This is a genomic window from Saccharicrinis aurantiacus, from assembly GCF_947489045.1.
In the GTDB taxonomy this organism is placed as follows: domain Bacteria; phylum Bacteroidota; class Bacteroidia; order Bacteroidales; family Marinilabiliaceae; genus Saccharicrinis; species Saccharicrinis aurantiacus.
Genome location: NZ_CANLCN010000002.1, coordinates 1 through 115,343, shown reverse-complemented (window position 1 = coordinate 115,343; position 115,343 = coordinate 1). Strand labels below are relative to the sequence as shown.

At 35.5% G+C, this 115,343-nt stretch carries 87 protein-coding genes and 1 tRNA gene (1 of these 88 running past the window's edge); 40 read left to right on the top strand and 48 right to left on the bottom strand.

Going from position 1 to position 115,343, the window contains the following annotated elements; all coding sequences use genetic code 11:
• The 8 genes from QMO11_RS03635 to QMO11_RS03600 form a co-directional block, all read left to right on the top strand.
• Positions 1 to 1,666, top strand: partial view of a PAS domain S-box protein gene (locus tag QMO11_RS03635; RefSeq protein WP_282036071.1) — the 3' portion only. The gene continues 794 nt to the left of window position 1, outside the view; the window shows 1,666 of its 2,460 coding nt (coding positions 795-2,460); the start codon falls outside the window, past its left edge; its stop codon occupies positions 1,664 to 1,666.
• A 10-nt stretch (positions 1,667 to 1,676) separates the two neighbouring features.
• Entirely contained in the window at positions 1,677 to 2,267 is a 591-nt protein-coding gene (locus tag QMO11_RS03630) for a SiaB family protein kinase (RefSeq protein ID WP_282036070.1), read from the top strand.
• An 18-nt stretch (positions 2,268 to 2,285) separates the two neighbouring features.
• Positions 2,286 to 2,666, top strand: coding sequence for a DUF1987 domain-containing protein (locus QMO11_RS03625; RefSeq protein WP_282036069.1), 381 nt, complete (start codon positions 2,286 to 2,288; stop codon positions 2,664 to 2,666).
• Between the two features lie 21 nt (positions 2,667 to 2,687).
• Positions 2,688 to 5,753, top strand: a complete 3,066-nt coding sequence (locus tag QMO11_RS03620; protein ID WP_282036068.1) for an ATP-binding cassette domain-containing protein — start codon at positions 2,688 to 2,690, stop codon at positions 5,751 to 5,753.
• Positions 5,754 to 5,811: 58 nt separating this feature from the next.
• Positions 5,812 to 6,729, top strand: coding sequence for a hypothetical protein (locus QMO11_RS03615; RefSeq protein ID WP_075603336.1), 918 nt, complete (start codon positions 5,812 to 5,814; stop codon positions 6,727 to 6,729).
• Positions 6,730 to 6,831: 102 nt separating this feature from the next.
• Positions 6,832 to 7,287, top strand: coding sequence for a hypothetical protein (locus QMO11_RS03610; protein ID WP_075603337.1), 456 nt, complete (start codon positions 6,832 to 6,834; stop codon positions 7,285 to 7,287).
• A gap of 197 nt (positions 7,288 to 7,484) precedes the next feature.
• A complete protein-coding gene (locus QMO11_RS03605; RefSeq protein WP_282036067.1) occupies positions 7,485 to 7,943 on the top strand; it encodes a toxin-antitoxin system YwqK family antitoxin in 459 nt (152 codons plus the stop codon).
• Between the two features lie 257 nt (positions 7,944 to 8,200).
• The gene (locus QMO11_RS03600; RefSeq protein WP_282036066.1) at positions 8,201 to 9,022 is read left to right on the top strand and encodes a 2,3,4,5-tetrahydropyridine-2,6-dicarboxylate N-succinyltransferase; all 822 of its coding nucleotides are present in this window, start codon (positions 8,201 to 8,203) and stop codon (positions 9,020 to 9,022) included.
• Between the two features lie 72 nt (positions 9,023 to 9,094).
• On the opposite strand, the gene QMO11_RS03595 is transcribed toward QMO11_RS03600, so the two are convergent.
• The 5 genes from QMO11_RS03595 to mutA all read right to left on the bottom strand — a co-directional run bounded on the left by QMO11_RS03595 (position 9,095) and on the right by mutA (position 16,891).
• Positions 9,095 to 9,781: an inorganic pyrophosphatase gene (locus QMO11_RS03595; RefSeq protein ID WP_075603441.1), complete on the bottom strand. Its 687-nt coding sequence runs from the start codon at positions 9,779 to 9,781 to the stop codon at positions 9,095 to 9,097.
• Between the two features lie 147 nt (positions 9,782 to 9,928).
• A complete protein-coding gene (locus tag QMO11_RS03590; RefSeq protein WP_282036065.1) occupies positions 9,929 to 11,467 on the bottom strand; it encodes a YifB family Mg chelatase-like AAA ATPase in 1,539 nt (512 codons plus the stop codon).
• A 936-nt stretch (positions 11,468 to 12,403) separates the two neighbouring features.
• Positions 12,404 to 14,563 carry a methylmalonyl-CoA mutase gene (gene scpA / locus QMO11_RS03585; RefSeq protein WP_075603342.1) on the bottom strand — a complete coding sequence of 720 codons (2,160 nt, stop codon included), beginning with the start codon at positions 14,561 to 14,563 and terminating at the stop codon, positions 12,404 to 12,406.
• 69 nt (positions 14,564 to 14,632) lie between these two features.
• Positions 14,633 to 14,980, bottom strand: a complete 348-nt coding sequence (locus tag QMO11_RS03580) for a four helix bundle protein (RefSeq protein ID WP_075603343.1) — start codon at positions 14,978 to 14,980, stop codon at positions 14,633 to 14,635.
• 45 nt (positions 14,981 to 15,025) lie between these two features.
• Positions 15,026 to 16,891 carry a methylmalonyl-CoA mutase small subunit gene (mutA, locus tag QMO11_RS03575; protein ID WP_282036064.1) on the bottom strand — a complete coding sequence of 622 codons (1,866 nt, stop codon included), beginning with the start codon at positions 16,889 to 16,891 and terminating at the stop codon, positions 15,026 to 15,028.
• 306 nt (positions 16,892 to 17,197) lie between these two features.
• Here mutA and QMO11_RS03570 point away from each other — a divergent pair, with 306 nt between their 5' ends.
• Complete coding sequence (locus QMO11_RS03570) at positions 17,198 to 18,898, top strand: sensor histidine kinase (protein WP_282036063.1); 1,701 nt, start codon at positions 17,198 to 17,200, stop codon at positions 18,896 to 18,898.
• 8 nt (positions 18,899 to 18,906) lie between these two features.
• Here QMO11_RS03570 and QMO11_RS03565 read toward each other — a convergent pair whose 3' ends face one another.
• Entirely contained in the window at positions 18,907 to 19,347 is a 441-nt protein-coding gene (locus tag QMO11_RS03565) for a DMT family transporter (protein WP_282036062.1), read from the bottom strand.
• A gap of 216 nt (positions 19,348 to 19,563) precedes the next feature.
• On the opposite strand from QMO11_RS03565, the gene QMO11_RS03560 reads away from it, so the two are divergent.
• Positions 19,564 to 20,433 (top strand): UDP-2,3-diacylglucosamine diphosphatase, encoded by an 870-nt coding sequence (locus tag QMO11_RS03560; RefSeq protein WP_282036061.1) that lies wholly within the window; start codon positions 19,564 to 19,566, stop codon positions 20,431 to 20,433.
• Positions 20,434 to 20,442: 9 nt separating this feature from the next.
• Complete coding sequence (locus QMO11_RS03555; protein ID WP_282036060.1) at positions 20,443 to 21,459, top strand: glycosyltransferase family protein; 1,017 nt, start codon at positions 20,443 to 20,445, stop codon at positions 21,457 to 21,459.
• 42 nt (positions 21,460 to 21,501) lie between these two features.
• On the opposite strand, the gene arsC is transcribed toward QMO11_RS03555, so the two are convergent.
• The 4 genes from arsC to QMO11_RS03535 all read right to left on the bottom strand — a co-directional run bounded on the left by arsC (position 21,502) and on the right by QMO11_RS03535 (position 24,703).
• On the bottom strand, positions 21,502 to 21,843 hold the full coding sequence (arsC, locus tag QMO11_RS03550) for an arsenate reductase (glutaredoxin) (protein ID WP_282036059.1): 342 nt from the start codon (positions 21,841 to 21,843) through the stop codon (positions 21,502 to 21,504).
• A gap of 22 nt (positions 21,844 to 21,865) precedes the next feature.
• Positions 21,866 to 22,955, bottom strand: a protein-coding gene (gene prfB, locus QMO11_RS03545) for a peptide chain release factor 2 (protein WP_282036058.1) whose coding sequence is annotated in 2 segments (ribosomal slippage) — positions 21,866 to 22,891 and positions 22,893 to 22,955 — 1,089 coding nt in all. Because the reading frame shifts where the segments join, the coding sequence is not laid out codon by codon here.
• Positions 22,956 to 23,026: 71 nt separating this feature from the next.
• Positions 23,027 to 24,403, bottom strand: coding sequence for a tetratricopeptide repeat-containing S1 family peptidase (locus tag QMO11_RS03540; protein ID WP_282036057.1), 1,377 nt, complete (start codon positions 24,401 to 24,403; stop codon positions 23,027 to 23,029).
• A gap of 224 nt (positions 24,404 to 24,627) precedes the next feature.
• Positions 24,628 to 24,703 (bottom strand) — tRNA-His (locus QMO11_RS03535).
• Positions 24,704 to 24,943: 240 nt separating this feature from the next.
• Here QMO11_RS03535 and QMO11_RS03530 point away from each other — a divergent pair.
• The 7 genes from QMO11_RS03530 to QMO11_RS03500 all read left to right on the top strand — a co-directional run bounded on the left by QMO11_RS03530 (position 24,944) and on the right by QMO11_RS03500 (position 42,924).
• Complete coding sequence (locus tag QMO11_RS03530) at positions 24,944 to 25,621, top strand: DNA alkylation repair protein (RefSeq protein ID WP_282036056.1); 678 nt, start codon at positions 24,944 to 24,946, stop codon at positions 25,619 to 25,621.
• A 17-nt stretch (positions 25,622 to 25,638) separates the two neighbouring features.
• Positions 25,639 to 27,126, top strand: coding sequence for an aminotransferase class V-fold PLP-dependent enzyme (locus QMO11_RS03525; RefSeq protein WP_282036055.1), 1,488 nt, complete (start codon positions 25,639 to 25,641; stop codon positions 27,124 to 27,126).
• A 231-nt stretch (positions 27,127 to 27,357) separates the two neighbouring features.
• Positions 27,358 to 38,271 carry a PKD domain-containing protein gene (locus tag QMO11_RS03520; protein WP_282036054.1) on the top strand — a complete coding sequence of 3,638 codons (10,914 nt, stop codon included), beginning with the start codon at positions 27,358 to 27,360 and terminating at the stop codon, positions 38,269 to 38,271.
• Between the two features lie 13 nt (positions 38,272 to 38,284).
• Complete coding sequence (locus QMO11_RS03515; protein WP_282036053.1) at positions 38,285 to 39,223, top strand: PorP/SprF family type IX secretion system membrane protein; 939 nt, start codon at positions 38,285 to 38,287, stop codon at positions 39,221 to 39,223.
• Between the two features lie 6 nt (positions 39,224 to 39,229).
• Positions 39,230 to 41,185 carry an OmpA family protein gene (locus tag QMO11_RS03510; RefSeq protein ID WP_282036052.1) on the top strand — a complete coding sequence of 652 codons (1,956 nt, stop codon included), beginning with the start codon at positions 39,230 to 39,232 and terminating at the stop codon, positions 41,183 to 41,185.
• 88 nt (positions 41,186 to 41,273) lie between these two features.
• A complete protein-coding gene (locus QMO11_RS03505; RefSeq protein ID WP_282036051.1) occupies positions 41,274 to 42,452 on the top strand; it encodes a GNAT family N-acetyltransferase in 1,179 nt (392 codons plus the stop codon).
• Positions 42,453 to 42,660: 208 nt separating this feature from the next.
• A complete protein-coding gene (locus QMO11_RS03500) occupies positions 42,661 to 42,924 on the top strand; it encodes a type B 50S ribosomal protein L31 (RefSeq protein ID WP_075603355.1) in 264 nt (87 codons plus the stop codon).
• Positions 42,925 to 42,996: 72 nt separating this feature from the next.
• Here QMO11_RS03500 and QMO11_RS03495 read toward each other — a convergent pair whose 3' ends face one another.
• From QMO11_RS03495 to QMO11_RS03430, 14 genes are all read right to left on the bottom strand, one after another.
• Positions 42,997 to 45,444, bottom strand: a complete 2,448-nt coding sequence (locus tag QMO11_RS03495) for a hypothetical protein (RefSeq protein ID WP_282036050.1) — start codon at positions 45,442 to 45,444, stop codon at positions 42,997 to 42,999.
• A gap of 278 nt (positions 45,445 to 45,722) precedes the next feature.
• Positions 45,723 to 46,781, bottom strand: a complete 1,059-nt coding sequence (gene leuB / locus QMO11_RS03490) for a 3-isopropylmalate dehydrogenase (protein ID WP_282036049.1) — start codon at positions 46,779 to 46,781, stop codon at positions 45,723 to 45,725.
• A gap of 153 nt (positions 46,782 to 46,934) precedes the next feature.
• Complete coding sequence (locus QMO11_RS03485) at positions 46,935 to 48,491, bottom strand: alpha-isopropylmalate synthase regulatory domain-containing protein (RefSeq protein ID WP_282036048.1); 1,557 nt, start codon at positions 48,489 to 48,491, stop codon at positions 46,935 to 46,937.
• A 98-nt stretch (positions 48,492 to 48,589) separates the two neighbouring features.
• Entirely contained in the window at positions 48,590 to 49,174 is a 585-nt protein-coding gene (gene leuD, locus QMO11_RS03480; protein WP_075603359.1) for a 3-isopropylmalate dehydratase small subunit, read from the bottom strand.
• 18 nt (positions 49,175 to 49,192) lie between these two features.
• On the bottom strand, positions 49,193 to 50,590 hold the full coding sequence (gene leuC / locus QMO11_RS03475) for a 3-isopropylmalate dehydratase large subunit (RefSeq protein ID WP_075603360.1): 1,398 nt from the start codon (positions 50,588 to 50,590) through the stop codon (positions 49,193 to 49,195).
• Between the two features lie 124 nt (positions 50,591 to 50,714).
• Complete coding sequence (locus tag QMO11_RS03470; RefSeq protein ID WP_282036047.1) at positions 50,715 to 52,211, bottom strand: 2-isopropylmalate synthase; 1,497 nt, start codon at positions 52,209 to 52,211, stop codon at positions 50,715 to 50,717.
• A gap of 215 nt (positions 52,212 to 52,426) precedes the next feature.
• Complete coding sequence (gene ilvN, locus QMO11_RS03465; protein ID WP_075603362.1) at positions 52,427 to 52,981, bottom strand: acetolactate synthase small subunit; 555 nt, start codon at positions 52,979 to 52,981, stop codon at positions 52,427 to 52,429.
• Positions 52,982 to 53,013: 32 nt separating this feature from the next.
• On the bottom strand, positions 53,014 to 54,723 hold the full coding sequence (ilvB, locus tag QMO11_RS03460; RefSeq protein ID WP_075603363.1) for a biosynthetic-type acetolactate synthase large subunit: 1,710 nt from the start codon (positions 54,721 to 54,723) through the stop codon (positions 53,014 to 53,016).
• 79 nt (positions 54,724 to 54,802) lie between these two features.
• Positions 54,803 to 56,635 carry a dihydroxy-acid dehydratase gene (gene ilvD / locus QMO11_RS03455; protein ID WP_282036046.1) on the bottom strand — a complete coding sequence of 611 codons (1,833 nt, stop codon included), beginning with the start codon at positions 56,633 to 56,635 and terminating at the stop codon, positions 54,803 to 54,805.
• A 673-nt stretch (positions 56,636 to 57,308) separates the two neighbouring features.
• On the bottom strand, positions 57,309 to 58,784 hold the full coding sequence (gene ilvC / locus QMO11_RS03450; RefSeq protein WP_282036045.1) for a ketol-acid reductoisomerase: 1,476 nt from the start codon (positions 58,782 to 58,784) through the stop codon (positions 57,309 to 57,311).
• 198 nt (positions 58,785 to 58,982) lie between these two features.
• On the bottom strand, positions 58,983 to 59,864 hold the full coding sequence (locus QMO11_RS03445; RefSeq protein ID WP_282036044.1) for an AraC family transcriptional regulator: 882 nt from the start codon (positions 59,862 to 59,864) through the stop codon (positions 58,983 to 58,985).
• 77 nt (positions 59,865 to 59,941) lie between these two features.
• Positions 59,942 to 60,268: a sensor histidine kinase gene (locus tag QMO11_RS03440; RefSeq protein WP_345741845.1), complete on the bottom strand. Its 327-nt coding sequence runs from the start codon at positions 60,266 to 60,268 to the stop codon at positions 59,942 to 59,944.
• 39 nt (positions 60,269 to 60,307) lie between these two features.
• Complete coding sequence (locus QMO11_RS03435) at positions 60,308 to 62,557, bottom strand: helix-turn-helix domain-containing protein (protein ID WP_282036043.1); 2,250 nt, start codon at positions 62,555 to 62,557, stop codon at positions 60,308 to 60,310.
• Between the two features lie 47 nt (positions 62,558 to 62,604).
• Entirely contained in the window at positions 62,605 to 64,206 is a 1,602-nt protein-coding gene (locus QMO11_RS03430; RefSeq protein ID WP_282036042.1) for a tetratricopeptide repeat protein, read from the bottom strand.
• Between the two features lie 167 nt (positions 64,207 to 64,373).
• On the opposite strand from QMO11_RS03430, the gene QMO11_RS03425 reads away from it, so the two are divergent.
• The 13 genes from QMO11_RS03425 to ruvC all read left to right on the top strand — a co-directional run bounded on the left by QMO11_RS03425 (position 64,374) and on the right by ruvC (position 76,765).
• The gene (locus QMO11_RS03425) at positions 64,374 to 66,938 is read left to right on the top strand and encodes a glycoside hydrolase family 2 TIM barrel-domain containing protein (protein WP_282036041.1); all 2,565 of its coding nucleotides are present in this window, start codon (positions 64,374 to 64,376) and stop codon (positions 66,936 to 66,938) included.
• Between the two features lie 142 nt (positions 66,939 to 67,080).
• The gene (locus tag QMO11_RS03420; protein WP_282036040.1) at positions 67,081 to 67,974 is read left to right on the top strand and encodes a DMT family transporter; all 894 of its coding nucleotides are present in this window, start codon (positions 67,081 to 67,083) and stop codon (positions 67,972 to 67,974) included.
• Positions 67,964 to 68,455 (top strand): YkgJ family cysteine cluster protein, encoded by a 492-nt coding sequence (locus QMO11_RS03415; protein ID WP_245820799.1) that lies wholly within the window; start codon positions 67,964 to 67,966, stop codon positions 68,453 to 68,455. The genes QMO11_RS03420 and QMO11_RS03415 overlap by 11 nt, the downstream gene beginning before the upstream one ends.
• A gap of 62 nt (positions 68,456 to 68,517) precedes the next feature.
• Positions 68,518 to 69,519 (top strand): type IX secretion system protein PorQ, encoded by a 1,002-nt coding sequence (gene porQ, locus QMO11_RS03410; protein WP_282036039.1) that lies wholly within the window; start codon positions 68,518 to 68,520, stop codon positions 69,517 to 69,519.
• 148 nt (positions 69,520 to 69,667) lie between these two features.
• Entirely contained in the window at positions 69,668 to 70,261 is a 594-nt protein-coding gene (locus QMO11_RS03405; RefSeq protein WP_075603374.1) for a bifunctional nuclease family protein, read from the top strand.
• Positions 70,262 to 70,415: 154 nt separating this feature from the next.
• Positions 70,416 to 71,738, top strand: a complete 1,323-nt coding sequence (locus tag QMO11_RS03400; RefSeq protein WP_282036038.1) for a NupC/NupG family nucleoside CNT transporter — start codon at positions 70,416 to 70,418, stop codon at positions 71,736 to 71,738.
• A gap of 91 nt (positions 71,739 to 71,829) precedes the next feature.
• Entirely contained in the window at positions 71,830 to 72,861 is a 1,032-nt protein-coding gene (locus tag QMO11_RS03395; RefSeq protein WP_282036037.1) for a DUF4097 family beta strand repeat-containing protein, read from the top strand.
• A gap of 116 nt (positions 72,862 to 72,977) precedes the next feature.
• The gene (locus tag QMO11_RS03390; protein ID WP_075603376.1) at positions 72,978 to 73,613 is read left to right on the top strand and encodes a hypothetical protein; all 636 of its coding nucleotides are present in this window, start codon (positions 72,978 to 72,980) and stop codon (positions 73,611 to 73,613) included.
• Between the two features lie 163 nt (positions 73,614 to 73,776).
• Complete coding sequence (rplU, locus tag QMO11_RS03385) at positions 73,777 to 74,091, top strand: 50S ribosomal protein L21 (RefSeq protein WP_075603377.1); 315 nt, start codon at positions 73,777 to 73,779, stop codon at positions 74,089 to 74,091.
• Between the two features lie 18 nt (positions 74,092 to 74,109).
• Positions 74,110 to 74,373: a 50S ribosomal protein L27 gene (gene rpmA, locus QMO11_RS03380; RefSeq protein WP_075603378.1), complete on the top strand. Its 264-nt coding sequence runs from the start codon at positions 74,110 to 74,112 to the stop codon at positions 74,371 to 74,373.
• A gap of 189 nt (positions 74,374 to 74,562) precedes the next feature.
• Positions 74,563 to 75,840 carry a serine--tRNA ligase gene (gene serS / locus QMO11_RS03375; protein ID WP_282036036.1) on the top strand — a complete coding sequence of 426 codons (1,278 nt, stop codon included), beginning with the start codon at positions 74,563 to 74,565 and terminating at the stop codon, positions 75,838 to 75,840.
• Between the two features lie 70 nt (positions 75,841 to 75,910).
• The gene (locus QMO11_RS03370; RefSeq protein ID WP_075603380.1) at positions 75,911 to 76,210 is read left to right on the top strand and encodes a DUF4286 family protein; all 300 of its coding nucleotides are present in this window, start codon (positions 75,911 to 75,913) and stop codon (positions 76,208 to 76,210) included.
• On the top strand, positions 76,211 to 76,765 hold the full coding sequence (ruvC, locus tag QMO11_RS03365; RefSeq protein ID WP_075603381.1) for a crossover junction endodeoxyribonuclease RuvC: 555 nt from the start codon (positions 76,211 to 76,213) through the stop codon (positions 76,763 to 76,765).
• A gap of 79 nt (positions 76,766 to 76,844) precedes the next feature.
• On the opposite strand, the gene QMO11_RS03360 is transcribed toward ruvC, so the two are convergent.
• From QMO11_RS03360 to QMO11_RS03350, 3 genes are all read right to left on the bottom strand, one after another.
• Positions 76,845 to 77,237, bottom strand: a complete 393-nt coding sequence (locus QMO11_RS03360) for an HIT family protein (protein ID WP_282036035.1) — start codon at positions 77,235 to 77,237, stop codon at positions 76,845 to 76,847.
• 12 nt (positions 77,238 to 77,249) lie between these two features.
• Positions 77,250 to 77,723, bottom strand: coding sequence for a transcription elongation factor GreA (greA, locus tag QMO11_RS03355; RefSeq protein ID WP_075603383.1), 474 nt, complete (start codon positions 77,721 to 77,723; stop codon positions 77,250 to 77,252).
• A gap of 126 nt (positions 77,724 to 77,849) precedes the next feature.
• Positions 77,850 to 78,290 carry a hypothetical protein gene (locus tag QMO11_RS03350; protein WP_282036034.1) on the bottom strand — a complete coding sequence of 147 codons (441 nt, stop codon included), beginning with the start codon at positions 78,288 to 78,290 and terminating at the stop codon, positions 77,850 to 77,852.
• 114 nt (positions 78,291 to 78,404) lie between these two features.
• On the opposite strand from QMO11_RS03350, the gene QMO11_RS03345 reads away from it, so the two are divergent.
• On the top strand, positions 78,405 to 78,848 hold the full coding sequence (locus QMO11_RS03345; RefSeq protein ID WP_282036033.1) for a Rieske (2Fe-2S) protein: 444 nt from the start codon (positions 78,405 to 78,407) through the stop codon (positions 78,846 to 78,848).
• Here QMO11_RS03345 and QMO11_RS03340 read toward each other — a convergent pair.
• From QMO11_RS03340 to QMO11_RS03300, 9 genes are all read right to left on the bottom strand, one after another.
• A complete protein-coding gene (locus QMO11_RS03340) occupies positions 78,845 to 79,354 on the bottom strand; it encodes a shikimate kinase (RefSeq protein ID WP_282036032.1) in 510 nt (169 codons plus the stop codon). The genes QMO11_RS03345 and QMO11_RS03340 overlap by 4 nt on opposite strands.
• Positions 79,355 to 79,358: 4 nt before the next feature.
• The gene (locus QMO11_RS03335) at positions 79,359 to 80,156 is read right to left on the bottom strand and encodes an ion transporter (protein ID WP_075603387.1); all 798 of its coding nucleotides are present in this window, start codon (positions 80,154 to 80,156) and stop codon (positions 79,359 to 79,361) included.
• Between the two features lie 31 nt (positions 80,157 to 80,187).
• Positions 80,188 to 82,818, bottom strand: a complete 2,631-nt coding sequence (locus QMO11_RS03330; RefSeq protein WP_282036031.1) for a DNA gyrase/topoisomerase IV subunit A — start codon at positions 82,816 to 82,818, stop codon at positions 80,188 to 80,190.
• Between the two features lie 32 nt (positions 82,819 to 82,850).
• Entirely contained in the window at positions 82,851 to 84,683 is a 1,833-nt protein-coding gene (locus QMO11_RS03325; protein WP_282036030.1) for a DNA topoisomerase IV subunit B, read from the bottom strand.
• A 534-nt stretch (positions 84,684 to 85,217) separates the two neighbouring features.
• The gene (locus QMO11_RS03320; protein ID WP_282036029.1) at positions 85,218 to 86,294 is read right to left on the bottom strand and encodes a 3-oxoacyl-ACP synthase III family protein; all 1,077 of its coding nucleotides are present in this window, start codon (positions 86,292 to 86,294) and stop codon (positions 85,218 to 85,220) included.
• Between the two features lie 102 nt (positions 86,295 to 86,396).
• Positions 86,397 to 87,164, bottom strand: coding sequence for a UDP-2,3-diacylglucosamine diphosphatase (locus QMO11_RS03315; protein ID WP_282036028.1), 768 nt, complete (start codon positions 87,162 to 87,164; stop codon positions 86,397 to 86,399).
• A gap of 34 nt (positions 87,165 to 87,198) precedes the next feature.
• Positions 87,199 to 88,371: a TlpA disulfide reductase family protein gene (locus QMO11_RS03310; protein ID WP_282036027.1), complete on the bottom strand. Its 1,173-nt coding sequence runs from the start codon at positions 88,369 to 88,371 to the stop codon at positions 87,199 to 87,201.
• A gap of 87 nt (positions 88,372 to 88,458) precedes the next feature.
• Positions 88,459 to 89,634, bottom strand: coding sequence for a TlpA family protein disulfide reductase (locus tag QMO11_RS03305; protein ID WP_282036026.1), 1,176 nt, complete (start codon positions 89,632 to 89,634; stop codon positions 88,459 to 88,461).
• A 10-nt stretch (positions 89,635 to 89,644) separates the two neighbouring features.
• Positions 89,645 to 90,715: a cupin domain-containing protein gene (locus QMO11_RS03300; protein ID WP_282036025.1), complete on the bottom strand. Its 1,071-nt coding sequence runs from the start codon at positions 90,713 to 90,715 to the stop codon at positions 89,645 to 89,647.
• A gap of 123 nt (positions 90,716 to 90,838) precedes the next feature.
• On the opposite strand from QMO11_RS03300, the gene QMO11_RS03295 reads away from it, so the two are divergent.
• The 4 genes from QMO11_RS03295 to QMO11_RS03280 all read left to right on the top strand — a co-directional run bounded on the left by QMO11_RS03295 (position 90,839) and on the right by QMO11_RS03280 (position 95,279).
• Positions 90,839 to 91,576: a TylF/MycF/NovP-related O-methyltransferase gene (locus tag QMO11_RS03295; protein WP_282036024.1), complete on the top strand. Its 738-nt coding sequence runs from the start codon at positions 90,839 to 90,841 to the stop codon at positions 91,574 to 91,576.
• A gap of 3 nt (positions 91,577 to 91,579) precedes the next feature.
• Entirely contained in the window at positions 91,580 to 93,865 is a 2,286-nt protein-coding gene (locus QMO11_RS03290) for a patatin-like phospholipase family protein (protein ID WP_282036023.1), read from the top strand.
• A 76-nt stretch (positions 93,866 to 93,941) separates the two neighbouring features.
• Positions 93,942 to 94,616, top strand: a complete 675-nt coding sequence (locus QMO11_RS03285) for an SIR2 family NAD-dependent protein deacylase (RefSeq protein WP_282036022.1) — start codon at positions 93,942 to 93,944, stop codon at positions 94,614 to 94,616.
• Positions 94,617 to 94,631: 15 nt separating this feature from the next.
• Positions 94,632 to 95,279: a porin family protein gene (locus tag QMO11_RS03280; RefSeq protein WP_282036021.1), complete on the top strand. Its 648-nt coding sequence runs from the start codon at positions 94,632 to 94,634 to the stop codon at positions 95,277 to 95,279.
• Between the two features lie 4 nt (positions 95,280 to 95,283).
• Here the strand turns inward: QMO11_RS03280 and QMO11_RS03275 are convergent, their stop codons facing one another.
• Complete coding sequence (locus QMO11_RS03275; protein ID WP_282036020.1) at positions 95,284 to 95,976, bottom strand: ComF family protein; 693 nt, start codon at positions 95,974 to 95,976, stop codon at positions 95,284 to 95,286.
• Between the two features lie 284 nt (positions 95,977 to 96,260).
• On the opposite strand from QMO11_RS03275, the gene QMO11_RS03270 reads away from it, so the two are divergent.
• Complete coding sequence (locus QMO11_RS03270; protein WP_075603400.1) at positions 96,261 to 96,608, top strand: carboxypeptidase-like regulatory domain-containing protein; 348 nt, start codon at positions 96,261 to 96,263, stop codon at positions 96,606 to 96,608.
• A gap of 362 nt (positions 96,609 to 96,970) precedes the next feature.
• Here the strand turns inward: QMO11_RS03270 and QMO11_RS03265 are convergent, their stop codons facing one another.
• Positions 96,971 to 97,315: a hypothetical protein gene (locus tag QMO11_RS03265; protein ID WP_282036019.1), complete on the bottom strand. Its 345-nt coding sequence runs from the start codon at positions 97,313 to 97,315 to the stop codon at positions 96,971 to 96,973.
• 102 nt (positions 97,316 to 97,417) lie between these two features.
• The gene (locus tag QMO11_RS03260; RefSeq protein WP_282036018.1) at positions 97,418 to 99,442 is read right to left on the bottom strand and encodes a transketolase family protein; all 2,025 of its coding nucleotides are present in this window, start codon (positions 99,440 to 99,442) and stop codon (positions 97,418 to 97,420) included.
• Between the two features lie 922 nt (positions 99,443 to 100,364).
• Here QMO11_RS03260 and dnaE point away from each other — a divergent pair.
• The 3 genes from dnaE (at position 100,365) to lon (ending at position 107,832) form a co-directional block, all read left to right on the top strand.
• Complete coding sequence (gene dnaE, locus QMO11_RS03255; protein ID WP_282036017.1) at positions 100,365 to 104,759, top strand: DNA polymerase III subunit alpha; 4,395 nt, start codon at positions 100,365 to 100,367, stop codon at positions 104,757 to 104,759.
• A gap of 153 nt (positions 104,760 to 104,912) precedes the next feature.
• Entirely contained in the window at positions 104,913 to 105,230 is a 318-nt protein-coding gene (gene trxA, locus QMO11_RS03250) for a thioredoxin (RefSeq protein ID WP_075603406.1), read from the top strand.
• Between the two features lie 175 nt (positions 105,231 to 105,405).
• Entirely contained in the window at positions 105,406 to 107,832 is a 2,427-nt protein-coding gene (gene lon / locus QMO11_RS03245) for an endopeptidase La (RefSeq protein WP_282036016.1), read from the top strand.
• Between the two features lie 100 nt (positions 107,833 to 107,932).
• Here the strand turns inward: lon and pfkA are convergent, their stop codons facing one another.
• The 9 genes from pfkA to QMO11_RS03200 form a co-directional block, all read right to left on the bottom strand.
• Positions 107,933 to 108,916, bottom strand: a complete 984-nt coding sequence (pfkA, locus tag QMO11_RS03240; protein WP_075603408.1) for a 6-phosphofructokinase — start codon at positions 108,914 to 108,916, stop codon at positions 107,933 to 107,935.
• A 6-nt stretch (positions 108,917 to 108,922) separates the two neighbouring features.
• Complete coding sequence (locus QMO11_RS03235; protein ID WP_282036015.1) at positions 108,923 to 109,792, bottom strand: 4-hydroxy-3-methylbut-2-enyl diphosphate reductase; 870 nt, start codon at positions 109,790 to 109,792, stop codon at positions 108,923 to 108,925.
• A gap of 45 nt (positions 109,793 to 109,837) precedes the next feature.
• Positions 109,838 to 110,536 carry a (d)CMP kinase gene (gene cmk, locus QMO11_RS03230; protein ID WP_282036014.1) on the bottom strand — a complete coding sequence of 233 codons (699 nt, stop codon included), beginning with the start codon at positions 110,534 to 110,536 and terminating at the stop codon, positions 109,838 to 109,840.
• A 77-nt stretch (positions 110,537 to 110,613) separates the two neighbouring features.
• Positions 110,614 to 111,966 carry a DUF5723 family protein gene (locus QMO11_RS03225; protein ID WP_282036013.1) on the bottom strand — a complete coding sequence of 451 codons (1,353 nt, stop codon included), beginning with the start codon at positions 111,964 to 111,966 and terminating at the stop codon, positions 110,614 to 110,616.
• 79 nt (positions 111,967 to 112,045) lie between these two features.
• Positions 112,046 to 112,663 carry a hypothetical protein gene (locus tag QMO11_RS03220; RefSeq protein ID WP_282036012.1) on the bottom strand — a complete coding sequence of 206 codons (618 nt, stop codon included), beginning with the start codon at positions 112,661 to 112,663 and terminating at the stop codon, positions 112,046 to 112,048.
• 105 nt (positions 112,664 to 112,768) lie between these two features.
• On the bottom strand, positions 112,769 to 113,347 hold the full coding sequence (gene lpcA, locus QMO11_RS03215; protein WP_282036011.1) for a D-sedoheptulose 7-phosphate isomerase: 579 nt from the start codon (positions 113,345 to 113,347) through the stop codon (positions 112,769 to 112,771).
• A 146-nt stretch (positions 113,348 to 113,493) separates the two neighbouring features.
• On the bottom strand, positions 113,494 to 114,036 hold the full coding sequence (locus tag QMO11_RS03210; RefSeq protein WP_075603413.1) for a 30S ribosomal protein S16: 543 nt from the start codon (positions 114,034 to 114,036) through the stop codon (positions 113,494 to 113,496).
• Positions 114,037 to 114,139: 103 nt separating this feature from the next.
• The gene (locus QMO11_RS03205; RefSeq protein ID WP_282036010.1) at positions 114,140 to 114,928 is read right to left on the bottom strand and encodes a Cof-type HAD-IIB family hydrolase; all 789 of its coding nucleotides are present in this window, start codon (positions 114,926 to 114,928) and stop codon (positions 114,140 to 114,142) included.
• Positions 114,929 to 114,934: 6 nt separating this feature from the next.
• The gene (locus QMO11_RS03200) at positions 114,935 to 115,267 is read right to left on the bottom strand and encodes a DUF3810 family protein (RefSeq protein WP_282036009.1); all 333 of its coding nucleotides are present in this window, start codon (positions 115,265 to 115,267) and stop codon (positions 114,935 to 114,937) included.
• Positions 115,268 to 115,343: the final 76 nt, after the last annotated feature.

Below are 115,343 nucleotides of genomic sequence, written 5' to 3'. Positions count from 1 at the left end.
GGAGTCACAAAAAATGACTTTAACACTTCAGAAAAATGAAGAGACCTTAAAAGAAAATGCTAAAGAGATGATGATTGCTCAAGAAGATCTGGAGCAGTCTAATCAGTTATTAGAAAGTAAAATACAAGAGGTGGAAAATGGACAGAAACGTTTGGTTGCTTTATTAACAAATGCTTCTGAGTTTATTTCTATTTACGATGAGAATCAACGCTTGGTATTTGAAAGTCCATCTGTTAAACGTATTCTTGGTTATAGCGATGAAGATGAAGGAATATCAGGTATGGATCCTGATTTATTAACTCCTAAAGGATATAAAACAATAAATAATCTATTCAAATACCTTAAGGCTACACCAGGAGGAGAAAGTACTGCGCAGTATGCCTATCTTAGAAAGAATGGTGAAAAGTTATTTTTAGAGACGAAGGGTAAAAACTTATTACATGATCCTGCCATTCGCGGTATAATCTTTAATACACAGGATATTACAGAACGTATTAGAGCTGAGAAAGAGGAGCGCATGAAAAGTAGAATGCAATCTTTATCAGAGAACTCGCCTGATATGATTATTCGTATTAACACCACAGGAAAAGTTGTTTATGCCAATCCGGCTGTTGCTCAGTTTATAGGTTTGAGCATTGGTAAAATTGTGCGTAAGCGAATGAATGATATCGCTATCGACCCACGTTTCCTTGAGTTTGTTGAAACTGTTTTAACAAAAATAAAGGCTACTCGTCAGCAAATTATCGATGAAATTGAGATGGAAGCTGATGAAGGTACACGTGTAATGGGTATCAAAGCAATTCCAGAGTTTAACGATGAAAAAGACTTAGAATCGATCTTATTTGTGGCTCATGATATGACCGAGCTTAAAAAGATTGAGCAAGAAATAAAGGAAAAAAACAAGAAAATTTCCGATAGTATAAACTACGCACAACGTATTCAAACTTCCATATTACCAGATACTGCGTTTATACAAAGGTACTTCCCACGCTCATTTATGTTTTATCGACCTAAGGATGTGGTTAGTGGTGATTTCCCTTGGTTTGCTGAGAAAGATGGTAAGCAATATATTGCGGCGGTTGACTGTACAGGTCATGGAGTACCAGGGGCTCTTTTATCTTTTATTGGTTACTTCCTATTAAATAATATTGTGAATATTGATGAAGGGTTAAATGCAGCTGAAATTCTCGAAGAACTTCATCAAGGCGTTCGCCATACACTAAAGCAGAACGAAGAAGGTAATAATGGAAGAGATGGAATGGATCTTGCACTATGTAAAATAGATAAAGAAAATCGTACAATACAATTTGCAGGTGCGCATAATCCATTATATTTGCTCCGAAATGGCGAATTAATAGAATATAAAGGAAGTAGGAAAGGTATTGGAGGAAAACCTCTTTTGAAGAAAAAGGAGAAAGAGTTTGATAATCATATAATAGAATATCAAGAAGGAGATAAAGTATTTATTTTCTCAGATGGTCTTCCTGATCAATTAGGAGGAGAAAAAAGAAAGAAATATCAAACACGCCGAATAAGAGAGGCTTTAACCGAGAATGCAGATCATACTATGTCGCATTATTCGCGCCATTTTTCAGAAGAGTTTTATAGCTGGAAAGGCGAAGAGAAGCAGGTAGATGATGTATTGTTAATAGGAATTGAATTATAAATACAAAAGTATGGATATTAATAGTCTGAATAGTCAGCAGGATGGTCATAGTTTTTTAGACTTTGCTTACCAGCTTTATAGAACTATGAAAACCAACGAAATTAGTTTGGTTTACGAAGGAGAAATTACGCAGGATATCACAAAGACATTCACTGCCATGACAGAGAAAAGTATGGCAAAGCACGAAGAGTCTAATGCTGTTCAGCGTAAAGTATTTAATGTTATGGTAGAGTGTTTACAAAATATTAGTAAACATGCTGATTCGATGGCTGAAGATACTGAAGAGGAGCGTAGAGGTATTGTTATGGTAAGTAGGGGTGATGATTGCTATAATATTATTACAGGTAATGTGATAAGAAATAGTAAAGTTCCTGGCCTAACTGAGAATCTTGAACAAGTAAATTCTCTTGATAAAAAAGGTTTATCAGAGTTGTTTAAAACTCAGATGAAAGAAGGGCGATTATCTGATAAAGGTGGTGCTGGACTTGGGTTAATTGATATAGCTAAGAAAACAGGAAGCACTTTAGGTTATCAGTTTAAAGAAATAAATGATGAAGTTTCGTTCTTTATTTTAACATCAACTATTCACAGAAATAAATAAATATAAAAAAAATCTATTATGGAAGTTATCAATATTCAGGGCACAGATGATACTCCTAACGTTATATTGGATAAGGACAACGGTAAGTTCGAATTCTCAGGAAGATCACTACCAGAAGATGTAAATTTATTTTACGAACCAATTCTTGAGTGGATCGATGGATACGCAGAAGCAGCGAATGATTCTACTGAAGTAAATATCAAATTAGAGTATTTTAATACTGCATCATCAAAAATTATTTTGGATTTACTTTTAAAGTTCGAAGAAATTGTTGAAGGTGGCAACGATGTTAAAATTATTTGGCATTATCACGAAGAAGAAGAGGATATGCTAGAGGCTGGTGAAGAATATGCAGATATTGTGGATATTCCATTTGATTATATATCATACGCTGACTAAGCAAATTAAGTATAGTTTCCTATGAGTGAAGAAATATTAAAGGCATTGATGCAGTTGTTTGGCTTAATAGCCAAACAAGATGACGGAGTTCAGGAAAGTGAACTTGATTTTGTTGAAACTTTTTTAAAGCAACAGCTAAGTGCTGAAGCTGTAGAGGAGTATTATGCCTTGTTTAAAAAGCACTCAAAGGATAAAAAAAGCGCGTTAAAACCTGAAGGTAAAGTACAACTTACCTCAATGAAGGATTCGGTGCGTATTCTTGGTATTTGTAAAAAAATTAACAAGCAACTTAATAAAGAGCAGAAAGTTGTGGTTCTTGTTAGGTTATACGAGTTAATAAATACCGATCGGAAATTTACCGATCAACGCATGGCTATTATAAATACAGTAGCCGACGTATTTAAGTTTACTGCTTTAGAAAAAGAACAGATTGAGGCCTTCGTAATAAACGATGATCTTGATAAACTTGATTTTGAAGATCTTTTGGTTATTAACTCAACAGATAAGGTTGGCGTTAATCGCGAGCATATTCAATCAGGGAAGTTAAATGGTAATGTTCTTATATTAAGAGTAAAAAGCTCTAATTTATATTTTCTACGATATACTGGTGATCAAGATATTTTCTTGAATGGATTACTGCTAAATAGTCGTAGAATATACTTATTTCCAAAAGGTAGTTTTATTAAGTTACCTACAGGTACTCCAATTTACTATACCGATGTAGTTGGTCATTTTATGACAGATTCATCGACACCAAAAATATCTTATAAAGTAAACGATTTAGGTTTTACTTTTAAGAATGGAGGTATTGGTTTGCGTGATGTAAATATTGCGGAAGAGCACGGACGTTTAGTTGGAATAATGGGCGCCAGTGGTGCGGGTAAAACAACTTTGCTCAACGTACTTTCAGGCACTGAGTCTCCTACAACGGGAACTGTTGAAATTAATGGTGTGAATATGCACACCAATAAAGATGATGTTGAAGGAGTAATTGGCCTTATCCCTCAGGATGACCTTTTAATTGAAGAGCTAACTGTTTTCGAAAACCTTTATTATAATGCAAAACTTTGTTTTAAAGATAAAGGTGAGGAAGAAATTAATCAGTTAGTCAACGATACGCTGCAAAGCCTAGGTTTATTTGAAAGAAGAAACCTAAAAGTTGGATCTCCATTAAATAAAATGATTAGTGGTGGACAGCGTAAGCGTTTAAATATTGCGCTTGAATTAATTAGAGAACCAGCTATCTTATTTGTTGATGAACCTACTTCGGGTTTATCATCACGAGATTCAGAAAATGTAATGAATTTGCTAAGAGAGTTAACCCTAAAGGGAAAGTTAATTTTCGTAGTAATTCATCAACCTTCGTCAGATATCTTTAAGATGTTTGATAAAATGTTTATCCTAGATACTGGAGGTTATCCTGTATATTATGGTAATCCAAGTGAATCGCTAATTTATTTTAAGCAGTTAGACGCACAAATTAATAGCGATCAAGGTGAGTGTCCTTCTTGTGGTAATCTAAATCCCGAGTTATTATTCAATATCATTGATGCCAATGTAATTGATGAATATGGTAATTACACAAACAAACGAAAAACATCTCCTCCTGAGTGGCATAAACACTATAAACAAAATATTACAATTCCTGTTCTTGAGGAAGTAAATGATGCACCTCCTAAGTCTTTAAATATCCCTACATGGATTAAGCAATTTAGTATTTATACTTTGCGTGATTTTTGGTCAAAAGTAAGTAATAAACAATATTTGCTTCTGAACTTATTAGAAGCCCCAGTTTTAGGCTTTATTCTAGCATTTTTAATTCGATATATTGTAGATCCAGAATCGAACATATATATTTTCAGGGATAATCAGAACATCCCTCCTTATATATTTATGGGAATAGTGGTTGCTCTATTTTTCGGTCTCATTGTAAGTGCCGAAGAAATATTTAAGGATGCTAAAATACTGAAACGCGAAGCATTTCTAAACCTTTCTAGGTCAAGTTATCTTGTTTCAAAAATTCTTATTCTATTTACAATCTCAGCCATACAAATGGCACTGTTCGTAGCTGTAGCTAATTCCATTTTGGGCATTCAAGATATGTATTTTGAATTTTGGCTCGCATTATTTACCGTTTCCGCATTCGCTAATATATTAGGATTAATACTATCTGCATCATTTAACTCAATTGTTACCATATATATACTAATTCCATTAGTAATGATACCTCAAATGGTGTTAGGTGGCGCAATGTTTACGTTTGATAAACTTAATAGAGATATATCAAGTCCTGATAAAGTACCTTTTGTTGCTGAGTTTATGCCTTCACGATATATTTACGAGGGATTAATTGTTGATCAGTTTAAACACAATGTATACCAGAGTCAATTCTTTGAGATTGATCAAGAGCAAAGTGTAACCGATTTTAAGGTGGTTTATTATTTGCCCGAGCTTGAATTACTTTTAGATAGATGTAATAGTCATTTATTGGGGAAAGGTGAAAATGATGCCAAGCAGTTCAAAAATGATTTAGCCTTAATTCAGAACGAACTTTCTAAAGAGAATAAAAGAGTTAGTGAGATATCTTTTAATGATATTTCTGCCATTACAGTTGATAATTTTTCAGAGGAACTTTATCAATCTATTAAAAATCATTTAGCTACTTTAAAAAGCTACTATTCCGACCGATTTGTTAAAGCTAATAATCTTAAAGAAAGAAAGATTGGGCTTCTAATTCAAAAGATTGGAAAAGAAAGATTTAATGGGGTTAAGGATACTTACCTTAATGAAAGCATTACTGATATTGTATGTAAAACATTTGAAACTAATAAGTTATTGCGTGATGGTGATAAGTTAATTCAGAATGTTGAGCCTATATATCAAAGGCCTGAACCCGAAGGATTTTTCTCATTCAGAACACATTTCTTTGCTCCAAATAAACATTTTGCTGGCAAGTATTACGAAACCTTATGGTTCAATATTGTAATGGTATGGATCTGTACTTTAATATTATATGCGGTTTTATATTTTGATTTATTACGTAAGAGTTTTAAAATTATCAGTGAAATTAAAATATTAAAAAAGTAACCTTTTCTTTCTTAATCGAGTATATAACAAAACGTCTTTTATAAAAACGAAACTTATCATGTTAAAAAACTTAGTTTATTCAATAGCCCTAATTGGTGGTATCGCATTCATTTCATCATGTTCAGGTAATTCAAGTAAAGGAAACTCTGGTGATGATTTTTCTGTTTCTGATTCTGCATTAAAACAGAACGAACCTTTACAATTATCTGAGGAGATTATTGGTAATGTGATACAAAATATTTCTTCGCCAGTTGAGATGGCTTCATTAATTAAGAAATCAGGCGTTGATTTCTCACAAAAGATTTTAAATAAACCAGAGAAGGTTAAGGATTATAACACAAGTTTTAAACGTGCTTTAAACCTTGGAGTTTATAGTGCTGATCTTGGTTATATTAATACTTTTGATAAGAATACAATTGTTGTTTCTTATTTACTTTCAGTTAAAGAACTTTCTGAGGGTATTAAAGTGGGACAATTTTTCGATTTTGCAGCACTTAAGAAAATGGCTACAAATAGTAGCAATTTAGATTCATTAATGGAAGTTTCAGTTAGTAGCTTCAATAAGATGGATTCTTACTTGCGCGAACAAAAAAGAAGTAATGTAAGTTCTTTAATTGTAACGGGTGCATGGATTGAAGGTTTATACATTTCATCGCAAGTAATTGAAGAAACCAATAACGAGGATCTTATTAATAGAATAGGAGAGCAAAAGGATATTATCGATATTCTTCTGATTATTATGAATAACTATAGTGCAGATCCTAATTTTGCTGAAATGGTTACTCGTATGGAACAGATAAAGCAAGCTTATCAGGGTGTTAAAATTACAACCGAGTTTGGAGAGCCAAAAAGAATTGAAAGAAATGGAACTCTAATAATAGTTCAGGATGAGATAAGCCATGTGGAGATTGCTCCTGAAAGCTTAACTAAAATAATCAAAGAGATCAAAAGTTTAAGAGACTTTATCATTTCATAGTTAATCAATTAAAAACGTTTATATTTGTACGTTTTTTACAATTAGATTAACATAATGATATGGAATCATTTAAACTAAAACGGACTATTAAAAAATAAAGATATGAAGAAGGTTTTAATTCTATCGATAATATTTATGGCAATTTTTACCGTATCAAGTCATGCACAATGCGATGAGGGTATGTTAAAAACAGCTTTAAAGGAGATGGGAGATGCGCAATATATGAAGGATTTTACCATTGACCTTAAAAAAGATAAAAAGGATTCGCAAACAGGCTATGTAAAGTTTAGTGTTATTTTAAACAGCAGAAGCCATTATAAATTCAATGCAGTAAATGGTATTGGTAATCCTGAAAAAGTGATTATGCAACTTTACGATGGAGATCGCATGTTGATAAGTAACTTTGAAGGTGGTAAAATGTATAATTCATTCGAATTTGTTTGCCGTAAGTCCAAAGTATATAATCTGGTTTTCTCTTTCAAGGGGGGGCAAGAAGGTTGTGCTAGAGCAGTTATGAGTCTTGTGAAGCAATATTCTGAGGCGGAGATGCAATTTTAGAAATTAAGGATAGATAATATATATGAGGGCGCTAATTATAGTGCCCTTTTTTTGTAAAAAATAATTAAAACTTAATATTAGATATTTGTTTAATTTGTTAATTAATTGTTAATTTGATGTTAAGATAATAAGAGTAATACACAGGGCTTTTATTATCATTGTTGGGAGGCTTTGTTAAATTCTTAAATTTAAAAGCCATGAGAATATTTTTTACAATTTTCGCGTTAATCAGTTTTGTTACTGTTAGTTTTGCGCAGTTGATTCAAAAAGAAGACGGATTATATTATACCAAAGATGGTGAATTATATTCCGGTACTTATGTTGAACATTACCCAAATGGGAGCATTAGATTAGAGATGAATGTTGTTGATGGGAAAAAGCAAGGTTCATCATCTTATTACTTCGAAGATAAATCGAAACAAGAAGTCCGTTTTTACGCAAATAACGAGATGGATGGTGTTTGGGAGACTTGGAATGAAGAAGGTGTAAAAGTAGGTGTTGCAAGTTATAAGAAAGGTTTAAAGCACGGTATTTGGAAGATTTATGATGAAAAGGGAACCCTTCGTTATGATATGTCTTACAAAAATGGCAAAAAATCTGGTACTTGGAAGATCTTTGGTGATGATGGTAAATTAACTGCCACAAAAAAATATTAATTTCTACAGGAGACACGAAGAGGAGATATAAATGTATCTCCTTTTTTATGCTCCAACCTTTACAAAGTATCATATATTATTTATCATACGACTAAGTCCCAAGAAACTCAATTTCAATAAACTAACAGTTAAAATTTGCACGATTATCCTACTTACTTTAAATAATAGCTTCTGCTCTTCACTTAGAAGATAAGTGACTCTTTAATTTGCAAATAGAATGCTTGTGTTGTATTTTCGCAACAAATTAAAAATCGAACATGATGTTAGAACAATACAAAGAGCTAGTTGAACAGGCTTGGGAAAATAGAGAGCTTTTAAAAGAAGATAAAACTCAAGAAGTGATTCGTGAGTTGATGGAAATGTTAGATAAAGGTAAAATTCGTGTTGCAGAACCAAAAGGTGACGATTGGCAAGTAAACGAGTGGGTAAAGAAAGCCGTTATCCTTTATTTCCCGATTCAAAAAATGGAGACTATTGAAGCAGGTCCATTAGAGTTTCATGATAAGATGGCTTTAAAAACGGGTTATGCTGAATTAGGTATTCGTGTAGTTCCTCATGCTGTTGCGCGTTATGGTGCCTATATTTCAAGTGGTGTTGTATTAATGCCTTCGTACACTAACATTGGTGCTTATGTTGATGCTGGTACAATGGTTGATACTTGGGCTACTGTAGGTAGTTGTGCACAAATTGGTAAAAATGTTCACCTAAGTGGTGGTGTTGGTATTGGTGGTGTTCTTGAGCCTATACAAGCTGCGCCATGTATTATCGAAGATGATGCATTTATTGGTTCTCGTTGTATTGTGGTTGAAGGTTGTAGAGTTGGTAAAGAAGCTGTTTTAGGTGCTAATGTTGTATTAACAGGTTCTACTAAAATTATTGACGTTACAGGTGAAAAGCCAGTAGAATATAAAGGTTATGTTCCTCCTCGTTCTGTAGTTATCCCTGGTACTTACACTAAGAAATTTCCAGCAGGTGATTTCCAAGTTCCGGCAGCTTTAATTATCGGACAACGTAAAGAGTCTACAGATAAAAAGACTTCGTTAAACGATGCATTACGTGATAATAATGTAGCGGTATAATTACCGTTTCTATAATAAATTAAAAGCCTGATAATTGTTTTATCAGGCTTTCTTTTTATATCGATGATCTGTTTAGTAGTTTGATAATGCTCTTCTTAAACCTTCGAAACGCGACTCATAATCAATGGCAGAAAGCCTAATGATTTGTCTGGCTTCGTCAGCATCATAAGTATGGGTAATTTCGCAATCAGCATCAAATCCTGGCATGTCTTTATAAGTCAGGAAATAGTGTTTTAGGCGTTTTAGTACTAATTCAGGCAAGTCGGTTATATCTTTCATATCGCCATAAAGAACATCCCCTTTAAGCACGGCAATTATTTTATCATCTGCTTGGTTGCCATCAATCATTCTAAAACCACCAATAGGAATTGCTGAGGCTAGTATATCGCCATGGGGTACTTCTTTTTCAGTAAGCACACAAATATCAAGTGGATCTCCATCTCCTTCTAAACCTTCGCGGCCAGTTTTGTTAGCACTAAATTCGCCAATGCGCGAGCCACAGTAGGTTTGAGGAATAAAGCCATATAATGCAGGTATTACGTTTGAGTATTTTTGTGGGCGATCTATTTTCAGATAGCCAGTAGCTTTATCTACCTCATATTTAATGGTATCTGTTGATACAACTTCAATAAAGCTGGTTACAATTCCTGGAGCTTCATCTCCAATATTGACCCCATGCCAAGGGTGCGATTTGTATCTTAGTCCCATTAATCGTCCAATAGGGTCCATTAGGCTGTTAGTAGTGAAATCGTCAGACATTTCTTTCTGGTTTAATAAGTTAATAAATACAAGCCTCATACTTTGGTAGATGTGCTTGTTTATTGAGAGTTGAACGTTCAAAATGAATCTGAAGCCATCACAAATATACTATTAACAATTAGTGATGCTACACATAGCATTAAAGAATTAGCCCACCCATCCTGCTTTATCAAGGTTTCTATATTGTACGGCCTCTGCCATATGATTGGTTAATACCTGTTCTGAGTTTTCTAAATCAGCAATTGTTCGGGCTACTTTTAAAATCCGATCGTAGGCACGTGCCGATAAATCAAATTTTTCCATGGCCATTTTTAAAATATCCATCGCACTATTTTCGGGTTTGGCATAGGTGCGTTGTAGCTTCGAAGTCATTTGGGCATTGCAGAACACATGTGGATTGTCTTTATACCTTTCGGCCTGAATTTTACGCGCTTTTATTACTCTATCTCTAATTACAGAACTCTTTTCCGACACGGTTTCAGTTGCCAATTCTTTAAAAGGAACGGGTACTACTTCGATGTGTAAATCTATGCGATCGAGAAGAGGGCCTGATATTTTACTTAAATAGCGTTGCACCACACCAGGACTGCAAACGCAATCCTTATCGGGATGATTATAATAACCGCAAGGGCATGGGTTCATTGAAGAGATGAGCATAAAACTAGCAGGATAATCGATGCTATATTTAGCGCGTGATATGGTAACTACTCTGTCTTCGAGGGGTTGGCGCATAACCTCTAACACGGTTCTTTGAAACTCGGGCAACTCATCTAAAAACAAAACTCCGTGGTGTGCTAAAGAAATTTCGCCAGGTGATGGAAAGCCACCGCCCCCCACAAGTGCAACATTTGATATGGAATGATGTGGTGCGCGAAATGGTCGGTGTGTTAACAAGGAGCTGTTGTTTTGTATTTTACCAGCTACTGAGTGTATTTTGGTGGTTTCAAGGGCTTCATCGAGCGTAAGCGGAGGAAGTATGGATGGCAGGCGTTTTGCAATCATCGACTTACCTGCCCCTGGGGGTCCAATCATTATTAAATTGTGCCCACCGGCAGCGGCAATCTCCAAAGCCCGCTTTACGGTTTCTTGCCCCTTAACATCTAAAAAGTCGAGTTCTATATCATTAAATTGTTTGTAGAATTCTGCTTCAATATCTATTATTGTTGGCTCAATAGTACTTTCTCCGTTTAAAAGTGCAATAACTTCAAGTATATTATCCGCACCATAAACATCAAGCCCTTGCACTACAGCCGCTTCGCGTGCATTTTCTTTGGGTACAATAATGCCCTTATAACCTTCTTCTTTTGCTCTTACTGCAATGGGTAAAACGCCTTTAATGGTTTGTAAACTGCCATCTAAAGATAGTTCTCCCATCATTATAAAATCCCCTAATTTGTCGTCGTTTATTTGGCTTGATGCGGCTAAGATTCCTATGGCTAATGGTAAATCGTAGGCCGATCCTTCTTTACGAATATCGGCAGGAGCCATATTAATAACTATTTTTTTACCAGGCCATTTTAGTCCGCTTATATTAATGGCTGATTGTATGCGTTGTTCACTTTCTTTAACTGCGTTATCGGGCAGGCCTACTAAGAAAAATTTGATTCCTTTTGAAAAATTGACTTCAATGGTAATGGTAACAGCATCGATACCAGTAAGCGCTGCACCGTAGGTTTTTACTAACATAGATTTTGGTTGTTGATTATTATGGATACCTAAAATAGTAATAATAATGTAACTACGGTATTTATACCGATGCTGTATTTAAAATAATGGATGGTTTTTTATAGAATAGGGATAATTGTGCTTTAATACCTAATTAATGCATGTTTGAAAGTGATGTTAATGAGTGATTATTGTTAAGTACGGAGCGGGTGTTTTTTTATGCCTATGGGGCAGAGCTTACTTTTAGTAGCTATTGTTTTTTTATAAATACTTATTGAAATTGAGAATGATAGAGCATGTAATCTATGCTTTGTAAGTGTTTGTTAATTAACGTGTAGTGCGATTTTGCGTGCACGATATTTTGGATGACAAAAAATAAAGGACGAAAATGAAAAATGGACACGTGCATTTTTAATTTTCGTCAGGTGGATTTTTAAAAATGGACAGGAGGGTTTTTTAAAATGCACCTGATGGTTTTTAAAAGTATAAGTAATGCTTTGGTTAGATACGTATTTGTGAACTTAAAATGAGTCTGCTTATTTAACAGAATAGTTGTGTTGAAGAGGGTTTTTTGTTTGATGATTTTGGCTTAGGGATAGGAGCGGCATCCTTTGTGAGCCCTTTTTGGCGAAGCAAAGATATAGCGCATAGCCCGGCCTGCAAGGAAAGCCCATTATATAATGATTAATTGTTAATTATAAATTGTTAATGGGATTTACAGCTTGTGTAATAACTACTAGTGTTAACCAATGGTTGAAAATGAACACAAAGGCACTGAGGCACAGGGTATATTAATGATTCACATTTGAGTTGGCAGTATAGATATATGTATACCAATCTTCCTCTGTGTTTTTGTGACTCTGTGTTTAAAATATTTCAACCCTTGATTTGTATTATTAATAAAAAAGCCCCGAAGCGATGTGCAACGGGGCTTTGAATTGTATTTTATTAAAGTGCTTATTCGGCAGCTTTTAATAATAAATCTAAGATGTGTGTAGCGGCTACTGATACTGATGTACCAGGACCGAAGATAGCTACAGCACCTGACTCGTAAAGATAATCGTAATCTTGTGCTGGAATAACACCACCACAGATAACCATAATATCTTCGCGACCTAACTTTTTAAGTTCAGCAATTACTTGAGGAACTAAAGTTTTGTGACCGGCAGCTAATGATGATACACCTAATACGTGTACATCGTTTTCTACAGCTTGCTTAGCAGCTTCGGCAGGAGTTTGGAATAATGGTCCCATATCCACATCGAAACCTATATCAGCGTATCCTGTAGCAACTACTTTGGCACCACGATCGTGACCGTCTTGTCCCATTTTAGCTACCATAATACGTGGCTGACGTCCTTCTTTATCAGCAAACTCTTTAGCTAAATTACAAGCTTTTTCGAATTCTTCGTCGTTTCCAGCTTCGCTAGAGTAAACTCCACTAATTGATCTAATCACGGCTTTATATCTACCTACTACGTTTTCACAAGCATCAGAAATCTCACCTAAAGAAGCGTTCTTTTGAGCAGCATCAACAGCTAAGGCTAATAAGTTACCTTCGCCTGTTTCAACCGCTTTGGTGATAGCAGCAAGAGCAGCTTGACATTCTTCTTCGTTACGCTCAGCTTTAAGCTCGTTTAAGCGATCGATTTGCGATAAACGTACTGCAGAGTTGTCAATATCTAAGATATCGATTGGATCTTCTTTCTCTAAACGATATTTGTTTGTTCCAACGATAGTTTGTGTACCGGCATCAATTTTAGCTTGTGCACGTGCAGCAGCTTCTTCGATACGCATTTTAGGTACTCCGCTTTCGATAGCTTTAGCCATACCACCTAACTCTTCAACTTCTTCGATAAGTTTCCAAGCTTTTTCCATTAGGTCGTTTGTTAACGACTCAACGTAGTATGAACCAGCCCAAGGGTCAACCGCTTTTGTAATTTGCGTTTCGTCTTGGATATAAATTTGCGTGTTACGAGCGATACGTGCCGAGAAATCGGTTGGTAATGCAATAGCCTCATCTAATGCGTTAGTGTGTAACGATTGTGTGTGACCTAATGCAGATGCCATTGCCTCGATACAAGTACGACCTACGTTATTAAACGGGTCTTGCTCTGTTAACGACCATCCTGAAGTTTGAGAGTGTGTACGTAAAGCAAGTGACTTAGGGTTTTTAGGATTGAATTGTTTTACAATCTTAGCCCAAAGCATACGACCTGCACGCATTTTAGCAATCTCAGTAAAGTGGTTCATTCCGATTGCCCAGAAGAAAGATAAACGTGGTGCAAAAGCATCAATGTCCATTCCGGCGTTAACACCAGCACGTAAATATTCTAAACCATCGGCTAAAGTATATGCTAACTCAATATCGGCAGTTGCACCTGCTTCTTGCATGTGGTAACCTGAGATAGAGATTGAGTTAAACTTAGGCATTTTTTGAGATGTGTACTCAAAAATGTCGGCAATTACTTTCATAGAGAATTTTGGTGGGTAGATGTATGTGTTACGCACCATAAATTCTTTAAGAATATCATTCTGGATAGTACCAGAAAGCTCTTCTAATTTAGCACCTTGCTCTAAACCTGCAACAATGTAGAATGCTAATACTGGAAGTACAGCTCCGTTCATTGTCATAGATACCGACATCTTGTTCAATGGAATACCATCGAAAAGAATACGCATATCTTTAATAGAGTCGATAGCCACACCTGCTTTACCAACATCACCTACAACACGCTCGTGATCTGAATCATATCCACGGTGAGTTGCTAAATCGAATGCTACAGAAAGACCTTTTTGACCTGCAGCCAAGTTTCTTTTGTAAAATGCATTTGACTCTTCAGCTGTTGAGAAACCTGCGTACTGACGAACTGTCCAAGGACGCATAGCGTACATACCTGAGTATGGTCCGCGTAGGTATGGAGGAAGACCTGCAGCATAATTTAAATGCTCCATTCCTTCTAAGTCGGTTGCTGAGTAAACACTTTTGTATGGGATTTGCTCAGGAGTAACCATATCCTTTTTAATCCCATGTTTTTTCTCCCACTCTTTGGCTTTAACGCCACCACAAGGAGAACTTTTTTTGAAATCTATATTTTTAAAATCTGGTCTTGCCATTATTTCTATTTATTAAGAAAAAGTATCAAGTATCAAGTATCAAGTATCAAGACTTAAAACTTACTATTACTAATACTTTGACTTTAATGCATATAACATTCTTTGTATTTCTTTAATCTGAGATTCTGTATTAAATAAAACACTCTCAGAAATATAAGCTAAATCAACACACAATAACAATTGGGTCTCGAGTTCAAAACTCGAACCATATGCTATATCAAGAAATCTACAAAAATCTTTATTCGTACCTCGACCTGCTCCTTCTGCAATATTAGATGGAATTGAAACGACTGCTCGTCTCATTTGGCTAGTTAGTCCAAAGTTCTCTTCCTTCGGAAGATTATTAGTAATCTGATAAATCAGTTTTACTAGAACTCTTGCTTTTTGCCAAACTTTTAATTCTCTATAATTATGCATCGTTTACAAAGTCTTGATACTTGTGTCTTGATACTTGTGTCTTAATTAAAGTCCTAACTCTTTACTGAATCCTTGAAGTGTTTCAAGTACGTTAGAGCGAACGTTAACAAAGTTTGTAATGCCTTGTGCTTTTAAATCGTCGGCACATTTTGGTGCACCAGCAACAACAAAGATAGCTTCGCCATTGATTGCTTTAAATGCAGCAGGGGCAGCATCAACATACTCGTCGTCAGAAGAACAAAGAACAATAATATCAGCCTTAGCAGCTTTGGCAGCTTCAACGCCGGCTTCAACAGTATCAAAACCATTGTTGTCGATTGTTTTGTAACCTGCACACTCAAAGAAGTTAGCTGAGAACTGAGAACGAGCTAAACGCATATTTAAGTTACCGTAAGTAAGCATAAATACTGTTGGCGTTTTTTCTGATTTCTCAGTTGTTAAACGAAGTGCTTCAAACTCTTCAGCACCACGGAATTTAACGATAGGCTCAATAACAGTATCGCCAGAACAACATTTAGTTGTACATGAAGAAACGTTTCCTGCTACTTCAGCAACAGTTTCGTTTCCGTTAGGGAACTGGTTAGTACCTAATAAATTCTCGCGACGTGTAGCAATTGCTTTTTTGCGCTTATCAGCAACTTCAGCAACTTTTGCTTGAACAAAACCTTCTTTTAAAGCAGCAATGTATCCGCCTTTTTCTTCAACCTCAACAAATAAAGCCCAAGCTTCTTTTGCGATGTTATCAGTAAGGTTCTCGATGTAATATGAACCTGCAGAAGGGTCAACTACTTTATCGAAATGAGATTCCTCTTTCAATAATAATTGTTGGTTACGAGCAATTCTTTCAGAGAATACATCTGAATCTTTATAAATAGTATCAAATGGTTGAACAGTTAACGAATCAGCACCACCTAAAGTAGCCGACATCGCTTCTGTTTGTGTACGCAACATATTTACATATGGATCGTAAATAGTTTTGTTCCATTGTGAAGTTTCACAGTGAATAGCCATTTTTGTTGGTTCTAAACCAGCAGGCTTGTATGATTTTACGATAGTTGCCCATAACATACGTGCAGCACGTAATTTTGCAATCTCCATAAAGTAGTTACCACCAACACCAAAGTTAAATTTCATTGATGAAGCAGCATCGTTTACAGAAACACCTCTTTCAGTAAGTTGCGCTAAATACTCGCTACCCATTGAAAGTGCAAATGCTAATTCTTGTACAATTGAAGAACCTGCATTGTTGAAAAGTTTACCGTTAACAGCAATTGTTTTAAAGTTTGGTAAGTTTTTACCTGCTTCAACAACTTCTTTAGCGTGATCGAACATTTCGTCGAACGACTTGCAAGATTTACCCGATGTAGTTAAACATCCGATAGTATCAAAGTTTACTGAACCTTTAACTTTAGATAAGTCGCGGTTTGTTTTCTTAAGGTAAGCAACAACAGCTTCTAAAAGCTTTTTGCTACCATGCTTAGTAGAAAAGTTGATTTCAACATCATCAGAAATAATGTTGGCTAATACTGAACTAATCTCAGCATCAAAATCTTCAACTTTATCACAGAATGTAAATCCTAATGAAGTAATACCTTTTGTTAAAACATCTAATGCCTTTTTGTTTGCAGCAACGGCATTAACAGCTTTGATGTCCTGACGAACATACCAGTTGTTTGTTTTTTTAGTTCCTCTGATATAAGGAAATTCTCCTGGAAGACTATCAAGGTATTTTACCTCTTCTAAATCTTCAGAACGATAAAAAGGACGAACGTTAAAGCCTTCGTTTGTTCTCCAAACAAGCTTTCTTTCGAAGTCAGCCCCTTTTAAATCCGCTGTAATTTTATCCATCCACTGTTGTGTGGTAACTGGAGCAAAATCACTCAATAACGGTTTTTTAGTTTTATCTGCCATAATATAACTGTATAACTGTTTGTTTTTTCAGAGCGCAAAATTAAACCTTTTGATTGATTTTAAGAAGTAATTACCCTGAATATTACCTGTTATGTAGCATGATAATCAGATTAATAACTCATATTAAAGAAATATTTCTCCATTTGTAGGCTGTAAATGTATGGTTTGTAGGTTACTATGTTCAGCTACTAAAAAGTTATACAATTTGACCAATGGCCAATATTTGTAAATTAGATAGGATAAAAAATGGTATCTTAATGCTTCAGACTCTTTTACAAATCGCCTTAAACCTTATAAATCTTGTATATGGATAATAAGAAATCATACGAAGAGCTTGAGTTGGAATTGCTTGCTGTAAAAAATGAACTGGCAGAGGTAAAAGCGAACTGCTGCAAAGCAACTGAGGTTGAAAGATTATTAGATGAAAGGATTAAGTATTTAACTATGCTTGAGAATGTTACTGATGTTATAGGCATTATTGACATTAATGGAATTACAAAGTTTAAGAGTCATAACGTTGAAAATTTATTTGGATGGAGTAGTGACGAATTAATGAATCAGCCTGCAGTCAACAATATTCATCCAGATGATAGGGAGGGTTTAATTTCTGCGTTTCAGAGTATCATATCAGGTAACCTAAATCAGTTTACTACAGAGTTTAGATATCACAAAAAAGATGGGAAGTATACTTGGGTTGAGTTTAGTGCTGTTGATAATATAAATACGCCAAATATTAATGGCATATTGGTTAACTATCATGACATTACAGATAGGATAAAAGCTAAAGAGGACTTGCTCGAGAGTGAAGCTCGTTATAGAATGCTATTTACGAATATGGATGATAGTTCGAGTTTATATGAAGTGGTAACCGATGATAATGGGGAGCCAATTGATTATAAATTTATTGCAGTTAATCCAGCATTCGAAGCGTCTGTTGGCTATACCGATGATTATCTAAAGGGTAAGACTCTTTTAGGTGAGTTTCCGGGAACCGAAGAAGTGTGGCTTGATACGTTTAAGAAAGTTTATAAAACGGGTAAAGCTCAAAAGGTTGAAAATTATACTGATGTGTTGGATATGTACTTTGAGATTATAGCTTTTATTCCGCAAGAAGGACTATTATCGATGATAGGAGTAGATATTACAGAACGTAAGAAGAACGAAATTAGTGAATTGGAGAATAAGCGTTTACTCAAAGAGCAGAACGAAGAGTATTTGTCAATTAATGAGGAGTTAAGTGAGCGTAATGAAGAGTTCTCTATATTGAATGATCAGTATAAAATTCAAAATGAGGCATTGTATAAGGCAATGGAAAAAGCGAAGGAAAGTGATTTACTTAAGTCTACCTTTCTGCAAATTATGTCTCATGAGATTAGAACACCAATGAATGCTATTTATGGCTTTGCAGAACTGCTTTCAGAAGTAGATTCAGATATGGACATGATAAAAGACTATAGTAGCATAATTAAAAATAGTAGTGAGCAATTGCTTTCGGTTGTAAATAATGTTTTAACCATTTCATCTCTTGAAACAAAGCAAGAAGAGGTAGTTTTATCTAAGGTTAATTTAAGTACCCTATTAGAGGAACAAATTGCAATTTTTAAGATGGATACCAAGCTAAGTATTTCACTTCAGAATAGTTTAAATGGTAGTGATGTTGAATTAAATACAGATAGAACAAAACTCACACAGATCATATCAAATTTACTCTCTAATGCTATTAAATTTAGCGAGGAAGGGGAAATAAAAATGATATGTTGTTTAGAGGGTGACTTTGTTAAGTTTAGTGTCTCCGATTGTGGTATAGGAATTCATGAAGAAGAACAAGCTTTTATTTTTGAGCAATTTAGGCAGGCTAATCATAATATACAAAAGAAATATGGTGGTACCGGTTTAGGCTTAACCATCTCAAAAGCATTTGTTGAGCTATTGGGAGGACGTATATGGTTTGAATCGGACGAAGGCAAAGGAACTCAATTCTTTTTCACTCTTCCGCGATCATTATAATCCGCATCTTATTTCTGAATAAAAAAAACTCCTGATAACAACATTATTATACCAATAATGCGTGTAGGATTAATGGGTTGAACAGCAATACCAAAAAACCCAAAATGATCAATTACCGATGCTGCAATTAATTGCCCTACAATTGATGCTGCTAATACTGTGGTAACCCCAATTCTTGGAATAAAAAATATAGTTGACGAAACAAATATAGCACCCAACATACCTCCAATAAACAAATAAGAAGGCGCGGTTTTAATATGATCAAAATCAGGAATCTGTGTTTTAAAAATCAAGTTAAGACCAATTAAGCATACAGAGCCAACTAAGAAATTTACTAAGGCACCTTGTAATGGATGTTTTAAGAATGTGGTGAGATGTGTATTTATGCTTCCCTGAATAGCCAATAAACATCCAATAACTACAACAATAAATGTGAATATAAATTTCATAACGAATTAATTAATCACAAATATAAGCAATAGTATTTTTGAATACTGATTATATAGAAGCTTTGCTACCCACATAATTTGCTTGAGGTTTTGTACTTAGTTAATTGTGCTTTACACTAGCTTAACACAATATTTAAACTTTACAAAAGCTTAGTATCTAATTCATGTATAGTTGTTTGTAGTACGATAGTTTTGCTTTAATAATTGTAAGTGCATATGAAGCAGAAAAACGATTTAAAGCAACTTGATGCTGTTGTGATATCCGATACTCACTTGGGTACCCGAAGCGCAAAGGCGAAGGAGCTGTTAAACTATCTCAAATCGATTAAAACAGAAGTGCTAGTTCTTAATGGTGATATTATTGATATCTGGCAATTTAGTAAGTCTTACTTTCCTAAAACACAGCTTAAAGTAGTAAGGCAAATTATTAAAATGATGGAGGCTGGCACTCAAGTTCATTATGTAATTGGCAACCATGATGAAGCTTTAAGAAGGTTTGTAGGGGTTAAAATGGGCAACCTATCAATTGTTAATAAGGTGGTTCTTAAAATAAATGGAGCTAAAACATGGATATTTCACGGAGATGCATTTGATGTAGTAATGCATCACTCGGCATGGCTAGCAAAATTAGGAGCTACAGGGTATGCATTACTTACAATCATAAACAAGGTTGTAAATAGTTTTCTTTCACTTTTTGGTCAGCGAAGAATTTCTTTATCAAAGGATATTAAAGAGTTGGTGAAAAGTAAGCGTAACGATGTTACTTCTCGTTTTGAGAAGACGGTGGCTGGCTTAGCTATAAAAAAGCGCTATAAATATGCTATTTGCGGACATATTCATTGGCCTGCTAAAAAAAGAATTAGTAATCAAAACGGAAGTGTGATGTATTTAAATTCAGGCGACTGGGTTGAAAACATGACGGCCCTTGAGTTTGAAAATAATGATTGGCATTTAGTTTATTATAATGATTCGGCTCCATTTAATTATCATGAAGATGATAAGGTAGATGAAGTATCTGATTTATTAACCAGGTCAGATAAGGCTTTATTTAAAACGATGTTTCGAGATATTTTAAGTGAATCTTAACCATTTATTATGAAAATCCTATACGCGATACAAGGAACAGGCAATGGTCATATAGCCAGAGCTATGGAAGTTATACCTGTGTTAAAGAAGTTTGGTAAAGTTGATTTATTACTTAGCGGAAATCAATGTGATATTGATTTGCCATGGAAGGTAAAATATCGTTATCACGGGGCAAGTTTCGTTTTTGGTAAAAAAGGAGGAGTTGACCTTAAATCAACCATGAAGAATATAAATGCAGTTAATTTTATTGCTGAGGTTCTGCGAATTCCCGTGCGTGAGTACGATTTGGTTTTAAATGATTTTGAACCAGTTGTGGCTTGGGCATGTAAACTTAAAGGGAAGGAGTGTATTGGAATCTCACACCAGTCTGCTGTTTTGCATCAGAATGCACCTCAACCTAAGGTTAAAAGTTTATTTGGAAAAAACATCCTGAAATACTATGCACCAGCGCATAAGAGTTATGGGTTTCATTTTAAGGAGCTAGGAAATGGTTTTTTTACTCCTGTAATAAGAAGAGATATTAGATTTTCCACCCCTTCTGTTGAGAATCATTATACAGTATATCTTCCGGCGTATTCCGATGAGGCCATATTGGACTTCTTAACTCAATTTCCGCAAGACCATTGGCAAGTTTTCTCTAAACATAATAAGCGTGCATTTAGCTATAAGAATGTATACATTCAACCGGTTGATAAAATGGGTTTTGCTAAAAGTATGCTTTCATCTAAAGGTGTTTTGTGCAATGCAGGATTCGAGACTCCTGCAGAGGCTCTCTATTTAAAAAAGAAGCTTTGTGTTTTACCAATGTCAGGACAGTACGAGCAACAGTGCAACGCTGCCATGCTTGAATCGATGGGTATACCCACTTTTAAAACATTAAAAGAAGTAGATATTGATGTTTTTAATAACTGGCTTTTAAATGAAAAGCCTGTGGAAGTTAATTACCAGAATGATACAAACTGGATTATATCTGCTATAGTTAAGGAACATGCTCAAATACAGGAAGAAGCTGTGTTTGCAATTTAAAATTGAGATTATGCATTACAAATGCATAATCTCTGAATAATGTTATAATACTTCGTCAATTTTTTCTGTTGGTCGGGCTACTACCGCCTTGTCTCCATTAATTACAATAGGTCGCTCTATTAGTTTAGGATTCTCTGCCATGGCATGAACAAGTTCTTCGTTAGTAAGGTCCTTGCCTTTAATTTCCTTTTTATAGAAATCTTCACCTGTTCGCATTAAATCTTTAGGCTTCATATTCAACTTTTTAAGCAGTTGATTAATTTCTTCTGCATTTAGTTGCACATCAAGGTACTTTACAACCATTGGTGTGATTCCTTTTTCCTCAAGGTATTGCAGGCCTAAACGGCTTTTAGAACAGCGAGGATTATGTAATATTGTTATCATCTTATTTTAGTTATTTATAGGATTATTTACCACCAAATTCCATTAAATAGGCTTTGGTAAATATGTCGATGTCACCATCTAATACCGCCTGAACATTTGAAGTTTCGGCACCTGTGCGAACATCTTTAACCATTTTATAAGGTTGCAATACGTAAGATCTAATTTGCGAACCCCATTCTATTTTTTTCTTTTCGCTTTCTACTTTATTTTGCTCTTCCATACGTTTACGTAGTTCAAGCTCGTATAGCTGAGACTTTAAAAGGCGCATGGCATTTTCTTTGTTACCAAGCTGTGAACGCGATTCGGTATTTTCAATAATAATACCCGTTGGAGCATGGCGTAAACGAACGCCGGTTTCAACTTTATTCACATTCTGGCCACCTGCACCACCACTACGGAATGTTTCCCAAGAAATTTCTGCAGGACTTACTTCTATTTCAATTGTATCATCAATTAATGGAGATATAAAAACAGATGTAAACGAAGTCATACGCTTATTGGCCGCATTAAATGGCGATAAACGAACCAGGCGATGTACGCCATTTTCGCTTTTTAAATAACCATATGCAAAGTCCCCTTCAAACTGAAGCGTTACGGTTTTTATACCTGCATCATCGCCAGCTTGATAGTTTACTTCTTTAACCTTGTATTTATTTCTCTCGCCCCAGCGGATATACATGCGCATTAGCATTTCTGCCCAATCCTGACTTTCGGTTCCACCAGCACCAGCATTAATTTTTAATACGGCACCAAACTTATCCTCATCTCGGCGGAGCATATTCTTAAGTTCTAGGGCTTCCACGTTAATTAATAATTCGGCATACAGCTCTTCTACATCCTCTTGTGTAGCATCGCCTTCTTTCATAAATTCGAAGAGAACCTCAAGGTCTTCAATTTTAGCCACAATAGCTTCGTACTCATCTACCCAAGCTTTTATGCCTCTGAGTTTACGCATATGTATCTCAGCGGCCTTGGCATCGTCCCAAAAGTCGGGAGCTTGTGAGCGCTGTTCTTCCTCTTCAACTTCTATCTTTTTCTTATCAATGTCAAAGATACCTCCTTAACGCCAGCTGGCGCTCCGCTAAATCTTTTAGCTGTTCAATAGTTGTCATGAAATATAAATTTTATCGCAAATTTAATGTTTTGATAAAGATAGCGCCTGAATTAGTCAGTTTTTCTTATTCTAATTTTTATTTGTCGTAATTCCGTTGCAGTACTGCGATAAAAACTTAGTGGCTTTGTAATGCCCTAGCTTTTCAGCTTTAACCCAATCGGCGCAACACTGTTCTTTCATGCCCAAATTATAGTATGCAATTCCTCTATTAAATAATGCATAAATATCATCCCCATCAATATCAATGGCTATGTCATAATCAGCAATGGCGCCTAAGTAGTTTTCAATTTGCATTTTTAAGGTGCCTCTTATGGAGTATATTCCGGGTAAATAGGGGTCGAGTAAAATGGCCTTATTAATGTCCTTCAAGGCCCTGTCGTAAAAATCGAAATGTTGAAAAGTAAACCGGCCACGCTCGTAATATCCGTTGGCATACATTGGTGCTGCTGCAATTGCTTTATTAAAACAGTTTTCTGCGGTTTGTTTGTCGTTATGTAATCGCATAGCAAGTAGGCCAAATTTAATTAATGCAGGGGCATAATTCTCATGCTTTTCAATACACGCAATATAGTTGATAAAGGCTTCTTTTAAGTAATTGTTATGCCTATTGTATTCGGCATTAAAGAAATCTGTTAAAAATGTATTGGTGTTGGTACGTTTAAGCTTTTCTAAATCTAAATTTCTACCATGTTTGTTATTGTACTGCCTTCGTGATTCTGCTCTAAGCATTAAGGCTTTTCCATTAAGAGAATCTAGTTTGAGTACTCGTGAGAAATCTTTAGCAGATTCAATCCACTCTTTTTGCATAAAGTTAATAAGTGCCGAATTCATATAAACAGCCATCTGTGAGGTGGTTTGATATTGCCTAACCGGTAAATCACTGTTGTTTTTCCGCCACAAACTATCGTTTAAAATGTGGGTGCTGTAGAATAGGGTGTTGGCCTTTTTGTTATGCTTTGTAGAAATACCTATCAAATCACCTCTACTATTTATTACTGGAGCACCGCTTGATTTGTGGGTGATATTTGAAGAGGTTTCTACTAAGCGATCGATATAAGGAGCCTGGAAAACTTTAGTTACTTGACCAAAACTTAGTCCATTGTCAGCATCATTCGGATGGCACATCACTAGGGTTTCTGACTGATATGCATTTGTGTTCAGAGAAGGAACAATGTAATCAAAGCTTTTATTTTGAGAGTGAATTACCTTGATGAGGCATAAGTCTGCCATTGCATGTGTTGATATTACTTTATCTACACTGTAGGTTTTATTATTTCTGAGGGTTATAACGCCGGAGTCATTTGTTATGAATATGTGAGCTGGAACAATTGCTATTCCGCTAGGATTTATAAAGAAACCTGTTGCTGTATCGTTTCTTGAGTTGGTTTCTCCGTAGGTAATAATTGTAAATACCGCCTTTTCATACTTGTTAATTGTTTTGTACATTTTCTGAGCACTTGTAATGTTACAAATAAACAGAAGAATAAGTATGATTTTATAAATCGACATTTTAATAGAATAGGGATGAAATTTCTACTAAAATAAAAATTTTGAAAGATGACAATTCTTGTAGGAGAGAAGTTTTTTATATACACATCTATTTTAATGATGAGTTGATATAAATATTAGGGCATAAAAAAAGCTCCAACTCAAAGAGTTGAAGCTTTATAGGGTGAAAGACCGGTTTCGAACCGGCGACCTCTGGAACCACAAACCAGCGCTCTAACCAACTGAGCTACAATCACCATTCTTGCTAAAAGCGATGCAAAGATAACACTAAAAGAATTACATTTGCAAATCATTATCTAAAAAAAAACAAAGTATTTTTCACTGAAGAATATAAGTTTCAGAATTACAGATAAATATATTTGTGATTTTTATTTCATAAAATGAGTTTGATTTTAAAAAAGTAGAGAAAAATGTTTTTTCTGGTATTGTTATTTGTAGAAACAATAACTTTATTGGCGAGAAATAAGAATAGAAGAGATGAAGTTTTTTATGGAAGATACTACCTCTGCGGAGGTGGATAATATAATGGCTTTGCTTAAAAGCTATATGGATGGAGAGATTTCGCAACAGATGCGAAAAAGTGGGCTCGATTATAAATTGAACTTTGGTGTTAGTATGCATTGGTTGCGTAAAATTGCGGCCAAGTATAAAAACAAGCAAAATCTAGCCGAACGCTTATGGCATAGGGAAGCTCGTGAAACAATGATTTTAGCTACTATGATTGCTAATGTCTCACTGTTGAACTCAGAAAAGATAAAAGAATGGTTTGCCATGGTTAAAACCAATGAGTTGGCTGAACAATTTGGCGTTAATTTGTTGAGTAGATCAGACAATTATAAATCGCTTAGTCAAGAATTCATTCACAGTGATGATGTATATAAACAAGCGGCTGGCTGGTGCTCTTTATCTATATTTTTAAAAAATAGTGAATTACAAAACGTGGCATCATTAGTTAATGATGCGTTTATCAATATAAATCAGGATTATGTATTTCTGCAACGAACCAAGGGTAGATTTCTTAGGGCAGCATGTCGACATTCAAGAGATTTGCTCGATGCAATAGAAGCACAATTAAACTTGGTTAAGGACGATAAGAAACTAGCTTTTCTGGTTCAAGAACTACGTGCAGAAATTGATTTTATGCGCGAAAGTTAAAAGTAGATTTAAGGTATATGATACACGAAGATCACTTTGTGAAGTATGGAAAGCGTGTAGTGGGGAGTGATAAATGTATTGAAACACCATTTGGTACAAAAAAACTACTTTATGCTGATTGGGTTGCGAGTGGTAGATTATACCATCCCATTGAAGATGCAATTGTTAATAAAGTGGGGCCATTAGTTGCCAACACGCATTCTGAATCAAGCTACACAGGAGAAACTATATCTGGGGTTTACAAAAGCTCCAGGAGAATTATTAAAAAGCATGTTAACGCTTCTGATGATGATATTATAATAACCTCGGGTAGTGGAATGACTGAGGTTGTAAATAAGCTACAGCGTATATTAGGTTTGCGAATTCCAGAACAGGCTTTAAAGTACATCTCAATTAAACCCGAAGAACGTCCGGTTGTATTTGTAACTCACATGGAGCATCATTCTAACCATACCTCGTGGCTTGAAACAATTGCGGATGTTGTGGTAATTAAACCCAATAAAGATTTATTAGTAGATGTTAATTCCCTAAAATTAGAACTCAAAAAATATGAAAGCCGGAACGTTAAGATAGGTTCATTTTCTGCATGTTCTAATGTCACAGGTATTGAAGTACCCTATCATGAGCTTTCAAAAATAATGCATCAACATGGAGGTTTGTGTTTTGTGGATTTTGCCGCCTCAGCACCTTACGTAGAAATTAATATGCACCCATGTGATCCGGAGATGTATTTAGATGCCATTTTTTTCTCACCGCATAAATTTATTGGAGGACCAGGTAGTTGTGGCGTTCTTATTTTCAATAAATCAATATATAATAATGTGGCTCCTGATACCTCTGGGGGAGGCACTGTTAATTGGACCAATAGGTGGGGGAAATATCATTATGTTGAGGATATTGAAACTAAGGAGGATGCTGGGACTCCAGGTTTTTTGCAGTCCATAAAAGCAGCAATGGCCATCAGGCTAAAGGAAGAAATGAACGTGGTTAAAATGGCCGAACGAGAATCCCAAATGGTATCCTTCGTTTTAAATGAGTTACGAAAAGTTGAAAACATTACCATTTTAGCCAACAATGTTGATGAGCGTTTAGGTATTATTTCTTTTTATATTGAGGATGCACATTTTAATTTAGTGGTTCGCCTATTAAGCGATTATTACGGTATTCAGGTGCGTGGAGGGTGTTCGTGCGCAGGAACATATGGGCATTATTTATTGCATGTTGATTCCCAAACTTCACATAAAATTACTTCTAAAATAGATAGAGGAGATTTCTCAGAAAAACCAGGTTGGGTTCGGATTTCCTTGCATCCAGTTATGAGTAAAGAAGAGATTACTTATATTATTGAGAGTATTACGTTTATATCTAATAATTGGAGGGATATGCAAAAGGATTATAACTATAGCCCGGCTAAAAATGAATATTATCATAAATATGCGAAAGAAACGAGTATTAATGAATATGATTCTTGGTTAGATACTAGGGAAGCATTGTTTGTAAATTAAGATTTTCTAGTACTGTTTTTAATTAGTTTAATGGATTATGATAATAGGTAGATAGTGGTTTAGAGCTTGCGCATTTGTGTATATGTCGCTCAGTATCAACAAAATTATTATTAAAAAAATAAACTAAAAGGTAGTTTTTTTCTACATAATGTAATAAATTGTTAGTCAGTTGATTTCTAGAACAATCAGATTCTAAAGTCAAAAGTAACTCTAACTCTATATCTATACATTATGAGACTAAACTTTTTAACTCTATTGTTTCTATCATTATGTTTATTTTCTTTTAGCCAATCGCCAAACTTTAGTACCGATTTAATAAATAATACAAATTGTGGACCTTCCACAGTTACATTTTCCATCGATAATCCTGTTGAAGGATCTACTTACCGTTGGGACTTTGGTAACGGTGAGCCAATTATTTCAGGCACCATTAGTGCAAGTGATGATGGAACTGCATCAACTACTTATTTAGAGGCTGGAATATTCTCAGCTCAACTAACCATTAATGAATCTCAATCCTCCGTTCAGGTTATTACTATTTACGCCATACCAGAGCCTGAATTTACTGTAATTGATGGGACAGGATGTTTAGCAAATAAAAAAGAAGTTACATTTAAGTATACTGGTGAGGTTCCTGAACATGGGGCTGATATATCTACATGGGAATGGAATTTTGGAGATGGTTCAGATGATGTACTTCTTACAGGAAGCGGAGATACAAGTTATGAGTATTATGAATATGGAACTTATAACGTATTAGTTGAGGTTGTTGATGGGAATGGGTGTAAGGCTTCTTATTTCGAGCCTAATGCGGTGCAGATATATTCAACACCAGTTGCTGATTTTGATATTTATTACGATGCTTCATGTATCTTTCCGCTTGAATTAGAGTTAACTGACACATCCACCGATGGACAAAATAGCATCAGTCAATATCAGTGGAATATAGATAAACAAGGGGAAGGAACTATTGCTCAAAGTACAAATCAAAATCCAAAGATCGAATTACCCTCGGGAGGAACATACGATATTACCCTTGCAATATCAACATCGCCAGGGCAATGTAACGATCAAATTTTTAAACAGGTCTCCTTCGAAGAGAATGTCGTATCCTTTTTACCCAATACAACGCAAACGATCTGTCAAGGTCAAGTAATATCTTTTACAGATACCTCTTTAGATGGAAATGGTGATGAGCCAGTCTCTTATTTTTGGGATTTTGGAGATGGAACTACCAGTGAAGAAAAGAATCCGGATCATACCTTCTTAGATGCTACTCTAAGTCCTTATTCTGTAACCTTAGTGGTAACATTTAGCAATGGATGCCAATCGAGTAAAACCATAGATGAACTTGTAATTGTAAATGAGGCTACGACTCCAATTATAGATGTTGATATTGATCAAAGTTGTGAAAATTTTGAAGCTACCATAACTGCAACTCCTGGTGCTTCTGAATATAAATGGGATTTTGATTATGATGGCATTACGCCCAATTTTACACAAACAACAACTTCAAATGTAGTAAGCCATATTTATACCGAAGAAAAAGATTCAATTGTTATATACCTAGAGGTTTTAACAGCTGATGGCTGTATACTTCATAATACCTATTCCTATATCGATGTTATTTACCCTCATGCAAATTTTGAAGTAACAACAGGCATAAATGGTTGCTTTTCTGCCACTGCAAGCTTCGATGCTTCGGCATCAGTAAATACAATGCCAGAAGGAAATAATGCTATAGTTAAGTATAGTTGGGATTTTGAAAACGATGGGGTTTTTGATGAAGAAACGAGTTCTCCTATTACCTCAAAAGAATATGGAGACGAAGGCGAATATTCAGTGCTTTTGCGCATTGAAACTGCAACAGGCTGTACTGATGATACCATTATTGTAGCAGCTGTGAAGCGTGGTTATCCACCAATTGCATCATTTACAATAAATCAGCCGAGTACTTGCCGGATTTCGGCAGTAGAGTTCACAAGCACAAGTATACCTAATAATGATGGAGAAGCTGAAATAGATAGTTTAATTTGGAATTTCGGAGATGGCACAAGTATCTCGGGTAATCCAATTACTAATCCGAATTTACTCAATCCAAGCCATGTGTATTCTGATGATACGGAAGATAATAATACTCCTTTCACGGTGTCCTTAATCGCCTTCAGTAATGGTTGCGAGTCTGATGTTGCTACTGAGTTGGTTGAAATAACTTATCCTATTTCTCGTTTCGAGATAGTTGAAAATGAGAATTGTTTATTTCTAGGAGAGATATCATTTGTAGCATTCGATCCAGATGACCCTTCTCGGTTGAGCGAAGGTGTTGATTCCTATAGGTGGGAGTTGGGGGATGGTACTTATTACCCTGGGCCTACTGCCAATGATTGGGCAAGTGGAAGCGATCCTTCAATTACGCACCGCTATATTGAGGTTGGATTTTTTAGACCTACTCTTTATGTTAGAAATGCAGCAAGTAATTGCGAGGATGCTTCTAATAACTCATTACAAGTTCTTGTTGGTGCACCAAATTTTGAGGCTGATAAAACACAAATATGTCATAGTACAGTTTCTGATAAAGTCACCTTTACTAATTTATCATCATCAACATCGCCTTACACAATCTACAATTGGGATTTTGGCGAAGGAGCTGTACCGCGTGAATTTACGGGATCTCATCCACCTGCAGTTTTGTATACCACAACAGGTTTAAAAACAGTGAGCTTAACCTTAAGCGAAGGCCTTGGGTGTTTTCAGGATAAAATAAACGTAGATTATATTGATGTAAGAGGCCCTGTAACAGATTTTATTTGGCAATCCGATAATAGTAACAATTCGGTACAATGTTTAGAACCAACTCAGAATGTTACTTATACTAGTACTACGGGAAATACACCTAATGTAAATACGAATGTTTTATACGAATGGAATTTTGGATCCGGTGCAAAACCGGCATCTTTAATTAGAAATAATGAAGTGCCAATTGTAGTTAACTACACTACGAGTGGAGAAAAAACAATTAGCCTTAAGGTAACCGATAACGAGGGTTGTGTAAATGATACTGTTATGGAATCCCTAATAAGTGTCCCTAACCCTATTGCCAAGTTTTCGGTTGCAGCACAAGCTAATTTCTGTATTAACGAAGAAATTGAGTTTGTAGATGAATCAAGCGAATCTTCTAATTTTTCTATAACAAATTGGTTTTGGGAGTTTGGCGAAGATGCTTCAACCGAAAGTTTTACAGGACAGAATCCACCTTTAATATCCTATCCTACTAAGGGAGATAAAACCATATCTCTCACCATAACCAATAATACGGGTTGTACCAATACCATTACAAAAACCATTGGAATATACCAGGCTAATGCATCGTTCACAGTTCCATCCGAAAATGGGTGTGCACCTGTAAATATTACTTTCACGGATACATCAGTTGATATTGTGGAGTGGTTTTGGGAGTTTAACGATGGTTTCGGATCTACCTCTAACAAGCAAAACCCATCACAGTTATTTTTGTATCCAGGTGTATATGATGTTAGCCTGACCACAACAAGTAAAGGAGGATGTAAGGCAACCGAGAATATTCCCGCAGCCTTATCTGTGGAGGGTTCATATTACGATGATTTTACAGTAGATATCGATCCCAACAACTGTTTAGAAAGTCCTGATAACCCAGAAGCTACATTTACAATAAAAGGCTTAGTCGATGTAAAGTATCTTACTTTAGATTTTGGTGATGGAAGTGCGGCATATACACATACATTTGCTGATGGAGGTAATACAGATAGCCATATTATTACTCATGATTATGAAAGGCTTGGTGAATATCAACCTAAGTTAACACTTGAGGATACTCCAGGGCCTGAGTCCTGCGGGCCGTTTGTTTATATTCCAGATATAGATCCAATTATTATTAGTGAAAAGCCAATTCCTAGCATCGAAACGAGTGTTGATGATGAAATAGGCTGTCAGGATAAGAAGATTAATTTTATTGATGCCACAGCAAAATCAGGAGGTATTGTTGATGATCGCTTCGAGATTGTGGAATGGTTGTGGGAATTTGGAGATGTTGATAACTCTACTTCTACAGAGCAAAATCCTTCGTTTACCTACACACAATCTGGAATGTATACGGTAAGTATGACGGTAACAACAGCAATTGGTTGTCAATCGTCTACATCTATTGAAATTGAAATAACAGATCCAATTTCTGACAATACATTAGGCGGAGACTTTGATATGTGTGATTTAACCCCTCTGTTATTAGATGGAGCTACTCCGACCGGGGGTGTTGTTGGCGAATATGTATTTCACTGGCAAGAAAGTACAGATGGTTCAAATTGGAATGCTGCGCCTGGCGATAATAACCTAGAAGATTATCAAATAGAAAGTAAAGGCAATAGTACGCAGATCGAATTATTCTATCGCAGAAAAGTTCAGTCGGGCAATTGCGTTTTATTCTCACCAAACTTTAATGTAACTATAGATCCTACAACTATTCCGGGTCAATTAGAAGCGGATAGAGTAGAGTGTTATAACGATAATAATAATATATTAACATTGAGTGATTATGTTGGAAGTATTAAGGAGTGGCAATTTTCAAATACTGCAGATTTTACTACTTACACAACAGTGGCAGAAACTTCCCATGAATTAGTATACACCAATCTTACAGAAACTACCTATTATAGAGTATTGGTGCAAAGTGGTATTTGTAGCGAGGCTTTTTCTAATGTTGTAAAGATTGAGGTGACTCCCGAAATAGGAGGTAATAATATTGGAGAAGATCAGGATATTTGTTCCGATGTGCAAGCAGCTATTCTTACAGCCTCATCACCTACAGGCGGAGAGGGTAATTTTACTTATCAGTGGCAAAGTAGTTCTGATAATATCGATTTTTTAGATATTGATGGCGCCACCCAAGAAACTTATCAACCAGGCTTATTGAGCGAAACTACTTATTTCCGTAGAGTTGTGATGTCTAACGATTACTGTCAAGATTATAGCGAGAGCCTTATGATTTTCGTTAGATTGGCACCTAATGTTGACTTAACGGTTATTACCAGCTCAACCTGTGAAAATGCCGATGGAACCATAATAATAGAAAATTCTGAATTAGGAATATCTTATTTCATTCTGGATATTGATAATGGCAATGCAGAGGTAGCAAGTGCTAATGGCACAGGTAGCGATTTAGAAATAACTATTCCAAACAATCTTCTACCAGATGCAGGGGATCAATTTAATTTTCTAATACGTGCGAATAATGAAGGTTTGTGTGAGAGAGATTTTCCTCCTAACTCCTTTGTAATGGACCAACTTCCTATTGTTGATTTAAACATTAGCGATGAGGGAAATATCTGCCAAGGTTCAGATGCTATTGTTACAATTGAAGCAAGCCAACTGGGATATACCTATTCGGTTTTAGATATTAACAATTCAAATAAAGTGGTTGCTTCATCGCTAAGTCCAGGTGGAGATTTAGAAATCACTATACCATCGTCAGAGATGGCAGAAAGTGGACTGTTCGAATACAGCGTTGCAGTTACAAACGGTGCTTGTGAAGAAATAATGAATCAAGGAGGCGCATTTATAATAATTCCAACTCCATCCAATGCATTGGAAGTTTCTGATCCTAATGTATGTATCGAAGCTTCACCACCAAGTACAAGTATAGTTATCACTTCAAGTGAAAATGATGTTAAATACCAATTACGATTAGATAGTGATAATTCCCCTGTGGGTAATCCTATTATTGGCGATGGAGGAGATATTTCCATATCTATCACTACTCCTTTAACAACTACGGTATACAATGTTTTAGCAGTATCCGAAATTCAAAAAGGGGATAACTCATATTGCGATGGTGTTGAATTATTAGATAAGGTATTTCTTACCATTGTAGCATTACCTTCTGATGCCAATGAAGTTACAGATCCTATTGTTTGCGCTGGGGCGGAAGCAAATATTCTTGTGAGAGATTCAGAAATAGATGTGAGTTATACTATGCGTCAGAATGGTACCGATATTCAAACCATATTAGGAAATGGTTCTGATATACAATTCTCTACAATACCAACTCCACAGGTGGATACGCAGTACGAAATATTTGCTCAATCCACATTAAACAATGGTTTATGTACAGAAGTTAAGTTGGTTGATGTAGCAGATGTAACGATTATTCAAGAACCAGCTATTGATGCAAGCGTATCTGATGCTGATGTTTGCGAAGGACATGGAGATGTTAGCATTACGGTTACTCCAACAAGTACGTTGGTTAATTACGAACTAAGAGAAAAAGGTGGCAGTTACACTCAGAAACTCGCAGGAACAGGAAACGATCTTAATTTTATTGTTCCAGAACCGACAGTGAGTATTGAATATGAAGTGTATGCTACGCCAATAGAGTTAAACTCCGATGGAGATAGTTGTAATGTGCTCAAGTTAACAGATACAGCTATCATAGGCTTTGCACCAACTCCAGACAATACCTTAAGTGTTAACGGTGATGTTATATGTATCGGTAGCGCTGGAGTAATTTCGATTGACGCTTCTGAGCTAGATGTTATTTATCAATTGCGAGAGAATGTGAGTAAAACCAATGTGGGTACTCCTGTTGAAGGTACAGGAGGCGCAATTTTGTTTGATCCTATTAATGCATTGCTTACAACAAGTTACGAGGTCGTTGCTTCAAGTGCAATTCTTACGTGCTCTGATGTGATACTCGATAATCATCCTGATATAGAAGTGATTTCTGAACCGAATTTAGGTTTGGGCGTATCGGCTAATCCACTTGTTGTATGTAGTGGTAATTCATCTAACATAACAGTTTCTTCAACTGAATTAGGAGTTCGTTATCAGCTAGTTGGTAATGGTAGTCCTATTGAAGGACAGATGTTTGATGGCAATAACCTCGACCAAGTTTTTGCAGTAAGTCCATTGGAAATAACAACTTATACCATATTGGCAACACCTATTCAGTTAGATGAAACAGGTGCATCTTGTGCGGACGCAGAGTTATCGAATCAAGTAACTATTGATGTTGAAGGGCCAATAACAATTATTCAGCAGCCTTTCGATGCCTATGCTTGTAATACAGAGACTGCCTCATTTAATGTAATTGCAGAAAACCAGAATAATGGGACTTTACTGTATCAGTGGCAATTGGGAGGAGTAGATTTGGTAGATGCTGAAGATGAAATATCAGGGGCTACAACTGCGAATCTAACAATTCTAGATTTATCAAAATTTAGAGAGAGATATCCATTATTTGAATTCGCTAGAGACGGTACTCAATTTAATGTGAATATCTCCACAGCAGAGTGTTCTCAAGTAGTCTCTGACGATGCCTATATACATGTTTCTAGTCCTCCAAATGGCGATAACTTTATAATAAGTGCGGATAATATATGTATTGGAAATAATTTGATTGTAAACTTCACAAGCGAACTCGAATTAAATGCTATTGCCGGTTTTAGAGATTACAGGCTGACCTACGATTTGTTTGGTTCAAATGTAGCTAGTGATAACGAAGTTGTTACTCGTTTAGTTAATGCCGATGGATCAGGTTCTTTTGTTATACCAGCATCTGAATTAGTGAATGAGGGATCTACAGGAATTACTGTTACCAAAATAGATTTTGCATCGAGCCATAATTGTGCTGTAGAAGGCTTATCATCCTCAGATCTCTTCGATGTTGAGACGGTGCCTGATGTATCAGATGTTAATGCAATAATAGATAATATCTGTATTGGCAACGCTGCACAAGTTGAGGTAACAAGTACATCCTTGCTCAATGGAACTTACAATGTTACCTATGCCTTAAGTGGTGCAAATAGTGCGGCATCATTAATCAGCTCAATGCAATTTGAAAATGGTATTGGAGCTTTCGAAATTTCAGAAGCATCTCTAATAAATGCCGGAGTAACAGTTGTTGATATAACAAATATTAGCGGCTTAATTGGAGAAGAGTGTGAAGCCATAGTTAGTGCCTTGCAAATTAATTTTGAAGTGGAGCCAGAACCAAATACAACAGGTTTATCAGCTTCGGCAAATAATATTTGTTTTGGTAATGTTGCAGAAGTAAAAATTTCTGGTGCTTTATCGGATGGAACTTATACGTTTAGCTATAACCTAAGTGGTGCAAATAATTCAGAGAATCATCTTGTTGAAGTAAACTTTGCGAATGGCGATGGTAGTGCTCAATTTACGATACCTGCCGAATATCTATCCACTTATGGTAGCATGAATATTGAGATTATTGAAGTGGCCAATGCCAGCGGTCAACAATGTAAAGTTGATATGCTATCGGTGGATGCTGATTTTGATATTGAAGAAGTGCCAAACGTTGGTGAGTTGTCAATTATAATTGACGATGTTTGTGAGGAAGAAGATGTTGTAGTTCAATTAATAAGTAATCTGAAAGATGGCAATTATCAAATTAACTATCAGATTAACGGAGCAAACAATATTTATTTACTTTCTGAGGATATTAATTTCACAACAGGCGATGGTAATGCAGATTTTATAATTTCGGGAAGCATATTTGCCGAAACGGGATTAAATACGCTAACAATTACCTCAGTAGTAGATTTAAATTCAAGCCAATTATGTGCCTCAAGGGTAATCGCTCAAGAAAACTTTACAATTGAGCCAACTCCTAATACTGATGCAATGGCAATTCAGGCAACGAACACTTGTCTATTGTCTTCATCAAGGGTTACTATTAATAGTTCACTCAGCGAAGGAGTTTATCAATTCGGATATGAGATTATTACAGCGACTAAAAGAAAAACTTTATCTAACTTAATTAGTATTGCAAGTGATGGAACGGGTTACTTTATTATCCCAGGTTACGATTTGGATGAGGCTGGATTACACACCATTTCTATTTCAGAAGTTAGACGAACTAATCAATTATCGTGTACTCAGTTGGGGATAAATATCAGTGCTGATTTTATGGTAGAAGACCTCCCGAATACAACCACGCTCACTATTGATGTTGATGATACCTGTTTTAACAGCGATGTTGATGTAGATATTGTGAGTTCGTTGCAAGATGGCTTGTATGAAATTACCTATGAGCTTATCGGAAGTAACCAAAGCCTGCCAATTGTTGAAGAGATGAGCTTTGTTGGTGGCTTGGGTAATTTCAATATTGATTCCGATAGGTTTGCCAATACAGGTGCAACCATTGTACATGTATTCGGGGTACAATCGTTAGATGGTGAACAGTGCGAAGGTCAGGAAATGATTTCTGCCAAAGGTGAATTACTCATAACACCTCTCCCTGTAACAGAAGGCCTCAAGGTATACGCTTTTGATGCTTGTGAAGGGAATGATGTTGTTGTGGATGTAGTAAGTAACTTAGTTGATGGTGCTTATGAAATTACCTATTATACAACTGGTAAAAATATATCTGTTCATCAAATAGCAAATGTTGATATCACTTCAGGAGATGGTAACTTTGAGTTTTATATTCCTTCAGATGTGGTTCCTAATGTTGGAGTCAGCACTATATGGATTACGAAAATTAAATTTACCACCGGCACAGAATGTAGCAAGCTACTAGAGGCACGAAGTAATTTTGCCATTTCTAAAGTTCCTGATATTTCTGGATTTACCATTGCAACTGAAGATATTTGCCATGGTCAAGATCAGATAATAGAGGTTAATAGTCAGCTAGAAGACGGTGTTTATAATCTTACTTTAGATATCACAGGCGTTAACCTATTGGTAAATTATTCAGCAGAACTCGTAATTAATACTGGCGATGGTAGCGGAGAAATACTAATTCCTAAGGAATATCTATTGAATGATGGAATCAATAACATTTCTGTAAAAGAAATTTCAGATACAAAGGGAGCGCTTTGTAGTTCACCTATAGTGAATGTTGGAAGTCAGTTTAATATAGAGACTATTCCAATAGTTGACGGTTTGCAAATGGCTATTGAAGCTACTTGTTTAGGATTAGATGGTAAAGTTAGCTTGAGTGGTAATTTAGAACGCAAGTCTTATCTGCTAACTTATAATTTATCTGGAGCAAATACAGTAACAGGTCAAACTGTCGAAGTAAACATCGAGTCTGATTTTGGATCGGGAGCATTTATCATTCCGGCAGAATTAATAACAAACGCTGGTCTTACTTATATCACAATTACAGATGTTGCCAATATAGAAGGTTTGGCTTGTAATGTGCCAGTTGTATTAGTCGACGACTTCCTTGTGGTATCTATTGGGGGTTCTTTTGATGGTGTGATGATTACAAGGGACATGTGTTTAGGTGATGATGCTTCTGTTGAGATTGAAACAAGTTTACCTAATGGTGATTATGAAATAAAGTATAACCTAGAAGGAGCCAATCAGACTGTTGGATTATCGACTATAATCAGAGTCTTTAATGGTAGGTCTGATTTTGTTGTTACTAGCAACGATATACAATCGAGCGGTCAGCAAATAATTGTAATAACTGAAATCACTTATATTGGCGTTAATCGATGTAATGCTGCAGGTTTCGAAATAGAAAGTTCGTTTAATATTGAAGGACCTATTTCAATTATTGAGCAACCTATACCCGATAATCAATGTGCCAACGAACCAGTTACGTTTAATGCAGGAGCAGTTAATGACGGGCTCGGTGATCTGCAGTTCCAATGGCAAGTTTCAAGTGATGATGGCACTTCTTTCCTAGATATCAATAATCAGGAAGGATACTCTGGTACAGATACAGAAACCCTAAGCATTGCTAACAACAGCAACTTTAACAACAGAATGTATAGAATGCTTGCTTACACTACAGAATGTAATTCTGTAGAGAGTGATGCAGTTAGGTTAGTTGTTTTAACTGGATCTCAGTGTGGAGAAGGCCTAGAAAATCTACCTAATGCGTTTACCCCTAATGGTGATGGAGTTAATGATTTCTGGTTTATCGAAGGAGCTGAAAACTACCCAAGTAATAAAGTTCAAGTATTTAACCGTTCCGGAGGATTACTATACGAGGTTCAGGGGTATAATAATCAGGATGTAAGGTTCGACGGCAAATCCAATAAAGGGTCATCAAAAGTAATGCCTGATGGGACTTACTTCTACATTATTAACCTTGGTGATGGTAGTGATATTTTAAAGGGCTATTTAATTATAAACCGCTAACTGTATCTAATATATGAGAAATAGAGATAAAATACTTATCGTTATTTTAATGCTGTTTGCAACATCTATTCATAAAACAAAAGCACAGCAGCAGGCTTTGTTTACGCAATATATGTTTAACGGATTGGCAATAAATCCGGCATATGCAGGTAGTCACGAAACATTAAGTGCAACGGCACATTTCCGAAACCAATGGGTAGGTTTCGATGGTGCACCCAAGACTCAATCATTTAGTTTACATGGCCCTTTGAAGAAAGATAAAGTAGCATTGGGTTTACTAGTACTTCACGATAAAATTGGAGTAACCTCGGTAACAACAATTGCGCCCTCATATGCTTACCGATTACATTTTGGAGGCAATAATATTTTATCATTGGGTTTGCAAGCCAATATTACAAATGGCAAATCTGCCTTTACAGAACTTAATCCCACAAACAGTAACGATGTTGCCTTAAATAGAGATGTAAATAAATGGTTTCCTAATTTTGGATTTGGCGCCTACTTTTACAATACGAAATACTATATAGGCCTATCTGTTCCAACTATCTTAAGTAATAATTTTACAAACGATGCTGATATAGAAGATGAGGTTACTAACAGTGAAGTAAAACCCTATCTCACACTTACAGGTGGATACTTATTTCAGTTGAGCAATAATTTTGCCCTAAAACCAAGTACCATGTTGAGAACAAATTATGGAGCACCTGTTACACTCGACATCAATGCCAATGCTTATTTCCTCGAGTCGCTAGGAGTAGGTGTATCGTACAGATGGAACGAAAGTGTTTCTGCCATATTCGAAATATTTGTAACCGAGGACATCCGCATTGGATATTCCTACGATATGATTATAAACGATATTAATAAAGCAGCGTCAGGAAGCCACGAGATAATGATAAATTACAGATTCCCGTTTAGTAAAGACCGTATTGTTACACCAAGATATTTCTAAAGTTCTATGAGCAAAATAGTTTATTATACTACAATCGTTATACTTTTTGCTAGCTTAAATATAAGAGCTCAAGAAGATATAAAACCTCAAAATTACAATACTAATTTTGAGTTAGGTCAAAAATACTTTGAGAAGTATGCTTATCGAATAGCCATTAAACACTTTCTAAAAGCCTATGATGAAGATAGCACTTCTACCATTATTCAACTCCGATTAGCACAATCATATTATAGAATGCGCGACCTCGAGGATGCAGAATTTTGGGGCAATAGATTAATTAAAAATAATTACGAATTATCTCTTGATGAAATATATTATTATATAGAGATTCTAGCTGCCAATAAGCATTACGAGCGCGCCAGTTATTGGTATGCGCAGTATCTTGAAAGAGACACTACAAATGAAACTCGTATAGCTCGAATGGAAAACTTTTTACAAACCCCATTTTATGAGAATAATGGAGAAAGCTTTCAGATAAATATGGTGAACTTTAATTCCGATAAGCGAGATTTTTCACCGAATTATTATAAAGATGGTTTGGTTTTTATTTCGGGCAGAACCAAAGGACTGAACTTAAAGAAGTGGTTTAAAAACGACGAACAATATTATTTAAATGTATATTATACAGAGTCACTTGACAGTATAGAATATTTGGAACCTAAAATTTTTAAAGGACTAAAAACACGTTATCACGAAGGGCCTTTGTGTTTTTACGATAATAATACCAAGGTAATTTTCACTCGAAGCAATATTAAAAAGCGAAGTTTGCTAGGAAAAAAAGCCGGTTTAAGTGCTGATGGCTCAACAGTGCTGAAACTATATATGGCAGACATAGAAAATAATAAAGCTAAAAACATCAGAGAATTTCCCTACAATAGTGATGAGTTTTCAACAGGTCACCCAACAGTTTCTAGTGATGGTAAACGATTGATATTTGCGTCTGATAGACCTGATGGGTTAGGAGGTTCTGATTTATATATGTCTTTTAGAGTAAACGATTCTTGGACTCCACCTATAAATTTGGGGCCTACTGTAAATACTTCGGAGCAAGAGTTATTCCCAAATGCAATTGGAGATGTGCTATACTTTTCTTCCGATGGACATCCTGGATTGGGTGGTTTAGATATTTATTTTTCAATTTTAATTGATGATAAACCAACGGATTTAGTGAATGTTACTTACCCAATAAACTCATCTTCCGATGATTTTGGATTAACAACAAAGGACGGGAAAAGTGGCTATTTTTCATCAAATAGAGGGAGTACGATAAATGATAATATTTACTATGGAGTTGATGTTAGAAAAAAACCAAAGCTTTCTCTCGATATTCAAGTTGTAGATTCAATGAGTCTACAAACACTGCTCAACCCAGTTATCGAGATAACAGATTCGTTGACTACAGAGGTATTATTTCCTTATCAATCTAAGGGAGATAGCATATACTCCTATATTATTGATGCGGATAAAAATTACAAAATTATAGCATCACACAAAGGTTATTTTAATCATACACTTCCCTTTAATACCGATAAAAGTACATCAGGAGTACAGCAGTTAAAGGTTCCTTTATCTAAGGTTTCGCCAAACAAAACCATAGAGTTAAAAGATATCTATTATGATTTTGATAAGGCTACTCTTCGCGATACTTCAATGATTGTAATAAACTATTTAATAAAATGGATGGAGGAGAATCCTTCTATCAATATAGAAATTGGAGCTCATACAGATAATAGAGGAAACGCAGACTATAATTTAAACCTATCGCAGCGAAGAGCGCAGTCTGTAGCTGATTACTTAATAGATTCAGGTATTGATAAATTGAGGTTGCAAACAATGGGCTATGGAGAGACTAAACCAAAATTCCCGTGCGAAAATCCTTCTGATTGCACAGAAAAAGAGCATCAAATGAATAGGCGAACAGAAATAAAGGTAATAACTGATACTAACATAACAGGACAATAAATGAGTTAGTAACTTATATTGATTTATTATTTCATAAAATAAACATTATTTTATTTTTGTAATGATATTTGAACTTAAATAGTAATTCATGAAAATACTAGAAGTTGTAGACAAAAAAAGTATTCAACAGTTTTTAGATATTACAAACCTAATCTATAAAGATGACGAGAACTATGTTCGTCCTTTAGATATTGTGGTTAATGAAGTTTTTACGCCCGAAAAAAATCCATTTTACAAACACGGCTCAGCCACTCGTTTTATAGCGTTAGATAATGATGGGCAAGTAGTGGGTAGGGTAGCTGCTTTTATTAATGAAAAGAAGGCTTTTGGTTATGAACAGCCAACCGGAGGAATGGGATTTTTTGAGTGTATAAAAAATCAAGAGGTAGCATTTTTATTATTTGATGCAGCTAAAGAATGGCTTATTCAGCATAATATGAAAGCGATGGACGGCCCCATAAACTTCGGCGAGAACGATAATTTTTGGGGCTTGTTAATTGAGGGCTTTTCTCAAGCTTCTTTTGGGATGCAATATAATCCGCCATACTATCAAGCATTTTTTGAAGCCTACGGTTTTAAAACTTACTTTGAACAAATTACCAATAAGCTTGACTTAACAAAGCCTTTTCCGGAGCGTTTCTGGAAGATTGCAGGGTGGGTTGTTAAAAAAGAGGGCTATAGCTTTAAACACTTCAGGCTTAAAAATCGCGATAAATTTTTGTCTGATTTTGAAACTATCTATAATGATGCATGGCAGTTTCATGAAAATTTTGTGCCCATCAGCAAACAGGTTTTAAATGACACTATTGATAAAGCAAAATCCTTTTTAGAAGAAGATATAATTTGGTTTGCCTATCATGGCAATAAGCCTATCGGTTTATTGGTTCTTTTTCCTGATATCAATCAAATTACCAAACACTTTAATGGTAAGATGAACCTCCTCAATAAGCTTCGTTTTTTATGGATGAAGAAGCGTAATGTGATGAGCAGGGCTCGAGTGGTAATACTTGGGATTATTCCAAAATTTCAGAAATCAGGCATTGAGTCGGGTTTGTTTTGGCATTTAAAAGGTGCTGTTGAGAAGAAACCTAACCTAACGGAACTTGAAATATCGTGGGTTGGAGATTTTAATCCTAAAATGCGTGTGTTACAAGATTCAATGGGCGCCGACTTTTCAAAAAAGCATATTACTTACAGATATATTTTTGATGAGGATAAGGGAAGTAATAATAGGGCAAGCACTATCCCTCGAGATACAAAAAGCTGATGTTTACATAATAGCTAAATCTACCAAAACAATTGATGAGAAGAGAGTTGGGGGTTGAAAAATGAATTTATTAACATCTATTTGTTTGTTGTTCTAATATTAAAATGTACTTTTGCAGTCCGAATTAGGAAATTTGAATTTAAATGAGATGTTTACTAGCTTAATAATAAGCACGGAAGTCATCTCGCAAACGTAAAATTATAAAGATATGAAAAAGGGAATCCATCCTGATAACTATCGTTTAGTTGCATTTAAAGATATGTCTAATGAAGAAGTATTCATTACACGTTCAACTGCAAACACTAAAGATACTATCGAAATTGACGGTATTGAGTATCCATTAATGAAGCTTGAAATTTCAAACACATCTCACCCATTCTTTACTGGTAAGATGAAGCTTGTTGATACAGCAGGACGTATTGATAAGTTTAAAAACAAATATCAAAAGCACATTGATGCAAAGAAAAAATAAGCATTTTTGCTTAGACATAAGAAAAGCTCTGAATATTCAGAGCTTTTTTTGTATCCACTATTCTCGTTTTCTTTAGTGGGCTTGTAACTTTGTATAAGCAATTATTAATGCGCCACTATTTGATTTCCCTAATAGTTTTAGAACAAAGTTATCTTCTGTAATTCCATTATTTAGGCCGTCGAACTCTACCTTCAGATTCTTTCCTTTATTACTAAATTTAGTCACCTTACAGCCCCTACCGTAATCAACTTCTTCTGCAGATCCAATTCTAAGAGAATTAATGTCAATATCAGTTTGTGCATTAAAATCATTTTCACTGTGAATAATTACTTCTATTTTTCTAGTGTTACCAGTTATTGCTTTTTTGTTCAAAACACTAACTTGTTTGTGTACAGTTAACGGTATTATAATATTTTTAGAGTTGTGCTTATCTCCTGCTAAATCATCCGCTTTTGGTACATCAATAACTGCTACAGATAGGTGTGTAGCTCTACCGTATTTATCTGTTAAAACATGCGGACGTTCTAATTTATACCAATGCGTTTGAGTTCCATCTTCATAGCATGTATTATTTGGTGTATAGGCTGTTCCCGGATTAAATTTCCAATTAATTCCATCGGGAGAGCGCAGATAAATACATCTGTAATCCCAAAAGGCATTAATCATCATATGATATTGTACATCATCTTTCCATAATACTGGATCTTCGTAGTTTGAATTTCTATATTTCTCAGGAATAATTTTATTTCCTTGAATAGGGTTCGTAAGTATTTTATATGGGCCAAGAGGGTTGGTATTCTTACTCATCATCATGGCACCACCTTTTGTTACAAATAGAAATTTCCCATCGTGCATTTGTACGCCCGAAAGATTTCTCTCGAATCGATAAAAACGTTCGGGTTTTTCAAGTTCGGTATTTTTATCAATTTTCATTATTCCAAGCTCTTCCCATGGACCACTCATTTTATCCGATTTAAATAATCGCGGCTCCCAGTTAATAAGTGAGTAAAGCATATAAGTACCATCGTTTAATAAAATAATATCAGGGTTATGACCTAATCCATTATAGCAAGGGTAGGCTAGGTCTCGTTCAACTTTATAAGGGCCTGTTGGCTTGTCAGCTACTGCATACGCTATAGTAGAACGTGGCCACTCCCAATGACCTTTAGTTGCATTTGCTGGCCAACGCGTAACACACATATGGTATTTTTCATCGCTATCTTTTACAGGACGACCTCCCCAATAACTCCAATCAGGATCTTCAATTCCATTATCAACATCACGAGGTAATACTCCATCCGCTCCCCAAGTATCTGATTGCAATTGTTTATGAATTGGCATTGGAAGAATTAGATCGCTAAAAGATGCGCCCTTAACCATTTTAACTTTGGCTTTTAATATTTCAGATGGTTTACTTTTATTACCACTATAATCATGCGAATAAACAATGTAAGTATTCTCAATATCCTTTTGAGGTGTAAAATCGAGGTAGTGTGTTTTGGAAATTTTATATGCAATTTCTTGTAAATTATTTCCATCATTATCGCCTCTGTATAACGAGTAATATTTTACATCATTACTACTACTTTTATCCCAACTAATTTTAATCTCAGAGTCGTAAATATCTGCCTGAAGATGAGTGGGCGGTAGGGGAGCAATATTATCAGTCTTGGTATTATTGACAATATTCGAGGCAATTGATCTTTGTCCGTCTTCTCTTGTAACCAGATATTTATAATTAAGACCTGTAATGAAGGTTGTATCTAAGTATGAAGTTTCTGATGATTCCCCAATCTTTTTGTATTCACCTTTTGAGTTTGGTTGACGATAGATATAGAATATAGATTGTTTAGGAGCTAAATTATCGTTCCACTGTAGTTGGTTGCCTCCAGTAATATTATTAATGGTGAGTGAGGGGCCTTTAAATTTATGATTTAGCACCCTTAGATTTACATAGTGCAAAAATACCTTAATCTCATCTTCAGAGTAGAATGTAGCTTTTACCTTCGGAAAACCCGCTTTAGCGTCTTCTTCAGTTAAAATATAGAATCCTTTAAAATGCTCTACAATTTTATCAGATCCTTTTAACTTTACTTTATCTGCAACTATATGTTCAATATCTCCGAATACTATGCTTAGGCTAATGCTTCCGTTACTAATATATTCTAAGTCGGCTCCAAAACTCCACTTTAAGGTGTCACCAATTTGTGGATTCTGGTAGTCGGGGTTTGAATCAAGTACAATTGACTCGGCTATGCCAACATCGTTAATGCTATACATTGTGCCCATATGTAAACCCATTTTATACTCGCCAAGGCCTTCTACATTATATGTTTTCCAGAAAGGAGATTGTTTAGATTGTCGCCAATTACCGCGTATTAGTTCAAAATTGCCATCGTTAACATTTTCATGAGGTGCGTTTTCGCCTAAAAGTACAATTTGTCCTTTTATGGGATTTAAACTAATAAGTAAAAATATTACAAGTAATGGTGTTGAAGATTTTAAAAAGGTGTTTAGCATGATTCAATTTTAATTGGATGATGCACTAAATTACCAATTGTATATGTTATTTGAGGAGGAAAATTGTGTGTATTAGAGGGGCTTAAGATGCAATATGAATCAACAGGATTAAATTAACCCATATTTTAATCGTATTATTAAACTTTAGCTAATCGCGATAGTAAATATTGAAGCCCTTATTCAATATAAAAACAAGAGCAGTAGAATTTACACGAATAAAAAAAGCACTGCTAAATAAATAACAGTGCTCAATATAATAAGTAAAGAAATAATATTTCTTAGATGGCTTTCGCTAACCAATCACCAACTTCTGATGTTTTGTAAGCTTTTTCGCCTTCGTTAACAATATCTTCAGTTGCAACACCTTCTTCTAATGACTTATTAACAGCGGCACGAACAGCTGCTGCTTCTTCTAATAAATCTAAAGACTCTAACAACATTGCAGCAGAAAGTACTGTAGCGATAGGATTGGCAATATCTTTACCTGCAGCTTGTGGGTATGAACCATGAATAGGTTCAAATACAGAAGTATGAACACCAACTGATGCTGAAGGTAATAAACCTAATGATCCTGTAATAACAGAAGCCTCATCAGAAATAATGTCACCAAACATGTTTTCAGTTACCATTACATCGAATTTTTTAGGCCATTGAACCAATTGCATTGCTGCGTTATCAACAAACATGTAATCTACTTCGATGTTCTTATAATCGGCTTCCATAGCTTGCGCCACTTGTCTCCAAAGACGAGATGTAGCCAATACATTAGCTTTATCAATTACCGTTAAGCGTTTGTCTCTTTTCTCAGCATACGAAAATGCTAATTTAAGGATGCGCTCAATTTCTTCGGTAGTATAAGTACAAGTATCAAAGGCTTTCTTTCCATCTTCTGAACGACCTTTCTCGCCAAAATAAATACCTCCTGTTAATTCACGTACCACAACCATATCAGCACCTTCAACGATATCTAAACGTAATGGTGATTTATCTAATAAAGATGGGAAAGTAGTTACTGGACGAATGTTTGCGTATAAACCTAATTTTTTACGCATAGCTAATAAACCTTGCTCAGGACGTACTTTTGCTGATGGATCATTATCGAATTTTGGGTCGCCAATAGCACCAAAAAGAACAGCATCAGAGTTCATACAAACTTCGTGAGTAGCCTCAGGATAAGGATCGCCTACTTCATCAATTGCACATGCACCAACAATAGCAGGTGTGTAAACAATCTCGTGGTTATACTTTGTTGCAACAGCATCAAGCACTTTTTGCGCTTGTTCTACGATTTCCGGACCAATTCCGTCTCCGGCTAAAACACCAATATTCAATTTCATAATACGCTTATTAGTATCAAGATTTAAGTATCAAGTATCAAGATTTAAGCATCATACCTAATACATCATCATGACCATGTTATTTTCGTTAGTTTTATTTTCTTTAAAAGTATCTATCAAAAGTCTTATGTCTTGATACTTGATACTTGTGTCTTATTTTTCTAATTCCTCTTTCCAATTACCCTTACGAGTTAAAGTACCTTCTTCAATTACATTGAGTACTTTAATGGTTGCCTCAATGGCCGATTGGGTTTGATCGGCAGCTAAGCCACGTGATTTTATTTCAAGTCCATCATAATCCCAAGTAATAACCGTCTCCACAAGTGCATCGGTTTTACCACCTGGAGGGATGGTTACAATATAATCTTTTAAGGTTGGATGCTTTTTACCAAGCTTAGTATATATACGCCACAATGCTTTCATAAAGGCATCGTATTGGCCATCTCCAACAGCTGTTTCATCATGTCGCTCACCTTTAATATTCATACTAATGGAAGCCAATGGACGTAAATCGTGAGCTAAAGATAAATTGTAATTTCTGATGCAAATGTCTTCGTTCGATTTAGAACTTTTAAGCACATCTGCTATAATAAATGGAAGATCCTCTATGGTAACCGTTTCTTTTTTATCACCTAATTGAATCACACGTTGGGTTACCTTTTTCATATCCTCAACGTCGAGTTCAATTCCAAGTTCTTCTAAATTCTTTTTAATGTTGGCTTTACCTGATGTTTTACCGAGCGCATATTTTCTATTACGTCCGAAACGTTCAGGCATTAAGTTGTTAAAATACAAATTGTCTTTACTGTCGCCATCGGCATGTACGCCGCTACATTGTGTAAATACATTGTATCCTGTTATAGGTTGGTTTTCTGGTATACGTAATCCTGAGAATCCCTCTACAACCTTACTTACAGTAATAATATTAGATTCATCTAGATTATTAGGTAGTTTTAGATGATCGTTCAATAGCCCAATAACACTGGCTAGCGGTGCATTTCCGGCTCGTTCTCCAAGTCCATTAACGGTTGTATGAATTCCCTTAATTCCGGTTTTTAATGCAGAGAATGCATTAGCAACGGCCATATCATAATCATTATGCGAATGAAAATCAAAATGAGTATTAGGGAATCGAGTAACCATTTGTGTACAGAACTCAAATGTTTGATCGGGATTTAAAACACCAAGAGTATCAGGCAACATAATTCGTTGCACATTCATTTTACTGATGGCCTCAGTTATTTGATACACATATTCAGGAGAAGTTAACATTCCGTTACTCCAATCCTCAAGGTATACATTAACTTTAATACCCATTGTATCGGCTGTATCAACCACTTTTGCAATATCAGTAATATGTTGTTCAGGTGTTTTTTTAAGTTGACTTTGAACGTGTTTTAATGATCCCTTGGTTAGAAGGTTGATCACCTTCCCACCTGCATCTTTTATCCATTGTAATGAGATACCACCATCAACAAAACCAAGTACTTCAATTTTATCGATGAAACCATGTTTGTTAGCCCAATTGGTAATTTTTTGTACTGCTGCAAATTCGCCATCAGAAACACGAGCCGAAGCTACTTCTAAGCGATCTACTTTTACCTCATCGAGCAACATAGTTGCCATTGCTAGCTTTTCGCCAACATTAAAAGACACTCCTGTGGTTTGTTCTCCATCACGAAGTGTTGTATCCATTACTTCAATCCTCATATTCTAAATTTTAGATAAGAGATTATGGGAAAAAAGACTGATTAGTTACATATGAATATGTGAACAATCAGTCTTTTTCTTTATTTCAATTTGTCTAATTAAGCTCTATTTTGCTCATAAGATTCAATTTCATCTTTTACGCTCATCAGGTAATCGATGTCATCAAAACCATTTAATAAACAACCTTTTTTGTAACTATTAATATCAAAAGATTCTGACTTACCAGTTGCTTTATTAGTAATAGTTTGTGTTTCAAGGTTTACCTCAATTGTATTATCAGCACCAGCTGCAAATAACTCAGCTAAGAATGCTTCTGATACAATAACAGGTAAAACACCATTGTTTAAAGAATTGTTTCGGAAAATATCAGCAAAAAAACTAGATACTACTACTTTGAATCCGTAACCATCAACAGCCCAAGCAGCGTGCTCGCGACTAGAACCTGATCCAAAGTTTTTTCCTGCAACTAAAATAGATCCTGTATACTCAGGTTTATTTAATACGAAATCGGCTTTTGGAGAACCATCTTTATTGTATCTCCAATCGGCAAATAAATTATCGCCAAAACCATCTTTAGTAGTTGCTTTTAAGAAACGAGCCGGGATAATCTGATCCGTATCTACGTTCTCAATTGGAAGAGGTACGTAAGTTGACTCTAATGTTATAAATTTATTTATAGGCATTTTCTTGAATTTTTAAGGTTATAAAGTACGAGGATCAGTAATTACACCTGTTACAGCACATGCAGCAGCAGTCAAAGGACCAGCTAATAACGTTCGTGAACCAGGACCTTGACGACCTTCGAAGTTACGGTTACTAGTTGCTACAGAATACTTACCTGCAGGTACTTTATCATCATTCATTGCTAAACAAGCTGAACATCCAGGCTGACGTAATTCAAAACCTGCTTCTTCAAGAATATCTTTTAAACCTTCAGCAATCGCCTGATCTTCTACTTGGTGAGATCCAGGAACAATCCAAGCTGTTACACCTTCTGCTTTTTTCTTGCCTTTTACAGCATTAGCAAAAACGCGTAAATCTTCGATACGACCATTGGTACAAGAACCAACAAAAATCCAATCTACAGGCTTGCCTAACATTTTCTCGCCAGGAGCATAACCCATATAGTCAAGAGACTTTAAATATGTTTTTTGTGATGCTTCTTCAACCGTATCAAGCGTAGGAATACTTTGAGTGATACCAACACCCATACCAGGGTTAGTACCGTAAGTAATCATAGGCTCAATATCAGCAGCATCAAAATTGTAAACTTTATCAAACTCAGCATCAGCATCAGTTACCAAAGCTTTCCATTTTTCAACAGCAGCATCCCAATCAGCACCTTTAGGTGCATACTCGCGACCTTTTACGTACTCAATAGTTTTCTCATCAGGAGCAATAAGTCCACCACGTGCACCCATTTCGATACTCATGTTACAAACTGTCATACGGCCTTCCATTGATAAGTTACGGATTGCAGAACCCGAGAACTCAACGAAATAACCTGTACCACCACCTGTAGTAAGTTTAGAAATAACATATAATACAAGGTCTTTTGCAGAAACACCCTCTTCCAATTTACCATCGATGTTAATTTTCATGGTTTTTGGACGCGGTTGCATGATACATTGCGTAGAAAGTACCATTTCTACCTCTGAAGTACCAATACCAAAAGCAATACTACCGAACGCACCGTGAGTAGACGTATGGCTATCACCACATACGATAGTCATACCTGGTTGTGTGATACCATTCTCTGGTCCAACAACGTGTACTACACCATTTTTAGGATGACCTAAACCGAATAGTGTTACATTGTTATCTTCACAGTTTTTAGTTAATGTGTCCACCTGAAATCTAGAAACCTCATCAGCAATAGGAAGATGTTGGTTAATAGTTGGAATGTTGTGATCAGGAGTAGCAAATGTATTTTGCGGTCTGAATACTTTAATTCCACGAGCTTTTAAGCCGGCGAATGCCTGTGGACTAGTCACCTCATGTACTAAGTGACGGTCGATATACAATACTGAAGGTCCATCCTCGATGGTCTTCACTTCGTGCATATCCCAAATCTTGTCGAAAAGCGTTTTCCCTGCCAATTTACTAAGTATTTATAAGTTATTAATTATTCGTTAGGAGATACAAGTATCAAGTATCAAGACATAAGACTGATTTACAATCTTATATCTTGATACTTTTATCTTGATACTTGATACTCATTTATTATGCAAACTTCGAAAGCGCATCTAAGTATGCCCAAACAGAAGCGGTTAAAGTATCAACGTTAGCACCAAACCCATGGTATGTTCTACCATCGTGAGATAATTGAACGTGTACTTTACCAATATCATCAGATCCGCGTGTTACAGCTTGTACCAAGTATTCTTCAAGTACTACATCGAACGGCACCATTTTTTTGATAGCTGTAAATGATGCATCAACTGGTCCATCGCCTGTAGCAGTTTCTGTAATTGTTTTACCATTATATATTAAGGTAACCGTAGCAGAAGGAATACAAGATTTACCACATATAACCTGGAAATTCTCCAATTTGATAACACGCTCTTCTTTCTTCTCGTGGCCAACTAAAACTTCTAAGTCATCATCACCAATATCTTTTTTAGAATCAGCTAATACTAAGAAGTTTTTATATACTTGGTCTAATTTTTCTTGATCTAAATCGTAACCTAATACATGTAATCTGTGCTTTAATGCTGCACGACCACTACGAGCTGTTAAAACAATACTAGATTCTTCGATACCCACATCAGCAGGATCTATAATTTCGTAAGTTTCGCGATTTTTCAAAACACCATCTTGGTGAATACCAGAAGAGTGTGCAAAAGCATTTCGTCCTACAATTGCTTTATTTGCCTGAACTGGCATACGCATTAATGTAGAAACTAATTTACTTGTTTTTATAATCTCTTTAGGATTGATACCTACTTCAAAATCTAAATCTTGATGACATTTAATAGCCATTACCACTTCCTCTAAAGCGGTATTTCCAGCTCTTTCACCTAATCCATTTAAGGTAACCTCAACTTGGCGCGCACCATTAACAACTCCAGCCAATGTATTTGCTGTAGCCATTCCTAAATCGTTATGGCAATGTGTGGCGATAATTGCTTTATCAATGTTAGGTACGTTATTTACCAAATAGGCTATTTTAGACCCATACTCATGAGGTAAACAATATCCTGTTGTATCAGGGATGTTTACTACATCAGCACCAGCTGCAACTACTGCCTCAATCACTCTAGCTAAGAATTCGTTCTCACTTCTTCCAGCATCTTCAGCATAAAACTCTACCTCATCCGCACGTTCTTTTGCATACTTAACAGCAGCAACCGCACGTTCTATAATCTCATCAGGATTGGAGTTTAATTTTTGATAAATATGATATGGAGAAGTTCCGATACCAGTATGGATACGGCCTCTTTTTGCATATTTTAATGCATCGCCAGCTACCTCAATATCTTTTTTAACTGCACGAGTTAAAGCACATATTGTTGGGTATGTTACTGCTTTAGAAACAGCAACAACAGAATTAAAATCTCCTGGACTTGAAATAGGGAATCCTGCTTCAATGATATCCACACCCAATTTCTCGAGTTGCTTGGCTACTTCTATCTTCTCAATAGTATTTAACTGACAACCTGGGACTTGCTCCCCATCTCTTAATGTGGTATCAAAAATATGTACTTTATTACTACTCATAACCTTAAAATAAATATTTGTTGAAGTATATACCAATGTTACATTGAACCTAGTGCTATTATTTAATTCTTTTAAGCGTATGCTTCGTTAAAAAGATATCGCCATAGCGAATGCTATGTCTCAACTTTTTGCCTTACCTAAACTTAAAATATCTAAAATAATTTATCACTACTTTTAAAATAAAATAGGTATCATAAACCTCTAATTCCCTTTACTTAAAATGTTTCTATTCCTCTAATTTTGTTCTCTGCTCTAAGTTTAAGCAGATACTCTTCAAGGAGTTCTGTTCGTAACTTAGTGATGGCAATTCTGCCTGAGCGCACAAATTGGAGTACTTTATATTTATCGAGCCTAACAAAGAGTTCTTGTGTTTCTGCTTTGTGGCCAGTTTTTTCAATTACCGTATATTCAGGAGTAATCTCCATAATACGAGCTCCGTATTTTCTTACAATATCCTCAATTTCGTTACCTGAGAGAAGTGCTTCTGTTGGAACTTTATATAGTGCCATCTCTTGATGAATAATTTCATCAGTGGTAAATACAAATACCTTGAGTACATCAATTTTTTTCTCTATTTGAGTTTTAAGTTTATCAATTTGCTCACGTGTAGTGAAAACAACAATGGTAAACTTATGGATTCCCTCAAGAGATGATTCCGAAGTATTCAGACTTTCAATATTGATACTTCTGCGTGTAAAAGCAGTGGTGACCTGATTGAGGAGCCCGACATGGTTTTCAGAAAATATGGTTATAGTGAATTCTTGCTGCATTTTTTTTCTTTTTAAAAGACTGAACTAAAATACTACTCTAATCTAATATCTGAAACTGAACTTCCTGATGGAACCATCGGAAATACGTTACCTTCTTTTTCTACTCTAACTTCAAGTAAGAACGATTCTTTACTTTTAGCCATTCTTTCAACCGCGGCATCTAAATCTTTACGTTCAGTTACCAATTCGCTTTCGATACCAAAACCTTTGGTGATCATTTGGAAATCTGGATTGCAAAGTTCAGTTGAAGCATATCTTCTATCAAAGAATAACTCTTGCCACTGACGTACCATGCCTAAAAAGTTATTGTTTAAAATAACAATTTTTACAGCTGCTTTAGTTTGGAAAATGGTTCCCAATTCTTGTATCGTCATTTGGAAACCTCCATCTCCAATAAAAACACAAACTTCGCGTTCTGGTACACCTAATTTAGCACCTAATGCTGCTGGCAAACCAAATCCCATTGTACCTAATCCACCTGATGTTACAATACTTTTTGATTGCTTAAATTTAAAGTATCGAGAGGCCATCATTTGGTGCTGACCCACATCGGTTACAACCACTGCATCGTGATCGAAGGCCTCAGAAATCTTATTAACAACCTCGCCCATGTTCATTCCTCCTTGTTTTGGGAATACCTCGGCATCAATTACTTTTTCAATTTCTAAATCATCACACTTTTTAAACTCTGCAAGCCAATTGGTGTGTGTGGTTGGCTTAACAACTTTTGTAAGCTGTGGTAAAGTATCTTTTACACTTCCCATTACAGCTACATCAGCTTTTATAATTTTATTTACCTCAGCAGGATCTATTTCAAGATGAATAACTTTGGCATTATTGGCATATTTGGTAGCATCTCCGGTTACCCTATCGTCGAAACGCATTCCGATAGCAATGATAACATCACATTCGTTGGTTTTAACATTAGGGCCATAGTTACCATGCATGCCTAGCATTCCAACGTTTAATTCGTAATCGGATGGCATTGCAGATAGACCTAATAATGTCCACGCTGCAGGGATACCCGTTTTATCAAGAAACGTTTTTAACTCACTTTCTGCCTCACCAAGAATAACACCTTGACCAACTAAAGCCATGGGTTTTTTAGCGTTATTAATTATCTCGGCAGCTTCTACTATTGTTTCTGGCTTCGTCATTGGAACCGGAGTATAGCTGCGAACTAGAGTTTCTTTCTTATAATTAAAAGACGTTAATTCAAATTGAGCATCTTTTGTAATATCAATTACCACAGGGCCTGGTCGGCCAGATGAAGCTATATAAAATGCTTTGGCAATGGCTGCCGGTATATCAGCAGCTTTTTTAACTAATAAATTCCATTTAGTTATGGGCTGAGTAATACCGATTACATCAATCTCCTGAAAGGCATCTGTACCTAAAAGGGGTGAGGCAACTTGTCCGGTAATAACCACGAGGGGTGTTGAATCTATCATTGCATCAGCAATACCGGTTACCGTATTTGTGGCTCCTGGCCCCGAAGTTGCAAAGCAGACACCGACTTTCCCTGTTACTCTAGCATATCCTTGTGCCGCATGAACAGCTCCTTGTTCATGGCGTGTGAGTACATGATGTAATTTATCTTGGTAATCGTAAAGTGCATCATAAACTGGCATGATGGCACCTCCAGGATAACCAAATATTAAATCCACATCCTCACAAAGTAATGAGCGAAGCAATGCTTCTGAACCGGAAATTTTTTCCTCCCCTTTTGTGTTGTAATCCATGAGTATTGGCTTTGTGGCTTTCTCCTACTCAGATTATATTTGCCATCTGATATACTTAAAAACCTATTTTGCTTTTTATTTAATCAATTAATCTTACAGCTCCTTTATCCGCTGAACTTACTAAACTAGCATATGCTTTTAATGCTTTTGATACATTTCTCTCGCGAGGTTGAGAAGGCATAAATGCATCTTTACCTTTTGCGAGTTCTGCCTGCTTACGTTTTTCTAATTCCTCATCAGAAACCATTACGTTTATTGATCTTTCGGGAATGTTAATTTCAATTACATCACCAGTTTGTACCAGACCAATATTACCACCAGCTGCAGCTTCGGGAGAAACATGACCGATTGATAAACCTGATGTACCACCTGAAAAACGACCATCGGTAATTAATGCACATTTTTCACCAAGGTGACGCGATTTAATATACGATGTTGGGTAAAGCATTTCTTGCATTCCTGGTCCACCTTTAGGGCCTTCGTAGGTAATAATTACCACTTCGCCAGCAACAACCTCTCCTGATAAGATGCCATCACATGCTGCATCTTGAGACTCGTAAACACGGGCGTTCCCTGTGAATTTAAATATTGATTCATCAACACCTGCAGTTTTTACTACACAGCCATCTTGAGCAATATTTCCCTTAAGAACAGCCAAACCACCATCTTTGTTGTAAGCACCTTCAATACTTCTGATACAACCTCTTTCTCTATCTAAATCTAGGCGGGCATACATTGTTTTTTGTGAGCCCATAACTAGGTTTCTGATACCTGCTGGTGCACTTGAATATATTTCTTTAGCCTCTTCAGATGCACTTTCTAAAGTTACGTCGTATTTGGCAATGGCTTGTTTTAAAGTTAATCCGTCAGCTCTACTAACGGTATTATCTAATAAACCGCCGCGATCTAATTCGGCAAGAATGGCTAAAATACCACCAGCGCGATTTACATCTTCGATATGATAATGAGAATTTGGTGCTACCTTAGACAATACAGGCGTGTTGCGTGATATTTGATCAATATCGTCCATCGTAAATTCAACCCCTGCTTCATGTGCAATGGCTAAGATATGTAATACTGTGTTTGTAGAACCTCCCATGGCTACATCTAAAGTCATTGCATTTTTAAATGCATTAAATGTACCTATTGATCGAGGTAACACAGAGTCGTCACCATCTCTATAATATTTATATGTATTTTCAACAATTTGAGCAGCTGCTTTTTCGAACAATGCTTTTCTGTTGGCATGTGTTGCTACAATCGTTCCATTACCTGGCAATGCTAAGCCGATTGCTTCGTTTAAGCAGTTCATTGAGTTTGCTGTAAACATACCAGAACAAGAACCACAAGTAGGACAAGCGTTTTCTTCAACCGCCTGTACTTCTGCATCAGAAACTGAATCGTCAGCAGCCATAACCATAGCATCTACTAAATCTAATGCTTTATCGCCAACTTTACCGGCTTCCATTGGACCACCTGATACAAATACAGCAGGGATATTTAATCGCATTGCTGCCATTAACATTCCTGGAGTAATTTTATCGCAGTTACTGATGCAAACCATAGCATCTACCTTATGTGCATTACACATATATTCAACGCTATCAGCAATAACATCACGAGATGGTAAAGAATATAACATACCATCATGTCCCATAGCAATACCATCATCTACAGCAATGGTGTTAAACTCTGCAGCAAAACATCCTTGGGCTTCGATCATTCGTTTTACGTCCTGACCAATTTCGTGTAAGTGAACATGACCTGGTACAAATTGTGTAAACGAATTAACAATGGCAATCATTGGTTTGCCGAATTGTTCTTCCTTAACTCCGTTTGCTCTCCAAAGGCTTCTGGCTCCAGCCATTCTTCTACCTTCGGTTGTTGTTGCACTTCTTAATCTATTCTTCATTGCTATAAATATCTAATGTCAAGACTACTAAATTGGGTACTTATGTCACGTTTAGGCATAAAAAAAGCCTCTCTCAACTATGTGAGAAAGGCTTATATAAAATCCTATAATGTTAAATTTTACACACCACTCTCACTTCTACTTGGTAATGACCAAGAGATTAATAATGCTGAGAATGAGTGAAAAATTATTATTCATAATCGTTTTGCTTTTTTATTGTTGACTAAAAATCAACGATTACAAATGTAGAACTTTTTTTGTACCATCAAAAAAAATGATTCAAAAAAATACATATAAAGTGTCACTTTTGTATAAATATACAATGTATAACTACATATTGTAATTGCTCCTTGTTAAAGCAAAGGTGTAATTGAATATTCAAATGAATAATTGTTCGCTAATCCATAGGGGTTGAGGGCTTATGAATAAACAATAGTGATAAATATCACATGATATTTATTAGTAGTAAGGACTCAATAACTAATGGAAAAATATTCACAAAATCTTAATCAGCAAAAATATCCTATTGGATATATAGGTTGCACTCTCATATTTAAAATTCGAAGGTCTTCTTTAAGACTAAATTTGATGAGAATATAGGTTTGTTATGAATAAAAACCCTGTTTCAGAATAACTAAAACAGGGTTGATATTTTTAATTGTATCTTAAGTTACTATACAATGGCTTTCATTGCACCCATTGCACCTCTTAACTCAGCACCAATAATTTCTACATCGTGGAAACGGATGGCTTCGTTAATTTCAACTAATTCCATGTTGCTTACAGAAGCATCTTTTCCTTCGTTGAAGTTTTTACCGATAATATCAGTTTCAACTTTCTTCATGAAATCAACTAATAAAGGTTTACAAGCGTGATCGAATAGGTAACATCCGTACTCAGCAGTATCAGAAATTACACTGTTCATCTCGTATAATTTTTTACGAGCGATAGTGTTTGCAATTAATGGAGTTTCGTGTAATGACTCGTAGTAAGCGCTCTCTTCTTTAATACCAGCATCAGTCATTGCTTCAAAAGCAAGCTCAACACCTGATTTTACAAAAGCAACTAATAAAGTAGCATTATCGAAATATTCTTGCTCAGATATTTCAACATCGCCAGCAGGAGTTTTCTCAAACTCTGTTTCGCCAGTTTCTGCTCTCCAAGTTAATAGGTTTTTATCGTTGTTAGCCCAATCAGCCATCATAGTAGAAGAAAATTCTCCGCTCATGATATCATCCATATGCTTTTGGAATAATGGACGCATGATATCTTTTAATTCTTCTGATAATTTGAAAGCTTCAACTTTAGCAGGATTTGAAAGGCGATCCATCATGTTAGTGATACCACCAATTTTTAATGCTTCAGTAATTACTTCCCATCCGTATTGGATTAATTTAGAAGCGTACCCTTTATCGATTCCTTTTTCAACCATCTTGTTAAAAGAAAGAATTGAGCCAGTTTGTAATAAACCACAAAGGATAGTTTGCTCACCCATAAGGTCAGACTTAACTTCAGCTACAAAAGATGAATGTAATACACCAGCTCTGTGACCACCCGTACCTACAGCATAAGCTTTTGCGATTTCTAATCCGTCGCCATTAGGGTCGTTCTCTGGGTGAACAGCAATTAATGTTGGAACCCCAAATCCACGTTTGTACTCTTCGCGAACTTCAGAACCAGGAGACTTAGGAGCAACCATTACAACAGTTAAATCCTCGCGTACTTGCATGCCTTCTTCAACAATGTTGAAACCGTGTGAGTAAGAAAGTGTAGCACCTTTTTTCATTAATGGCATAACCTCAGTAACAACATTGGTGTGTTGTTTGTCTGGAGTTAAGTTAATAACCATATCAGCGGTAGGAATCATTTCTTCATAAGTTCCTACTTTGAAGTTATTTTCAGTGGCATTTTTATACGATTGGCGTTGCTCTTTAATTGCAGCAGGACGAAGTGTATAAGAAACATCAAGACCAGAATCTCTCATGTTTAATCCTTGGTTTAGTCCTTGTGCACCACAACCAACAACAACAATCTTTTTTCCTTTTAATTTATCAACACCATCAGCAAATTCTGAGATATCCATAAATTCACAAACCCCTAATTGGTTTAACTGCTCGCGCAACGGTAAAGTATTAAAATAATTAGCCATCTTTTATATTTTATAATGTGATTAACTTAAAAATAAACAATTGATTTATAATTAAATGTGGAGAGTTTTAAACTCCGACATGCAATGTACAAATCATCATGTTACAAATCAACATATAAAAAATGAAGCTGAATACAGACAAAAGAGGATAATTTAGGTACTTTTCGTGGATTGTATATTCTTTGTATGAATATGCATTCAGGAATCGGAGTACGAAGTCCTAAATTTATGAGGTGTGATACCTGTGTTCTTTTTAAAGAATTTTGTAAAATAAGACTGATCTGTAAAATTTAATTGGTCGGCTATTTGTGTGACTGTTAGGTTTGTATGTATTAGAAGTCTTTTGATTTCTAGGATTTGTTTTGATTGTAGTATGTCGTTAGAAGTTCTACCAGTGAGTTGTCTAATGGTTTGCGTAAGATGATTAGAAGTAATGTTTAGCTTCTCAGCATATTGATTTACGCTTAAATTATTTTGGTAATTTTCCTCAACCAACTGAAAAAAACGTTTTACCAATAAATGACCTTTACCTGTACTTAGTTCGTACTCATCACTTTTGTAAAGTGACGCACAGTAATTTAATATGGAATCAAGCAAAGATCTTAATAACTCCATATTAGGGGAGTCGGATTTTGTTGTAACTACAATAGCTTGTGTGAATAATTGAATTAGAAATTTAGCATCATTCCCATCGGAGAAAATCAAAGGTGGATTATCTTGATTGATGGTGAAAAAGAATGGAAATTCTAATAAGCGATTATTGTTATTCTTATTTATAAGATAGAATTCGGAGGTAAAAATAAATATGTAACCTTCAATATCCGATGAAAACTCAATTTTATGAGCCTGCCCAGGCGACATAAAAAATACGGTGTTGGGCTCAATTTTATATTTGCTACTATCGATAACATGAAAGCCTGATCCTTTGGTAAGAAATAATACTTCGAAAAAATCGTGGCGATGTGGGTAGCTAACTTTAAAGTGGCGGTTTGCATCAAATACCTCAACCTGAAATTGACGGCTTAAGTGTTTAGCGTTGCTAAATGAATTTAAACTATATGTTGGGATATTTTGAGCCACAAAGTAGTTTTTAATTGGTTAATTGCTATCGCAAAAATAAGACTTCAGAATGATAACAACAATGATATTAAAACACTTTACTTTTTAGGTAGTTCAATAATAAACTCAGTTCCTTCTCCAATTTTAGTATTAACTTTTATTTGGCCATGTAGTTTATCTGTGAGCTTTTTAATTATAGAGAGTCCTAAGCCATTTGAACTCTCACCATTGGTTGGTCTTGCTGAAAGTTTTTGGAAAAGTTTAAACATTAGTTTTTGGTCCTCTTCAGTAATCCCAGGTCCTTCATCTTTTATTTTAAAGCTAACAAAATCTCCACTTTCAAGAACAGTTAGGTGAATGTGTTTCCCTTTCTCTGAAAACTTAATGGCGTTTGATATTAGGTTGTTTAATATTCTGCTTAGCAGAAAATGATCTGATATAAATTTTTCATTCAGAAAAATATTTTATTCCCCCTCAATTTGTGATTTCATCCAGGCAATTACCATTTTAATTTCTCCATAGCTATAATTACTGCCTAGTGCTTCTTTTATTGGGTTAAGCGCAAAATCATCCAACTTATGTATTTCCTTTTCTATGGGTGCTATTTTTTCAGGAGCTACAAAATCTTTTACATCTAAATCTCCTGTTTGTACATATTTGGCGAGGTGACCTTCAATTGTCATGGTCACAAAAGAACGTTCTTTGGCAATTTCCTCTACGGTTTTGCCCGACTTGTATAAATCGTAAGATATTTGATGAGTTGGAATCTTTGGTGTTTTAGGATCTTTTTTCTCTTTTGCAGTACGAGTTTTCTTCTTGGATTCAACAATTTCTCGTGTTTCGCTAAATTCAGGATTTTTAATAGAATCCTTGCTTACATCAGTACCCTCTAGTGTGGCATCAATAAGAGCCTTAACTTTATAAATACGTTGTAACTGACCGTAATATAGGTTTGATATATCAACCAACTCGGTTTGATAAGCTTTTACACCTTTGGCCTTTGTAAGTTCACTCATTTTAGTTCTTACCTGATCGTGAAGTTTTTTAACTAAAGGCTCAAAGTAAGCAATCGATTTTTCTATGCGCTCATTAAGTATGGATAGGTACCCATCTTCTTTATTATTAGTTATTTTATAGATCTGTGCTCTAAAAGAATCGGCTACATCCTTAATGCCTTGCGAAGCATTAACCAAATTAGAAGCCCATTCTTTGTGTTGTTGTTTAACTGATCGATTTTTATCCTTATTGTAACTACTTAGGTGATTACGAAGTTCTTGCATTAAGCTATTAAAATCGTAGGCAAACAATGCATAACTTTGTAAGTATAAATTGGATGCTTCTTTTAATACGGGCATCAATTCTTCTTTCTGTTTCTTGAGTTTGCTAAATTCCTTCAAGCTGCTATCAATAGGGATTCCTTGCGAAGGTAATTTTGAAGTAAGAATTAAGCCTTTAATATCGCGCAAGCGAGATAGTGCTACGTAAATCTGACCAGGGGCAAAAGCATTACCTACATCTATAATAGCTTTATCAAAAGTTAAGCCTTGGCTTTTGTGAACCGTAATTGCCCACGCTAATTTAAGAGGATATTGCGTAAAAGTGCCCGCGACAGATTCCTCAACTTCGTTACTATTTTTATTAAGTACATATTTTTTGTTTTCCCAAGTATAAGGCTCAACAGTGGCCGTTTCAGAACCATCGGTAAAGCTGACGGTAATTTCATTTTCTGAGAAAGATTCTACATGTCCAATTTTCCCATTAAAATAGAGCTGATCGCCCGAATAGTCGTTTTTAATAAACATTACCTGAGCACCAACTTTTAGTTTGAGGTTTTCCTCTGCGGGATAGTTATACTCTTTAAAATCATCGGTTACAGTTGCTCTGAAAGTTTGTTCTGGCTGTTCAATTTTAGCCAAAGTTGTTGAGTTTTTTTCGTCGGCAATTCTATTGTGAGTTGTTAATAGAATTACACCATCATCAGAGGTTTGTTGATAATTGGGTTTATAAAATTGATTGAGTAATTCAATATCGTTGTTCGTAATTATATTATCGCGCAGGTTATTTAATAGATTTATAAATTGCGCATCAGATTGGCGATAAATTTTATCCAACTCAATATATAATAATGGAGCTTGCTGCAAAACCTGAGCATTAAAGAAATGAACTCCTTTATAATATTTAGATAAATGCCTCCATTCTTCATCTTTTATAACTGGAGGAAGCTGCAATAAATCGCCAATAAATAAAACCTGAACTCCACCAAATGCGATGTTTCTTTCTCGTCGAACGGTTCTTAATAATAAATCAATAGCATCTAATAAATCAGCACGAAGCATACTCACTTCATCAATAACTAGAAGTTCCATTTTTTGTAATACACTTCTTTTATTCTTGTGCATATGAAATCCCTTCAATAGAGTTCGAGGACTATTAATGGCAACCGAATTTAAAGGGATAGAATTCAACCCTTCATTATCTGGAATAAAAGCGCCAAAGGGCATCTGAAACAAAGAATGCAAAGTAACTCCACCCGCATTAATAGCAGCAATGCCAGTGGGTGCAGCAATCACTATATTTTTATGTGTTGTTTTGGCAATATTACGAAGAAAGGTAGTTTTACCAGTTCCTGCCTTTCCTGTTAAGAAAATATGCTGATTGGTGGTATTAATAAATTGTGAAAGAATGTCGGTTAAGCTTGCTGTATCTTGATTCATAAATTGATTTTATTATTGCACTGCAAATTAATGAATTGATTCGTTTTTTAAAACGAAGAAATATAAGTACTCAAATTTACTTCCCTATCTAAGTTCATCTTTTTTCTCAGTCTGTAGCGTGCCTTATTCACACTATTGATTGATATTCCTAATAGGTGCGCCATTTCTTTACCTGAGAAGTTAAGTTTAATTAGAGCACATATTTTTAGATCGGCAGGACTCAATTCGGGAAAACGGGTGTTTATATTCTCGTAAAACCCTTCGTTAACGGCCATAAATCGACTATTAAAGTCATCCCAAAGCGTTTTACTTTGCTGCGAAATTGATTTTAAAAGACCGTCGATTTCATTATTGGATGCTATGTTTTTTAGATGCATCGATAACTGATCAACCAGCTCATCTTTTTCAATCAGTTTTAAAGTTGAAGCTGTTAACTCTTTATTCTTTTGCTCAAGCTGGAGTTTGGCTTCTTTCTCTTTTTCTTCTATTTCAATAAAAGCACGTTTTTGTTTTTTTATTTTATGCTTGGTATAGATAAAGATTATGAACAGTAGAATAAAGAGAACTAAAGAATAGAGAATAACATTTATGCGCAACATTTTTTTTTCATGTTCTGCAATTAAAAGATTCTGTATTGCAATTTCTTTATCTTTTTGTTGGATACTCTCTTGATACTTGTCGCGTGTGGTTAAGAAATCAGCGTTACTTATGGTTCGTGTGCTAAAGTGCTTTTCGTTTATTTCAGAAGCTTTACGTAAGCGTTCACATGCTTGCCTATATCGTCCTACTTTGTATTCGAGCCATCCATACCTTTCAAGAATGGAAGCCTTATGGCTCATGTATCTTTTATTATTTTCAAGCGATAAATATGCTTTAGAGTAGTAATTTAAAGCCTTCGTGTAGTTCTTTATTCCCTCATAAGCTTCGGCCAAATGTGCATAAATTACTAATAAGTAGCCTTTTGTATTTTTCGGATCCTTAAGATCCTCAATTTTCTCAAATTGTTTTGCTGAAGCAATTAAAACAGGAATGGCTTCGTTATATTTCTTTTGTTTTAACAGAATTATGCCCTTTTCGGAATCGATGTAAGGTGTCTCTTTATTCCCTAGAGCATAACAAGAATCAAGATAAGTAAGAGCCATATTATAGTTCTCGAATTTTCTATGCGCTAAAGCGAGGTTAAAATATCTTGATCGCAACTGTGGAGTATTACAATTTGTTTTTTTTAGATTCTTCGATAATTCAACTGATTTATTTAGATACTTTATGGCATCACCTTTTTGGTAGAACAAATAGTTCAGAATACCATATTTATTATAAGCCTCTGATAATAAAAAAGTATCCTTAAACTGTTCTGCCAAAAAAAGCGCCTGACCTCCATAATCAAATGCAGAACTATATTTTTCGTTTACACGATAGATATCACTTAATGTAAGAATGGCTTCTAACAACTTGGTAGTATCCAAATCTGACGTAGCTGTATTAGATATTAATTTAAGGCGTATAATAGCCGAATCAGGATTAGAAACAGAGGTAATACTTAAATTCTGCATATCATCATACGATAAACTTTTAGTACCGTCTATGTCTACTGCTAAAGCAGAATAATAAAATATACTAAAGAATATTACTGGTAAAATAAGTTTCATAAAATATAGATATACAATTAATTAGTGGCTTTATTTCAAGATGAGAGTTATCCTTGTGTCTCATTAAAAAATCTTCAATGTCTCATTTTTGTCCTAGTGCAAAAATAGAAATTAAGACTTTCGATTCATAAAATTGCAATAGCTAATAAGAACTCAAATTGATAAAAATGCAAAACAAAAAATTATCATTAAAATTACGTATAGTTACTCTTTTAATAAGTTTCAGTTTTTTGTGTTCAGCGCAAAAAGCAAATCTAGAAAATTTTAATAATGGATGGTTTTTTACGGAGTCAGATTCTGTGAACTATTCATTAACTACCTACAGCCCCAAACATTGGCAAAAGCTCGATTTGCCTCATGATTGGAGTATTGCTTATGATTTTTCAAAAGAACTAGAAGGTTGTACAGCCTATTTGCCAGGTGGAATTGGTTGGTATAGTAAGGTTTTTAATACCCCAATTAGTAATGATCAGAAATGCTATATCATTTTTGATGGTGTTTATAACAATGCCGAATTTTGGTTAAACGGGATGCGTATTGGCGATCATCCTTATGGCTATGCCCCAATTTATTATGATTTAACAGATTTGCTAGCTCCCGAAGGACAAGAAAATCGAATTTCTGTTCGTGTTGATCACAGTAGATATGCCGATTCTAGATGGTATACAGGGTCTGGTATATACCGAAATGTACAGTTGTTGACTGTTGATAAATTGCATATTCCTGTCTGGGGAACATTTATCACCACTCCAAAAGTAAGCGATGAACTTGCGGTGGCTAATTTAAAAATAGAGATAGCCAATGATTATAGCATTAAAGAAGAAGCTCTTCTAATAACTGATATTTACGATCCGAAGGGCCAAAAAGTAAGTACGGTTGAGACTCCTGTTTCAGTAAATGCGAATGATAAAGTGACTTTTGAGCAAAATTTCGATATTAAAAATCCGCAGTTATGGGGCATTCAAACGCCTAACTTATATATGGCTAAATCTCGAATTCTGCTAAATAACAGAGTTCTTGAAACTCGAAATACTACTTTCGGAATACGTACTTTCCATTTTGATAAGGACAAGGGATTTTTCTTAAATGGAGAAAATATGAAGATTAAAGGAGTGTGCTTACACCACGATGCCGGAATTGTTGGTACAGCTGTGCCGAAGGATGTTTGGCGCCGAAGACTTCAATTATTGAAAGATGGAGGATGTAATGCAATTAGGAGTGCACATAACCCAGCCTCAGACGAGTTTTTAGATCTATGCGATGAAATGGGATTTTTGGTGCAAAATGAATTTTACGATGAGTGGGATTTGCCTAAGGATAAGCGATTCAATATGCAAGATAAGGTTGTAGATTATATTACTCGTGGACATTCTGAGCACTTTCAATTGTGGGCTGAAACGGATTTAAAAAATGTGATGTTGGCAAGTCGTAATCATCCTAGTATTTTTCAGTGGAGTATTGGTAATGAAATTGAATGGACTTATGCTGGTAACCGAGGTGCAACAGGTATTTTTAAAGAGGAAGATAAGGACAACAAAATGGATTGGACCAATTGGCGCACCGAAATACCTCCACATTCGCCTGAGCAAGTGCGCGAATACTGGAAGAACTTTCCTGAGCAAACATTTGATATGGGTACAACCGCAGCTAAATTAGCTAAGTGGACACGAGAATTAGATACTACACGTCCGGTTACAGCCAATTGTATTTTACCTACTTCTAGTTTCGAAACAGGATATACCGATGTGCTAGATATTGTAGGTTTTAGTTATAAGCCTCATAAATATGATTATTTCAAAAAAACGTATCCCGATAAGGTAATGATGGGAACAGAAAATGTACCTCGTTATTATGAATGGAAAGCAGTGAAGGATAGAGATTTTATTTCAGGATTATTTCTATGGACTGGAGTGGATTACATGGGCGAACGTAGAGTAAAGCATTGGCCTGACAAGGTAACACCGCAGGGGCCACTTGATATTGCTGGTTTTCCTCGTGGATCTTATTACATGTTTAAAGCCTTATGGCGCGATGATATTCCGGTAATTAGTATGTACTCTCAAACGCAGAAGAAATCGGTTTATAAAGTTGCGGAGAATGGTAAGGTTGTAGAAAAGAAAGAAGGATATTGGGAATTGGCTCCTAGAGAGTGGCAAAATGTAAATCCTCATTGGAATTATAATGATGGAGAATTTGCAATTGTTGAAGTTTATTCAAATTGTCCTGAAGTTGAGTTGTTCCAGAATGGTAAATCCTTAGGAAAACAGTATCTGAAAGATCAGGATGATTATACCTACAAATGGGCAGTTAATTATAAAGATGGCAAAATTGTAGCCAAGGGAACAAAAGACGGTAAAAAAACTTCTACCTCTCTTGAGACTGTTGGCGAACCTGCAGCCATTCGCTTAACTCCTGATAGAAAATCAATCCTTCCTAATAATACCGATGTTGTTCATGTAGTTGCTCAACTTATTGATAAAAAGGGTAGGGAAGTTAAAAATGTAGATACAGAAATTACTTTTGAAATTAATGGGGAATATCGTTTTTTAGGGACAGACTGTGGAAATACTAAGAAATTAGCTAGTTTTAAAGGTATGACAGTACAAACCGAATTTGGAAGATGTTTATTAATGCTACAAGCCACCAATATACCCTCAACCATTAAAGTTTCAGCCAAAGCAAAAACTGGTTTAGCACAGAATAAAATGCTAGAAGTAATTGTTAAGGAATAAAACTATGCATTAAGCTGAGTTCTTCAATTTTAACCGATCTCAGCTTAATAAGTTAGATAGGGATAATTGATAATTATTTATTTTTATAAGTGACATATAGATTGTTCGAGAATTATTTACTTTTGTGGCCTTAAATAACGCAATGTCAAAAGAAAGTATCCGAACATATCTATATGTTTTAATAACAATGGTTTGTTGGGCGTTCTCGTTTGTATGGTCAAAAGTTGCATACGAGTCCTTTAATCCAATTAGTACCATTTTTTTTCGTCTTATAATAAGCGCTTTTGTGCTAATTGCCTTTTTAAAAGTGAGTAAAAGGTGGGTTCCTATTCAGCGTAAGCATTATAAGGTTTTTGTAAGCTTAGCTTTTTTCGAACCATTCCTATATTTTATGGGCGAGAGCTTTGGTCTGAAGTTGGTATCGAGCACATTGGCAGCTGTTATTATTTCAACAATCCCATTAATTACTCCAATATTTGGGTGGCTTTTGTATAAAGAAAGAATTTCTCCTTTAACTATTGGCGGCTTAATTATTTCATTCTTCGGAGTTGGGATAATGATTTTTGAGAATGGCTTTGAGCTAGCAGCCTCATTGGTTGGAATACTACTGATGTTTCTGGCCGTTTTTTCTACTATAGGTTATGCGGTTACTTTAAAGAAATTGGCCAACGTTTACCCTCCAGTTACTATAATTGCATGTCAGAGTTTTATCGGAATTTTTATGTTTTTGCCGCTTTTTTTGATTCTCGATGTAAAAACTTTATTCGAAGCTAGTATATCTTCCTCTTCTGTTTTAGCCATTGTGCAGTTAGCTATTTTTGCCTCTTCAATTGCATTTATCTTTTTTACTAAGGCTATCAAAAAACTGGGTGTTACAAAAACAAATATGTTTATAAATCTGATACCTGTTTTTACAGCATTTTTTGCTTGGCTAATTCGAGGAGATGTTATTGATATGCAAAAGATAATTGGGATTACCATTGTAATATGCGGACTATTTATTTCTCAAATTAAATTTACAAAAAGTGAAGCTTGATTTAGAACGATATAAAGAAATGAGCCTGAATAAGGCCAAGGAAAATAAAGCCTTCTTAACTCGATTGAGGAAAAAAAAGCCAAAGGATTTGGATGCTGTTACTCATGATGCGCATGTTGATGCTTTTGAGAAAATAGATTGTCTAGAGTGTGCCAATTGTTGCAAATCAATAAGTCCAATAATTATAGATAGAGATATTGATAAAATAGCACGTCACCTCAAAATGAAAAGACCAGAGGTTATGGATCAGTACTTTATTCAGGATGAGGATAATGATTATGTATTTAAGGAAACACCGTGCCCGTTTTTAATGCCAGATAATTATTGCATGATTTACGAGGCTCGTCCGCGCGCCTGTAAAGAATATCCCCATACGGATAGAAAAAGGTTTTATCAGATTTTAAATCTTACTTATAAAAACACTTTTGTATGTCCGGCTGTTAACGAAGTTGTTGAAACATTAAAGGATACGTATTCGTAGTGTAATTTTGTGTATTTATGCACTAAATTTAATATTAGTGCGTTCTAGTTTTTGGGAAGTATATGAAGAAATCCATAATAGTCATATTAATAGCATGTTGTTCTCTTGTAATAAGAGCTCAAAAAGGCGGCAGTAGTACGTACGATTTCTTAAATCTTACTAGCTCAGCTAAAGTAGGTGCTTTAGGTGGAAATAATATCTCTTTAAAAGATAGTACTGATTTAAATATGGCTTACCATAATCCTGCATTATTACATGCTTCAATGGATAATAGTTTGGTGTTTAATTTTGTGCCTTATGTTGGAGATACGCAATATGGTTATGTAGGTTTTGGTAAGGAGTTTAAGAATGTGGGTACCTTTAGTATCGGCATTATGAATATGAATTATGGCGAGTTTGATAGAGCCGATGATGTTGGAAATATATTAGGTACATTCTCGGCTGCAGAGTATAGTTTTAACATTGCATATTCCCGACAGTTTTCTCCAAACTTTTCTATGGGTATGGCTATAAAGCCCATCTACTCAAAAATGGATACCTATCAATCGTTCGGAATAGCTACTGATTTTGGAATCGCTTATTTTAAAGCAGAATCAGGTTTTTCTTTTGGTGCAACTATTAAAAACTTAGGCTCCCAGATTACATCATATGACGATACATACGAAGAATTACCCACTGACTTTCAAATTGGTATTTCAAAAAAGTTGAAGCATGCTCCATTTCGTTTTTCAATAACAGCTCAAAATTTATTAGTTTGGGATACAGATATTGAAAATGAAGACGACAACTATGTAATTGACGACATTAGTTTTGGCGATAATCTATTACGTCATATGGTATTTGGGGTAGAATTTTTACCAACAAAAAATTTTCACGTTGATTTTGGATACAACCATAAACGAAGAAAAGAATTGGGTTACTCTGAAAAAATGTCGACAGCAGGCTTTTCATGGGGCTTTGGGTTCAAGGCTTATAAATTTCATGTAGCTTATGGCTCTGCTCGATATCATTTAGGAGGCACATCAAACCATTTCTCCATCTCAACAAACTTATCTAGTTTTTAGTTGTTAAAATTATTTCAAATTATTAGAATGTTACGATTGCCAAAAAAGCGTCGTTAAAAAAAACATTTTAACTATATTTGTTTTTAATGGATTATAGCACAGTATTTGTCTTGTGATTATAATCTCGTCATACATCTAAGCATACTAAATGAATAATAAAAAAATTAAACTTAATATACTAGGTTTATCATATAGTCAAACGCAGTCTGGTGCCTATGCATTAGTTTTAGCAGAGGAAGAAGGCGAAAGAAGAATTCCTATTATTATAGGTGGTGTAGAAGCACAATCTATTGCAATTAAGTTAGAAGGACTTGAGCCTCCACGCCCTTTAACACACGATTTATTTTTAAATTTCTCCAAAGCTTTTAAAGTAGAAATTACTGAGGTGATAATTTATAAGCTCGAGGAAGGTATTTTTTACTCAGAATTGGTTTGTATTAAGGATGGAGAAGAAATACGTATTGATTCACGTACATCAGATGCTGTTGCACTTTCATTAAGATTTAATTGTCCTATTTATACTTTTGATTCAATTATTGAAACAGCAGGTATAGTTTTGGAAGAAAGTAAAGAATCTGGTACGAAAGTTGATGTGTCAGAAAGCGCGAGTTCTACTTCAAATGATAAATATGGTAATCAATCTGTAGATGAATTGAAAAAATCATTGCAAGAAGCCATTGCCAAAGAAGATTACGAGAAGGCATCTGAAATTAGCGCCGAAATTAAGAAGCGCGAAGAGTAATTGCTAAAGTGATCATTTATATCTTATATTAATTTTCTATTTATAAAATTAGTATTCGAAGAGGTCTACAAAATATCTTATAAATTAATTTGGATGAAGAAACTCCTATTTTCAATGGTTGGATTATTCTTATTATCCAGACATAAGCAGTAATATGATTTTAAATGAGCCCAATGGGTTTTCTATTCATTCGCTATATCGCGGACTAATTGGTATGTTTGTACTAATCGCTATTTCTTATCTTTTTAGCGAAAATAAAAAAGCAATAGCATGGAAATCTGTTTTAGTAGGATTGCTAATTCAGGTTGTACTTGCAATTTCAATACTCAATATTGAGTTTGTTCAAGATTTCTTCGAGTTTGTGAGTAAGGGATTTGTAAAGATTTTAAATTTTACAGAAGCAGGAAGTGCCTTTTTGTTTAAAAGCTTTTCATCAGGCGAAATAGAATCGCCATTAATGAATTTTGCCTTTATAATTTTACCAACAATAATTTTCTTTTCTGCTTTAACTAGTGTCCTTTTTTACTTCGGAATTATTCAAAAAGTAGTTTATGTATTAGCTTGGCTGATGTCTAAGTTTATGAAACTATCTGGTGCAGAAAGCTTATCTGTGGCAGGTAATATATTCTTAGGTCAAACAGAATCTCCTTTGATGATTAAGAACTATCTTGATAAAATGAACCGTTCCGAAATAATGCTTGTGATGGCAGGAGGAATGGCTACTTTAGCAGGAGGAGTATTGGCGGTTTACATTAAAATATTGGGAGGTGGAGATCCTGCTCAAGAGTTGATGTATGCAAAACATCTTTTAACCGCTTCTATAATGGCTGCACCTGGAGTTATTGTAATATCTAAGATACTTGTACCACAGACTGAACCTATAAAAAATGAAGTTGAAGTAAGTAAAGAAAAGGTTGGCAAAAATGTTTTGGATGCTATAAGTAACGGAACTGGCGAAGGGCTTAGGTTAGCTGTAAATGTTGGTGCAATGCTTTTGGTATTTATTTCCTTCATTGCATTTGCAAATTATATGTTTTTAAAAGTGGGCAGTTTTACTGGCTTAAATGCAATAATTGCCGATAGTACAGGTGGCCAATATACTGAACTAAGTTTGCAATATATATTAGGTCAATTATTTTCACCTATAATTTGGCTATTGGGCGTATGCTCTGAAGATATTAGTTTGGTAGGAAGAGTTTTGGGTGAGAAAATTATTATGACTGAGTTTTTAGGTTATGTAAGTTTAAGTGAGCTCAAAGAAGCTGGAGCTTTTTTTGAGGCCAAATCAATTTATATGGCTACATATATTCTTTGCGGGTTTGCCAATTTTGCTTCAATCGGTATTCAAATTGGAGGAATAGGCGCATTAGCACCCGGTAAAAGAATTTTACTAACTCAGCTTGGTATGCGTGCTCTATTAGCTGGCACACTTGCGTCGTTATTATCAGCAACAATAGTTGGTATTATTATAGGCTAATGTTTGATTGTTGATCATACAATAGTTTTATTATTAGTGTAACTTATCCGAAAGGGTAGGCGTCCTACAATTAGAAATAAAACTATTTGCTATGAATAAGATTAAATTAAATGCTGTAATTATTAGTCTGTTTTTGATACAGGCCTGCCTACCAATTAATGCCCAAAAGGTTGTTATAGATCAAATTGAGAAAGATTTTAATAATATCTCATCCGTTGTTGTAAAAGGATCTTTTTGTAAAGTTGATGTGCTAGGCCAAGGCGGAAGTACCGTATTCCTAAGAGGAGAACTAAAAAGTAATAAAAACCGTGATGATATAAAGTTCAAGTATAAAGAGAGTGGCTCTACACTTGAAATTTGGCTTGAAAGACCTAAATCAGTAAGAGGTTCATTTAATGGTTTAATAGAATTAAAAGTACCTAAAAACACTAATGTAACAGTAGATAATTCATCAGGAAGTGTTAATGTTTCAAACATTGGTCAGAGTACAGTAGAATTATCAGCCAGCTCTGGAAGTGTGAAGGCGGATAATATAGATAGTAATCTGAAGTGCACAGCTAGCTCAGGTAGTTTAAAAATATCCAATATATCGGGTAATGTAGTTGGTAAATCGTCATCAGGAAGTCAAAGTTTTAGTAAGATAGGAGGGACTTTAAATACAACTTGTTCATCTGGCTCAATCAGAATTGATGATGTAAATGGTCAAACAGTTAGTACGTGTTCATCAGGAAGCCAGTATATTAAGAATGTAAATAATGGTCTTAAAGCAAAAGCTTCATCGGGCTCAATCCATATTGAAAACGTATTAGGCGATGTTACAGCAGGAGTGAGTTCTGGTAGCATAAAAATGTCTAACGTAACAGGTGCTTTAAATATTAATTCGTCAAGTGGGTCTCAATCAGGATCTTCGATTTCTTTAACAGGAAATTCATCTTTCCATTCTTCATCAGGAAGTATAAAAATGCAATTAAATAATCCGGTTAGTGAGCTGTCATTCAATTTATCAGCATCTTCGGGTTCGTTAAATGCTAAAGGTATAAGTTCACGTAAGAAATTGGTTTCTGAAAATGGACCAATACAAATAAAAGGTGTGAGTAGTTCAGGAAGTCAGAGCTATAATTAAAATATTATTTATGATTTGTAAACTGTCAATTGCTTTTATGTGATTGGCAGTTTTTTTGTATATTCAAATGCTCGAATGGCAACACAAGCAATTTATTAACTAAATAAAAATAGTAAATGAGCGCATTCGATTATTCAATAACTTACCATATTAATAGTGATTTAAGTGATGATTCGCCTAAAAAATACATCAATTGTATTGAGGCACAAATTTATGTAAATTCCTTATCAGGAACAACGTTACAAGTCGGGCGGGTTTTTCTTAAAATTATACTGCTAACACAAGCGAGGAAGAATAGATATTATTTTCAGAATATATTTAACGCATATTCGTCTACGAAGAATTTAGCCAGTAATGTACTTTGCATTCCGCTTGATGATTTTGATGCACCCTTAACTATAAATTGCTCCTCGTCTGATTTTAAAACTGATATTTGTTTAATTGAAAGTATTGAGCTTTTGCCAAGTTTTAGAGGTAAGGGCTTAGGTAAAACTATTATTGGCGATATCATTCACCGTTTTGGCCCAATGTGTTCAGCGTTCTTTGTGCAGGCAGTTCCTTTTCAGTTAAAAGTAATGCGGATATTGGTTGATGAAATGGATGATTTTACAAAGCAAATGCAATACAACGATGCACAATTTGATGAAGAAAGTGCACAGTTTAAATTGTACGCGTTTTTTCAAAAATCAGGTTTCGATTTATTAAACGATGGTTATTTTGTGCGCGAAAATCATCCAATTATTGAAATATAGGGCGCAAATTATGCTGAGCTTCATGCAATTATGAAATAAAATTTTGGTGGTAATAAAATAAATATCTACTTTTGCACTCCAATGTTCTTGAGGGGCAAGATAAAGTGGTTGATAATGAGTATTTAAGCCCGCCTCCAGGATGTAATTTTAAAAGTTTAATTGTATGTACGCGATCGTAGAAATTGCAGGACAACAGTTTAAGGTTGAAAAAGACCGCAAAATTTTTGTACACCGTTTAGCTCATGAAGAAGGAGCTGCTGTAGAGTTTGACAAAGTAATGCTTATTGACAACGAAGGTAATGTTCAAGTTGGTGCCCCAGTTGTAGAAGGAGCTAAAGTAACTGCAAAGGTACTTGCACATGTTAAAGGTGATAAAGTAATCGTTTTCAAAAAGAAAAGAAGAAAAGGTTATAAAAAGAAAAACGGTCACCGTCAACAGTTTTCTCAAATTCAGATTGAAGACATTTTAGTTGGATAATTAAAAAATTAGAATAAGATGGCACATAAAAAAGGAGTCGGTAGTTCGAAGAATGGACGTGAGTCAGAAAGTAAGCGTCTTGGTGTAAAGATTTTTGGTGGTCAATCTGCTAAAGCTGGAAACATCATTATTCGTCAGAGAGGAACACAACATCACCCAGGTGAAGGTGTAGGTATGGGAAAAGACCACACTATCTTTGCTTTAGTTGATGGAACTGTTACTTTCCGCAAAAAAAGAAACAATAAATCTTACGTTTCAGTTGAGCCTTTAGCTGCTGAATAGTAAAAAGATTTAGAAAGATTTTAAGAGTCTCTTGTTTTTGTTACTTTCGTAGCAAATTCAGGAGACTTTTTTTATACAGACATTTTTGTTTGTATCTTGCTGAGAGATAAAGAAATAATTAATAACAAAATTGATTTATAACCATCAGTTATTAAGGTACATAAATCGGTTTATAGAATATCATCTATAATGCTTACGCTAAAATTCATTCAAGAAAACAGGGAAACGGTTATTGAGCGTTTAAAGGTAAAACGTTTCGATGCTGCCGCAGTGGTAGAAAACATTATTGAGTTAGATAATAATCGAAAATCTACTCAATCAGAAGTTGATCAGCAACAGTCAGAGATGAACTCCTTGTCGAAAGAAATAGGAATGCTTTTTAAGCAAGGAAAGGCCGAAGAGGCTAATGCTGCTAAAAGTAAAACTGCTGAGCTTAAAGAGAATATTAAATCATTAAATACTAAGTTAAACGAAATCAATACTCACTTAGATGCTGAGCTTGTTAAATTGCCTAATATTCCACATCCAACAGTTCCAGAGGGAAATAGCGATGAGGACAATCAGGTTGAGAAAACATGTGATGCAAATATTCCTGAATTAGGAGAAGGCAAATTGCCGCATTGGGAATTGATTAAGAAGTACGATATTATCGATTTTGAGTTGGGTACTAAAATTGCTGGAGCAGGATTTCCTGTGTACAAAGGTAAAGGTGCTCGTTTGCAGCGTGCTTTAATCAACTTCTTTTTGGATGAAGGACAAAAAGCCGGATATAATGAGGTGTTACCTCCTATCCTAGTAAATGAAGCTTCTGGTTTTGGTACAGGTCAGTTACCAGATAAAGAGGGGATGATGTATCATGCAACCGCAGATAATTTATACCTTATTCCTACGGCAGAAGTTCCGGTAACCAATATTTATCGTGATGAGGTTGTAAAAGAAGAAGATCTTCCTCTGAAAACTATGGCTTATACGCCTTGTTTCCGTCGTGAAGCTGGTTCTTGGGGAGCTCACGTTCGTGGTTTAAATCGTTTACATCAGTTTGATAAAGTTGAGATTGTACAAATTTCACATCCTGAGAAGTCTTATGAGGCTTTGGATGGAATGGTTGCACATGTTGAGAACTTAGTAAATAAATTGGGTTTACCTTATCGTTTATTACGTTTGTGTGGTGGAGATATTAGTTTCACATCTGCTTTAACGTTTGATTTTGAGGTGTTTTCGGCAGCTCAGGAGCGCTGGTTAGAGGTAAGTTCTGTTTCTAACTTCGAGAATTACCAAGCTAACCGATTAAAGTGTCGTTACAAGGGTAAGGATATGAAAAAGCCGGAGCTAGCACATACATTAAATGGAAGTGCTTTAGCTGTACCGCGTATTTTAGCGGCTATTCTTGAGAATAACCAAACAGCTGATGGTATTAAAATACCTGAGGTTTTAGTGCCTTATACAGGCTTTGATATTATTAATTAGTCCCATTTTGGGTATATAAAATAAGATAGAAGGAACTTTTTAGGGTTCCTTTTATTATCAATTTAAGTTTATGTTTGTATTCAATACTACATTTGTTGTAACAGTTGCTGCGTTCGAAAAGTGGCACGCATGGCAAAAGGGCACTTATATGCCATTGCTTAAAAATTTATTGCCAGGTGCTGAGGTCAAAACCTTCGAGGTACTTAGTGCTGATCAACAAGAAGGGCGTACATTGTCTGTTCAATGGCGAGTTGCAACTCCAACTGATTTGGAAGTTTTAAATAAGCAATCACCTGTTGTATTAGGGCAAATGGCATCAGAATTCGGCTCCGATGCTCTTTTCTTTAGTTCTATATTAAAAGAAATTTAATTGCGTAAAGAGCGCATTATATTAGGTATTGACCCAGGAACTACTGTTATGGGTTACGGCATTCTAAAGATTGTTGATAATAAACCTTCTGTTGTATCCATGGGGGTTGTTGAGCTTAAGAAGTACGATAATCACTATATAAAACTGAAGAAGATTTTTGATACAGTGGTTCGTTTGTGTGATACTTATCTACCTGATGAATTAGCTATTGAGGCTCCTTTTTTTGGTAAAAATGTTCAATCCATGCTTAAGCTGGGCAGGGCACAAGGAGTAGCCATGGCAGCTGCTTTATCTCGTGATTTACCAGTTTTTGAATATGCTCCACTAAAAATTAAGATGGCCATTACTGGTAATGGTCGATCGAGTAAGGAGCAGGTGGCAAACTTTCTGAATAAATATCTGAAAATAGAATCAGAACCAAAGTATTTGGATGCTACTGATGGTTTAGCTGCTGCACTTTGTCATTACTTCCAAAATCAGTCACTTAAGCCAGAAAAGAAGGTGAATAGTTGGAAAGAGTTTATGAGTAAAAATCCAACGAGGGTTAAGAAATAAATTTATTCCAATATATAGAAATAACAAAAGGAGCCCTAGAGCTCCTTTTTGTATTTTATGTGGTTTAACTAATAGATAGTTAAAGTTGTTCCTTTATTTTATTAGCTGTTGCCTCAAATTCTTCAGGCGAGAATTTAAGTTTAGGATTGGAAAAGTTAACCGTACCCTCACTTTGCAGAGGAATTAAATGAATGTGAGCATGCGGTACTTCTAATCCAAGTACTACCATCCCAACGCGTTGCGAAGGAATTGCTTTGTCAATAGCTAAAGCAATTTTTTTTGCGAATACAGTTAAACCCTTTAATAGATCATCTTCTAAATCAAATATATAATCTGTTTCTTGTTTCGGAATCACTAAAGTGTGTCCTTCATGAAGCGGATTAATATCTAAAAATGCAAAAAAATGGTCATCCTCAGCAATTTTATAGCTTGGGATTTCACCTTCAACTATTTTTGAAAAAATGGAAGACATAGTGCCTTGTTTTTAAAGTGAAATATCAACAACTTCAAAAGTCATTATTCCTGAAGGAACCTTAATTTCAGCCTGCTCTCCTACTTTTTTACCCAATAAACCTTTTGCTATTGGTGTAGAAATAGAGATTTTTCCTTCCTTAAGATTAGCTTCGCTTTCTGGTACTAAAGTATAAGTCATAGTGGCGTTATTCTTAAGGTTTTTAAGTTTTACCTTATTTAATAACTGCACTGTTGATGTATCAATTTTAGATTCGTCAAGTACACGCGAGTTTGCTAATATATTTTTCATTTTAGAAATTTTCATTTCTAATAAACCTTGTGCTTCTTTTGCTGCATCGTATTCGGCATTCTCTGATAAATCACCTTTATCTCTGGCTTCAGCTATTTGACGAGAAATACTAGGACGCTCAACTGATTCTAATTGCTTCAACTCTGCTTTTAGCTTTTTTAATCCCTCCTCAGTGATATAGCTAATATTCGACATATTTATTCCTCCTATTATTGTTATCTGTTTGTAAACTTGATTGATATAAAAAAATAAAAGAATCCCGGTCTCCCGAAACTCTTTGTTGCAAATATATAAATTCTGAGATGAATTTAAAAATATCGCTTAGTATTCGGGGCGTTTCAGTATTTCTGAGTAGATTATTGCTTGGCGCGCATTAAACCAATTTTCCTCAGTTTCGTCTTCAACTTCGATTGGCTTTTGTTGTTTGGTTTTATTGGTTGCCTTTGCTTTGGTATCTAATGTTGATATTCTATCTAATTGCCTTTTCTTTTCTTCAATAGTAATTTCCCTAGGTTTTGGTTCCGGTTTCTTGAATAATTCAGGATCTGGTTCGAAATTCTCAACAGGAGTGGGCTCTATTCGTGGCTCATCAAATAGCTTTTTAAACTCCGGTAGTAAATCATCAAGAACGCTCCCCGAATCAGGCTCTGCCGAAGGAGTTGGTGAGATGGTTTTCTTGCGCTGATTATTTTTCTTAATCATACTAAAAACAGCAGCTAAAACTGCGAAAACCAAATATAATATTGTTCCTAAATCATCCATAAATTACTATTCCGTTTTAAAACGAGCAATAAAGTTAAAAATTATCTGTTGATAACGTATATGTTTTGATTTTTTTTAGATTTTTGTAGGCGCATCGATAAAGCAATATCACAAATGATACAACAAATTAAATTACCACTTTTTATATTACTCTTATTTACTACTTTAAGCGGATGTGTTAAAGATAGTGAGGACATTATACCTAATGTTAGATTTCATGCCGAAGTATTGAATTTTGAAACTGATCCTAATTACAACCAACAAAATCCTCAGATTATTCGACGCGATAGAAATGGGTTCTCAATAGGGCATTATGGAGTTGCTGTATATAAAGTTGGTGCCGGAATTGTTTATGCCTTTGATCTGATGTGTCCTTACGAAAAATCGGGCACTAGTTTAGTGCAAAAGCAAGATGATGATAATTATAAGTGTCCTACGTGTGGATCAACGTATTCTGTAATGACTCAATATGGTTCATTACTAGAAGGGCCATCAAAATTTGCATTGAAGCCTTATAGAGCAGAAATAGATGGTAATCATTTAATTATTGCCAACTAAGCCCCCTGAATAACTTTTAAGAAATCTTCTACAGTCCAAGTAGCACCTTCTGCTATTACTTGGGCTTTATTGTAGTATAGCTCTCGTTCTTCTAATTTTTCGCTAATAAACTGCAGTAATTCTTCTCCGGATTTGCCTTCTATTAAAGGGCGTTTATTTTTCGAAGTCATTAATCTATCAAATACCACCTGAGGAGTTAAATGTAAGTAAATACTTAGGCCTGTTTGATTCATTAATTCCATATTATCGAAAAAACATGGTGTGCCACCTCCTGCACCAATAATTATATTTTCAATGTCACTTACTTCTTTTAAACAGATAGATTCTATTTTACGGAAATGAGTTTCTCCATCTTCTTCAAATATCTGAGGAATCGTTTTATGGTATTTATTTTCGATATAATGGTCAAGGTCGATAAAGTTCCAATTCATTGCCTCTGCAATCCATCTACCCATAGTAGATTTACCACTTCCCATATATCCTATTAAATAAACTCTTTGTGTCATTGCTCTATTGGTTGTTGTGTTTATTTAGCTTCTTTAATTCATCGAGTACATCAGATACTTTACCTTCAAGTTGATCTATCTTTAACTCAAGCTCATCGTTGTTATCACTAACCATAGAATCAACAAATATTGAATTCACTAACGACAAGCCAAATATACCACCTGTTAATACGATAAAGATAAAATATAAGTAGGTAAAGAAAGCTTTAACTTCTGAGAAATTCTCGGTGATATCTTCAGGAATCTCAAACCATCCCTCAACGGTAAATATTTTAAATATTGAATAGAGCGATATTATTGGATCTTTAAAATAAGGCGATCCACTTTGATGAAAAATATAGAATGATAAAATTCCGATGATAAAAATGTAGATAACAAAACCTATTAAAACAAAAACAGAAGCTTTTAAAGCACGCTGAATACCTTGTACTAGGTTATTAACATCAGGTATAAATTTGAAAAACCGGAACGCCTTAAAAACCCGCAGTATTCTGAATACTAATAGGAAACTAAAATCAACAAAGCTTAAATTAAATGCGAAAGTAATAAGTGCAGGTACTGAAAGAAGCACTAAAACAAAGTCGAACCTGTTCCAATTAGATTTAAAGTAATTGGTAAAACCATATTCACGAACCTTTATTAATAACTCAATAATAAAAAGAACTGTAATGGAATTATCAACAAGGCCATATATAAAATTTTCTTCGTTTACGGGTAGATAACCACCAATAACTAGAACTACCGAATTGATTAGGATTAGAGATAATATAAACTTATCATTTAAAAACAGCTTTTTTCCCATCTCCTATAGTAATCAATTCGGTAATTATAATTTATTGTTGTTCGAATAAATTCATTTGATCTTCGTCATCTTCTTGTGTAGGTTTTTCTGGCTCTGGCTCTACTTCCTTTTGCCTTATAGGTTCTAGCTCGTTAATTTTTGAAACTTGATAAGTCGATAAACGCTTACCACGAGCTTTAAAGCTTTTTACGCCAATAAATTCGTCTACTTCAACAATTACATTTTCACGTTCCTTATCGTCACCTCCAAATTTTACTTCTAAGCGAGGGTAATCTACCTCAGTAATTCTAACTAGGTACGATTTAGCATGCTCTCCTATAAAACTCTGTTTTTTATTAGAAGCTTCGAGTTGGAATCGCTTGATGTAAAAGTATTTTTGGTCGCCATCGTAGAATGCAACAGACCAAACTTTATCGGGATTAAACTTCTCAATAATATGAATATCGTCTTCGTAATGATTGGTTAAATCAAAACTAGTATGGTAAAATTCGCCTGATTTTGTGATTACTAAAATAGAATCATCTGCATGGAACTCGCCCAAATAATCACCTCTGCTATCAGAGTTTAATCGCAATACATCTTTATCGAACCAAATTTTTCTTCCACCTAAAGTGGATACACCTTTTTTACGAAGCGCTACTTTCTGAACTTCATATTTTGAAAGAATGTTACCCATGGCACCTCTTCCTTTAATGGCAAGTTCAGCCATGTCGTAGTCAAAAACTAGGTTTCTTACTCTAGCCTTAGGGCGAAGAATTACTTTAAGTACTTCGGCCTCTCCATTTGGGTTGGCGCTAAAGTATAATACATCAGAACCAACAGTTCCTTTAGTTACATTATACTCCTTATCGCGCGTTATACCTGTTACAGCAAAACGTTTTACATAGGTTGTACCTTTTTTACCATCGCGATAAGCCACGTTGTAAATGGTACGTGTATCTGATTTTTTGAATACTGCGAGGTGCATAATTCCCTTACCAACAAAAGCTTTATCAGATACTTTAGTGATTAGGTAGCGCCCATCTTTGTAAAACAAAATAATATCGTCAATATCAGAACAATCGCAAACAAATTCATCTTTACGTAGCGATGTTCCCATGAAACCTTCATCGCGATTGATGAATAACTTCTCGTTTTTAACAACTACTTTGCTAGCTTCAATATTTTCAAAACTTCGGATTTCAGTCATTCTAGGATGATCTTTTCCGAAGGTTTTTTTAATATGCTTGTAGTAAGCTATGGTATAAGGGATGATGTTTTCAAGGTGGTTTTTCACTTCAACCATCTCATCATCTAAACCTTTGATATAATCGTTTGCTTTATCAGAGTTGAACTTTAATATTCTGCCCATTTTAATTTCAAATAGGGCTGTTAAGTCATCTCTGTTAATTTCTCTTCTGAATTTTGGTTTCCAAGGTTCAAAGCATTTGTCTAAGAAGTCAATAGCTTCATCTTTACTCTCAGAATTTTCGTAGCCAGCTTCTTTATACATGCGCTCTTCAATGAAAATCTTTTCCAATGAAGATTTGTGCCAGGCTTCTTCTAGCTCTGACAATCTTATTTCTAATTCACGTGTTAGAAGCTCTACTGTATGGTCGGTATTTTGTCTTAGAACTGAAGAAACGCCTACAAATTTAGGTTTGTTATCTTCAATTAAACAACAGTTTGGCGATATAGATATTTCGCAATCGGTAAACGCATAAAGCGCATCTATCGTTTTATCTGTTGATACATTATTTGGAAGATGAATCAATATCTCAACTTTATCAGAGGTATTGTCATCTATCTTTTTAATCTTAATTTTTCCCTTATCGTTGGCCTTGATGATAGATTCTATAAGGCTAGAGGTATTCTTCCCGAAAGGAATATCGCAAATATTTAAGGTTTTGTTGTCTTCCTTAATAATCTTTGCACGCACTTTAACGGCACCACCTCTTGCTCCATCGTTGTAACGAGATACATCAATCATCCCGCCAGTAGCGAAATCAGGAAAGATCTCGAAAGGCTTGTCCTGAAGGTAGGCTATACTTGCATCAATTAGCTCATTAAAGTTGTGAGGTAATATCTTTGAGGCTAAACCTACAGCAATACCTTCAACCCCTTGTGTTAATAATAATGGGAATTTTACCGGAAGTGTGATAGGTTCCTTATTTCTACCATCGTAACTTAATTTCCAATTGGTAGTTTTCGGATTGAAGACCACCTCTTGCGCAAATTTTGTTAATCGGGCCTCAATATATCGAGGTGCAGCAGCTCCATCTCCTGTGGCAACATTACCCCAATTACCTTGGGTATCAATTAATAAATCTTTTTGTCCGAGTTGTACCAAAGCATCACCAATTGAAGCATCCCCGTGAGGGTGAAACTGCATGGTAAACCCAATAATATTGGCCACTTTATTATACCTGCCATCATCCATTCGGCGCATGGCGTGAAGAATACGGCGTTGTACGGGTTTTAAACCATCGTTAATGTGCGGTACGGCTCTTTCGAGGATTACATACGAAGCATAATCTAAAAACCACTCTTGATACATTCCGCCAAGGTGCGTTATTTTAGTATCACTAGTAGCCAGTTCGTTTTGTTCACTGGCTTCGTTGTTACCTTCGTTATTTATATTCTCTAATTCTTCGTTATTCGGTGTTGTGTGTTCGTCGCTCATGCTTACAAATGCATTTTTAAGGATTGTGTGATCTAGGCAATGTCTTCCTCAACTACGAGGTTATCGATAATAAAGTTTTGGCGGTCGGGAGTATTTTTACCCATATAGAATGTGAGTAGATCTTTAATGCTATCCCCTTTTCGTAAGCGAACTTGCTCAAGTCTAATATCTTTACCAATAAAGTTCTTAAACTCATCAGGACTAATTTCACCCAAACCTTTAAATCGAGTTATTTCAGGACTTGCACCAACTTTTTTCATAGCTGAAATACGTTCTTCTTCTGAGTAGCAATAAAAGGTTTTCTTTTTATTACGAACCCTAAATAAAGGAGTTTGTAAAATGTAAACATGACCTTGTTTTACCAATTCGGGGAAGAATTGTAGGAAGAAGGTTAATAGCAATAACCTAATGTGCATTCCATCCACATCGGCATCGGTACTTATAATTACATGGTTGTAACGAAGCGTATCTAAGCCTTCTTCGATATTCAGTGCAGCTTGCAATAGATTAAATTCTTCGTTTTCGTAGACTACCTTACGTGTTAAGCCAAATGAATTTAATGGCTTACCGCGTAAACTAAATACGGCTTGTGTTTTAACATCGCGAGCTTTTGTAATGGAACCACTGGCCGAATCTCCCTCGGTTATAAATATTGATGAGTCGAGATTTCCTTCTTTCTGTGTACTATAGTGAATTTTACAATCGCGCAATTTTTTATTGTGCAGGCTAACCTTTTTAGCTCTTTCACGTGCCAGCTTTTGGATGCCTGATATTGCTTTACGCTCTTTCTCCGACTCCAAAATCTTTTTCATTAAAAGATCGGCCGTTGTTGTATTTCTATGTAGGTAATTATCGAGTTCTGTTTTTACAAAATCTACAACATAATTACGAACCGAAGGACCATTAGGACCCATATCCTTAGAACCTAATTTAGTTTTTGTTTGAGATTCAAAAACAGGCTCTTCAATTTTTATACTGATGGCTGCAATAACTCCTGTTCTGATATCAGAAACATCGAAGTTTTTATTGTAAAATTCTCTTATGGTTTTAACCAAAGCCTCGCGGTAAGCAATTTGGTGTGTTCCACCTTGTGTGGTATGTTGTCCGTTTACAAAGGTGTAATACTCCTCGCCATATTGGTTACCATGTGTCATGGCTACCTCAAAATCTTCACCTTTAAGGTGGATGATAGGGTAGATACCTGGCGAAGTCATGTTTTCATTTAATAAATCGACTAAACCATTTTTCGATTTAAAAACATTGCCATTAAAATGTATGGCCAAGCCCGTATTTAAATAAGTGTAGTTACGTAATAAAGGCTCTATATACTCTTCGCGATAGTTGTAACTTCCGAATATTGTGGTATCTGGTTTAAACGATACGAATGTACCATTTTCTTCGTTTGTTGGTTCAACATCAAATTCTTCAATTATATTACCACCACTGAATACTACTTTCTTGCATTCTCCTTCACGGTAGGCTATAACTGTAAATATTGTAGAAAGTGCATTTACCGCTTTAATACCAACACCATTAAGACCAACAGATTTTTTAAAAACCTTAGAGTCATACTTGGCACCAGTATTCATTTTTGAGGCTACATCAATAACCTTACCTAGTGGAATACCTCTACCATAATCTCGGATTACAACTTCTCCTTCAGCTACGGTGACTTCAATTTTTTTTCCAAAGCCCATCATATATTCATCGATGGAGTTATCCATTACTTCTTTTAGTAATACATAAATACCATCATCGGGGTAGGAACCATCGCCAAGTTTACCAATGTACATTCCTGGTCTTCGTCGGATGTGTTCTTTCCAATCGAGCGTTCTAATCGCATCTTCAGAATATTGTTGAGACATATTAAAGTACTTTTGCTAATTGAGTTTGAGGAACATTTATCCGAAGTGATGGATAAAAATTCCCCCAAATATAGTAAAAGGGGCGAATGATTGGTAATTCTTTTTTCAACATGTAGTGTTAGGTACTTCTGAAAGCCTTAATTTTTCAGGGATTCAAGCTATGTTAACAAGTTGTTTTATTGTACCAATATTATTAAGTTTTCTGAGCAAAATACTCTGTTGTTATACATAATTTGGAGCTCTAAAATGCCCTAATTGTGTTCTTAATTAATATAACAACGTGCTTGAGATGCATAATGGCTTACTAGAGTAGCATATTGACCTATAAAAGCCTTATAATGGGGTGTGAGAGTATCATAATGAGCTACTAAATACACATAATGTGGTGTAAAACCCGCATGTTGTCATGAAAAAGAGTCATACTGTCATGAAAAAGTACTTTTAGCTTGTCTTTTACTAAAAAGGTGGAACGTATAAAAACAACAAAAGGATGCTAAATTAATAACATCCTTTTGATATATTTTAAGTTATGCCTTAGGGCATTTTGTACATGTATGCATTGATATTCATGCCGGCTCCTACAGAAGTCATCATAACATTGTCGCCGCTCTTTAACTCTTGTCCTTCAATTTCGCCTCTACAAATAAGATCAAATAAAGTTGGAACAGTTGCTACTGATGAATTACCTAGTGATTTAATGGTCATAGGCATAATGCTATGGTCGATATTGCGCTCGCCATACAAACGATAAATACGCTTAAGAATGGCTTCGTCCATTTTAGCATTAGCTTGATGTATAAGCACTTTGTTTACATCAGTTAATGTCATATTGTTAGCATCTAAACACTCTTTTGCAAGCTGTGGAACTGTTGTAAGTGCATAGTTGTATAAACGACGACCAAACATTTTTAGGTATAGATGATCGCTCTTCAACTCAGGATTGTAAGATTCATTCATCTGTAAAAGGTCAATGTGTTCTTCAGTGTCAGTTCTGGTTACGTGCTTAAGAATTCCAACAGGTTCTTCGCTTTCAACTGCTTCAAGTAATGCAGCTCCTGCTCCATCAGCAAATATCATTGAATCTCTATCGTGTGGATCCATCATGCGCGTAAGTGTATCGGCTCCTATTACTAGGGCACTTTGTGCATCGCCCGATTTAATGTAGTAGTTAGCCTGTACCATTGCTTGAGTCCAGCCTGGGCAACCAAAAGTGATATCATATGCGACACACTTTGGGTTTTTTATCCCCAATTTTTTCTTTACTCTTGAAGCTAATGTGGGTAATATATCAGGAAATTGACTTCCGTGTTTAACGTCGCCAAGATTATGAGCAACTATGATGTAATCTAGTTTCTCCCTATCGAAGTTTGCACTTTCAATGGCTTTTTCACCAGCAAAGGCAGCAATATCAGAAGTAACGTGGTTTTTATCCGCTACTCTGCGTTCAGCAATATCAGTAATTTGCTCAAACTTTTCTACAATCTCTTGTCCGAGTGTTTCAATTTTACTACCATCCTCGTTAAGGAACTCTTGGTTTGTAAAATCCATGTTTTTTACCACTACAGGTGGGATATATGACCCCGTTCCGGTGGCAACAGCATAAATTTTCATTGTCAACTTTTTCGATTTTACTAAAAAGATATGGCTCTTGCTAGAAAGCTATATCTGTATTTTATATAATAATATAGAAACTGGATTTAGGTAGTGTCTATTTTATTGTTGTTTGTAATATTTTAATTCAAATGTTTTTCCATCCCACTCACCATAGGTGAAATATTTTACCCAATCGCCCAGGTAAATAAATCTACTATTTTGGTTAAAGGCTTGGTCGAGCGCTAAATGACGATGCCCAAAAATAAAAAAGTCATAATGTTCCTTTTTCAATATTTCGTTGGCATAAAGCATCAACCATTCTTTGTCTTCACCTAAAAAGTCGAAACTTGCGGCTTCTTCATTCTGAGTTCTACTATGTGTAGACCATCGTTTTGCAAAACCTATGGCAAAGTTAGGATGTAATTGTGCAAAAAGCCACTGGCAAAACGGATTAACAAACATTTTTTTTAAAATGTTGTAAGTTTTGTCGTAAGGCCCTAATCCATCGCCATGTGCTAAGTAAAACTTTTTGTCTCCAAAGGTTTTTACTAAAGGCTCTCGGTGCACAATAACCCCTGTTTCTGATGGGAGGTAATCATAAACCCAAATATCATGGTTGCCAGTAAAGAAATGAACCGGAATACCGGCGTCAGTTAATTCACATATTTTTGCAAGAACTCTTACAAAGCCTCTAGGGGCAACATGTTTGTACTCGTGCCAGAAATCAAATATATCACCAAGTAAATATAGCTCTTCTACATCGTGCTTAATGGAATCGAGCCATTCTACAAATCTTTTCTCGTGTGCTTTAGGATCCTTTATTGATGGCGCTCCTAAATGTACATCTGATGCAAAATATATTTTCTTCCCTTCTTTAACTTCAGTCATATTCCCTCTACTTGCAAATCAGATATTGTAACGCTTATTTTAGTAATTCGTTCAGCTTCTCATCTAAAATTCTACCAAATAAGTCTTTTCCAATAATTTCTTGGTCTTTGCTTATTAAATAGTTTGCCGGTAAGCGTTGAATATTATAGGTGCGAGCAGGGCGCGATGCAGTGTATTGTAAATCACTAACGTTTATCCAAGGTAAAGCATCTTTTTCAATGGCTTCTTCCCACAATATTTTACTTCTATCAAGTGAAACTTGATAAACCACAAAACCTTTGGATTTATACTTATCGTATATCTTTTTTAAACGCAAATTCTCTTTTCTTGATTCTACATCCCATGATGCCCAAAATGACACCAATACCATTTTCCCTTTAAGGTCAGACAGACGGTGTTCTTTTCCATCCAGATCTTTCTCGTTAATGTCTGGTATGTTTTGTGGGGCTTCGTTAAATAGTTTTGCTTGCGTAGCGGCTGCCCTTTGCTCCTTTTTAATGGTTAAAACAAAATTGGTAAGTTGTTTTACTCTTGGCGACTCAGGATATAATAAACCTAAGCTTGTTGCAACTGCTGAAAATATATTTTGATCCTTTTTGTCATAAGGATTTAATATTAATGAGGTTTCATTTAAGCGTTGAAATATAGCGTAATAACTTGCAAAAGAACGAGGATTAGTCATTACAAAATCATAAATAAACTGTTTTTGCTGTGTTACTAGTTTCTCAATATCTTCAATAAGCGCTTTTCTCTTCTCTACATCATCTTTATCAGTGGCATTATATACGTTTGATAGGCTATCTAAACCACTAGTAGTTAAATCTAACTTTCGGTTTAAGGTTTTTACATACGATGATCCCATTGAATTCTTAACCGAGTAATCGCTCACAAATGAATCCATTTCAGCCTCAATACCGATGTTTTCAGTTGTATCTCCTAATAAAGTGATGAAATTTTTGTCGTCTAACTTTAACAAAAAGAATGATGGATATTCAAGTCGAGGAAGTGAGAACTTAAATTGTCCTTTTTTATTTATCTCAATAGAATCTACTGTTGATGTTCCATCAAGGTTTAATTCCTCTAGGTAAATAGTTTTATTAGCTGCATCAGTTATTTTTCCCTCTATCACGAAGGTGTTATTGTTTGAGCACGAGAATAAAAATAGGATAGAAGAGAATATTATAGTGGCTTTAAGAAAATTCATCATATTTTTTAGTGTGTTATTTTGTCGGATTCTATTTTTTCAAAATTTGTCAAATATATTAATATTTTTTCAAGTGCTTCTATATAAAAGTTATTGAACTTGCTTGTTTAGGTATTCTTTTACCGTGATGTGTAGTTCAGTTCCCCATTTATCGCATAAAATGATGATTCCTTTATCAGTTACTAAAAAATTCTGAGGTAGTGATCGTACTCCCATATTTCTTAATTCGTTCGCCTTTGTTCCATTTTGATTTATTAAATGGTAGTATGGAATATTGAGTTTTTTCACTTCATTATTCCAAGCTTCCTTATCTGTGTTGTAAGCTATCATTAATGTTTTTAAGCCAGAGTATCCATAGGTTCGCATTAAAGTTCTGATCTCTTCAAGTTTATTAATGCTGGCACTATTTTTATAATCCCAAAGTACAATGTGAATTAGTTTCCCATTTATATCGTTAATATCAAATGGGTCATCCCAATATGTTTGGGCTTTTATTTTTGGATATTTTGCTCCTGCACTATAACGCTCTTTTGCTTGTTTAAGTGCATATATTTGCAAAATATCTTTATCGTATTTATCAAAAAATGGTTTTAAATACGGAACGCTGATCAGTTCTTCTGCATTCTCAAAAAACAGCAATAAATCATCTTCTAAAGTGTATAAAGATATATTTCCATGTTTTTGTTGCAGTGCCCAATATTTAGTGATTAAAGAATTAGAGTTATCTAATATTTTCTCCGTTTTCGATCGATAAACTTTTATTACGCTGTCTTTTTTATTCTCGATTCTCTTTAAAATGGAGTCATTTTGGATTTTTCCAACGTGATTGTGTAGTTCTTTGGTAACTAAATCGATATCTTCAGCGAATAGTTTTTCATTATATTCGATACTCCATAATTCGTTGTGAAGTGACGAATTAATACTGGTTACAGTTTTAGCAACGTCTTCAGTATTGAATCGAAGCTCAATATAATCGCTTGGTTCTAGAAATAAATTGATATGATTTGCAGAATCTACTTGTAAAAAGTAAAAGCCAGGATCTTTTATCAAACCTTTTTCAATGCTAAAAGTTCCATCAATTGCAATTTGAAAAGAATCAATTAATTCCGGTTTAATCGTATTATTATAAAGTTTAATAATTCTATTCTGATGATTTTGTACAATCCCATGTAAGAGTGGTGTTTCGGTAGTAACTACCTCGTTACACGAAATAACAGTAAACGATACAATGATGAATAAAATAAATTGATGCCACTTGGTTTGCATAACTATTAACCTATTTGCAAAGTTGTTTAATGATTGATGTATGTTGAGGTGCAATCTTAATAAGAGCATCTTCAGAAGCCATTTCAAAATCGCTAAAATCAAAGCCCGGCGCTACTGCACAACTTACTAGGCTGTATCCGAAACTCCCTTTTATTGTTGCCGCAAACCAAAGGTTGGGTTCTACCGTGAATTGTAATACCCCATTTTCGGTATCAGACACCTCTACAGCAGTATAATCTCCCTTTGAGTTAATTGTATGGATTATTATAGGCTGCCCTTGATGGAAATACCAAACTTCGGGAGACTTAATTTTATGAAAGCCTGAAAATTGATTTCCTTCTAATAAATAATAGATTGACGTTAGCGCATTTCTGGCTCCATTAAACGCTGTTGGTAATCCTTCTTGCTTAAGTAGCATATCAGATCTATAGGTTTCGCTAAACCATCCACCTTCAGGGTGAGCTTTAAGATTAAGATTATTAATAATCTGCTCTGTTCTGTAACCAATATATGTTGAAGAAACATCTATCGGATTATCATCAATGTATTTTTGAAGTATAGCTTGTGCTTCTGCTAATTTTTCTTCCCAATGTTTTATTGAGTTCTCACCAATAATATCTGTAACACATTTAATTCCTATAAAAGGTAGTTTGTGCGATTTACAGACTCTAGCTACAGCAAATGATTCCATATCAAAAACATCGCCAGTGCCATCTGCTTCGGTTAAAAATGCATCACCAGTATTGCAAGTACTATCAAACTTCCAATTATCAAATAATCCAATTGTATCTAACTCAGCACTAAAGTCTTCTTTGCAAGGAACGCCGAAAGCTTGTAGTTTTTCCATATCTCTATCCACAAATGTTTTGCACAAATGAACTGAGCCTATTTTATAATGAAGCGTACCCGAGGTACCTATGTTTATAACTAAATCGGGTTTATAGCAAGCTATCGCTTTTTCAACTGCAATGGCTGCCGAAACTTTGCCAACGCCTGTAATACAATAATTGAAACTACAATTAGGCATGTTTACGCTAACTCTTTCCTCTTTTACTGCGTAAACAATTAGAATATTTAACATATACTTGTTTTATTTGCTATTTAGGTGGTAAAAGTAAGTAATAATCTTTTAACGATTAAGCTATACCCCATTATCTTGAATTAACTTTTAATTAATAGTATTTAAATCAATAAAACCATTAATATGAATTTATTAGCAGTGCTAAATATTATCATTTTTAATATAGTTGTGCTTTTGGCATTGAGTTACTTCTGGAGTCATTGGACTTACAAGTTATTTAAGCCGTGGCAATGGCTTGAGGATGTAAAGAATAAGGTTGTAAATAAAAAAGTAATTAAATTAGAACGAAGCTTTAAGGATAAGAATAGGTTTCATTCTTTTTGGTTTCAGCTACGTCAAATTGAACAAAACAATATTATTGGTTCTTTAGCAGAAGTAGGCGTTTTTAAGGGAGAAACAGCAAAGCTGATGCATAATATTTTTCCTGATAGGAAATTGTATTTATTTGATAGTTTCTCGGGGTTTCCAAAGCAAGTCATAAAAGAAGATTGTGATGGTACCATTCGTCCACAAACGGTTAACTTCTCTAACACAAGTAAAGAGAAAGTACTTACTTATATTAATGGAAATGAAAATATTATAGTTAAAGAAGGAATCTTTCCAGATACTGCAATCGACTTAGATGATGAATCGTATGCTTTTGTGCATCTTGATGCTGACTTGTTTCAATCCACTTATGATGGATTTAAATATTTTTATCCAAAACTAGTGGCTGGAGGAATGATTTTGGTGCATGATTACAATCATAATTGGGAAGGTGTAAAGAAAGCCGTAGATTTATTTGAAAAAGAAGTGCCTGAGCAATTTATTGCTTTAAATGATATGTATGGATCAATGATTTTGGTAAAAAATAAAACCTAGAGTATGAAGAAAAGGATATGCCTAATTGTTGCTATTTTTCTGATTGTGACTTATTCGAAAGCACAGGATAACACACATTATACAACGAAACCAAAAGTGGGTTTGGTTTTAAGTGGAGGTGGAGCTAAAGGGATTGCTCATATAGGTGTTCTTAAGGTTCTTGAAGAGGTTGGAATTAAACCTGATTATATCACAGGAACCAGTATGGGAAGTATAATGGGTGGTTTATATTCAATTGGATATAGTGCCTATGAACTCGATTCTTTAGTAAGGGTTATTGATTGGAATCAGATGCTTTCAGATAAAATACCACTTAGTATGGTAGTTCCTGTGGAGAAGCACGATTATAATAGATTCTTACTTACCTTTCCACTTGAATTAACAGGGCCGAAGCTACCTGATGGACTAATAAGCGGGCAAGGTATAGCCGAAGAAATGAATCATTTAACCTGGCGTGTCGCTCATTTAGATAGTTTCGATGAATTTCCTATTCCATTCCGTTGTGTTTCATCAGATCTCATATCTGGTAAACCACATGTTTTTGATTCAGGTAGTCTGTCAACAGCCATGAGAGCGAGTATGGCAATACCCTCTGTTTTTTCTCCGGTTCGAATAGACTCGATGCTTTTGGTTGACGGGGGCGTATTAGACAACTTGCCTGTTGGTGTTTGTAAAGATCTAGGTGCCGATATCATTATTTCAGTAAATGTTGGTTTCGAAGATAAACCGAAGGCCGAAGATTTTAGAACTATTACTGATATTATGATGGGAGCAGCCATGATTAGTAGTAGTCAAGAGGTCGATAGATCCTTGGCTGAAACAGATATATTAATTACCCCATCCTTAACCGGATATACTGCTGGCAGTTTTACTTCAGGTCCTGAGATTATTGACCTTGGAGAGCAAGGGGCAAGAAGAATGATTGATGAGCTTAAAGAATTAGCCGTTTATTTAAATCAGTTTCCTGAAACAGATGCGAGTGTAGATGTGCAGTCAAATGAGAAAGTTGAGAAATTATACATATCTAAAATTAAGCTTGATAGTTTACAAACCTTAGACAAGAAGTTTGTTTATGGTAAATTTGGGCTCGAAGAAGATAAAAGCTACTCTAAAAAAGAAATAAATGAAGGCTTGCACCGCTTAATTGGAACTAGATACATCGATAATGTTGATTATTCAATAGCACCGCTAGATACTGGTTATGCCTTAACCTTAAAACCTGCCGAGTCAAACAGGTCAAAGCTTAGTGTTGGAATCCATTACGATAATAACCATAAGGCAGGCGCTACAGTAAGTGCTTCTTTTCGTAATTTATTATTGCAAGGATCTCACTTTAAAACTACTGTTGATATCTCAGAATATCCTAGGTTAGCCACTGATTTTTATGATTATATAGGAGTAAAACAAAGATATGGTATCTACGGAAAACTAAGATGGGAAAACACTAAAGTCCCCGTTTATTATGAAAATGGTACCGAAATAGGCAACTTCGTTAATACTTTCTTTGATGCGAGAGCAGGAATGTTTTTGTCTCCGGGAACAAGTGGAATTCTAAGTGTAGGTGGTTTTTATAGAACAAACTTAGTACATTTTGGGAAAGGATTACTGGATATTATTTCTGCTGATTTGGATAAGGTAGGGAATCGTTGGTGGGGATTAAACTTAAGTTATAATAAAAATACTTTGGACAAACAGTTTATGCCTAATAGAGGATCTTACCTGAACTTAAATGTAGATATGCCTCTCGATTTTGCAGAAGTGTATAAAGGACCCGATTCGCTGAAACATGAGGTGGATGAAATATATTATGTTCCTTATAACCACTATGTAAAAGCTTCTCTTGAATATAAACGCCATCTGCCTTTGAGTAAAAAGTTTAACTGGATTGTTGGTGGCTCAGCAGGTTGGTCATCTGCATCCTTACCGTTTTCAGATTTATCTTATGTAGGGGGTATAAGGTCTATAACACGTACTAATGATGTGAGCTTTTATGGCTTAATGCCTCGCGAATTAATGACGAGTCAATATTTAATATTGTCTTCTGATATTCGCTATAATGTTTTGCCTAGTTTATATATTCACGGTGTAGTAAATATGCTCGATTCCTATAACGAACCTCATATTAGTTTATATTCAGATGCAGGTTCGGTGGAAGGAAAAGTATTTTTATGGGGTGGTGGTCTTAAAGTAAGTTATGAGTCTATTTTGGGTCCCATTGAAGTAGGGTATGGTATTAGTACGCTCCATAATGCCGCACGATGGTACGTTGCCGCAGGATTCCCTTTTTAAGTAACTAGTTAATTTTATTGCTTAGTGTTTTGTTTTGCCAAAGGATACTATCTTTGAAATGAGTAATTAATAATATATGAAGAAGCAGATTGTTTTTTTTACCGGTGCAGGAATGAGTGCTGAGAGTGGTTTGGCTACCTTTAGGGATATGGGTGGTTTATGGGAACAATACGAAATAACTGATGTAGCAACGCCTGAAGCCTGGAGTAGAGACCAGCAATTAGTTCTCGATTTTTACAATCAGCGTCGTAAGCAGTTACTAGAATGTGAGCCTAATAATGGTCATCGCTTGATTGCTTCTTTAGAAACAGATTATGATGTGAAGATTGTAACTCAGAATGTAGACGACTTGCATGAGCGAGCTGGAAGTACGGATGTGTTGCACCTGCATGGCGAGTTAATGAAAGTGAGAAGTTCTAAAGACGAAAGCTTGGTAAAACAACTGGATGGTTGGGAATTGAAACAAGGAGATTTGTGCGAAAAAGGGAGTCAACTTCGACCGCATATTGTCTGGTTTGGTGAGGCAGTACCAGAAATGGATAATGCCATTCCTATTGTTCAAAGTGCCGATATATTTGTAGTTATTGGTACATCCTTAAATGTATATCCTGCAGCCGGATTGGTTGATTTAGTAAAACCAGGGGCTAAAATATTTGTAATCGATCCTAATTCACCTACCGTAAATAAATCTGTAACTAATATATCCGAAATTGCCTCAAAAGGGATGGAAGAACTTTTGAAGTATTTATAAGTTAAAATCAAATCTATGAAAAAAATTATATGTGTTGTCCTAGTTATTATTTGTATAGGTTTTGCGAAATTGAACGCACAAGATTTTAGAGCCGGAATACTTGGTGGTGCCGTGTTTAGTCAGATAGACGGGGATAATTATGCAGGTTTTAATAAGCCTGGTTTCGCATTAGGAATGTATGCTGCACGACAAATAAATCCGCACTGGTTGGCTCAGTTCGAAATACTTTACACCCAAAAGGGGGCTAAAAATGATCCAAACACTGCTTCTCTAGGCACTTCAACAGAAATTTATAAAGCATCACTTGATTATATTGAAATACCATTGTTTGCCCGTTATTATCTAAATAAATTTTCTTTTGATGCCGGTGTTAGTTATGGTGTTCTAGTACGTTCAAAGGAAGAAGATCAATATGGAGAGATTGACGCAAACCCTTTTGAAGATCATGAATGGGCTACTCTCATTGGGGTGAATTATCAGATAAATTCTCGTTTATACGCGAGTGTGAGATGGGCTTATTCAATAACCCGCATAAGAAAAGCTTATGAGGGTGAGTACGATTGGCAGCCACATCCAATTTGGGGTAATAAATTTGGTCAGTATAACCACAATGTTTCTGTTATGCTACACTATCAGTTCGAGAAGTTGTTTGCATCTAACTAGTTACTTATTTAGAAGAATAGGCCAAGGTAAGGATACTAACTTTTATGTCATCAGTGTTAGCTAGCGCATTATAGCATGCTTCAATTGTTGCACCTGTGGTTAATACATCATCTATTAATAGTATATGTTTGCCCTTTAGTTTATGTTTATCGTTTATAGAGAACATTTCTTTGGATGATAAGTAGCGGCTAAACCTATTTTTTCGTGTTTGCGACTCTGTATTATGCGCTTTAATCAGTGTTGTATTGTCAATGGGTAAATTGGTTTTTTCCTGTATTCCTTTTGCAATCCATTCGCTTTGGTTGTATCCGCGTTTAAAAAGTTTTTTAGGGTGTAAGGGAACGGGTATTAAAATATCAACTCCTTTTAACGAATGAGTTTCTTCTAATTCATCGGCAAATATATGCGCCAGTTCTTTTCCTAGCTCCTTTTCTCCTTTATATTTGAGTGTATGTAACATTTGTTGTGTACTATTCTCCTTAGCGTAAAATAAGAAGCAATGCACATGTTCAATATCAATTCTGCCCCATAACGATTGCTCAGCAGGGTTTGTTTTTACCATGTTAAAATAAGTGCGAGGTAACTTCTTTTTACACTTGCCGCATATGTAATTTTCGTGTTTATACAGTGAATTGCTGCATAATTCGCAATTGTTTGGAAAGAATAGTTCAAAGAAGCTTATTAAGAATTTCATCATGGGTTAAGGCTTTGAGTTGAAAATACTAAACATTTTTGTAAAGAACAATTGCTAATAGCGAGATGCAATTCAGTGATATTATAGGAAGTTATTTAAAAGTTCGTTTAATATTTCTTCGAATAAATATCGGTAGAGACTTGTAGTTGTTTCAATCGTAAAACTCTTTTTTTTTCATTTTTGAGATATTGATTTACGATTTAACTTATTTGTAAACTGGTTTTAACACACAGTTTACATTAGTGTTATATGTTTGTAGTGTTAATAATCTACAAAACAATACTAAAATGAAATCAAGTTTAATAATAACATTATTCGCAGCTGTATTAGTTCTTTCATCATTTAAAGGAGAAAAGAATGTTGACGCTGCCCCTGTTGCTGCCAATACTATCTCAGGTTCAATAATGGATAAGGAAACTGGAGAATTTCTTGCAGGAGTTGAAGTTGAACTTGAAGGTACTTCAAAGAAAGTATATACTGACTTTGATGGAAACTATTCTTTTTCAAATGTAAAAGATGGTGTATACAAAGTAAAAGCGCATTTAATTTCATATAAAGAAGAGTCTTTAACGAAAGTTGAGGTTGCAAATGCAAGTTCAAAAAAGATGGATATTAAATTAGATCAAGCGCACTAGAAGCTGATAAAATATATTAAAAATCCCCTGTATGACCGCTCATACAGGGGATTTTTGTTTGGTGTAAACTCACAAAATATTGAAAGGATTAATGACGCATTTCAGCTTGGAGGTTCTACACGATAATGAGAGCACAATCAAGTTGTTTTTATAGAAACTAAAATTGCATACGGATGGAGTTTTTATTCCTTGCCTAAGGAAATTTTTATACACAACTAAGATGCTAATGAATTTTGGGATAATTAAAGTTGAAAATATTCTGTAATTATGAGCTGGAAGCTAGTACTAGTTTATTGCTTAAAGCACGAGTTACAAACTCGCGCCAGCATAGGTTTTATCTAATTATCATTAATGCGAAGTATTCACCTTTTTAATAAATCATTTCTTTCTTTCGAGGTAAGGTATATATTTATTAGATATGAATCCTTATTAGGAGACCAAGTGTCAGGATATCCATGTTTTTTAAATAGCTCCTCACAGAGTAGTAAATCTCTTTTCTTTTTCTCTGCAGATATAATTCCCCATATATCATATACTGTAAATGGAATATATGATTTCCGCTTCTTATCATCTAGAAAGCTGTACCTTGGTTTATTCTTTTGTATATACTGCTCAATTGTATATTGGTTATGAATTATCAATGAGATAATTAATATTGAAGATGCTAAAACAAACCATTTGAGGAACTTAAAAAAGAAATTAATCATTCGTTTGATCATTTATAATCTTCATTTTTAATAATTAACATTGGTTTAAACAACAAAGCCCAGCTAAATAGCCGGGCTTTGCAATATATCTTCAATTAAGAATTACTTCTTTAATAATTCAACCACTTGGTTGAATACGTTTTCGCCAGTAAATCCGAATTTCTCATCTAATACAGTGTAAGGAGCACTATAACCAAAGTGGTCTAATCCCCAAACAGCACCATTCTCACCTACTAAACCTTCAAGGTTAACAGGTAAACCAGCAGTCATACCAAAACGAGGTACACCTACAGGTAATACTTCTGCTTGGTAAGTTTTATCTTGGTTACGGAACACACCTTCAGAGATAGCAGAAACTACTTGTACGTTTAAGCCTTTTTCAGCTCTTAACTTAGCAGCACCATCAACTAAAGTAGCAACCTCAGAACCACTAGCTACTAACACAACATCTGCATTTTCAGCTTTCTCAACAATATAAGCTCCTTTTATAGCTTGTAAAGCTGTTTCGTAGTTACTGTTTGGTAAGTTCTTAATGTTCTGACGCGATAAAATTAAAGCTGTTGGTGTTTTGGTATTTTTCAATGCCATTTCCCAAGCAACAGTTGTTTCTTCAACATCAGCCGGACGTAATACTAAAGTAGAATTCTCACCTTTGTGATTTTTTACTTTTTCCATCAAACGAATTTGAGCTTCTTGCTCAATTGGCTGATGTGTAGGACCATCTTCACCAACGCGGAATGCATCGTGAGTCCATACATATTTTACTGGTAACTCTTGTAAAGCAGCAATACGGATTGCAGGCTTCATGTAGTCAGAGAATACAAAGAATGTACCTACAACTGGAATAACACCACCGTGTAATGCCATACCATTAGCAATTGAAGCCATAGTAAGCTCGGCAACACCCGATTGTAAGAATTGACCAGAGAAATCTCCTTTTTTGAATGATGATGTCTTTTTAAGGAAACCATCTGTTTTATCAGAGTTTGCTAAATCGGCAGAAGAAACAATCATGTTTTCAACTTGCTCAGCAAATGCACCTAATACAGTTGCCGAAGCAGCACGAGTAGCAGCACCTGCTTTTTGCTCAATAGCAGAAAAATCTAATTCAGGAGCCTCATCAGAGAAGAATTTAGCAAACTTAGCAGCTAAAGCTGGATTTGCTTTTTCCCATTCTGCTTGCTCTGCTTTTTTAGCTGCAGCATATTCTGCTTTTTTAGCTTGCGCTGATGCGTACATTTCTGCAACATCATCAAAAATAGCAAAAGGATTGGCAGCGTCGCCACCTAGGTTTTTCACTGTGCTATCAAAACAAGCACCAGCAGCCGATAAAGGCTGACCGTGTGTAGAAACCATCTTTTCGAATGATGATCCATCCGCTTTAACAGCACCTTTACCCATAATTGTTTTACCAATAATAAGGAATGGTTTTTCTGTTTCAGCTTTGGCAGCATCCATAGCTTTGCGGATTTCGTCGGCATTGTTACCGTCAATAGTCATTACTGACCATCCCCAAGCTTCGTATTTTTTAGCAGTATCTTCAGTAGTTACTTCTTCAGTAGTTGTTGATAACTGAATATCGTTAGAATCGTAAAACATTACTAGGTTATTTAAACCTAAGAAACCTGCAATACGACCAGCACCTTGTGAAATCTCTTCTTGAATACCACCATCAGAAATGAAAGTATAAATATCGTGAGACATCCACTCGCCAAAACGTTCTTTTAAGAATTTTTCAGCAATAGCAGCACCAACAGCCATAGTGTGTCCTTGTCCTAGTGGACCAGAAGTGTTCTCAACACCTCTTGCAAAATCAACCTCAGGGTGACCTGGTGTAGGACTTCCCCACTGACGGAAATTAGCTACCTCTTCAAGGCTATAAGTTCCTGTTAATGCTAATTGTGCATATAACATTGGAGACATGTGACCTGGATCAAGGAAGAAACGATCTCTGTTTACCCAATTTCTATCGCTTGGATCATAGTTAAGGTACTCAGAATAAAGAATGTTGATAAAATCGGCTCCGCCCATTGCACCCCCTGGGTGACCTGATTTTGCTTTTTCAACCATTGCTGCAGATAATAGTCTAATGTTGTCTGCTGCTCTGTTAACTGTAACGTTACTCATCTTTCTAATTAAATTTTTGTTTTTAAAATTTTCCACTCTTGGCAGTTTACCCCTATGATCCTTCATGAAAAACGCTGCAAAGATAAGTTTAAAGTATTTAAACACACAACTTGAGATGAGATTATTGAGGTCTTTTTTTAAATAATAGTTTAGAATAATTATTTGTCTTACTTCTCTAGTAATAAGAGTCGAAGTAAAGCAAAACAGTTACAGCTACAATAACTTATTTATTAAATGCTATTTTCTATTATTGAGTCTTCTGGATTTGTAAAAAAATATAAGAACAGAACGTTTTGACAGTAATTCATAAGTGGCTGATAGTTTTAAATAAGTGCTAACTACAATTTATGCCACATATTTGCAGTGTAGAATATGAGAGAGTACTTATTGAGTTTATGAAGTCTACGGTATTAGGGTTTGTTAATAAGTACATAAATCGCTAAGGACCAATGAAGATGTCCTCAAAAATAGGTATTGATTTTCAATATATAAATGTAGTTAAGTAGTAGTTAGTAGTGTTTATTAAAAGGATCTGGTGAAACGTCGTCAGGTCCTTTTTTTGTTAATGATTGACGATCTCACTAGGTGACATTCCGAAATAGCGTTTAAAAGCATTACTAAAATTACCGATAGAGGAATAGCTTGTTTTTATAATAAAATGGTATTGTATTATCAAAACGAAGTTTGGTAAAATATGTTTATTAGAACTTATTTTAAAAGAAGCAGTGCAACTATAGCGGTGTTGAATTCCAATAAACTATTATTCTAAAACAAGAAAATTCCATCAAAATATCCCTTATCCAAAACATAATCCTAATGCATAATCATTAATAAAAATTACCTTTGCGAGTCCAATAATATTTCATTTACGGAGCTGCAAAGGCACCACTGTCTTCAGGCTTCGCACTAACAACTCAACAGCATGTTTTTAGTATTTGATACCGAAACCACGGGCCTACCAAAGAACTGGAAAGCCCCCATTACCGATACCGACAATTGGCCAAGGATGGTTCAGTTGGCATGGCAATGCCACGATATTGATGGTAAATTTCTGTTTGCTAAAAACCATGTAATCACGCCCGATGGTTATACCATTCCCGATGATGTTGTGGCGGTACACGGCATCACCACCGAGATAGCCCACGAAAAGGGTATCCCTCTAAAGGAGGCCCTCGAAGATTTTATGGCCGATGTGGCCAAAAGTAAGTTTATCATTGGGCACAATGTTACCTTCGATAACAATATTGTAGGGTGTGAGTTGGTGCGTTCAGAAATGGACGAGCAGGCATTGGTAAATGCACCAAGTCTGGATACCATGACCAGCAGTAAGGAGTTTTGTAACCTAAAGCGCAATGGGCAACTTAAAAACCCAACGCTTACTGAGTTACACATTAAGCTATTTACTGTTCCCTTTGAGGAAGCGCACAATGCTGCGGCCGATGTAGAAGCCACTACGCGTTGTTTTTTGGAGTTGGTAAGGGTTGGAGCTCTATCGGCACAGCTGCTGCAAATGACCGAGGCGGAGTTGGAGACTTTTCGCAGGGTAAACCCTAATACGATACAACTAGTAGGCATTAAATACGAATCCTTTAAGGTAGACGTATTCGAAGATATTTCGCTTGAGGAAGAAGAGCAGCGTATTCGCAATGCTGCCGCTAATGCCGAAACCGTTCCCTTTGTGCATTTACATGTGCATACTCAATATTCCATTTTAGATGGTGCCAATAAAACGGCTGATATTGCCAATAAGGCTGCTGCCGATGGTCAGCCAGCAGTCGCCATTACCGATCACGGAGGCATGTTTGGGGTAAAAGAGTTTCATGTATCCTGTACCAAAGCTGGCATAAAACCAATTATTGGTATCGAGGCCTATGTAGCCAAGCGTGGTCATCTCCGTAAGGATGATAAAACCGATTCATCGGGACATCATATTATTTTATTGGCTAAAAATTATAAGGGGTATCAAAACCTTATGAAGCTAACCTCAATATCTAATGTGGCAGGTTTCTATTACAAACCACGTATCGATAAAGAGTTATTAAAGGAATACAGCGAGGGTGTCATTGTAAGTAGTGCTTGTTTGGGTGGCGAAGTTGCACAGCACATTATGCAAGGTAACATCGATAAAGCCAAAGAAACCATACTTTGGTTTAAAGGTGTTTTTGGCGATGATTATTACTTAGAGCTGATGCGCCATATAAATAACGACCCCATCCTCAGAAGAGATACATGGGAAAATCAAGCCAAGGTAAACCGAGTACTTGTTAAATTAGGGAAAGAGCTTGGGGTAAAGTTAATTGCCACCAACGATTCGCATTTTACCAACGAAGAAAATGCCGAAGCACACGATATGTTGGTGTGTTTGAGTACGGGACGTGATTATAATGACCCTACGCGAATGCGCTACTCAAAACAAGAGTGGTTTAAAACCTGTGAGGAAATGAGCAAGCTATTTGCTGATATGCCCGAGGTATTACATAATACTATAGAGATTGCCAACAAGGTTGAAGCTTTTGAATTAAATAGCGATCCTATTATGCCGCCATTTAATATTCCTGAGGAATTTGGAACATTTGAAAGCTATAAAGAAAAATTTGATGAGGCTGCTTTAATTGAGGAGTTTGAAGAAGCTGCCTACAAGCGCTTAGGCGGATATGAAAAGGTATTACAGATTAAGCTTGAGGCTGATTATTTAGCACACTTAACTCATATTGGGGCAAAAAAGCGCTATCCTGGCGATGAACTAAGCGAAGATAAATTAGAACGTATTGAGTTTGAGCTCAACACCATAAAAACCATGGGTTTCCCAGGATATTTCTTGATTACTCAAGATTTTATTAACTGGGCTAAGGATAATGGAGTACTCGTTGGGCCAGGTCGTGGATCGGCTGCCGGAGCAGCGGTAGCCTACTGTATTTCCATTACCGATGTGGATCCTATTAAGTTCGACTTGCTATTTGAGCGTTTCCTAAATCCCGATCGTGTATCCATGCCCGATGTCGATATCGATTTTGATGACGATGGTCGCCAGAAAGTATTGGATTATGTAACCGATAAATACGGACAAGATAAGGTGGCACACATTTGTACTTTTGGTACAATGGCTACTAAGAGTTCGATAAAAGATGTGGCTCGTGTATTGAATCTCGATTTATCAGAAGCTAACCGCCTAGCCAAGATGGTTCCAGAGGCGCCTAAAATGAACTTTAAAAAGGCCTACGAGCAGTCGCCCGATTTGGAGCAGGAGAAACACTCGCCCAACCAACTGATTTCGCGAACCCTAAAATTTGCCGAACAGCTAGAGGGAGCAGTACGTCAAACAGGGGTACACGCCTGTGGTATCTTAATTGGTAAAAATCCATTGAGTGAGCATATTCCGGTAATGCCAACCAAGGGCGAGGAATTGTTAACCACGCAGTATGATGGACGTTTTGTTGAGGATATTGGTCTGCTAAAAATGGACTTCTTAGGTTTGAAAACGCTTTCAATCATTAAAGAAGTACTCGATAATATTAAGTTATCAAAAGGAATTGATGTTGATGTTAATAACTTGCCCGATGATGACGAAACTACCTTTAAGCTCTTCGGTAATGGCGAAACCACCGCCATTTTCCAGTTTGAGTCGCCCGGGATGAAAAAGCACCTGCGTGCACTTCAGCCCAATCGATTTGAAGATTTGGTAGCCATGAATGCCCTGTATCGCCCGGGTCCGATGGAATATATCCCATCTTTTATTGAGCGTAAGCATGGTCGAGAGCCCATTATTTACGATCATCCAATGATGGAGCCTTACCTAAAGGATACTTACGGAATTACCGTGTATCAAGAGCAGGTGATGCTTCAGTCAAGAGCACTGGGAGGGTTTACACGTGGTGATTCCGATTCATTGCGTAAAGCGATGGGTAAAAAAATCATTGCCATGATGGATAAACTTAAAGAGAAGTTTATCGATGGATGTTTGGGTAGTGATGAGTTTATGGATGCTTGTAAGGATGGTAAAACTACCAATCCGGATGCCAAGAAATTGATAGATAAGATTTGGGGCGATTGGGAGGCTTTTGCTTCTTACGCCTTTAACAAGTCTCACTCGGTTTGTTATGCTTACATTGCCTATCAAACGGGATATCTGAAAGCACATTATCCTGCTGAATTTATGGCGGGCGTACTGAGTCGTAACCTTAGTGATATTACTAAGATTACCACCTTTATGGAGGAGTGTAAGCGCATGGGTATGGATGTGCTTGGTCCCGATGTTAATGAGAGTTACCGTAAGTTTACCGTAAATAAAACGGGCGCTATTCGTTTTGGTATGGCTGGTGTTAAAGGTGTTGGAGCAGGTGCCGTGGAAGAAATTATCCGCGAACGCGATGCCAACGGACCTTTTAAAAGTATATTCGATTTTGTAGAACGCGTAAACCTACAAACTGTAAATAAAAAGAACTTAGAAGCCTTGGCTGCAGCAGGTGGTTTTGATGGTTTCGAAGGAATTCATCGTGCCCAATATTTTTCAAGTTTGCCGGGAGAAGAGACTTCTTTTATTGAGAATATTGCCCGCTATGGTAACCTATTTCAACAAGATAAAATTCAGCAAGCCAATTCTTTATTTGGCGCAGTAGGCGCTGGGGCGGATATTAAAACGCCTGAAGTTCCTGTTTGTGAAGAGTTCTCAATTCTAGAAAAGTTAAATAGAGAAAAAGAGTTAATCGGAATTTACCTGTCAGCGCATCCGCTTGATGTTTATAAATTAGAGATTAACCACTTTTGTAATACCAAAGCAAATCAGTTGGATGATTTGGCCAAATTAAAAGGTAGAGATGTCACAATTGGAGGAATGGTTGTAGGAGCACGTCATGGTGTCAGTCAAAAAAATGGCAATCCGTTTGGCTTTATGACTGTTGAAGATTATACCGGTTCGCATGAGTTTGCCTTCTTTGGTCGTGATTATCCAAACTTCTCTCAATACATTGTTGAGGGCTATTACATTATGGTCAAGGGTGTTGTGCAAGAGCGATGGAATAATCCTGATAACCTAGAGGTAAAAGTTACTAGTATTCAACTTTTAGATGGCTTGCGAGACGAGCGTGTAAAAGGGATTAATATAAATATTCCATTGGATGCGGTGAATCAAGAATTGGTTACAGAGCTTGCTGCCATTACCGAAGAAAATACGGGTAATGCTACGCTGCGTTTTTCAATTTATGATACTGAAGATAATAACCAAGTGAAGTTTTTATCTCGCTCATCTAAGATTAAGCTAAGTGATGAATTTATCGATTACTTAGAGGGAAAACCGAATATTTCATTTACCTTAAGTTAGGGTAAATTATGTCATTTGGTCAGCATTCAAAAAATGGTATAAATCTTGACAGTAAGTTAAATCATGTTGTTAAATTAGTGAGGCAAAAACATATTTATTATTTTTGCGTTAACTCAGATAGAACACAAAGTATAAATTTTATAATATAACGTTATGACAGTTGAAGTAACAGATGCAAATTTTGAGGAGCTTGTATTAAAATCAGACAAACCAGTATTGGTTGATTTTTGGGCAGAATGGTGTGGACCTTGTCGCATGGTAGCTCCTGTAGTTAAAGAATTAGCAGAAGATTACGGCGATAAGGCAGTAATTACCAAAATGGATGTTGACGCTAATCCAGAAACATCAGTTAAATTCGGAATTAGAAACATTCCTACAATTCTTTTCTTTAAGAATGGTGAGGTAGTTGACAAGCAAGTAGGAGCAGTTCCTAAAACTTCGTTAGCAACAAAATTAGATGCTCTTTTATAATAAAGAATCTATACGATATAACTTTAAAAGCTGACTTAATAGTCAGCTTTTTTTGTTTTAATATGACATAAAGTGTAGTTCTTATTTTTGGCATACCAATTGACATATACTGCTGTGGTGTTTATATTGTGCCTATTGGTGACAGTTTGGCACTGTTCAATTTAGAAAAATTATTATGAGTAAGATTGAGATATCATTCGATAATTATGGGTTAAACGATATGTATGAATCTGAGGCAGAATTTATTCCCATTGTATCTGATGAGACTGATGAGGCTGAACAGGATTTTGATTTACCCGAAGAACTAGCGATATTACCTTTACGCAATACAGTATTATACCCAGGTGTTATTGTACCTATCTCTTTAGGTCGCGATAAGTCACTTAAACTAATAAAAGAAGTTCATAAAAATGGCGATTTCTTTGGGGCAATAGCTCAAAAGGATGGTTCTGTTGAAGAACCTAAATTAGACGATTTATATACAGTTGGAACGGCTGCTAAAGTAATTAAAGTACTTGAAATGCCTGATGGTTCTACATCAGCAATCATTCAAGGAAAGGCTCGTTTTGAAATAGGTGAGTTAACACAAGAAGATCCTTACTATAAAGCTAAAGTCAGTCGACTGGAGGATATCAAGCCTGAGAATGATGAGAATCGTAATTTTGAGGCATTGGTAAGTTCTCTTAAAGACTTATCGTTGCGCATTATAAAGTATTCAAATAATATTCCTACAGAAGCTTCGTTTGCTGTTAAAAATATCGAGAATAGCTCCTTCTTAATTAATTTTATTTGCTCAAACACAGATATCTCTGTTAAAGAAAAGCAGGTATTATTAAAAATTGACGAGCTAAGAGAAAGAGGTACTAAGTTGATGGAGCATTTGGCTCGCGAGGTACAACTTTTAGAATTGAAGAATGATATTCAGAATAAAGCTCGTTTAGATATAGATCAGCAACAGCGCGAATATTTGCTGAATCAGCAAATGAAAACCATTCAAGATGAGCTTGGTTCAAGCCCGATTGAGCAAGAGGTTCGTGACTTAAAAACCAAAGCTGAGAAAAAGAAATGGGGTAAAGAAGTTGCTGAAGTTTTTGTTAAAGAATTAGATAAACTAGAGCGTTTAAATCCTGCCACAGGAGAATATTCGGTTCAATATAACTACCTGCAAATTTTATTAGAACTTCCTTGGAATGAGCATACCGAGGATAAATTCGATATGAAAGAAGCAGAGAAAGTGTTGGATCGTGATCATTTTGGCCTTGATGGGGTTAAAGAGCGCATACTTGAGCATTTAGCTGTACTAAAATTAAAAGGAGACTTAAAGTCGCCTATAATCTGTTTACACGGACCTCCAGGAGTTGGTAAAACTTCACTTGGGAAATCGGTAGCTGATGCTTTAGGGCGTAAATATGCACGAGTATCACTTGGTGGCGTGCATGATGAGGCAGAGATTCGCGGACATAGAAAAACATATATTGGCGCCATGCCAGGGCGTATCATCCAAAATATTAAAAAGGCAGGAAGCGCAAACCCTGTTTTTATTTTAGATGAGATAGATAAGATCGGAGCTAGTGCTCATGGCGATCCATCTGCGGCATTATTAGAGGTATTAGATCCTGAGCAAAACGAAAACTTCCATGATAACTTCCTAGAAGTAGGATTTGATTTATCAAAAGTTATATTCATTGCCACAGCTAATACTTTAAATTCTATATCACAACCGCTTTTAGATCGTATGGAGCTAATTGATGTGAGTGGATATATTTTAGAAGAGAAGAACGAAATTGCCAAGCGTCATTTATGGCCTAAGCAATTAGAGAATCACGGTATTCCTAAAAGTAAGTTATCTATATCAAAAACAGTGATGACTTTCATTATTGAGAGTTATACACGTGAGTCAGGTGTGCGTGCCTTAAATAAAACTTTGGCCAAACTATCTCGTAAATACGCTTTAAAAATTGCTACTGAGGTAGAGTTTAAAAAAGCAATTTCGATTGACGACATTAAAGAAAACTTGGGCGTTGAGAAAATTTCGAAAGAGCGTTGGCAGGATGAATTTAGAGTTGGTGTTGTAACAGGTTTGGCTTGGACTGCCGTTGGTGGTGAGATTCTTTTTGTAGAATCAAGTGTGAGTAAGGGTAATGGTAAATTAACGCTTACGGGTAACCTAGGTGATGTAATGAAAGAGTCGGCTGTTTTGGCTCTTGAATATTTAAAATCGAATGCGGATGAAATTGGTATTGATACCAAATTGTTCGATGAAAAAAATATTCATGTTCATGTACCAGAAGGTGCAATTCCTAAAGATGGACCATCAGCTGGTGTAACTATGGCTACGGCATTAACATCATGCTTTACAGGTAGAAAAGTAAAGAAGAAGATTGCCATGACTGGTGAAATTACTTTGCGTGGTAAAGTGCTTCCGGTTGGAGGAATTAAGGAAAAGATACTAGCTGCAAAACGCGCAGGCATCAAAGAAATCATCTTATCGAAGGATAATATGAAAGATGTTGCTGAGATAAAAGAGGTTTATATTTCAGGATTAGAATTTCACTATGTGAGCTATATCAAAGATGTATTAAATATTGCCTTAGAGAAATAATATTACATTAGTTATATATACAAAAAGAGAGCTTCAATTTTGAAGCTCTCTTTTTGTATTGTTAAATATCAACGTAAGTATTGATATTGATTTTATCTGATTAAATCGATAAAACTTGAGTAAGCTCAAGTAATGCAGGATTTAATGATTTCTTATTTTTTAATGCCTGATTAAAAGGAACGTGTGTTACCTCTTTATTCATTACACCAACCATAATACTTTTTTGGTCATCTAATAAAGCTTCAACAGCAGAAACGCCTAAACGACTTGCTGTAACTCTATCAAAAGCTGAAGGAGTACCACCACGCTGAATATGTCCTAAAATAGTTACACGTGTATCATAGTCAGGATACTCTTTTGAAACTCGCTCAGCAACAGCAATTGCACCACCATTGAATTTCTCACCTTCTGCAACTAATACAATGCTTGAACTTTTATCTTTATTAAAACCTTTTTCAAGGAAATTGTAAAGTTGTTTAAAATCAGTATCGATTTCTGGTACTAAAATAGCTTCAGCTCCAGATGCAATACCACTACGAAGTGCTAAAAATCCAGCATCACGACCCATTACCTCAATAAAGAATAAACGACTGTGCGCACTTGCCGTATCTCTTACTTTATCAACAGCCTCAACAACTGTGTTTAAAGCAGTATCATAACCAATGGTATAATCAGTACCGTATAAATCGTTATCAATAGTTCCAGGAACTCCAACAATTGGAATATTATATTCCTGTCCGAAAATGCGAGCTCCGGTAAAAGTACCGTCACCACCAATAACTACTAATGCATCGATACCTCGTTTCTTTAAATTCTCATAGGCTTTCTTACGACCATCAGGAGTGCGGAAACCTTCGCTTCGCGCTGATTTAAGAATAGTACCTCCTTGGTGAATAATATTACTCACCGATTTAGAAGTCATAGGTTCCATGCGGTCAAGGATCATTCCATGATATCCTTGCTTAATTCCTACTACTTTAAGGTTGTTGTAAATTGCTGCACGCACTACTGCACGCACTGCTGCATTCATCCCAGGAGCATCGCCACCTGAGGTTAATACCCCAATTTTTTTAATCTGTGCCATTTTCTTTTAGTTGTCTGTTATTTTTTTTATTTCCTCAGCAACCTCTTCCATTAACCATGGAGGTGTTGAGGTTGCGCCGCATATTCCAACCGAATTTGGTAAGGGCGTAAACCACTTATGCTTTATGCCAGAGGCATCGTTCACAAAGTAAGATTTTGTATTACTCTGTAAACACTGTTTAAACAGCATTTGTGCATTACTACTCTTAGCTCCTCCCACAAAAATGATCAATTCGTGCTTTTTAGCAAAGGCATCAATCTTTTTTAGTCTGTTTGATACTTGTCTGCAAATGGTATCAAAAGACTTAAACTCGATTCCTTCATTAATATTTTTTTCAAGATAGGTGGCGATATCCTGAAATCCATTGACACTTTTTGTGGTTTGTGCATATAAATGTGTAGGCTTTGATAAGTCTACTGAATTTATATCCTCAATCGATTCTAATACGATTGCATTATTATCTGTTTGCCCAAGTAATCCAATTACCTCAGCGTGATTCTTTTTCCCATAAATAAGTACTTGTCCGTTTAAAGCACTTAACGTTTCATATGATTTTTTTACGCGCTGTTGCAATTTTAACACAACAGGACAAGTGGCATCAATCACTTTATGATTGTTCTCTTTCGCGATTTTATAGGTTAAAGGCGGTTCGCCGTGGGCCCTTATTAATACAGTTTTTCCTGTATTGAGTTTTAAGTCATCTGTCGAAATGGATTTCATACCCAACTTATCCAATCGATCTACTTCTTTTTGGTTATGAACAATATCGCCCAAGCAGTTCAAAAGTTCATTCTCTTTTAGCGATAGCTCAGCAGCTTCAACCGCTTTAACTACCCCAAAGCAGAATCCTGAAGCAGGATCAATTTCTATTTTCAAAGATGGTGATTTCAAATCTCTAGTGACTATTATTTGATGTAATTTTTATATTAATTCTCGAGTCTTTAGTTCATCAACAATGAATTGTAATTGCTCGTCTTTGCTAAGATTACTATTGTCGATAACTATTGCATCATCAGCTTTGCGCAAAGGACTTTCATCTCTATTCTCGTCAATGTAATCTCGCTGTTTTACATTATCCAAAACTTGTTCAATGGTAATGTTTTCACCTTTAAGTTGGTATTCTTTAAATCTACGCTGAGCTCTGATATTAGGATCGGCAGTCATGAATATTTTAAGGTCGGCATGAGGAAAGACTACAGTTCCTATGTCTCTACCATCCATCACAATGCTTTGTGTTTTTCCCATTTCTTGTTGTAAATCAACCAATTTTTTGCGAACAAAGCCGATGGCACTAATGGCACTTACATTGTTACTAACCTCTAATCCTCGTATCTCAGATTCTACCGATTGCCCATTTAAGAATGTTTCATTTTTCTTAGATTGCGCATCAAACTTAAAAGTGATGTTGATATCCTTTAGCGAAAGCTTTAATTGATCTTCATTTATTCCTGAAGGAGTAATAATATCATTGTGTAAGGCATGTAAAGTAACACAACGATACATAGCACCAGAATCGATAAAAACAATGTTGAGTAATTTTGCTAAGTCTTTTGCAACGGTGCTTTTACCGCATGAAGAATAACCATCTATGGCTATTACAATATTCGAATTCTTAATCATGTAAATTGTATTGAGCCACAAAAATACTGACGAATTATGAATTATCAATTACCTTTTGCAAAATAATGAGTAATTAACTACTTATGTTTTCGTTTTTTCTTTCTAGGAGAGGAGTAGTGTATGGCATTATATGGATCTCCGGGGCAGCTAAAAGCTCCTTTTTTAGATTTTGCCTCACGCGGACAGCCTATAAAACTGATTCCGAACCTGAGATTAATATTGCGGGCAGCATCTAATGCAAAAAAAGCGGGTACATTATCGCTAATGGCATGAAGATGAAATAAGCCCAACTGCCATCCAATGCCTAAGCCAAAATTATTATATGTATTATTTTGTAGGCTATAGGATGCACTTGTAGATAGGTTTTTTAAGAGTAAAGCATTTGCAGAGAAGGTTAGGCTTGAATGAAACCTATTCTTATGCATTTCGGTATGGTATAGAACACCCACATTTATTTTTTTATTTATTTCTCGACTTACGCCTAGATATAGTATTGGGGTTAATTTTGATTTGTAGCCATTCTGAAGTACTTCCGGTTTAAAAAATTCTGCAATTGAATCAAGGGCCTCGTTATTATCTTGGTCATTAAAATCATCACCTATACCATCTAATGCGATATTCCCGTTCGATACTAAGTTGTAAGGATTAGTTTTCCAATTTATGAATCCTATATCAAGCAAGCTTCCTGATATAGTGGTTAGCTCATCAATTTTATAGACAAAGCCTAAATCTATCCCGACTCCAATATTTTCTCTGTTTAAGGCATAATTCATCCAATCAATATTATCATCCAAGTTTATATCTTTCACTTTTCCATCATCATCTTCTGTGATGGTAATTGGGGCGGATATATTTCCAGTGGCAGAGTTGGTAAAATCCAATGCAAAGGTATTTGCTTGGGTATAAATATTTGTGGTAGCAGGCTTCATATATGCATTTGATTTTCCGAACAGAAGCTTACCTCGAATACCAAAGTCGAAGTCTTTATTTACTTTTTTAGCCCAACCCAGTGCGTATTCGCGATAATGATTTCCATTGATACGTAAACCATCCATTTCAACATTCTTCCCTTCAAACTGACTGTTACCATCTTTTGCTAGTAGCAATAGATTTTTAGGATAGATGTTATAGGTGTTCATTTTCTCGTTAACAGTAAAAGTAAAATAATGCTGTTTGTATTTGTATCCAAAACTCAGTAGGTTAACATGGAGTTCAGCGGCTAGTACTTCTAGGTTATTCATCTTTGATATTGCCTCATCAGGCATTATAAACAATTCGTTTCCATCGCCCGGCTGTAAAATATCTGTAGTTGCAAATCCGCTTGAAAACTGATTGACGTGTGTAGAGCCTAGTAAAGGTAAACCCACATACCAATTACATTTAATAGCTACTGCTGGATTTACAATATTAACCTGCGGCATATCTTGCATAAAAAACAGAGTAGTGTTTTGTTGTGCATTAATTTGGAGGCTTGCACAAAATAGAAGCAAAAACGATATGTAGGCACCCCTATTCATGAAGTGGTTTTACAATGTATGCACGTACGCCCATATTTAGCTCAATTTCGTATTCTTCTAGCTTGGCAATAACTTCTTCAGAGTTATTAACATTAAGTAATAAAATGGATACCGAAATGTGTTTGGCACTTTCAATTTCTATCAGATCATCTTGATTCACATATTCATCGTGGGTAAAATTAACTAAGTCAATAATATCACCCTCTGAATCAACGTCAGCGTTATCTACTTTTAAAGTGTCGGAGAAGAGTGTTTTTATGGTATTGTATTCTCCATCTAAATAATTAGCCTGAATATTTAGTTCTGCAGGGTAGCCATTGCGTATAAAGAATCGGAACATAATCTGTTCCAGCCCGAAATCGTTAAAAATGGTGCTATAATCAAACTCTAAGGTGTCACCAATGATAACCTCGCCAAGGTTCACATAATCGTAGATAAAATTATTGTCGCCAATGTAATTAGCATCACTAACTTCTTGTGTGAAAAATGGAACTGAAATTACTGGTTTCCATATATATTCTTGAGATATCTCGCTATAATCTTGCTTTAAGCAAGAGCTAAGAGTAGCAACAAACAAACTACTTAATAATATGCGAAATAATGAAGGCATGTACAAAGTATTAGGTTAATACGTTATTACAAATTAACCTTAATAATTGATTTAAGCAAATGCTTAATATATACCCTGTTGTGCTTTATGTAGGTGCAATAAAATTTATTTGAAGTATTCTAATTCAATATAATGAATTAGGGAATGAATGATTTGAATATGAATTTCTTGTATTCTATCAGAATAACCCTTGTGAGGTATGCGAAGTTCTACATCACAAATGTCTTTAAGTTTACCACCCTCTTTACCCGTTAGAGCAATTACCTTAATGCCCTTGCGTTTAGCCTCTTCTGCGGCTTTAATTATATTAGCAGAATTACCGCTTGTGCTGATTGTTAAAAGTACATCGCCAGGCCATCCTACAGCCTGAACGTAACGTGAAAATATATAATCGAAACCATAATCGTTACCCACGCAAGTGATATGGGTTGGGTCGGAAATAGAAATACCTGCGAGGCCCTCTCTTTCGTCTCTAAATCTACCCGATAGTTCTTCGGCAAAGTGCATTGCATCACTCATTGAGCCACCATTGCCACAAGAAATTATTTTACCTCCTTCTTGCAATGAATCCACCATTATATCTCCCGCCTTTTTCATATTATCCCAATTATCAGGATTATTAATAAAGTTGGTTAATACATTTTGTGCTTCTGAAAAATTGGCTTTGATCTGTTCGATGCTCATGCTTTAGAATTTTAAGAGCGATAAAGATACAATCACTTTTTTAATCTAAGAATAATAGGAATATTTTTCAATAAAAAACCCTTATCAAAAATGATAAGGGTCTTTATTTAAGAAATTGAATTGTCAATTTTACTTAAGGCGCTGAATTACTCAGCAGCTGGTGCTTCAGGAGCCTCCTCAGTAGTTTCTTCTGCAGCTTCTGCATTTGCAGCCTCTGCTTCAGCAGCTAAATCAGATTTTCTTTTAGCGATAGCTTCAGCTCTGTCAGAGTTTACTTTAGTTTCACGCTCTAACTGTGCTTTAAGTGCATCAGCTTCTTTACCTGCTAAACCATCAATTTTAGCTTGTATTTTAGCTGTTTTTCCTTCAGCCCAAGCTTGGAATCTCTTCTCAGCTTCAGCCTCATCAAAAGCACCTTTTTTAACACCTTCTAATAAGTGTTTCTTCATCATAACACCTTTGTATGATAAAAGAGCTCTTGCTGTGTCAGTAGGTTGTGCACCTTTACCTAACCAAGCTAAAGCTTTATCGAAGTTTAATTCGATAGTTGCTGGATTTGTGTTTGGGTTATATGACCCAATACGCTCGATGTACTTACCATCACGTGGAGCTCTAACATCTGCTACCACAATGTGGTAGAACGCGTTTCTTTTACGACCATGTCTAGCTAATCTAATCTTTACTGGCATGCTTTCTTTTTTTTATTATTTGTAAAACAAATGTTGCAAAATCTCTGTTTTGCGAGCGCAAAGATAATAATTATTTTAGCATAACCTTATAGTTGAATGATTATTATTTGTTTAATACCTGATCAATAATGGTTTGAGTAACACCTGATTCAGTGTTTTTAGGCGCTAAGAAGTTTGCAGTTTCAATGATTTTAGGGTGTGCATTTTTCATGGCGTAACTATATTTTGCCGCTTGCATCATCTCTAAATCATTTAAAAAATCACCAAATACCATGGTTTCATCTTTGGTAACGTTTAATGTACTCTGTAGCTTTTGCAAGGCTGCGCCCTTGTTAATTCCTTTGGGCATAATATCAAGCCAATGATCTCCTGATAAAGAAAAGTTAAGTTTATCCTCAAGAGGTTTAAACGTATCAGGTAATTCGTTGCCCCATTTATTGCTGTTGTGGATGGCTATTTTTAATATTGAATCAGCTACAAAATCAAGACTATCGGCCATGGCCAAATTTTTATAATATTGATAAGCAGTTGTGAAGAAATCCCAATCTTTATTTTCTATATATGCGATGGTATCGGTACAGATAATTAGGTTTAGCTCAGGCTGTTTTCTGACCTCTTCAATAATACATTCTATTTCTTTAAAGTCTATAGAGCCAAGAATGGATGCTGTGGGTTTTGTACCTATGTAGGCACCATTGTCTGCAATGAAAATGATATTATGCTTTAGGTTCACAAATTCATGTCTCAATGAATAGGATGGTCTACCACTGGCAATTACAAAATTAATATCTCTGTTTTGCAATTGATTGTAGACTTCCTCAAAATTAGATGGCAAATTTTTATTGTCATCTAACAATGTCCCATCCATATCTGAAACAATGAGTTTTACCATATGCTCTTAATATTCAAAAAAATGTTTTGTTCCTTTATTTGAGTAGTATAAGTTTACAATTAACTGAACTACATGATTATAGTCGTCAATACCTTTTTCTACATTGTTGCTCTTTAAATAAGCGTCGTTAACCGTGGAGGTTATTTTATCAATTTTTGCATGGCGCCATTGCATCCAATGCTTGTGTTGGCTTATTAAATCTTGCTTTACATTCTTATCTATATTTTTTGTTAACGTGTTTTTATCCTTAAGGTTTCGTGCTTCGTAAAGAAAATAATCTAATATAACGTGAATTCGACGTAAGAAAAGTTCTATTTTAAGAGAAAAGAAACAAAGCATTTGTTATATTTAAGTATCTAACATTTAAATATATAGTTACAAAAACCTTGTTTCTTATGATGAGTAAAGTTACTGA

Excerpts from the sequence above, each read along its gene's own strand:
- QMO11_RS03630 (WP_282036070.1), top strand. The coding sequence starts at position 1,677 with ATGGATATTAATAGTCTGAATAGTCAGCAGGATGGTCATAGTTTTTTA.
- QMO11_RS03625 (WP_282036069.1), top strand. The coding sequence starts at position 2,286 with ATGGAAGTTATCAATATTCAGGGCACAGATGATACTCCTAACGTTATA.
- QMO11_RS03620 (WP_282036068.1), top strand. The coding sequence starts at position 2,688 with ATGAGTGAAGAAATATTAAAGGCATTGATGCAGTTGTTTGGCTTAATA.
- QMO11_RS03615 (WP_075603336.1), top strand. The coding sequence starts at position 5,812 with ATGTTAAAAAACTTAGTTTATTCAATAGCCCTAATTGGTGGTATCGCA.
- QMO11_RS03610 (WP_075603337.1), top strand. The coding sequence starts at position 6,832 with ATGAAGAAGGTTTTAATTCTATCGATAATATTTATGGCAATTTTTACC.
- QMO11_RS03605 (WP_282036067.1), top strand. The coding sequence starts at position 7,485 with ATGAGAATATTTTTTACAATTTTCGCGTTAATCAGTTTTGTTACTGTT.
- QMO11_RS03600 (WP_282036066.1), top strand. The coding sequence starts at position 8,201 with ATGATGTTAGAACAATACAAAGAGCTAGTTGAACAGGCTTGGGAAAAT.
- QMO11_RS03595 (WP_075603441.1), bottom strand. The coding sequence starts at position 9,781 with ATGTCTGACGATTTCACTACTAACAGCCTAATGGACCCTATTGGACGA.
- QMO11_RS03590 (WP_282036065.1), bottom strand. The coding sequence starts at position 11,467 with ATGTTAGTAAAAACCTACGGTGCAGCGCTTACTGGTATCGATGCTGTT.
- scpA (WP_075603342.1), bottom strand. The coding sequence starts at position 14,563 with ATGGCAAGACCAGATTTTAAAAATATAGATTTCAAAAAAAGTTCTCCT.
- QMO11_RS03580 (WP_075603343.1), bottom strand. The coding sequence starts at position 14,980 with ATGCATAATTATAGAGAATTAAAAGTTTGGCAAAAAGCAAGAGTTCTA.
- mutA (WP_282036064.1), bottom strand. The coding sequence starts at position 16,891 with ATGGCAGATAAAACTAAAAAACCGTTATTGAGTGATTTTGCTCCAGTT.
- QMO11_RS03570 (WP_282036063.1), top strand. The coding sequence starts at position 17,198 with ATGGATAATAAGAAATCATACGAAGAGCTTGAGTTGGAATTGCTTGCT.
- QMO11_RS03565 (WP_282036062.1), bottom strand. The coding sequence starts at position 19,347 with ATGAAATTTATATTCACATTTATTGTTGTAGTTATTGGATGTTTATTG.
- QMO11_RS03560 (WP_282036061.1), top strand. The coding sequence starts at position 19,564 with ATGAAGCAGAAAAACGATTTAAAGCAACTTGATGCTGTTGTGATATCC.
- QMO11_RS03555 (WP_282036060.1), top strand. The coding sequence starts at position 20,443 with ATGAAAATCCTATACGCGATACAAGGAACAGGCAATGGTCATATAGCC.
- arsC (WP_282036059.1), bottom strand. The coding sequence starts at position 21,843 with ATGATAACAATATTACATAATCCTCGCTGTTCTAAAAGCCGTTTAGGC.
- QMO11_RS03540 (WP_282036057.1), bottom strand. The coding sequence starts at position 24,403 with ATGTACAAAACAATTAACAAGTATGAAAAGGCGGTATTTACAATTATT.
- QMO11_RS03530 (WP_282036056.1), top strand. The coding sequence starts at position 24,944 with ATGAAGTTTTTTATGGAAGATACTACCTCTGCGGAGGTGGATAATATA.
- QMO11_RS03525 (WP_282036055.1), top strand. The coding sequence starts at position 25,639 with ATGATACACGAAGATCACTTTGTGAAGTATGGAAAGCGTGTAGTGGGG.
- QMO11_RS03520 (WP_282036054.1), top strand. The coding sequence starts at position 27,358 with ATGAGACTAAACTTTTTAACTCTATTGTTTCTATCATTATGTTTATTT.
- QMO11_RS03515 (WP_282036053.1), top strand. The coding sequence starts at position 38,285 with ATGAGAAATAGAGATAAAATACTTATCGTTATTTTAATGCTGTTTGCA.
- QMO11_RS03510 (WP_282036052.1), top strand. The coding sequence starts at position 39,230 with ATGAGCAAAATAGTTTATTATACTACAATCGTTATACTTTTTGCTAGC.
- QMO11_RS03505 (WP_282036051.1), top strand. The coding sequence starts at position 41,274 with ATGAAAATACTAGAAGTTGTAGACAAAAAAAGTATTCAACAGTTTTTA.
- QMO11_RS03500 (WP_075603355.1), top strand. The coding sequence starts at position 42,661 with ATGAAAAAGGGAATCCATCCTGATAACTATCGTTTAGTTGCATTTAAA.
- QMO11_RS03495 (WP_282036050.1), bottom strand. The coding sequence starts at position 45,444 with ATGCTAAACACCTTTTTAAAATCTTCAACACCATTACTTGTAATATTT.
- leuB (WP_282036049.1), bottom strand. The coding sequence starts at position 46,781 with ATGAAATTGAATATTGGTGTTTTAGCCGGAGACGGAATTGGTCCGGAA.
- QMO11_RS03485 (WP_282036048.1), bottom strand. The coding sequence starts at position 48,491 with ATGAGGATTGAAGTAATGGATACAACACTTCGTGATGGAGAACAAACC.
- leuD (WP_075603359.1), bottom strand. The coding sequence starts at position 49,174 with ATGCCTATAAATAAATTTATAACATTAGAGTCAACTTACGTACCTCTT.
- QMO11_RS03470 (WP_282036047.1), bottom strand. The coding sequence starts at position 52,211 with ATGAGTAGTAATAAAGTACATATTTTTGATACCACATTAAGAGATGGG.
- ilvN (WP_075603362.1), bottom strand. The coding sequence starts at position 52,981 with ATGCAGCAAGAATTCACTATAACCATATTTTCTGAAAACCATGTCGGG.
- ilvB (WP_075603363.1), bottom strand. The coding sequence starts at position 54,723 with ATGGATTACAACACAAAAGGGGAGGAAAAAATTTCCGGTTCAGAAGCA.
- ilvD (WP_282036046.1), bottom strand. The coding sequence starts at position 56,635 with ATGAAGAATAGATTAAGAAGTGCAACAACAACCGAAGGTAGAAGAATG.
- ilvC (WP_282036045.1), bottom strand. The coding sequence starts at position 58,784 with ATGGCTAATTATTTTAATACTTTACCGTTGCGCGAGCAGTTAAACCAA.
- QMO11_RS03435 (WP_282036043.1), bottom strand. The coding sequence starts at position 62,557 with ATGAATCAAGATACAGCAAGCTTAACCGACATTCTTTCACAATTTATT.
- QMO11_RS03430 (WP_282036042.1), bottom strand. The coding sequence starts at position 64,206 with ATGAAACTTATTTTACCAGTAATATTCTTTAGTATATTTTATTATTCT.
- QMO11_RS03425 (WP_282036041.1), top strand. The coding sequence starts at position 64,374 with ATGCAAAACAAAAAATTATCATTAAAATTACGTATAGTTACTCTTTTA.
- QMO11_RS03420 (WP_282036040.1), top strand. The coding sequence starts at position 67,081 with ATGTCAAAAGAAAGTATCCGAACATATCTATATGTTTTAATAACAATG.
- porQ (WP_282036039.1), top strand. The coding sequence starts at position 68,518 with ATGAAGAAATCCATAATAGTCATATTAATAGCATGTTGTTCTCTTGTA.
- QMO11_RS03405 (WP_075603374.1), top strand. The coding sequence starts at position 69,668 with ATGAATAATAAAAAAATTAAACTTAATATACTAGGTTTATCATATAGT.
- QMO11_RS03400 (WP_282036038.1), top strand. The coding sequence starts at position 70,416 with ATGATTTTAAATGAGCCCAATGGGTTTTCTATTCATTCGCTATATCGC.
- QMO11_RS03395 (WP_282036037.1), top strand. The coding sequence starts at position 71,830 with ATGAATAAGATTAAATTAAATGCTGTAATTATTAGTCTGTTTTTGATA.
- QMO11_RS03390 (WP_075603376.1), top strand. The coding sequence starts at position 72,978 with ATGAGCGCATTCGATTATTCAATAACTTACCATATTAATAGTGATTTA.
- rplU (WP_075603377.1), top strand. The coding sequence starts at position 73,777 with ATGTACGCGATCGTAGAAATTGCAGGACAACAGTTTAAGGTTGAAAAA.
- rpmA (WP_075603378.1), top strand. The coding sequence starts at position 74,110 with ATGGCACATAAAAAAGGAGTCGGTAGTTCGAAGAATGGACGTGAGTCA.
- serS (WP_282036036.1), top strand. The coding sequence starts at position 74,563 with ATGCTTACGCTAAAATTCATTCAAGAAAACAGGGAAACGGTTATTGAG.
- QMO11_RS03370 (WP_075603380.1), top strand. The coding sequence starts at position 75,911 with ATGTTTGTATTCAATACTACATTTGTTGTAACAGTTGCTGCGTTCGAA.
- QMO11_RS03360 (WP_282036035.1), bottom strand. The coding sequence starts at position 77,237 with ATGTCTTCCATTTTTTCAAAAATAGTTGAAGGTGAAATCCCAAGCTAT.
- greA (WP_075603383.1), bottom strand. The coding sequence starts at position 77,723 with ATGTCGAATATTAGCTATATCACTGAGGAGGGATTAAAAAAGCTAAAA.
- QMO11_RS03350 (WP_282036034.1), bottom strand. The coding sequence starts at position 78,290 with ATGGATGATTTAGGAACAATATTATATTTGGTTTTCGCAGTTTTAGCT.
- QMO11_RS03345 (WP_282036033.1), top strand. The coding sequence starts at position 78,405 with ATGATACAACAAATTAAATTACCACTTTTTATATTACTCTTATTTACT.
- QMO11_RS03340 (WP_282036032.1), bottom strand. The coding sequence starts at position 79,354 with ATGACACAAAGAGTTTATTTAATAGGATATATGGGAAGTGGTAAATCT.
- QMO11_RS03335 (WP_075603387.1), bottom strand. The coding sequence starts at position 80,156 with ATGGGAAAAAAGCTGTTTTTAAATGATAAGTTTATATTATCTCTAATC.
- QMO11_RS03330 (WP_282036031.1), bottom strand. The coding sequence starts at position 82,818 with ATGAGCGACGAACACACAACACCGAATAACGAAGAATTAGAGAATATA.
- QMO11_RS03325 (WP_282036030.1), bottom strand. The coding sequence starts at position 84,683 with ATGTCTCAACAATATTCTGAAGATGCGATTAGAACGCTCGATTGGAAA.
- QMO11_RS03320 (WP_282036029.1), bottom strand. The coding sequence starts at position 86,294 with ATGAAAATTTATGCTGTTGCCACCGGAACGGGGTCATATATCCCACCT.
- QMO11_RS03315 (WP_282036028.1), bottom strand. The coding sequence starts at position 87,164 with ATGACTGAAGTTAAAGAAGGGAAGAAAATATATTTTGCATCAGATGTA.
- QMO11_RS03310 (WP_282036027.1), bottom strand. The coding sequence starts at position 88,371 with ATGATGAATTTTCTTAAAGCCACTATAATATTCTCTTCTATCCTATTT.
- QMO11_RS03305 (WP_282036026.1), bottom strand. The coding sequence starts at position 89,634 with ATGCAAACCAAGTGGCATCAATTTATTTTATTCATCATTGTATCGTTT.
- QMO11_RS03300 (WP_282036025.1), bottom strand. The coding sequence starts at position 90,715 with ATGTTAAATATTCTAATTGTTTACGCAGTAAAAGAGGAAAGAGTTAGC.
- QMO11_RS03295 (WP_282036024.1), top strand. The coding sequence starts at position 90,839 with ATGAATTTATTAGCAGTGCTAAATATTATCATTTTTAATATAGTTGTG.
- QMO11_RS03290 (WP_282036023.1), top strand. The coding sequence starts at position 91,580 with ATGAAGAAAAGGATATGCCTAATTGTTGCTATTTTTCTGATTGTGACT.
- QMO11_RS03285 (WP_282036022.1), top strand. The coding sequence starts at position 93,942 with ATGAAGAAGCAGATTGTTTTTTTTACCGGTGCAGGAATGAGTGCTGAG.
- QMO11_RS03280 (WP_282036021.1), top strand. The coding sequence starts at position 94,632 with ATGAAAAAAATTATATGTGTTGTCCTAGTTATTATTTGTATAGGTTTT.
- QMO11_RS03275 (WP_282036020.1), bottom strand. The coding sequence starts at position 95,976 with ATGATGAAATTCTTAATAAGCTTCTTTGAACTATTCTTTCCAAACAAT.
- QMO11_RS03270 (WP_075603400.1), top strand. The coding sequence starts at position 96,261 with ATGAAATCAAGTTTAATAATAACATTATTCGCAGCTGTATTAGTTCTT.
- QMO11_RS03265 (WP_282036019.1), bottom strand. The coding sequence starts at position 97,315 with ATGATTAATTTCTTTTTTAAGTTCCTCAAATGGTTTGTTTTAGCATCT.
- QMO11_RS03260 (WP_282036018.1), bottom strand. The coding sequence starts at position 99,442 with ATGAGTAACGTTACAGTTAACAGAGCAGCAGACAACATTAGACTATTA.
- dnaE (WP_282036017.1), top strand. The coding sequence starts at position 100,365 with ATGTTTTTAGTATTTGATACCGAAACCACGGGCCTACCAAAGAACTGG.
- trxA (WP_075603406.1), top strand. The coding sequence starts at position 104,913 with ATGACAGTTGAAGTAACAGATGCAAATTTTGAGGAGCTTGTATTAAAA.
- lon (WP_282036016.1), top strand. The coding sequence starts at position 105,406 with ATGAGTAAGATTGAGATATCATTCGATAATTATGGGTTAAACGATATG.
- pfkA (WP_075603408.1), bottom strand. The coding sequence starts at position 108,916 with ATGGCACAGATTAAAAAAATTGGGGTATTAACCTCAGGTGGCGATGCT.
- cmk (WP_282036014.1), bottom strand. The coding sequence starts at position 110,536 with ATGATTAAGAATTCGAATATTGTAATAGCCATAGATGGTTATTCTTCA.
- QMO11_RS03225 (WP_282036013.1), bottom strand. The coding sequence starts at position 111,966 with ATGCAAGATATGCCGCAGGTTAATATTGTAAATCCAGCAGTAGCTATT.
- QMO11_RS03220 (WP_282036012.1), bottom strand. The coding sequence starts at position 112,663 with ATGCCTTCATTATTTCGCATATTATTAAGTAGTTTGTTTGTTGCTACT.
- lpcA (WP_282036011.1), bottom strand. The coding sequence starts at position 113,347 with ATGAGCATCGAACAGATCAAAGCCAATTTTTCAGAAGCACAAAATGTA.
- QMO11_RS03210 (WP_075603413.1), bottom strand. The coding sequence starts at position 114,036 with ATGCCAGTAAAGATTAGATTAGCTAGACATGGTCGTAAAAGAAACGCG.
- QMO11_RS03205 (WP_282036010.1), bottom strand. The coding sequence starts at position 114,928 with ATGGTAAAACTCATTGTTTCAGATATGGATGGGACATTGTTAGATGAC.
- QMO11_RS03200 (WP_282036009.1), bottom strand. The coding sequence starts at position 115,267 with ATGCTTTGTTTCTTTTCTCTTAAAATAGAACTTTTCTTACGTCGAATT.